The organism is Pseudomonas sp. C7.1 (assembly GCF_056312395.1).
In genome coordinates this window covers 226513-341855 of sequence record NZ_JBWDTL010000003.1, presented here as the reverse complement: position 1 = coordinate 341855, position 115343 = coordinate 226513, and the positions used below count along the sequence as shown (strand labels likewise).

The 115343-nt window shown below is 60.2% G+C and carries 88 protein-coding genes, 4 tRNA genes, 6 rRNA genes and 2 pseudogenes (1 of these 100 running past the window's edge); 46 read left to right on the top strand and 54 right to left on the bottom strand.

Going from position 1 to position 115343, the window contains the following annotated elements:
- The first annotated feature begins 169 nt into the window (after nt 1-169).
- Genes mksB through mksF form a run of 3 tightly spaced genes read left to right on the top strand, consistent with a single transcriptional unit; the run spans nt 170 to nt 4943 of the window.
- A complete protein-coding gene (gene mksB, locus AC0T4W_RS04880) occupies nt 170-1420 on the top strand; it encodes an Mks condensin complex protein MksB (RefSeq protein WP_476316861.1) in 1251 nt (416 codons plus the stop codon).
- Nucleotides 1417-2112 (top strand): Mks condensin complex protein MksE, encoded by a 696-nt coding sequence (mksE, locus tag AC0T4W_RS04875; protein WP_476316859.1) that lies wholly within the window; start codon nt 1417-1419, stop codon nt 2110-2112. Before mksB ends, mksE begins: the two co-directional genes overlap by 4 nt.
- Nucleotides 2109-4943 (top strand): Mks condensin complex protein MksF, encoded by a 2835-nt coding sequence (gene mksF / locus AC0T4W_RS04870; protein WP_476316856.1) that lies wholly within the window; start codon nt 2109-2111, stop codon nt 4941-4943. The genes mksE and mksF overlap by 4 nt, the downstream gene beginning before the upstream one ends.
- Before the next feature lie 249 nt (nt 4944-5192).
- Here the strand turns inward: mksF and AC0T4W_RS04865 are convergent.
- The 13 genes and pseudogenes from AC0T4W_RS04865 to ilvC all read right to left on the bottom strand — a co-directional run.
- Nucleotides 5193-5297: pseudogene (locus tag AC0T4W_RS04865) on the bottom strand (bifunctional biotin--[acetyl-CoA-carboxylase] ligase/biotin operon repressor BirA); the annotation flags it as partial.
- A gap of 144 nt (nt 5298-5441) precedes the next feature.
- Nucleotides 5442-5557 (bottom strand): 5S ribosomal RNA (rrf, locus tag AC0T4W_RS04860).
- A 134-nt stretch (nt 5558-5691) separates the two neighbouring features.
- Nucleotides 5692-8581: ribosomal RNA gene (locus tag AC0T4W_RS04855) — 23S ribosomal RNA — on the bottom strand.
- A gap of 244 nt (nt 8582-8825) precedes the next feature.
- A tRNA-Ala gene (locus tag AC0T4W_RS04850) sits at nt 8826-8901 on the bottom strand.
- A 31-nt stretch (nt 8902-8932) separates the two neighbouring features.
- Nucleotides 8933-9009 (bottom strand) — tRNA-Ile (locus AC0T4W_RS04845).
- A 65-nt stretch (nt 9010-9074) separates the two neighbouring features.
- A 16S ribosomal RNA gene (locus AC0T4W_RS04840) occupies nt 9075-10611 on the bottom strand.
- A gap of 379 nt (nt 10612-10990) precedes the next feature.
- Nucleotides 10991-11106, bottom strand: a 5S ribosomal RNA gene (gene rrf / locus AC0T4W_RS04835).
- Between the two features lie 133 nt (nt 11107-11239).
- Nucleotides 11240-14129: ribosomal RNA gene (locus tag AC0T4W_RS04830) — 23S ribosomal RNA — on the bottom strand.
- Nucleotides 14130-14373: 244 nt separating this feature from the next.
- Nucleotides 14374-14449 (bottom strand) — tRNA-Ala (locus AC0T4W_RS04825).
- Between the two features lie 31 nt (nt 14450-14480).
- Nucleotides 14481-14557: transfer RNA gene (locus AC0T4W_RS04820), tRNA-Ile, on the bottom strand.
- Between the two features lie 65 nt (nt 14558-14622).
- Nucleotides 14623-16158, bottom strand: a 16S ribosomal RNA gene (locus AC0T4W_RS04815).
- The 16S, 23S and 5S rRNA genes sit together here with 4 tRNA genes alongside, the layout of an rRNA operon.
- A 681-nt stretch (nt 16159-16839) precedes the next feature.
- Nucleotides 16840-17652, bottom strand: a complete 813-nt coding sequence (gene pssA, locus AC0T4W_RS04810; RefSeq protein ID WP_476316853.1) for a CDP-diacylglycerol--serine O-phosphatidyltransferase — start codon at nt 17650-17652, stop codon at nt 16840-16842.
- Nucleotides 17653-17808: 156 nt separating this feature from the next.
- Entirely contained in the window at nt 17809-18825 is a 1017-nt protein-coding gene (gene ilvC, locus AC0T4W_RS04805; RefSeq protein WP_275961622.1) for a ketol-acid reductoisomerase, read from the bottom strand.
- Nucleotides 18826-18949: 124 nt separating this feature from the next.
- Between ilvC and ilvY the strand changes: the two genes are divergently transcribed.
- Entirely contained in the window at nt 18950-19831 is an 882-nt protein-coding gene (ilvY, locus tag AC0T4W_RS04800) for an HTH-type transcriptional activator IlvY (RefSeq protein ID WP_476323464.1), read from the top strand.
- 88 nt (nt 19832-19919) lie between these two features.
- On the opposite strand, the gene ilvN is transcribed toward ilvY, so the two are convergent.
- Complete coding sequence (gene ilvN / locus AC0T4W_RS04795; RefSeq protein ID WP_476316849.1) at nt 19920-20411, bottom strand: acetolactate synthase small subunit; 492 nt, start codon at nt 20409-20411, stop codon at nt 19920-19922.
- Nucleotides 20412-20413: 2 nt separating this feature from the next.
- Nucleotides 20414-22138, bottom strand: a complete 1725-nt coding sequence (locus AC0T4W_RS04790) for an acetolactate synthase 3 large subunit (protein ID WP_476316846.1) — start codon at nt 22136-22138, stop codon at nt 20414-20416.
- A gap of 407 nt (nt 22139-22545) precedes the next feature.
- Here AC0T4W_RS04790 and AC0T4W_RS04785 point away from each other — a divergent pair, with 407 nt between their 5' ends.
- Nucleotides 22546-22989: a DUF4124 domain-containing protein gene (locus AC0T4W_RS04785; protein ID WP_476316843.1), complete on the top strand. Its 444-nt coding sequence runs from the start codon at nt 22546-22548 to the stop codon at nt 22987-22989.
- Nucleotides 22990-23004: 15 nt separating this feature from the next.
- On the opposite strand, the gene AC0T4W_RS04780 is transcribed toward AC0T4W_RS04785, so the two are convergent.
- The 3 genes from AC0T4W_RS04780 to mrcB are packed head-to-tail and all read right to left on the bottom strand — an operon-like array spanning nt 23005 to nt 26356.
- Nucleotides 23005-23334: a YqcC family protein gene (locus AC0T4W_RS04780; protein WP_476316840.1), complete on the bottom strand. Its 330-nt coding sequence runs from the start codon at nt 23332-23334 to the stop codon at nt 23005-23007.
- Nucleotides 23334-24020 carry a tetratricopeptide repeat protein gene (locus tag AC0T4W_RS04775; RefSeq protein ID WP_476316837.1) on the bottom strand — a complete coding sequence of 229 codons (687 nt, stop codon included), beginning with the start codon at nt 24018-24020 and terminating at the stop codon, nt 23334-23336. The genes AC0T4W_RS04780 and AC0T4W_RS04775 overlap by 1 nt, the downstream gene beginning before the upstream one ends.
- 17 nt (nt 24021-24037) lie before the next feature.
- Complete coding sequence (gene mrcB, locus AC0T4W_RS04770) at nt 24038-26356, bottom strand: penicillin-binding protein 1B (RefSeq protein WP_476316834.1); 2319 nt, start codon at nt 26354-26356, stop codon at nt 24038-24040.
- Between the two features lie 118 nt (nt 26357-26474).
- Between mrcB and AC0T4W_RS04765 the strand changes: the two genes are divergently transcribed.
- From AC0T4W_RS04765 to AC0T4W_RS04750, 4 genes are all read left to right on the top strand, one after another.
- Complete coding sequence (locus tag AC0T4W_RS04765; RefSeq protein WP_476316831.1) at nt 26475-28043, top strand: bifunctional aminoglycoside phosphotransferase/ATP-binding protein; 1569 nt, start codon at nt 26475-26477, stop codon at nt 28041-28043.
- A 78-nt stretch (nt 28044-28121) separates the two neighbouring features.
- Complete coding sequence (locus AC0T4W_RS04760) at nt 28122-28466, top strand: pentapeptide repeat-containing protein (RefSeq protein ID WP_476316828.1); 345 nt, start codon at nt 28122-28124, stop codon at nt 28464-28466.
- A gap of 188 nt (nt 28467-28654) precedes the next feature.
- Nucleotides 28655-28927, top strand: a complete 273-nt coding sequence (locus tag AC0T4W_RS04755) for a TfoX/Sxy family protein (RefSeq protein ID WP_476316825.1) — start codon at nt 28655-28657, stop codon at nt 28925-28927.
- 106 nt (nt 28928-29033) lie between these two features.
- Entirely contained in the window at nt 29034-29834 is an 801-nt protein-coding gene (locus AC0T4W_RS04750) for a Crp/Fnr family transcriptional regulator (protein WP_476316822.1), read from the top strand.
- Nucleotides 29835-30108: 274 nt separating this feature from the next.
- On the opposite strand, the gene AC0T4W_RS04745 is transcribed toward AC0T4W_RS04750, so the two are convergent.
- Genes AC0T4W_RS04745 through AC0T4W_RS04705 form a run of 9 tightly spaced genes read right to left on the bottom strand, consistent with a single transcriptional unit; the run spans nt 30109 to nt 37029 of the window.
- Nucleotides 30109-30516: a nuclear transport factor 2 family protein gene (locus AC0T4W_RS04745; protein ID WP_476316819.1), complete on the bottom strand. Its 408-nt coding sequence runs from the start codon at nt 30514-30516 to the stop codon at nt 30109-30111.
- Nucleotides 30517-30570: 54 nt separating this feature from the next.
- On the bottom strand, nt 30571-31452 hold the full coding sequence (locus tag AC0T4W_RS04740) for a ChaN family lipoprotein (protein WP_476316816.1): 882 nt from the start codon (nt 31450-31452) through the stop codon (nt 30571-30573).
- A gap of 10 nt (nt 31453-31462) precedes the next feature.
- Nucleotides 31463-32230 carry a heme ABC transporter ATP-binding protein gene (locus tag AC0T4W_RS04735; protein WP_476316813.1) on the bottom strand — a complete coding sequence of 256 codons (768 nt, stop codon included), beginning with the start codon at nt 32228-32230 and terminating at the stop codon, nt 31463-31465.
- Nucleotides 32230-33267 (bottom strand): FecCD family ABC transporter permease, encoded by a 1038-nt coding sequence (locus AC0T4W_RS04730; protein ID WP_476316810.1) that lies wholly within the window; start codon nt 33265-33267, stop codon nt 32230-32232. The genes AC0T4W_RS04735 and AC0T4W_RS04730 overlap by 1 nt, the downstream gene beginning before the upstream one ends.
- The gene (locus AC0T4W_RS04725; RefSeq protein WP_476323461.1) at nt 33264-34103 is read right to left on the bottom strand and encodes a heme/hemin ABC transporter substrate-binding protein; all 840 of its coding nucleotides are present in this window, start codon (nt 34101-34103) and stop codon (nt 33264-33266) included. The genes AC0T4W_RS04730 and AC0T4W_RS04725 overlap by 4 nt, the downstream gene beginning before the upstream one ends.
- Nucleotides 34104-34149: 46 nt before the next feature.
- On the bottom strand, nt 34150-34581 hold the full coding sequence (locus AC0T4W_RS04720) for an ExbD/TolR family protein (RefSeq protein ID WP_476316807.1): 432 nt from the start codon (nt 34579-34581) through the stop codon (nt 34150-34152).
- The gene (locus tag AC0T4W_RS04715; RefSeq protein ID WP_476316804.1) at nt 34578-35219 is read right to left on the bottom strand and encodes a MotA/TolQ/ExbB proton channel family protein; all 642 of its coding nucleotides are present in this window, start codon (nt 35217-35219) and stop codon (nt 34578-34580) included. The genes AC0T4W_RS04720 and AC0T4W_RS04715 overlap by 4 nt, the downstream gene beginning before the upstream one ends.
- Before the next feature lies 1 nt (nt 35220).
- On the bottom strand, nt 35221-36291 hold the full coding sequence (locus AC0T4W_RS04710) for a hemin-degrading factor (RefSeq protein WP_476316801.1): 1071 nt from the start codon (nt 36289-36291) through the stop codon (nt 35221-35223).
- A gap of 21 nt (nt 36292-36312) precedes the next feature.
- Nucleotides 36313-37029: an energy transducer TonB gene (locus AC0T4W_RS04705; protein WP_476316798.1), complete on the bottom strand. Its 717-nt coding sequence runs from the start codon at nt 37027-37029 to the stop codon at nt 36313-36315.
- Nucleotides 37030-37159: 130 nt separating this feature from the next.
- Here AC0T4W_RS04705 and AC0T4W_RS04700 point away from each other — a divergent pair, with 130 nt between their 5' ends.
- Both AC0T4W_RS04700 and AC0T4W_RS04695 read left to right on the top strand, forming a co-directional pair.
- Nucleotides 37160-39442, top strand: coding sequence for a TonB-dependent hemoglobin/transferrin/lactoferrin family receptor (locus AC0T4W_RS04700; protein ID WP_476316796.1), 2283 nt, complete (start codon nt 37160-37162; stop codon nt 39440-39442).
- 126 nt (nt 39443-39568) lie between these two features.
- Nucleotides 39569-39901, top strand: a complete 333-nt coding sequence (locus AC0T4W_RS04695) for a Rieske (2Fe-2S) protein (RefSeq protein WP_476316793.1) — start codon at nt 39569-39571, stop codon at nt 39899-39901.
- Between the two features lie 163 nt (nt 39902-40064).
- Here the strand turns inward: AC0T4W_RS04695 and AC0T4W_RS04690 are convergent, their stop codons facing one another.
- Complete coding sequence (locus AC0T4W_RS04690; protein ID WP_476316790.1) at nt 40065-40955, bottom strand: esterase/lipase family protein; 891 nt, start codon at nt 40953-40955, stop codon at nt 40065-40067.
- Nucleotides 40956-41077: 122 nt separating this feature from the next.
- Here AC0T4W_RS04690 and AC0T4W_RS04685 point away from each other — a divergent pair, with 122 nt between their 5' ends.
- Nucleotides 41078-41806 carry a class I SAM-dependent methyltransferase gene (locus AC0T4W_RS04685; protein ID WP_476316787.1) on the top strand — a complete coding sequence of 243 codons (729 nt, stop codon included), beginning with the start codon at nt 41078-41080 and terminating at the stop codon, nt 41804-41806.
- 82 nt (nt 41807-41888) lie between these two features.
- On the opposite strand, the gene AC0T4W_RS04680 is transcribed toward AC0T4W_RS04685, so the two are convergent.
- Both AC0T4W_RS04680 and AC0T4W_RS04675 read right to left on the bottom strand, forming a co-directional pair.
- On the bottom strand, nt 41889-42977 hold the full coding sequence (locus AC0T4W_RS04680) for a fatty acid desaturase family protein (protein ID WP_476316784.1): 1089 nt from the start codon (nt 42975-42977) through the stop codon (nt 41889-41891).
- A 17-nt stretch (nt 42978-42994) separates the two neighbouring features.
- Nucleotides 42995-44116, bottom strand: coding sequence for a ferredoxin reductase (locus AC0T4W_RS04675; protein WP_476316781.1), 1122 nt, complete (start codon nt 44114-44116; stop codon nt 42995-42997).
- A 213-nt stretch (nt 44117-44329) separates the two neighbouring features.
- Between AC0T4W_RS04675 and AC0T4W_RS04670 the strand changes: the two genes are divergently transcribed.
- The 7 genes from AC0T4W_RS04670 to AC0T4W_RS04640 all read left to right on the top strand — a co-directional run bounded on the left by AC0T4W_RS04670 (nt 44330) and on the right by AC0T4W_RS04640 (nt 50788).
- Nucleotides 44330-44920: a TetR family transcriptional regulator gene (locus AC0T4W_RS04670; RefSeq protein WP_476323459.1), complete on the top strand. Its 591-nt coding sequence runs from the start codon at nt 44330-44332 to the stop codon at nt 44918-44920.
- Nucleotides 44921-45083: 163 nt separating this feature from the next.
- Complete coding sequence (gene ureE / locus AC0T4W_RS04665; RefSeq protein WP_476316778.1) at nt 45084-45584, top strand: urease accessory protein UreE; 501 nt, start codon at nt 45084-45086, stop codon at nt 45582-45584.
- Nucleotides 45581-46255 (top strand): urease accessory protein UreF, encoded by a 675-nt coding sequence (locus tag AC0T4W_RS04660; protein ID WP_476316775.1) that lies wholly within the window; start codon nt 45581-45583, stop codon nt 46253-46255. Before ureE ends, AC0T4W_RS04660 begins: the two co-directional genes overlap by 4 nt.
- A gap of 144 nt (nt 46256-46399) precedes the next feature.
- Nucleotides 46400-47014 carry an urease accessory protein UreG gene (gene ureG / locus AC0T4W_RS04655; protein WP_476316772.1) on the top strand — a complete coding sequence of 205 codons (615 nt, stop codon included), beginning with the start codon at nt 46400-46402 and terminating at the stop codon, nt 47012-47014.
- Nucleotides 47015-47099: 85 nt separating this feature from the next.
- Complete coding sequence (locus AC0T4W_RS04650) at nt 47100-47672, top strand: HupE/UreJ family protein (RefSeq protein WP_476316769.1); 573 nt, start codon at nt 47100-47102, stop codon at nt 47670-47672.
- Nucleotides 47673-48072: 400 nt separating this feature from the next.
- A complete protein-coding gene (locus tag AC0T4W_RS04645) occupies nt 48073-48984 on the top strand; it encodes a glycerophosphodiester phosphodiesterase family protein (protein WP_476316767.1) in 912 nt (303 codons plus the stop codon).
- Nucleotides 48985-49846: 862 nt separating this feature from the next.
- A complete protein-coding gene (locus tag AC0T4W_RS04640) occupies nt 49847-50788 on the top strand; it encodes a DUF808 domain-containing protein (RefSeq protein ID WP_476316764.1) in 942 nt (313 codons plus the stop codon).
- Here AC0T4W_RS04640 and AC0T4W_RS04635 read toward each other — a convergent pair.
- The 3 genes from AC0T4W_RS04635 to AC0T4W_RS04625 form a co-directional block, all read right to left on the bottom strand.
- The gene (locus AC0T4W_RS04635) at nt 50785-51681 is read right to left on the bottom strand and encodes a transglutaminase family protein (protein ID WP_476316762.1); all 897 of its coding nucleotides are present in this window, start codon (nt 51679-51681) and stop codon (nt 50785-50787) included. The genes AC0T4W_RS04640 and AC0T4W_RS04635 overlap by 4 nt on opposite strands.
- A complete protein-coding gene (locus AC0T4W_RS04630; RefSeq protein ID WP_476316759.1) occupies nt 51678-54170 on the bottom strand; it encodes a circularly permuted type 2 ATP-grasp protein in 2493 nt (830 codons plus the stop codon). The genes AC0T4W_RS04635 and AC0T4W_RS04630 overlap by 4 nt, the downstream gene beginning before the upstream one ends.
- Nucleotides 54171-54363: 193 nt before the next feature.
- A complete protein-coding gene (locus AC0T4W_RS04625; protein WP_476316756.1) occupies nt 54364-57654 on the bottom strand; it encodes a transglutaminase family protein in 3291 nt (1096 codons plus the stop codon).
- 249 nt (nt 57655-57903) lie between these two features.
- Here AC0T4W_RS04625 and AC0T4W_RS04620 point away from each other — a divergent pair, with 249 nt between their 5' ends.
- From AC0T4W_RS04620 to AC0T4W_RS04570, 11 genes are all read left to right on the top strand, one after another.
- Entirely contained in the window at nt 57904-58080 is a 177-nt protein-coding gene (locus tag AC0T4W_RS04620) for a hypothetical protein (RefSeq protein WP_003244646.1), read from the top strand.
- Between the two features lie 60 nt (nt 58081-58140).
- Entirely contained in the window at nt 58141-61095 is a 2955-nt protein-coding gene (locus AC0T4W_RS04615) for a sensor histidine kinase (protein WP_476316747.1), read from the top strand.
- 76 nt (nt 61096-61171) lie between these two features.
- On the top strand, nt 61172-62599 hold the full coding sequence (locus tag AC0T4W_RS04610) for a sigma-54-dependent transcriptional regulator (RefSeq protein ID WP_476316744.1): 1428 nt from the start codon (nt 61172-61174) through the stop codon (nt 62597-62599).
- Nucleotides 62600-63317: 718 nt separating this feature from the next.
- A complete protein-coding gene (locus tag AC0T4W_RS04605) occupies nt 63318-64727 on the top strand; it encodes a polynucleotide adenylyltransferase PcnB (protein WP_476316741.1) in 1410 nt (469 codons plus the stop codon).
- Nucleotides 64724-65218, top strand: coding sequence for a 2-amino-4-hydroxy-6-hydroxymethyldihydropteridine diphosphokinase (gene folK / locus AC0T4W_RS04600; RefSeq protein WP_476316738.1), 495 nt, complete (start codon nt 64724-64726; stop codon nt 65216-65218). Before AC0T4W_RS04605 ends, folK begins: the two co-directional genes overlap by 4 nt.
- A gap of 372 nt (nt 65219-65590) precedes the next feature.
- Nucleotides 65591-66391 (top strand): 3-methyl-2-oxobutanoate hydroxymethyltransferase, encoded by an 801-nt coding sequence (gene panB / locus AC0T4W_RS04595; RefSeq protein ID WP_476316735.1) that lies wholly within the window; start codon nt 65591-65593, stop codon nt 66389-66391.
- Entirely contained in the window at nt 66388-67248 is an 861-nt protein-coding gene (gene panC / locus AC0T4W_RS04590) for a pantoate--beta-alanine ligase (protein ID WP_476316732.1), read from the top strand. The genes panB and panC overlap by 4 nt, the downstream gene beginning before the upstream one ends.
- Nucleotides 67249-67354: 106 nt before the next feature.
- The gene (gene pgi, locus AC0T4W_RS04585; RefSeq protein WP_476316729.1) at nt 67355-69019 is read left to right on the top strand and encodes a glucose-6-phosphate isomerase; all 1665 of its coding nucleotides are present in this window, start codon (nt 67355-67357) and stop codon (nt 69017-69019) included.
- Between the two features lie 94 nt (nt 69020-69113).
- Nucleotides 69114-71051: an acetate--CoA ligase gene (gene acs, locus AC0T4W_RS04580; RefSeq protein WP_476316726.1), complete on the top strand. Its 1938-nt coding sequence runs from the start codon at nt 69114-69116 to the stop codon at nt 71049-71051.
- A gap of 99 nt (nt 71052-71150) precedes the next feature.
- Nucleotides 71151-72029, top strand: a complete 879-nt coding sequence (locus AC0T4W_RS04575; protein ID WP_476316723.1) for an oxygenase MpaB family protein — start codon at nt 71151-71153, stop codon at nt 72027-72029.
- A gap of 95 nt (nt 72030-72124) precedes the next feature.
- The gene (locus AC0T4W_RS04570; RefSeq protein ID WP_476316720.1) at nt 72125-73306 is read left to right on the top strand and encodes an acetyl-CoA C-acetyltransferase; all 1182 of its coding nucleotides are present in this window, start codon (nt 72125-72127) and stop codon (nt 73304-73306) included.
- A 152-nt stretch (nt 73307-73458) separates the two neighbouring features.
- On the opposite strand, the gene AC0T4W_RS04565 is transcribed toward AC0T4W_RS04570, so the two are convergent.
- Entirely contained in the window at nt 73459-74826 is a 1368-nt protein-coding gene (locus AC0T4W_RS04565) for a choice-of-anchor I domain-containing protein (RefSeq protein WP_476316717.1), read from the bottom strand.
- Nucleotides 74827-74999: 173 nt separating this feature from the next.
- Between AC0T4W_RS04565 and AC0T4W_RS04560 the strand changes: the two genes are divergently transcribed.
- Entirely contained in the window at nt 75000-75794 is a 795-nt protein-coding gene (locus AC0T4W_RS04560) for a substrate-binding periplasmic protein (protein ID WP_476316714.1), read from the top strand.
- Nucleotides 75795-75923: 129 nt separating this feature from the next.
- Nucleotides 75924-77066 carry an ABC transporter substrate-binding protein gene (locus AC0T4W_RS04555; RefSeq protein ID WP_476316711.1) on the top strand — a complete coding sequence of 381 codons (1143 nt, stop codon included), beginning with the start codon at nt 75924-75926 and terminating at the stop codon, nt 77064-77066.
- Here the strand turns inward: AC0T4W_RS04555 and AC0T4W_RS04550 are convergent.
- From AC0T4W_RS04550 to AC0T4W_RS04515, 8 genes are all read right to left on the bottom strand, one after another.
- Complete coding sequence (locus AC0T4W_RS04550) at nt 77063-78349, bottom strand: ABC1 kinase family protein (RefSeq protein ID WP_476316708.1); 1287 nt, start codon at nt 78347-78349, stop codon at nt 77063-77065. The genes AC0T4W_RS04555 and AC0T4W_RS04550 overlap by 4 nt on opposite strands.
- A gap of 220 nt (nt 78350-78569) precedes the next feature.
- Entirely contained in the window at nt 78570-79325 is a 756-nt protein-coding gene (gene istB / locus AC0T4W_RS04545; RefSeq protein WP_476316371.1) for an IS21-like element helper ATPase IstB, read from the bottom strand.
- Between the two features lie 16 nt (nt 79326-79341).
- Complete coding sequence (gene istA, locus AC0T4W_RS04540) at nt 79342-80862, bottom strand: IS21 family transposase (RefSeq protein ID WP_476315505.1); 1521 nt, start codon at nt 80860-80862, stop codon at nt 79342-79344.
- Nucleotides 80863-81047: 185 nt separating this feature from the next.
- On the bottom strand, nt 81048-81821 hold the full coding sequence (locus AC0T4W_RS04535) for a substrate-binding periplasmic protein (RefSeq protein ID WP_476316705.1): 774 nt from the start codon (nt 81819-81821) through the stop codon (nt 81048-81050).
- Nucleotides 81822-82118: 297 nt separating this feature from the next.
- A complete protein-coding gene (locus AC0T4W_RS04530; protein WP_476316702.1) occupies nt 82119-83333 on the bottom strand; it encodes an IS110 family RNA-guided transposase in 1215 nt (404 codons plus the stop codon).
- A 364-nt stretch (nt 83334-83697) separates the two neighbouring features.
- Complete coding sequence (locus tag AC0T4W_RS04525; protein WP_476316699.1) at nt 83698-87132, bottom strand: AAA family ATPase; 3435 nt, start codon at nt 87130-87132, stop codon at nt 83698-83700.
- A complete protein-coding gene (gene sbcD, locus AC0T4W_RS04520) occupies nt 87129-88349 on the bottom strand; it encodes an exonuclease subunit SbcD (RefSeq protein WP_476323456.1) in 1221 nt (406 codons plus the stop codon). The genes AC0T4W_RS04525 and sbcD overlap by 4 nt, the downstream gene beginning before the upstream one ends.
- Nucleotides 88350-88351: 2 nt before the next feature.
- A complete protein-coding gene (locus tag AC0T4W_RS04515) occupies nt 88352-88771 on the bottom strand; it encodes an Lrp/AsnC family transcriptional regulator (protein ID WP_476316696.1) in 420 nt (139 codons plus the stop codon).
- Between the two features lie 128 nt (nt 88772-88899).
- On the opposite strand from AC0T4W_RS04515, the gene yjeH reads away from it, so the two are divergent.
- Nucleotides 88900-90168: an L-methionine/branched-chain amino acid transporter gene (yjeH, locus tag AC0T4W_RS04510; protein ID WP_476316693.1), complete on the top strand. Its 1269-nt coding sequence runs from the start codon at nt 88900-88902 to the stop codon at nt 90166-90168.
- Nucleotides 90169-90177: 9 nt separating this feature from the next.
- Here yjeH and AC0T4W_RS04505 read toward each other — a convergent pair whose 3' ends face one another.
- The gene (locus AC0T4W_RS04505; RefSeq protein ID WP_476316690.1) at nt 90178-91026 is read right to left on the bottom strand and encodes a lipopolysaccharide kinase InaA family protein; all 849 of its coding nucleotides are present in this window, start codon (nt 91024-91026) and stop codon (nt 90178-90180) included.
- Nucleotides 91027-91496: 470 nt separating this feature from the next.
- A complete protein-coding gene (locus AC0T4W_RS04500) occupies nt 91497-93107 on the bottom strand; it encodes a M28 family metallopeptidase (RefSeq protein ID WP_476316687.1) in 1611 nt (536 codons plus the stop codon).
- Nucleotides 93108-93487: 380 nt separating this feature from the next.
- Here AC0T4W_RS04500 and yejK point away from each other — a divergent pair, with 380 nt between their 5' ends.
- Genes yejK through AC0T4W_RS04480 form a run of 4 tightly spaced genes read left to right on the top strand, consistent with a single transcriptional unit; the run spans nt 93488 to nt 96509 of the window.
- Nucleotides 93488-94495 carry a nucleoid-associated protein YejK gene (gene yejK / locus AC0T4W_RS04495; RefSeq protein ID WP_476316684.1) on the top strand — a complete coding sequence of 336 codons (1008 nt, stop codon included), beginning with the start codon at nt 93488-93490 and terminating at the stop codon, nt 94493-94495.
- A gap of 2 nt (nt 94496-94497) precedes the next feature.
- Complete coding sequence (locus AC0T4W_RS04490) at nt 94498-95316, top strand: polyphosphate kinase 2 family protein (protein WP_476316681.1); 819 nt, start codon at nt 94498-94500, stop codon at nt 95314-95316.
- Nucleotides 95313-96155, top strand: coding sequence for a DUF4344 domain-containing metallopeptidase (locus tag AC0T4W_RS04485; RefSeq protein ID WP_476316679.1), 843 nt, complete (start codon nt 95313-95315; stop codon nt 96153-96155). Before AC0T4W_RS04490 ends, AC0T4W_RS04485 begins: the two co-directional genes overlap by 4 nt.
- A gap of 36 nt (nt 96156-96191) precedes the next feature.
- Nucleotides 96192-96509 carry a glutaredoxin family protein gene (locus AC0T4W_RS04480; RefSeq protein WP_476316676.1) on the top strand — a complete coding sequence of 106 codons (318 nt, stop codon included), beginning with the start codon at nt 96192-96194 and terminating at the stop codon, nt 96507-96509.
- A gap of 32 nt (nt 96510-96541) precedes the next feature.
- Here the strand turns inward: AC0T4W_RS04480 and AC0T4W_RS04475 are convergent, their stop codons facing one another.
- From AC0T4W_RS04475 to selD, 5 genes are all read right to left on the bottom strand, one after another.
- Nucleotides 96542-97477 (bottom strand): glutathione S-transferase family protein, encoded by a 936-nt coding sequence (locus AC0T4W_RS04475; protein WP_476316673.1) that lies wholly within the window; start codon nt 97475-97477, stop codon nt 96542-96544.
- 65 nt (nt 97478-97542) lie between these two features.
- The gene (locus AC0T4W_RS04470) at nt 97543-97863 is read right to left on the bottom strand and encodes a GIY-YIG nuclease family protein (protein ID WP_476316670.1); all 321 of its coding nucleotides are present in this window, start codon (nt 97861-97863) and stop codon (nt 97543-97545) included.
- 182 nt (nt 97864-98045) lie between these two features.
- Nucleotides 98046-98543 (bottom strand): hypothetical protein, encoded by a 498-nt coding sequence (locus AC0T4W_RS04465; protein WP_476316667.1) that lies wholly within the window; start codon nt 98541-98543, stop codon nt 98046-98048.
- A gap of 167 nt (nt 98544-98710) precedes the next feature.
- Complete coding sequence (mnmH, locus tag AC0T4W_RS04460) at nt 98711-99817, bottom strand: tRNA 2-selenouridine(34) synthase MnmH (protein ID WP_476316664.1); 1107 nt, start codon at nt 99815-99817, stop codon at nt 98711-98713.
- Complete coding sequence (gene selD, locus AC0T4W_RS04455) at nt 99817-100851, bottom strand: selenide, water dikinase SelD (protein WP_476316661.1); 1035 nt, start codon at nt 100849-100851, stop codon at nt 99817-99819. Before selD ends, mnmH begins: the two co-directional genes overlap by 1 nt.
- A gap of 169 nt (nt 100852-101020) precedes the next feature.
- Between selD and AC0T4W_RS04450 the strand changes: the two genes are divergently transcribed.
- Genes AC0T4W_RS04450 through phnE form a run of 4 tightly spaced genes read left to right on the top strand, consistent with a single transcriptional unit; the run spans nt 101021 to nt 104251 of the window.
- A complete protein-coding gene (locus tag AC0T4W_RS04450) occupies nt 101021-101872 on the top strand; it encodes a putative selenate ABC transporter substrate-binding protein (RefSeq protein ID WP_476316658.1) in 852 nt (283 codons plus the stop codon).
- Nucleotides 101869-102666: a phosphonate ABC transporter ATP-binding protein gene (locus tag AC0T4W_RS04445; RefSeq protein ID WP_476316655.1), complete on the top strand. Its 798-nt coding sequence runs from the start codon at nt 101869-101871 to the stop codon at nt 102664-102666. Before AC0T4W_RS04450 ends, AC0T4W_RS04445 begins: the two co-directional genes overlap by 4 nt.
- Complete coding sequence (locus tag AC0T4W_RS04440; protein WP_476316652.1) at nt 102660-103487, top strand: PhnE/PtxC family ABC transporter permease; 828 nt, start codon at nt 102660-102662, stop codon at nt 103485-103487. Before AC0T4W_RS04445 ends, AC0T4W_RS04440 begins: the two co-directional genes overlap by 7 nt.
- On the top strand, nt 103484-104251 hold the full coding sequence (gene phnE, locus AC0T4W_RS04435) for a phosphonate ABC transporter, permease protein PhnE (RefSeq protein WP_476316649.1): 768 nt from the start codon (nt 103484-103486) through the stop codon (nt 104249-104251). The genes AC0T4W_RS04440 and phnE overlap by 4 nt, the downstream gene beginning before the upstream one ends.
- Before the next feature lie 629 nt (nt 104252-104880).
- On the opposite strand, the gene putA is transcribed toward phnE, so the two are convergent.
- On the bottom strand, nt 104881-108822 hold the full coding sequence (gene putA, locus AC0T4W_RS04430) for a trifunctional transcriptional regulator/proline dehydrogenase/L-glutamate gamma-semialdehyde dehydrogenase (RefSeq protein WP_476316646.1): 3942 nt from the start codon (nt 108820-108822) through the stop codon (nt 104881-104883).
- A 554-nt stretch (nt 108823-109376) separates the two neighbouring features.
- Here putA and AC0T4W_RS04425 point away from each other — a divergent pair.
- The 5 genes and pseudogenes from AC0T4W_RS04425 (at nt 109377) to AC0T4W_RS04405 (ending at nt 112438) form a co-directional block, all read left to right on the top strand.
- Complete coding sequence (locus AC0T4W_RS04425) at nt 109377-109664, top strand: hypothetical protein (protein WP_476316643.1); 288 nt, start codon at nt 109377-109379, stop codon at nt 109662-109664.
- Nucleotides 109665-109753: 89 nt separating this feature from the next.
- Nucleotides 109754-109930: pseudogene (locus tag AC0T4W_RS04420) on the top strand (hypothetical protein); the annotation flags it as partial.
- A gap of 106 nt (nt 109931-110036) precedes the next feature.
- Nucleotides 110037-110531 carry an LEA/WHy family protein gene (locus AC0T4W_RS04415; protein WP_476316640.1) on the top strand — a complete coding sequence of 165 codons (495 nt, stop codon included), beginning with the start codon at nt 110037-110039 and terminating at the stop codon, nt 110529-110531.
- 64 nt (nt 110532-110595) lie between these two features.
- Nucleotides 110596-110937, top strand: a complete 342-nt coding sequence (locus AC0T4W_RS04410) for a zinc ribbon domain-containing protein YjdM (RefSeq protein WP_476316637.1) — start codon at nt 110596-110598, stop codon at nt 110935-110937.
- A 163-nt stretch (nt 110938-111100) separates the two neighbouring features.
- Entirely contained in the window at nt 111101-112438 is a 1338-nt protein-coding gene (locus AC0T4W_RS04405) for a transposase (RefSeq protein ID WP_476316635.1), read from the top strand.
- Nucleotides 112439-112706: 268 nt separating this feature from the next.
- On the opposite strand, the gene AC0T4W_RS04400 is transcribed toward AC0T4W_RS04405, so the two are convergent.
- The 4 genes from AC0T4W_RS04400 to AC0T4W_RS04385 form a co-directional block, all read right to left on the bottom strand.
- Nucleotides 112707-112958, bottom strand: a complete 252-nt coding sequence (locus AC0T4W_RS04400; RefSeq protein WP_476316632.1) for a hypothetical protein — start codon at nt 112956-112958, stop codon at nt 112707-112709.
- Nucleotides 112959-113267: 309 nt separating this feature from the next.
- Entirely contained in the window at nt 113268-114302 is a 1035-nt protein-coding gene (locus AC0T4W_RS04395; protein WP_476316629.1) for a helix-turn-helix transcriptional regulator, read from the bottom strand.
- A gap of 27 nt (nt 114303-114329) precedes the next feature.
- On the bottom strand, nt 114330-114701 hold the full coding sequence (locus AC0T4W_RS04390; protein WP_476316627.1) for a hypothetical protein: 372 nt from the start codon (nt 114699-114701) through the stop codon (nt 114330-114332).
- 71 nt (nt 114702-114772) lie between these two features.
- Nucleotides 114773-115343: the 3' end of an AAA family ATPase gene (locus tag AC0T4W_RS04385; protein ID WP_476316624.1), read on the bottom strand. 1520 nt of this gene lie beyond the right edge of the window; the window shows 571 of its 2091 coding nt (coding positions 1521-2091); the start codon falls outside the window, past its right edge; it ends in the stop codon at nt 114773-114775.

Below are 115343 nucleotides of genomic sequence, written 5' to 3'. Positions count from 1 at the left end.
AAAACCGCCTCGATCCCACAGTAGGCCGCCGCACGCTGTTACCCATCACCACAACCTGGGTTACACGCGCCGGCAACTCCAAACAGACGATGACTGACACTCAAGCCTTGGCCACGGCTTGCAGTACAATCGGCGTTTTTTGCGAAAAGCCCACGGAGCGGATGCCCCGATGATTGATCCCAAGCGCGTACTGCGCGCCCTTGCCGAACACTGGACGTTGCTGGAGCCGCTGTGCGAACGCTTCGATGCCGGCACCCTGAGCCTGGTAGAACTGCGCAATCAGTTGGCCGCACAACTGCCCGAAGGCACGCCCACCGATGTCACCGCCCTGCTCGATCAGTGGATTCGCCTGGATATCCTGGTGCCTGTGGCCAAGAGCCCCAATCGCTTCGAGCTGAACGCGCAGATTCACGACTTCCTCGCCTACCTGCGCCGCGAACATCGCCTAGGCCTGTGCCTGGAGATCGAAGCCTATCTGCGCCATCTGGAGCGCCTTGCCGGCTATATCAAGGACGCCTTCGAGGTGCGTGACGCCGCCGACCTGGCGCGCCAGCTGCGCTTGTTGGATATGCGTGTGCGCGATGTATTGAAGAAGCTGGCCAACGACGAACAGGCCCTGGTTGCCGTTGCCGAGCGGGCCAAGACCTCAGACAGGCAAATCCCCCTGCGTCAGCGCTACGCCGAAGTACTGGCCACCTGGGATGAATACGTCGAACCTATGATCCAGCTGGTGGCCGCCGACGGTGCCTTCGAGCAGGGCGTGTACCGGGTCGAGCATGTGCTGCTGCGCCTGCTCAGTGAACAACAACGCCTCGGCCAGCTGGTGGATGACGACCTGCTGCTACGCACCCATGCGCGCATTCTGGAAATGCAGACCACCGCCCAGCTGACCCTGCGCCGCGCCCGCGAGCTGCTGTTGCCGCTGCGTGAAGAAGCGCGCCGGCATAACGCCGTAACCCGTGGCGCAGCCCTGGCCCTGGCGGCGATCCGCAAAAAGGGCCTGGACGCGGTGCCGCAGGCCTCTCTCCCGCTGTTCAGCCGCCCACAAAGCACCTTTCTCGGTACTGCGTCGCAGGTCGAGGCCTATGTGTACGCCCTGGCACGCTTCGAACCCAAGCCGGCGCAGTTCCCCAAGGCGCATGCCAGCCGCAAAGGCGAAGCGCCACGAGCGCCACGCACCGCACGGGAAATGATCGAACGTTGCGAACAGGCCCTGCCGCTGCCGGACCTGATGGTCTGGCTGCTGGAACAGGAGCCCGAAGGCGCCACCGACGAATTGCTCTACTGGTTCTCGCGCCTGTCCCGCGATGGCCGCTTCCAGCGCGAGCGCCTTGAGCGCCGCGACTACCTCACCCGCGAGCATCAGGTCAGCCTGAGCTCCTTCGCCCTGATCAAGCCGGCCGGGACCACCGCCCTATGAATATCGACCTAAAAGAACTGACCCAACTGGCGCCGATCTTTCGCGAGCTGTTCAAGGGCTACCACATCAGCCGCAGCAACCCGGAACTTTACGCCCAGCTGGCTAACCAGCAGGACCAGTACCGCGCCCTGTTCAAGGCGCTGGGCTATGAGCTGACCTGCGACAGCCGTGGTTTTTACTATTTCGTGCCCGAGCAGATGGGCGCCCAGGTCAACAAGACCGCCCAGCGGCTGGCGCTGTTCACCTTTATCCTGGTCGAGCATTTGGCCGACCAGGGTCGCGACCCGCTGGCCGTGCTCGATGGCGGCAGCCTGGGCCGCGACGAGCTGCCGGCGCTGCTGGAGAAATACCGCGACCTGTTTCTACAGGCCGAAGTCACCACCGTTGAGGAGCTGGAAGAGAAAGTCATGCGCCGCCTGACTCAGCTCGGCTTTGCCAGTGAAGACAACGGCATCTACCGCTTTCTCGCACCGATGCACCGTTTCCTCGACGTGTGCCTCTCCGTGCAGCAGGACCGCGACCTGGCCGCCACCCTGCACAGCAGCCTGCCGCTGCCGACGCCGGTGCTGCTGGATGATGAGGCCGAAGACGAAATCATCAGCCTCGCAGAAACGGATACCGACGAATCCGAAGAAGACGCCCTGGCCCGCGCCATGGCTGAAGAACGCGACGCCCAGGAGACCCGCGCATGAGCCAGGAACGCTACGGCATCCGCCGCTTCGCCCTACTGAATACCGCCGGCTATAGCCTCGGCCTGTTCCCCCTGGAAAACCCGCTGTCGGTTTACGGGGCCAACAACCTGGGCAAGTCGGCCTCAATCAACGCCCTGCAGTTCCCGATTCTGGCACGCATGTCCGACATGAGCTTCGGCAAGTACAGCCTGGAGCAGTCGCGCAAGTTCTACTTCGCCAGCGACACCAGCTATATCCTCGTCGAAGTCGCCCTGCCCCACGGCCCCCATGTGATCGGTGTGGCCGGGCGCGGCCCAGGCGGCGGCTTCGGCCATCAGTTCTTCGCCTACCAGGGCACTCTGAACCTTGAGCACTACCAGAAGAACGGCACCTGCTTGCGTCAGCGCGAACTGTTCAACGCCCTGGAGCGCGACGGCATCAAGGCCTACGAGCTGAAACCCGAAGAACTGCGCCGCCTGCTGGTCGGCGGCCATACCTCGATTCCGCTGGACCTGACCCTGATCCCGCTGCGCTCGACCAGCGAGCAGAGCCTAAAAACCTTCCGCGCGCTGTTTATCAACCTGCTGCATATGCGCGAAATTACTGCGGCAAAACTCAAGCAGCTGTTCCTCGATGCCTTCGAGCACAGCCTGCGCTCGGGTAGCGTCGACTATATCGCCGCCACCGAAGAAGCCTTCCGCGATGTGCGCCGCATGGAGCAGGACTACCAGGCGCTCGTTACCGCCGGCCCCTTGATCGAAGCCCTATCTGCCGGTGTAGCCCAGCGCGAGCTGCTACGCGGCAAGCTGCATCGCCTTTCGCCGCTGCTCGACTCGCTGCTGGGCACCTGGCAGGACTACGCCGGCGCACGTCGCGAGGAACTGGTGATCCAGGCCGAACACTACCGTGGCGAGCAGGACGGCCTGCAGCACGAGCAACGCGGCGGCACCCAGGAGCTGATGCGCATGGAGCGCGAGATCAGCGAGATCCAGCGCTGGCTTGGCGAGCTGTCGGTGCTGAAGAATCGCTTTGCCCTGGTCACCGACGCCAAGGTGCTGGAAGAACAGCTGCTGGCCGCCAAGGATGCCCACGACGAACTGGCCGGCGCCCTGGCCCAATCCCGGCAGTTCTCCGCTGAGGATTTGGATGAGCGCCTGCGCGATCTGGAAAAACGCCTTAAATCGGTCAAGCAGCAACTCGAACACGCCGACAACAACAGTTACTCACGCCTGCGCGAAGAGTTCAGCCAGCAGGACGTCGACCGCTTGATGCGCCTGTTCAATGGCCAGCTGTTCAGCCTGCCGCTGGGTGAGAAAGGCATTCAGGTGGCCGAGGGTGATGCCTGGGTCAAATCACTGGAAGCTATTCTCGACGGTTTCAAAGGCGAGAACTTCGAAGTACCGGGCCTAACCATCGATCTCAGCCATATCGAGCCGCCGGCCCTGCAAGCGCTGGCCGACCGCGCCGCCCTGCGCGACCAGAAGGACCGCCTCGACCGCGAATACAAGCAGCTGAAAACCCAACAGGCCGTGGCCGCCGACCGTGCCGCGAGCAAGGCCCAGGCCGAGCAGTTCTACCAGGCCGTGCTGGACGCACAGAAAGCCCTGGAATACTTCCGCAAAAGCCAGACCCTGGCCGTGGAAGAGCCGCAGAAACTGGAGCATCTGGCGCAACTGGAGGCCGCCCAGGACGAACTCAAACGCGCCTCCGATGCCTTTACCGAACGCGTGCAGCAACTGTCCGCCAAGCTGCAATTGGTTGGCCGTCAGCTCGCCGATCTGGAAGCAAAGGAACGCACCCTGGAAGACGCCCTACGCCGCCGCCAACTGCTACCGGCCAACCTGCCGTTCGGCACGCCGTTTACCGATCCGGTGGACGACAGCCTGGACAACCTGCTGCCACTGCTCAACGACTATCAAGATGCCTGGCAAGGTTTGCAGCGTGTCGATGGGCAGATTGAGGCGCTTTACGCCCAGGTGCGCCTCAAGGGCGTGGCCAAGTTCGACAGTGAGGATGATGTAGAGCGCCGCTTGCACCTGCTGGTCAACGCCTACGCCCACCGTCAAGATGAAGCCATCACCCTGGCCAAGGCGCGCCGTGCCGCGGTCACCGATATCGCCCGTACCCTGCGCAATATCCGCAGCGACTACGACAACCTGGAACACCAGCTGGCGCTGTTCAACCGCGAGATCAACAAGCGTCAGGTGTCCAATTTGGAAAGCTTTCGCATCGTTTTGGCACCCAATAAAGACGCGCTTAAGCATATCGACCAGATCATCCACAGCGCCGGCCAATACGAGCAAGGCGAAACCCTCTCGGTATTCGACCTGCAGCAGAGCAGCGAGCAGGACAGCAAGAACGAAGAAGCCAAGGACTACCTGTCGCGACTGGTGGCGGCCAATGGCAACCAGCTGGGCTTGAAAGATTTGTTCGAACTGGCCTTCGAGATCACCAAGGTGCATGGCCAACCGGTGATCCACACCGATATCGACGGCGCGGCGTCGAACGGCACCACCATGACCATCAAGGCGCTGACCAACATGTACCTGTTACTGCACCTGATGGACCGCGACCAGGCCGGCAAGGTGCGCTTGCCTTACTACCTGGACGAAGCGGCGGATATCGACGAGAAAAACCAGCAGGCGCTGATCGAAACCAGCCTGCAACTGGGCTTTGTGCCGATCCTGGCCTCGGTGAAGCCGCAAGTCTCGGCTACCGTGGCCATCGACCTGGAAGGCGGCAGCGGGCCGAACGGCATCTACATCGACGAAGCAGATTGGAAATATATCCAGCGCCGTGACAACGCCAAGAGCAAGGCTGAAACCACAACCGCAGCAACCGAGCCTGCCTAACTCAGGCTCAACTGCATAAACCACAAGGGCCGCAATTGCGGCCCTTGTCGGTTATTTCTTTAGCGCTAACTTCGCGCCCAGCGCACAACCCAGTAACACACGGCGGCTGGATTAGTTTCGCCGGTAGATTATCGGTGCGTGGAGGCATGCTCTCAAACAACGAAGTCAGCGGCACTGTCTGAACTGGGAGCGTATGACTGCGCTGGTGAGGCTGTTTATCCCCTATCCGCGAGAGCTACCGTTGCATTACTGCAGCTGCTTCCACACTGCCGAGCAACTGACGTACAAGGCAGCGCCAAGCGCCTCCCCAGAGTGGAATCGCCCGTCTTGAAGAAGCTTTAACAATGCAAGCATGTGAGTCCCGCCAAGCAATAAGGCACGCATGATAACGATGCACTGTTTAGTTGCCTATCAAAGGCTCATCTCAGCTGAGTATGTTTTTCGCTGCAAAAAGTAAAACCCCCGACCAGTTTCCTGATCGGGGGTTTTGGTGTAGGTGCTTGACGATGACCTACTCTCACATGGGGAAACCCCACACTACCATCGGCGATGCATCGTTTCACTACTGAGTTCGGGATGGGATCAGGTGGTTCCAATGCTCTATGGTCGTCAAGCGATTCAGCTGGGATGTCGCGGTTAAGCGCTATCCCGAATTGGGTATGTGATAGATGGTTTTGCAGTGCTTACAAATTTTCGGCTGTTGCAGTCTTCATAGAGACACACAAACATCAAATTGTTTGGGTGTTATATGGTCAAGCCTCACGGGCAATTAGTATTGGTTAGCTCAACGCCTCACAGCGCTTACACACCCAACCTATCAACGTCGTAGTCTTCGACGGCCCTTTAGGGAACTCAAGGTTCCAGTGAGATCTCATCTCGAGGCAAGTTTCCCGCTTAGATGCTTTCAGCGGTTATCTTTTCCGAACATAGCTACCCGGCAATGCCACTGGCGTGACAACCGGAACACCAGAGGTTCGTCCACTCCGGTCCTCTCGTACTAGGAGCAGCCCCTCTCAAATCTCAAACGTCCACGGCAGATAGGGACCGAACTGTCTCACGACGTTCTAAACCCAGCTCGCGTACCACTTTAAATGGCGAACAGCCATACCCTTGGGACCGGCTTCAGCCCCAGGATGTGATGAGCCGACATCGAGGTGCCAAACACCGCCGTCGATATGAACTCTTGGGCGGTATCAGCCTGTTATCCCCGGAGTACCTTTTATCCGTTGAGCGATGGCCCTTCCATACAGAACCACCGGATCACTAAGACCTACTTTCGTACCTGCTCGACGTGTCTGTCTCGCAGTCAAGCGCGCTTTTGCCTTTATACTCTACGACCGATTTCCGACCGGTCTGAGCGCACCTTCGTACTCCTCCGTTACTCTTTAGGAGGAGACCGCCCCAGTCAAACTACCCACCATACACTGTCCTCGATCCGGATAACGGACCAGAGTTAGAACCTCAAGGTTGCCAGGGTGGTATTTCAAGGTTGGCTCCACGCGAACTGGCGTCCACGCTTCAAAGCCTCCCACCTATCCTACACAAGCAAACTCAAAGTCCAGTGCAAAGCTATAGTAAAGGTTCACGGGGTCTTTCCGTCTAGCCGCGGATACACTGCATCTTCACAGCGATTTCAATTTCACTGAGTCTCGGGTGGAGACAGCGCCGCCATCGTTACGCCATTCGTGCAGGTCGGAACTTACCCGACAAGGAATTTCGCTACCTTAGGACCGTTATAGTTACGGCCGCCGTTTACCGGGGCTTCGATCAAGAGCTTCGCGTTAGCTAACCCCATCAATTAACCTTCCGGCACCGGGCAGGCGTCACACCCTATACGTCCACTTTCGTGTTTGCAGAGTGCTGTGTTTTTAATAAACAGTCGCAGCGGCCTGGTATCTTCGACCGGCATGGGCTTACGCAGTAAATGCTTCACCCTCACCGGCGCACCTTCTCCCGAAGTTACGGTGCCATTTTGCCTAGTTCCTTCACCCGAGTTCTCTCAAGCGCCTTGGTATTCTCTACCTAACCACCTGTGTCGGTTTGGGGTACGGTTCCTAATTACCTGAAGCTTAGAAGCTTTTCCTGGAAGCATGGCATCAACCACTTCGTCATCTAAAAGATAACTCGTCATCAGTTCTCGGCCTTAAGATCCCGGATTTACCTAAGATCTCAGCCTACCACCTTAAACACGGACAACCAACGCCGTGCTGGCCTAGCCTTCTCCGTCCCTCCATCGCAGTAATTAGAAGTACGGGAATATTAACCCGTTTCCCATCGATTACGCATTTCTGCCTCACCTTAGGGGCCGACTCACCCTGCGTCGATTAACGTTGCGCAGGAAACCTTGGTCTTTCGGCGTGGGAGTTTTTCACTCCCATTGTCGTTACTCATGTCAGCATTCGCACTTCTGATACCTCCAGCAAGCTTCTCAACTCACCTTCACAGGCTTACAGAACGCTCCTCTACCGCTCATCCTAAGATGAACCCGTAGCTTCGGTGTATGGTTTGAGCCCCGTTACATCTTCCGCGCAGGCCGACTCGACTAGTGAGCTATTACGCTTTCTTTAAAGGGTGGCTGCTTCTAAGCCAACCTCCTAGCTGTCTAAGCCTTCCCACATCGTTTCCCACTTAACCATAACTTTGGGACCTTAGCTGACGGTCTGGGTTGTTTCCCTTTTCACGACGGACGTTAGCACCCGCCGTGTGTCTCCCGTGCTGACACTTGTTGGTATTCGGAGTTTGCATCGGTTTGGTAAGTCGGGATGACCCCCTAGCCGAAACAGTGCTCTACCCCCAACAGTGATACACGAGGCGCTACCTAAATAGCTTTCGAGGAGAACCAGCTATCTCCGAGCTTGATTAGCCTTTCACTCCGATCCACAGGTCATCCGCTAACTTTTCAACGGTAGTCGGTTCGGTCCTCCAGTTAGTGTTACCCAACCTTCAACCTGCCCATGGATAGATCGCCCGGTTTCGGGTCTATACCCAGCGACTGTCGCCCTATTAAGACTCGCTTTCGCTACGCCTCCCCTATTCGGTTAAGCTCGCCACTGAATATAAGTCGCTGACCCATTATACAAAAGGTACGCAGTCACCCAACAAAGTGGGCTCCCACTGCTTGTACGCATACGGTTTCAGGATCTATTTCACTCCCCTCTCCGGGGTTCTTTTCGCCTTTCCCTCACGGTACTAGTTCACTATCGGTCAGTCAGTAGTATTTAGCCTTGGAGGATGGTCCCCCCATATTCAGACAAAGTTTCTCGTGCTCCGTCCTACTCGATTTCATTGATAAGAGAATTTCGTGTACGGGGCTATCACCCACTACGGCGGCACTTTCCAGAGCCTTCCACTATTCTCAAATCAACTTAAGGGCTAGTCCCCGTTCGCTCGCCACTACTAAGGGAATCTCGGTTGATTTCTATTCCTCAGGGTACTTAGATGTTTCAGTTCCCCTGGTTCGCCTTACACACCTATGTATTCAGTGTGTAATAACCAGCTTATGCTGGCTGGGTTCCCCCATTCAGAGATCTCCGGATCAAAGTCTGTTTGCCGACTCCCCGGAGCTTATCGCAGGCTACAACGTCTTTCATCGCCTCTGACTGCCAAGGCATCCACCGTATGCGCTTCTTCACTTGACCATATAACCCCAAGCAATCTGGTTACTGTCTCTAACGTGAAGACGACATTCGCCGAAAATTTGCAATTGAGAACTACAAATTTTACCTTGACCAAATTAATTACCAGTGAAAGTAATTAATCAGTCACTTCTATCACATACCCAAATTTTTAAAGAACGATTTTCTTACTGGCCAAAGACCAGAAATCAACATTCATCTGCTTTAGCAGGAACGCTCATTTCTGAACTCTCAACGCGTCTGTATATGGTGGAGCCAAGCGGGATCGAACCGCTGACCTCCTGCGTGCAAGGCAGGCGCTCTCCCAGCTGAGCTATGGCCCCATATTCGTACAAGGCCAAACCCCACAACAATTGGTGGGTCTGGGCAGATTCGAACTGCCGACCTCACCCTTATCAGGGGTGCGCTCTAACCAACTGAGCTACAGACCCAATCGTCTTTCGCAATGAATCAAGCAATTCGTGTGGGAACTTATGAAGAAGCTGAAGTCTTCGATTAAGGAGGTGATCCAGCCGCAGGTTCCCCTACGGCTACCTTGTTACGACTTCACCCCAGTCATGAATCACACCGTGGTAACCGTCCCCCCGAAGGTTAGACTAGCTACTTCTGGTGCAACCCACTCCCATGGTGTGACGGGCGGTGTGTACAAGGCCCGGGAACGTATTCACCGTGACATTCTGATTCACGATTACTAGCGATTCCGACTTCACGCAGTCGAGTTGCAGACTGCGATCCGGACTACGATCGGTTTTATGGGATTAGCTCCACCTCGCGGCTTGGCAACCCTTTGTACCGACCATTGTAGCACGTGTGTAGCCCAGGCCGTAAGGGCCATGATGACTTGACGTCATCCCCACCTTCCTCCGGTTTGTCACCGGCAGTCTCCTTAGAGTTCCCACCATTACGTGCTGGTAACTAAGGACAAGGGTTGCGCTCGTTACGGGACTTAACCCAACATCTCACGACACGAGCTGACGACAGCCATGCAGCACCTGTGTCAGAGCTCCCGAAGGCACCAATCTATCTCTAGAAAGTTCTCTGCATGTCAAGGCCTGGTAAGGTTCTTCGCGTTGCTTCGAATTAAACCACATGCTCCACCGCTTGTGCGGGCCCCCGTCAATTCATTTGAGTTTTAACCTTGCGGCCGTACTCCCCAGGCGGTCAACTTAATGCGTTAGCTGCGCCACTAAGAGTTCAAGACTCCCAACGGCTAGTTGACATCGTTTACGGCGTGGACTACCAGGGTATCTAATCCTGTTTGCTCCCCACGCTTTCGCACCTCAGTGTCAGTATCAGTCCAGGTGGTCGCCTTCGCCACTGGTGTTCCTTCCTATATCTACGCATTTCACCGCTACACAGGAAATTCCACCACCCTCTACCGTACTCTAGCTTGCCAGTTTTGGATGCAGTTCCCAGGTTGAGCCCGGGGATTTCACATCCAACTTAACAAACCACCTACGCGCGCTTTACGCCCAGTAATTCCGATTAACGCTTGCACCCTTCGTATTACCGCGGCTGCTGGCACGAAGTTAGCCGGTGCTTATTCTGTCGGTAACGTCAAAGTAGCAACGTATTAAGTTACTATCCTTCCTCCCAACTTAAAGTGCTTTACAATCCGAAGACCTTCTTCACACACGCGGCATGGCTGGATCAGGCTTTCGCCCATTGTCCAATATTCCCCACTGCTGCCTCCCGTAGGAGTCTGGACCGTGTCTCAGTTCCAGTGTGACTGATCATCCTCTCAGACCAGTTACGGATCGTCGCCTTGGTGAGCCTTTACCTCACCAACTAGCTAATCCGACCTAGGCTCATCTAATGGCGCGAGGCCCGAAGGTCCCCCGCTTTCTCCCGTAGGACGTATGCGGTATTAGCGTCCGTTTCCGAACGTTATCCCCCACCACCAGGCAGATTCCTAGGCATTACTCACCCGTCCGCCGCTCTCAAGAGAAGCAAGCTTCTCTCTACCGCTCGACTTGCATGTGTTAGGCCTGCCGCCAGCGTTCAATCTGAGCCATGATCAAACTCTTCAGTTCAATACTGCTTGGGTTTTGAGAAAACCCTAAACTTAGCTCAGCAATCGTTGGTTACATCTTTGATTTCTCGCGGAGTAACTTGTGATGCTGATAATCTTGCGACTAGCAGTCTTACCTCACAAGCACCCACACGAATTGCTTGATTCAGTTGTTAAAGAGCGGGTGGTTAAGTCTTTCGTCTCAACCGAGGCGCGCATTCTACAGCAGCCTCATCTTACGTCAAGCTGTTTTTCGAAGTTCTTTCCGAAGAAGTTCTTTTTACTCAACTACTTGCATTACATAACTTGTCAGCAGTGATTTTTGATCGCTCAAAAACCTCATGCTTGTACTAATAGTAAAACCCCCGACCAGTTTCCTGATCGGGGGTTTTGGTGTAGGTGCTTGACGATGACCTACTCTCACATGGGGAAACCCCACACTACCATCGGCGATGCATCGTTTCACTACTGAGTTCGGGATGGGATCAGGTGGTTCCAATGCTCTATGGTCGTCAAGCGATTCAGCTGGGATGTCGCGTTAAGCGCTATCCCGAATTGGGTATGTGATAGATGGTTTTGCAGTGCTTACAAATTTTCGGCTGTTGCAGTCTTCATAGAGACACACAAACATCAAATTGTTTGGGTGTTATATGGTCAAGCCTCACGGGCAATTAGTATTGGTTAGCTCAACGCCTCACAGCGCTTACACACCCAACCTATCAACGTCGTAGTCTTCGACGGCCCTTTAGGGAACTCAAGGTTCCAGTGAGATCTCATCTCGAGGCAAGTTTCCCGCTTAGATGCTTTCAGCGGTTATCTTTTCCGAACATAGCTACCCGGCAATGCCACTGGCGTGACAACCGGAACACCAGAGGTTCGTCCACTCCGGTCCTCTCGTACTAGGAGCAGCCCCTCTCAAATCTCAAACGTCCACGGCAGATAGGGACCGAACTGTCTCACGACGTTCTAAACCCAGCTCGCGTACCACTTTAAATGGCGAACAGCCATACCCTTGGGACCGGCTTCAGCCCCAGGATGTGATGAGCCGACATCGAGGTGCCAAACACCGCCGTCGATATGAACTCTTGGGCGGTATCAGCCTGTTATCCCCGGAGTACCTTTTATCCGTTGAGCGATGGCCCTTCCATACAGAACCACCGGATCACTAAGACCTACTTTCGTACCTGCTCGACGTGTCTGTCTCGCAGTCAAGCGCGCTTTTGCCTTTATACTCTACGACCGATTTCCGACCGGTCTGAGCGCACCTTCGTACTCCTCCGTTACTCTTTAGGAGGAGACCGCCCCAGTCAAACTACCCACCATACACTGTCCTCGATCCGGATAACGGACCAGAGTTAGAACCTCAAGGTTGCCAGGGTGGTATTTCAAGGTTGGCTCCACGCGAACTGGCGTCCACGCTTCAAAGCCTCCCACCTATCCTACACAAGCAAACTCAAAGTCCAGTGCAAAGCTATAGTAAAGGTTCACGGGGTCTTTCCGTCTAGCCGCGGATACACTGCATCTTCACAGCGATTTCAATTTCACTGAGTCTCGGGTGGAGACAGCGCCGCCATCGTTACGCCATTCGTGCAGGTCGGAACTTACCCGACAAGGAATTTCGCTACCTTAGGACCGTTATAGTTACGGCCGCCGTTTACCGGGGCTTCGATCAAGAGCTTCGCGTTAGCTAACCCCATCAATTAACCTTCCGGCACCGGGCAGGCGTCACACCCTATACGTCCACTTTCGTGTTTGCAGAGTGCTGTGTTTTTAATAAACAGTCGCAGCGGCCTGGTATCTTCGACCGGCATGGGCTTACGCAGTAAATGCTTCACCCTCACCGGCGCACCTTCTCCCGAAGTTACGGTGCCATTTTGCCTAGTTCCTTCACCCGAGTTCTCTCAAGCGCCTTGGTATTCTCTACCTAACCACCTGTGTCGGTTTGGGGTACGGTTCCTAATTACCTGAAGCTTAGAAGCTTTTCCTGGAAGCATGGCATCAACCACTTCGTCATCTAAAAGATAACTCGTCATCAGTTCTCGGCCTTAAGATCCCGGATTTACCTAAGATCTCAGCCTACCACCTTAAACACGGACAACCAACGCCGTGCTGGCCTAGCCTTCTCCGTCCCTCCATCGCAGTAATTAGAAGTACGGGAATATTAACCCGTTTCCCATCGATTACGCATTTCTGCCTCACCTTAGGGGCCGACTCACCCTGCGTCGATTAACGTTGCGCAGGAAACCTTGGTCTTTCGGCGTGGGAGTTTTTCACTCCCATTGTCGTTACTCATGTCAGCATTCGCACTTCTGATACCTCCAGCAAGCTTCTCAACTCACCTTCACAGGCTTACAGAACGCTCCTCTACCGCTCATCCTAAGATGAACCCGTAGCTTCGGTGTATGGTTTGAGCCCCGTTACATCTTCCGCGCAGGCCGACTCGACTAGTGAGCTATTACGCTTTCTTTAAAGGGTGGCTGCTTCTAAGCCAACCTCCTAGCTGTCTAAGCCTTCCCACATCGTTTCCCACTTAACCATAACTTTGGGACCTTAGCTGACGGTCTGGGTTGTTTCCCTTTTCACGACGGACGTTAGCACCCGCCGTGTGTCTCCCGTGCTGACACTTGTTGGTATTCGGAGTTTGCATCGGTTTGGTAAGTCGGGATGACCCCCTAGCCGAAACAGTGCTCTACCCCCAACAGTGATACACGAGGCGCTACCTAAATAGCTTTCGAGGAGAACCAGCTATCTCCGAGCTTGATTAGCCTTTCACTCCGATCCACAGGTCATCCGCTAACTTTTCAACGGTAGTCGGTTCGGTCCTCCAGTTAGTGTTACCCAACCTTCAACCTGCCCATGGATAGATCGCCCGGTTTCGGGTCTATACCCAGCGACTGTCGCCCTATTAAGACTCGCTTTCGCTACGCCTCCCCTATTCGGTTAAGCTCGCCACTGAATATAAGTCGCTGACCCATTATACAAAAGGTACGCAGTCACCCAACAAAGTGGGCTCCCACTGCTTGTACGCATACGGTTTCAGGATCTATTTCACTCCCCTCTCCGGGGTTCTTTTCGCCTTTCCCTCACGGTACTAGTTCACTATCGGTCAGTCAGTAGTATTTAGCCTTGGAGGATGGTCCCCCCATATTCAGACAAAGTTTCTCGTGCTCCGTCCTACTCGATTTCATTGATAAGAGAATTTCGTGTACGGGGCTATCACCCACTACGGCGGCACTTTCCAGAGCCTTCCACTATTCTCAAATCAACTTAAGGGCTAGTCCCCGTTCGCTCGCCACTACTAAGGGAATCTCGGTTGATTTCTATTCCTCAGGGTACTTAGATGTTTCAGTTCCCCTGGTTCGCCTTACACACCTATGTATTCAGTGTGTAATAACCAGCTTATGCTGGCTGGGTTCCCCCATTCAGAGATCTCCGGATCAAAGTCTGTTTGCCGACTCCCCGGAGCTTATCGCAGGCTACAACGTCTTTCATCGCCTCTGACTGCCAAGGCATCCACCGTATGCGCTTCTTCACTTGACCATATAACCCCAAGCAATCTGGTTACTGTCTCTAACGTGAAGACGACATTCGCCGAAAATTTGCAATTGAGAACTACAAATTTTACCTTGACCAAATTAATTACCAGTGAAAGTAATTAATCAGTCACTTCTATCACATACCCAAATTTTTAAAGAACGATTTTCTTACTGGCCAAAGACCAGAAATCAACATTCATCTGCTTTAGCAGGAACGCTCATTTCTGAACTCTCAACGCGTCTGTATATGGTGGAGCCAAGCGGGATCGAACCGCTGACCTCCTGCGTGCAAGGCAGGCGCTCTCCCAGCTGAGCTATGGCCCCATATTCGTACAAGGCCAAACCCCACAACAATTGGTGGGTCTGGGCAGATTCGAACTGCCGACCTCACCCTTATCAGGGGTGCGCTCTAACCAACTGAGCTACAGACCCAATCGTCTTTCGCAATGAATCAAGCAATTCGTGTGGGAACTTATGAAGAAGCTGAAGTCTTCGATTAAGGAGGTGATCCAGCCGCAGGTTCCCCTACGGCTACCTTGTTACGACTTCACCCCAGTCATGAATCACACCGTGGTAACCGTCCCCCGAAGGTTAGACTAGCTACTTCTGGTGCAACCCACTCCCATGGTGTGACGGGCGGTGTGTACAAGGCCCGGGAACGTATTCACCGTGACATTCTGATTCACGATTACTAGCGATTCCGACTTCACGCAGTCGAGTTGCAGACTGCGATCCGGACTACGATCGGTTTTATGGGATTAGCTCCACCTCGCGGCTTGGCAACCCTTTGTACCGACCATTGTAGCACGTGTGTAGCCCAGGCCGTAAGGGCCATGATGACTTGACGTCATCCCCACCTTCCTCCGGTTTGTCACCGGCAGTCTCCTTAGAGTTCCCACCATTACGTGCTGGTAACTAAGGACAAGGGTTGCGCTCGTTACGGGACTTAACCCAACATCTCACGACACGAGCTGACGACAGCCATGCAGCACCTGTGTCAGAGCTCCCGAAGGCACCAATCTATCTCTAGAAAGTTCTCTGCATGTCAAGGCCTGGTAAGGTTCTTCGCGTTGCTTCGAATTAAACCACATGCTCCACCGCTTGTGCGGGCCCCCGTCAATTCATTTGAGTTTTAACCTTGCGGCCGTACTCCCCAGGCGGTCAACTTAATGCGTTAGCTGCGCCACTAAGAGTTCAAGACTCCCAACGGCTAGTTGACATCGTTTACGGCGTGGACTACCAGGGTATCTAATCCTGTTTGCTCCCCACGCTTTCGCACCTCAGTGTCAGTATCAGTCCAGGTGGTCGCCTTCGCCACTGGTGTTCCTTCCTATATCTACGCATTTCACCGCTACACAGGAAATTCCACCACCCTCTACCGTACTCTAGCTTGCCAGTTTTGGATGCAGTTCCCAGGTTGAGCCCGGGGATTTCACATCCAACTTAACAAACCACCTACGCGCGCTTTACGCCCAGTAATTCCGATTAACGCTTGCACCCTTCGTATTACCGCGGCTGCTGGCACGAAGTTAGCCGGTGCTTATTCTGTCGGTAACGTCAAAGTAGCAACGTATTAAGTTACTACCCTTCCTCCCAACTTAAAGTGCTTTACAATCCGAAGACCTTCTTCACACACGCGGCATGGCTGGATCAGGCTTTCGCCCATTGTCCAATATTCCCCACTGCTGCCTCCCGTAGGAGTCTGGACCGTGTCTCAGTTCCAGTGTGACTGATCATCCTCTCAGACCAGTTACGGATCGTCGCCTTGGTGAGCTTTTACCTCACCAACTAGCTAATCCGACCTAGGCTCATCTAATGGCGCGAGGTCCGAAGATCCCCCGCTTTCTCCCGTAGGACGTATGCGGTATTAGCGTCCGTTTCCGAACGTTATCCCCCACCACTAGGCAGATTCCTAGGCATTACTCACCCGTCCGCCGCTCTCAAGAGAAGCAAGCTTCTCTCTACCGCTCGACTTGCATGTGTTAGGCCTGCCGCCAGCGTTCAATCTGAGCCATGATCAAACTCTTCAGTTCAATACTGCTTGGGTTTTGAGAAAACCCTAAACCTAGCTCAGCAATCGTTGGTTACATCTTTGATTTCTCGCGGTGTAACTTGTGATGCTGATAATCTTGCGACTAGCAGTCTTACCTCACAAGCACCCACACGAATTGCTTGATTCAGTTGTTAAAGAGCGGGTGGTTAAGTCTTTCGTCTCAACCGAGGCGAGCATTCTACAGCAGCCTCGTCTTACGTCAAGCTGTTTTTCGAAGTTCTTTCCGAAGAAGTTCTTTCTACTCAACCACTTGCGCCTCCGTTCAGCCTTAAGCTTCTCGTTAGCGGGAGGCGAATTCTACAGCTTTTCAAACCGCTGTCAACCACCTCTTTTACTACCTCCGATCATCTCGATCGAACCCCTCCAGACTCAAACACCACCCCCTGAAGAGGAGGCGCATTCTACACAGCTTTCGCTGCTTTGCAACCCCCTTTTAAATCTAACTTCTTGTTTTGTAAGAAGTTTAAGGAGCCGCATACGCCTGAAGAGCTGCGCATTATAGGGACTGGCGAACGCAGGTCAATCGATTGTTGCGTTTTTGTTTCAACACCCCCCGCAATCAAGGCCTGCAGCCATACAGCCACCTACGCATCGCCTGCAGAAACGACAAAGCCGTTGAAGCTGACGCTTCAACGGCTTTGTCGAACCTGCTACGCAGTAACTAGGCGCTTTTACTACGACGCAGACGCAGTAGGTACTGAATCGGCCCCGAGGCCGCGTAAGCCAGGAAGATGATCAGCAGAATACGCGGCGGATCACTGAACACCACAGCGAACACCAGTACTACTGCCAGGATCGCTACAAAAGGCACGCGCCCTTTCAAGTCGAGATCCTTAAAGCTGTTGTACTTGATATTGCTGACCATCAGCATGCCGGCAGCGGCTACCAGGATGGCAACTACAAAAGCCATATTCGAGCCTTTAATACCGAAATCACTGAAGGCCCACACCGTGCCTGCTACCACACCCGCAGCAGCCGGACTGGCCAGGCCAATAAAGTAGCGCTTATCGACGCTGCCAATCTGCGTATTGAAGCGCGCCAGACGCAACGCAGCGCCAGCTACATAGATGAAGGCCACCATCCAGCCGACTTTGCCCATGCTGCCCAGCGCCCACTCAAACGCGAGCAAGGCAGGCGCTACACCAAAGGCGACCATGTCAGACAGCGAGTCATACTCAGCCCCAAAGGCGCTCTGGGTATTGGTCAAGCGCGCCACACGCCCATCGAGACCATCGAGCACCATGGCAACAAACACTGCAGCAGCAGCCACATAGAAGTTGCCGTTCATGGCATTGATGATGGCGTAGAAACCGGCAAACAGGTTGGCCGTGGTAAACAGGTTGGGCAGCAGGTAGATGCCGCGATGACGAACCTTGCGCCCTTCGGCGTCATGCCCCTCCTCTATATGCTCATCGATTGGCAACAAACTTTCAGCGTCGACGGGAGACTGCGGCTCATCTGGACGTTCATTCATGAACAATACCTTGCAACGGATGTGGAAAATTTCGACAGGCGCTCACGACAACGGTTCACGATAGCACCCATGCAACACCCAGGCTTTATACCAGAACCCTTGCTGCACAATGAAAAAACGCGGCCAAGGCCGCGCTTTTTCTTAGAGCAACAACGCTTAGTTCTTAGCTTTGTCGACAATTTTGTTGGCACCGATCCACGGCATCATGGAGCGCAGTTGCTCGCCGATGATCTCGATACCGTGAGCAGCGTTGTTACGACGCTTAGCGGTCATCGATGGGTAGCCGGTAGCACCTTCGCTGATAAACATCTTCGCGTACTCACCATCCTGGATGCGCTTCAGAGCATTGCGCATGGCCTGACGGGACTCGGCGTTGATGACTTCAGGACCAGTCACGTACTCGCCGTATTCGGCGTTGTTGGAGATCGAGTAGTTCATGTTGGCGATGCCGCCTTCGTACATGAGGTCAACGATCAGTTTCAGTTCGTGCAGGCACTCGAAGTAGGCCATTTCTGGCGCGTAGCCAGCTTCAACCAGGGTTTCGAAACCGGCTTTAACCAGCTCAACAGTGCCGCCGCACAGAACGGCTTGCTCGCCGAACAGGTCGGTTTCGGTTTCGTCCTTGAAGGTGGTTTCGATGATGCCGGTACGACCGCCACCCACACCAGCAGCGTAGGACAAGGCAACATTCTTGGCGTTGCCCGAAGCGTCCTGATAGATCGCGATCAGGTCAGGTATACCGCCGCCTTTGACGAACTCGGAACGCACGGTGTGGCCCGGAGCTTTCGGCGCGATCATGATCACGTCGAGATCGCTGCGCGGCACAACCTGGTTGTAGTGGATCGCGAAGCCGTGGGAGAAGGCCAGGGTGGCGCCTTTCTTGATGTTCGGCTCGATTTCGTTCTTGTACAGCGAAGACTGGAATTCGTCCGGGGTCAGGATCATGACCAAGTCAGCAGCAGCAACAGCGGAAGCAACGTCAGTCACTTTCAGGCCATGGGCTTCAGCTTTGGCAACGGTGGCCGAGCCCTTACGCAGGCCGACAGTGACGTCAACGCCGGAGTCTTTCAGGTTGCATGCTTGAGCGTGACCCTGGGAGCCGTAACCAATGATGGCAACTTTCTTGCCCTGGATGATCGAGAGGTCACAGTCTTTGTCGTAATAAACTTTCATGTTTTTGGCTCTTTTAATCGAAAAGGATGGGGTGCAAGCACCGCGACGGAGACACCTTAAGTGATCCGCACCATTGCGTAAAATGATATATTTGCAACACAACATGCCGATAACTGAAACAAATATGGATAGTCACGCACTCAGGCTCTTTCTCTCCCTGGCCGACAATCTGCATTTCGGTAAAACCAGCCGCGAGCAGCACGTCAGCCCTTCTGCGCTCAGCCGCAGCATCAAGCAGCTCGAGGACGAACTCGGCGCCACCCTGTTTCTGCGCGACAACCGCTCAGTACGCCTGACCCGTGAGGGGCAACAGTTCCGCGAGTATGCGAGTGAGGTCATGAACGGCTGGCACGCCATTCGCCAAACTTTCAAGCAAGATCAGCTAGTCCTGCACGGGGAACTCTCTCTGTACTGCTCAGTTACAGCCAGCTACAGCTTCCTTTACGACATCTTGAGCAGCTTTCGCCAGGACTATCCGCGCATCGAAATGAAGCTTCACACCGGCGATGCAGCCAAAGCCGTGGAGCGCGTACAAGAAGGACTGGAAGACCTTGCCATCGGCGCTCGACCCGACAACTTGCCGGCCGGCATCGAATTCCAACCGATAGCCCGCTCAGAGCTGTGCTTTATCGGCCCCCAGTCTCCTCAGCTATTGAGCGAAGAACAGCTGAAACATCCCGACGCTGCAAGCTGGCGGGACGTACCGATGATCCTCTCAGAAGAAGACCTCGCGCGAACCCGAACCGACCGCTGGCTGAAAAGCCACAACATCAAGCCGCTGATTTATGCACAAGTGAGTGGTAACGAAGCCATCGTGAGCATGGTGAGCCTGGGCTTTGGTATTGGCGTGGTGCCGCAAATCGTCCTCGACAACAGCCCGCTGGCCGCACGCATCCGTATTTACGATATTCAGCCGCCGTTAACCGGTTACGAGATCGGCCTGTTCGCGCTGGAGAGACGCCTTAAAGACCCACTGATCAATGCCTTCTGGAATCGCCAACGCTAGATGCTGGCAGCAAGGCATCTACTCCGAAAAGCAAAAAGCCCTCAGAGGTATTCCCCCGAGGGCTTTTGCTTTTATCAGTACAACGCAATCAGATGCTTAACACCTTGTCGCCACGAGCAATGCCCGTCACACCACTGCGCACGGTTTCCAGAATCGACGTGGTGCCGATGGCCTGGATAAAGCTGTCCAGCTTGTCAGTCGTACCGGCCAGTTGGATGGTGTAGACGCTACTGGTCACATCGACGATCTGCCCACGGAAGATATCCGTGGTGCGCTTGACCTCGGCGCGCTGAGCGCCGGTGGCCTTGACCTTGACCAGCATCAGCTCGCGCTCAACGTGAGCGCTTTCCGACAAGTCGACCAGCTTAACCACCTCGACCAGCTTGTTGAGGTTTTTGGTGATCTGCTCAATCACTTCATCATGACCCACCGTGGTCAACGTCAGGCGTGACAGGGTCGGGTCTTCGGTCGGCGCCACGGTCAGGCTTTCGATGTTGTAGTTGCGCTGCGAGAACAGACCCACCACGCGGGACAGTGCGCCGGGCTCGTTTTCCAGCAGCAGGGAGATAATGTGTCGCATGATTAGGTCCGCTCCGTCTTGCTCAGCCACATATCGCGCATTGCACCGTCTTTGATCTGCATCGGGTAGACGTGCTCACTGGTATCAACCTGGATATCGAGGAACACCAGGCGATCTTTCATCGCAAAGGCCTCTTCCATCTTCGGTTTGAGGTCCTTCAGATCAGTGATGCGCATGCCGACGTGACCATAGGCCTCGGCCAGCTTGACGAAGTCCGGCAACGACTCCATGTAGGAATGCGAGTGACGGCTGTTGTAGTTCATGTCCTGCCATTGGCGCACCATGCCCAGCGCGCCGTTGTTCAGGTTGACGATTTTCACCGGCAAACCGTACTGCAGGCAGGTCGACAGCTCCTGAATGTTCATCTGGATGCTGCCTTCGCCAGTCACACAAGCGACCTCCTCATCCGGGAAGCTCAGCTTGACGCCCATAGCCGCAGGGAAACCAAAACCCATGGTGCCCAGGCCGCCGGAGTTGATCCAACGGTTCGGCTTGTTGAAGCGGTAATACTGCGCTGCAAACATCTGGTGCTGGCCGACGTCAGAGGTCACGAAGGCATCGCCGCCGGTGACTTCGGAGAGGGTTTCGATCACGGTTTGCGGTTTGATGATGCTGCCGTCGCCCTTGTCGTAAGGGAACATGATGCGCCCACCGCGCCACTCTTCGATCTGCTTCCACCAGCTCGCCAGCGCTTCCTTGTTCAGCTGCTCGCCGATCTCTTTAAGGATCGCGACCATCTCGGTCATCACGCTATCAACCGGGCCGACGATTGGGATATCGGCCTTGATGGTTTTGGAGATGGACGCCGGGTCGATATCAATATGGATGATCTTGGCACTCGGGCAGAATTTGCTCGCACCGTTGATCACCCGGTCATCAAAGCGCGCACCAACAGCCAGGATCACATCGGCATGGTGCATTGTCAGGTTGGCGGTGTAGCTGCCGTGCATACCGAGCATGCCGAGAAACTGGCGATCGGTGCCTGGATAGCCGCCCAAACCCATCAGGGTGTTGGTGACGGGCAGGTTGAGCATCTGCGCCAGCTCAGTCAGCGGCGCTGCAGCACCGCCCATGATCACGCCACCACCGGAGTAGATGACTGGACGCTTAGCCGTCAGCAACAATTCAGCCGCTTTGCGGATCTGTCCGGAGTGACCACGCAGCGCTGGGCTGTAGGAGCGCAGCTTGACCTTCTTCGGATAGACGTACTCGAACTTCTCAGCCGGGTTGGTCATGTCCTTCGGGATATCCACAACCACCGGGCCTGGACGGCCGGATTGCGCCAGATAGAAGGCTTTCTTCAATACTTCCGGAATCTCCGAAGCGTGCTTGATCATAAAGCTGTGCTTCACGATCGGCCGGGAGATACCGATCATATCGGTTTCCTGGAAGGCATCGGTGCCAACCATGGTGCTGGGCACCTGGCCAGACAACACCACCATCGGAATGGAGTCCATGTAGGCGGTAGCAATACCGGTGATGGCATTGGTTGCGCCAGGGCCAGAGGTTACCAGCACCACACCGGCTTTACCGGTGGCGCGGGCATAGCCGTCAGCCATATGGGTTGCCGCTTGCTCGTGACGAACCAGGATGTGCTGAACTTCCGGCTCTTTGAACAAGGCATCGTAGATGTGTAGAAGAGCACCGCCCGGGTACCCATAGATGTTCTTAACGCCTTCGTCACGCAAAAAGCGGACGACCATTTCAGCGCCGGATAAAAGCTCCACGTTGTTCACCTCTAAAACGCCAGAAAACCGCCCAACAAGGAGGACGGCCTAAGATAGGTTTACTGCCAGCAGAGCATGAGCGACGGTGGTCGCCGACTACGTCAGCTACAACTGAGCAAGTATTGGGAATACCCCAAAGTGTTGCGGGGTTTTCCCACCCAGCGCGAGGTAACGCGTTGCGGGTGTAACAGGTCGGCGCGGGTATGCGCCTCATGTCTACTGAGCTAAAGCCTGCTTGCGGCGGACTCCACTACAGCGAGCGTGGAATTGTTCGGATTCGGCGCGACCAAGTCAAGTAATCCGTGATTGAATCTGCAATCTTCTGCTGTGACGCAGCGCAGGATGACGATTCGAACATTTTGGTTATAGTAGTCAACAGGCACCGCAGCTCAATATAAGGAAACCGCATGCGCCGCATGATGATCACCAGCAGCTTGCTGCTCGCCATGAGCGCCACCGCCATGGCCAGCCAGGTTTACAAGTGGGTCGACGCCCAGGGCGTAACGCACTTCAGCGCACAACCGCCGCAAGGCCAAGAAGCAACCAGCATCAACACCGCAACACCGCCGCCAAAGCCTGCGGTTGCAGAGGAGAAGAAAGCCACGCCAACCTTCGAAAGCATCGCCGACCCCGAGCAGGCGGCCATCAATGAAAAGGTCAAGCAGGAGGTTGCCGCCAAAGAAGTGGAGCGTAAGAAGTACTGCGAAGATGTGCGCACTAACCTTGCACAATTGCAGAACAACCCGCGCGTACGCATAGAAGTAGACGGCGAAGTACGTCGCCTAAGCGAAGAAGATCGCCAGAGCCGTATCAGCGAAGCGCAGAAGGCGATTGCCGAAAACTGCAAATAAGCGAGCTGGCGCGGCTCAGGCCGCGCCAACAATCAGCTGATCGAATTCACCCAACAGCCTGATCAGTTCTCTCGCCTTCTTGGCCTGGCCGCCATACATCTGCTCGGCCATCGGCTGAATCCCAGAAACACTGGGCAGCGCCGCCCCAGTTTCCAGCATCTGTTTCATCCTCGGTAGGAATATCCACTGCAGCCACTGCTCGAACGCCAGCGTATCGACACAGAACGGCTGCTGGCTGGATAGCGCCTGCGCACTGGGCGCCTGCACATCCCACCAGCCCAGCACACGCAATTCACGCTCGATCAGCAGTAACTGCTCTGCCACGGCAAGCACACGTGCATCCATCAGAGACTGACTCGCGCCTGCTCACGGGCCTGGGCAGCACCCGCAGCATCACCCTGACGCTCACGAGCCTGTGCAATCAGATTCCACAGACTGGCCTGCAAAGCCGGACGACCACTGGCATAGCTCAAACCACGACGGGCAAATTGTTCGGCCTGGGCCGCATCGCCCTGAGCCAAACGCACTTCGGCAAGCTTATAGAGCACCTGCGGTTCACGCGGTGCAATACGCTGAGCGCGCTCCAGACTGGAGGCAGCGCCATTTAGATCGCCACCGCCCTGCTGCTGCTGAGCCGTAGTCAACAAAGCCAGAACCGGACCATCCAGCTGCTCATCCATGGCCAAACCACCACTTGGAATGCCGCTGGGTGCTGGTGCGACATAGCCGCCTTGCGGCGTAGCACTCCATGGTGGGGTGGTGGTGCCAATATCCAGCGGCGCATTGCTTGCTGGGAACGACTGAATCGGCGCAGAACTACCGCCACCGCCCGGCACCATCACCACCACGCCAGAGTCTTCCGGCAGGGCCTGAGGCTGTGTGACTGGAGCACCATAACCGCCTGGCGTACCCGACTGTGCGCCGGCGACCGCGCTGCCGCCTTCAACGACCGGAATCGAACCGCGCGGCACACTGCTGCAACCAGCCAATATCAACGAAGCCGTTACAGCGGGAATTAACCATTTATTCACGTCACACCCTCATTTACTTAATCCAACCAGCCGCGTACCCAATCCATCACTTCGTTGACCGGAGCCTGAATACCACAGGCCGGCCCAGCCGCAGGTTGGCTGCCGCGAATATACGGCATCTGTACTGCATTCGGACAACTCGGGTCAGTGCCCTGACCGCTATTGGCATCGACCCAGGCCTGCACAATGTTATCCGGCACCGGCATATCCAGCGGCAGCGGATCGGCCTTGCGCATAAAGTCCGTCCATACCTGCAATGCGCCAGTCGCGCCCGTTAGCGGGGTTGGGCCGTTGTCATCACGGCCCAACCAGACCACCGCCAGGACATCCTGACCGAAACCGGCAAACCAACTGTCGCGCGAATCGTTACTGGTACCCGTCTTGCCGGCCAGAGCCAGGGAGCGTGGCAGCTGGCTGTAGACCGAGCGCCCTGTGCCTTCAGACATTGTGCGCTGCATGGCGTTCTGCAGCAGGTAGATAGCGCCGCTGTCGAAGCGTTGCTGAATCTGGTAGGGGTAGCGCTTGAGCGGCTCACCCTCAGCCGTCAGCACGTTGCGAATACCGCGCAAGGGCGTGTTGAAGCCGCCATTGGCCAGGGTCTGGTACATATTCGCCACGCTCATCGGGCTTAACCCACCCGCGCCCAAAAGCATCGACGGATACGCAGGCCAATCCTGCTCGACACCCAATCGTTTCAGGGTCTTGAGCACCTCAGGCACGCCGAGCTCCAGGCCGAGCTTGGCGCTAGACAGGTTGTAGGAGTTGACTAGGCCTTGATACAGATAAACCGTGCCATGGGCCTTGCGGTCGTAGTTCTGCGGGCTCCACACCTGACCGTCCTGACCCTTGAGAGAGAATGGCTGATCTTCGAGCAGGCTGGTCAGGGTGTACTGGCTTGGCCGCTCCAAGGCCGCCAGGTAGATCGCCGGCTTGATCAGTGAGCCAATCGGCCGCACCGCATCCAGCGCGCGATTGAAGCCGGCAAAACGCGGCTGGCGGCTACCAATCATGGCCTGTACCTCACCATTTTCCGGACTGGTCACCACCATCCCTGCCTCGACCTGATCAACCCCTTTGCGCCCGGACAGACGTTTCAGGGTGTCGGCCAAGGCACTTTCGGCTTTGAGCTGCATGATCGGATCGAAGCTGGTGAAGATACGCAAGCCTTCTTCGGTCAGGTCCTGCTCCTGGTAATCCTCCCGCAGCTGGCGCTTGACCAGATCAAGGAAGGCTGGGAACGAACTGTCCGCCAAGGTGCCGCGCTGGGTAATGCCCAAGGTTTTTTGCTTCGCTGCCTCCACTTCTTCGGCGCTGGCCACACCCTGAGCAGCCAACACATCAAGCACCAAATTGCGCCGCTCCAGCGCACGCTCAGGGTTACGCCGTGGGTTGTAGTAAGTCGGCCCCTTGACCATGCCCACCAACAGCGCCACCTGATCAAGCTTCAACTCGGACAGTGGCTGACTGAAAAAATACTGGCTGGCCAGACCAAAGCCGTGCACCGCACGCTGTCCGTCTTGCCCCAGGAACACTTCATTGAGGTAGGCCTCAAGAATGTCCTTCTTCTCGTAATGCAGCTCCAGCAACACCGCCATCATGGCCTCGGTTGCTTTGCGAACCAAGGTGCGCTCGTTGGTTAGGTAGAAGTTTTTCACCAACTGCTGAGTCAAGGTGCTGCCGCCCTGGCGCAACTGCCCTGCGGTAGCGTTGATCCACACCGCACGGGCAATGCCTTTGGGTGACACGCCGAAGTGGTTAAAGAACTCGCGATCCTCAATCGCCACCAGGGTTTCCACCAGATAAGGCGGCACCTGCTCCAGTTTGATCAGCAGGCGGTCTTCCTGATGCGCCGGGTACAAACCGCCAATCAGCAACGGTTCAAGCCGCGCCACTGCCAGATTGCTGCCACCGGCTTGAGTCAGCCCAGCCACGTAATCACCGGAGAAGCGCACACGCACGCGCTGCGATGGCTCAACACTTTCGTAGAACTGAAACCCGCGCGAATGCAGCTCGATGTTATTGCCCGCCACCGACACGCCGCCGGGGCCGGCCACTGCTTTCTCGCGGCGATAGCCCAGGGCATCCAGTTCCTTGAGGAAATCTTCCTTGGCCAGTTTCTGTCCAACGAACAGCTCCAGCGGCCTGGCATAGACCTTGGCCGGCACAGTCCAGCGCTTGCCAGAGAACTTCTCCTGCACCACAGCATCAAGGTAAACCGCAAACACGGCGAACACCACCAAACCAACCAGACCGAGCTTGATAGCCCAGCCCAACCAGGGGCGCATACCGCCGGAACGGCGTTTAGAACGGGGACGGGAAGATCGGGTACGAGTCATGGCGCGGCATTATACGCACTTTGCCCGCTTGCCAGCAGGCCAGCGCTACGGTTTGCAGACTGGCGCTGGGCGGCCATAATGGCCGCCTCTTAATTCAGCACAACGCCAAGGATCGCCCGTGAGCCAAGCTCTGATCGCCGCACTGCAGAACCCGGCCCTCTACCCCCACCCCGTGGAGCAGTTCCAGGTCATCGAAACCCATATTTCCTGGGTGGTACTCACTGGCCCCTTCGCCTACAAGCTGAAAAAACCAGTGAACTTCGGCTTTCTCGACTTCACCGAACTGAGCGCCCGCGAGCACTTCTGCAAGGAAGAACTGCGCCTCAACCAGCGCCTAACCCAGGGACTTTACCTGGAAGTGCTGCCGATCAGCGGCAGCATCGATGCCCCGCAGCTCGACGGCAGCGGTCCGGCCATCGAATACGCGCTGAAAATGCGCCAGTTCCCGCAAAGCCAGCTGCTCAGCGAAGTACAGGCGCGCGGCGAACTGAGCGAGGCGCATATCGATGCCCTGGCCAAACAGATTGCCGACTTCCACGCCGCGACCCCAGCGGTCGCGGCCAGCCATGCGCTGTGCACGCCTGAAGCGATCGTCGCGCCGATGCGGCAGAACTTCGAACAGATCCGTCCAATGCTCAATGACGCGGCCGACCTGCAGCAGCTGGAAGCCCTGCAAGCCTGGACCGAAGCCAACTGCGCGCGCCTTGAGCCGCTGCTGGCCACACGCGCGGCCAATGGCTCAATCCGCGAGTGCCACGGCGATATTCACTTGGGCAACGCCACCCTGCTGGACGACCAGGTGGTGCTGTTCGACTGCATCGAGTTCAACGAGCCGTTCCGTCTGATCGATATCGCCTCAGACGCCGCCTTCCTCGCCATGGACCTGGAAGACCGTGGCCTCAAGGCCCACGCCTGGCGCTTCGTCAATGCCTGGCTGGAGCACACCGGTGATTACGCAGCCCTGGAATTGCTGAACTTCTACAAAGCCTACCGCGCCCTGGTGCGCGCCAAGGTTGCGCTGTTCAGCCTGGCCCATCAGACCGATGCCGTGCAAAAAGCCGTGACCCTGCGCCAATACCGCAACTACGCCAACCTAGCGGAAAGCTACAGCGCCATCCCCTCCAACTTCCTGGCCATTACCCACGGCGTTTCAGCTGTAGGCAAAAGCCATGTGGCCATGCGTCTGGTCGAAGCACTGGGCGCTATTCGCCTGCGCTCGGATGTAGAGCGTAAGCGCCTGTTTGGCGAGCAAAAGGATACCGACCTCGGCAAACTTAGCGCAGGTATCTACACCCAGGACGCCAGCGCCGCCACTTACCAGCGCCTGCACCAGCTCGCCGAAGCGGCCCTGCATGCCGGCTTTCCGGTAGTCATAGACGCCACTTACCTCAAGCAGGCACAACGCGAAGCGGCCAGCCAGGTGGCCGAAGCCTGCGGTGCGCCCTTCCTGATTTTGGAATGCAGCGCCCCGGACGAAGTGATCGCCAGTTGGCTGGAACAGCGCCAGGCTGCTGGCAGCGACCCGTCCGACGCCACCATGGATGTCGTACACGCCCAGCAAGCCAGCCGCGAAGCGCTGAGTGACGATGAGTTGCTGCACAGCAAGCGTGTAGACACCCACGAAAGCGCCAGCCTCGACACCCTGATCGCACGCATTCGTCAGCGCCTACCTGGCCTGAACAAGTAACCGGGCAATAAGAGTTGCGGCGCGAGCAGAGCGCGCCGCGGCTTCTATACTGGCGGGGAGTTCATAAGGAGATGCCCCATGAGCCAGCCCCGACAACTGGATAGCCCGCTGTATATCCTGATTCGCAACGAACAAATCCCCGCTTTCAACGCACAAAAGCCCAAAGACACAGTCGTCGACCTGAGCGACGGTGATTTTCGCGGGATTGATCTGCGCGACCTGGATGCCCAAGGCATCAACTTCACCAACGCCTACTTTCGCGGTACCGACCTACGCGGCCTTGACCTGCGCAACGCCCAACTCGAAGGTGCCAGCCTGGCTCACGCGCAGATTTCCGGGGCCTACTTTCCGGTCGAGCTGACGGCTGACGAGATTCTTATGTCAGTGAATTTCGGCACCCGCCTGCGCTACAACACCCGTTGAGCCCCCTTGAATCACGCCGACGTCAGCACGCGATTATCAGGCGCCAGAGCCGACGCTGGCGGTGTGTTCTGCGCCAGACCCGAGGTGATGCCAAACAGCCACGTTTTGTCCGCTGGCCGCTACACTTTCTGGCAGGCACGCCAAACTGACTCCATCCGCACGACTGCCCAGCAGCGCAAGGAGGCTTGATGAACGATGAGTTGCAACACCTGAAGAACCTCGGCAAAACCTCGGCCCAGTGGTTACACGCAGTCGGCATTCACAGCGCCAATGACCTGCGCCGGCTGGGTGCGGTGGGCGCTTATCGAGCGGTACGCGCGCGCGGCTTCAGGGCATCCAAGGTGCTGCTGTATGCAATTGAAGGCGCGCTGTTGGACGTGCACTGGAACGAACTGCCACCCGGGCATAAAGCCGAATTGAATGGCCAGCTCGATGAAAGTTCACCCCACAACAAGAGCTAGCTCACAACCTATCAGGCTTTTGATTTACCTGAAGCGCGCTGGCAACTATTGTTTTAGGGACGTTCGTGCGGTTTAGTATGCCCAGCCAGTTCAAGGAAATTCGCTCATGTATTTACTCGGGGAGCAACCGGCTTACGCCGATCAGCTGATCAACCGACTACAAAGCATCCCCACTCAATTGCTCGATGGGCTTGCACCTGCTGGATCGCCACTACAGCTTGAACGTGCGGAAGACCTGGCCAAGATACTGCCGGGCAATCAGCTATTCATCATTGAAAATGGCCTGCTGCATGCCGTGGTCGACGAACGTCCGCTGTTCTATCTGCAGGAAGGCGACCTGGTTGGCCTGCGCCAGGGCCTGGACATGCCCAGTTGCCGCTACAGCAGCGAAGAGCAACTGAGCTTGATCCCCTACTCGCGCAGCGACGTGTTCAAGCACATCTATGCCAGCGAAGAGCGTCAGGAATTGTTTATCCAGTACCTGATCGGCCATACCGCCCTGCTGTCCGACGCCCTGGCGCGCCTGAAACAACCGGAAATTCGCCCCTCCACCGGCTTCCAGCATTTTGCCGCAGGTGAAGAGCTGATCCATCAAGGCGATGTGGCCGACAACGTCTTTATCATTATCGAAGGCCACGCTGAGGCCTACGTCGATGGGCATAAAGTCGGGGATGTACAAAAGGACGAAATTTTCGGCGCCATGGCCGTGTTCACCCGCGAGAAGCGTAGCGCCACCGTATTGGCCAGCGAGTCGTGTACGGTCATGGTGATACCCAAAGAGCAATTTCTCAGCCTGATGCAGAGCAACCCCCGGATTGCCCACAGCCTGATCGAGAATATGGCCAAACGCATCGATCTGCTAAACAAGGAAGTCACCCAGCTGCGCCTGCCGGGCGAAGTGCCCTGAACCCCGCTTGCGACTTCAGCAACCCGACCTCGCGTCGGGTTGCTTTTTTATAGCCGGACAGTTTTTGGCCGGCAGATAAAAAAGTTAGCTTGGGAGTGTTGACATAGAAATGAGAATTGTTATTATTATCACAACTGGTCGCGAGATCAGCCGATAAGCTTAAGAGACCTTCAGTCGGCCTCTTCAGATTATCTCCTCATCAGGCTAATCACGGTTATTGACCCGGCTCTTGCCGGGTCTTTTTTTGTCTGTCGAAAAGTACGTTTAGCAACCGTTAGAAATCAACCTGCGCCAGCCACTCCGGCAGATTGAAGTGCTGGCTTACCCGGCAGATCTTGCCGTCGCGAATCTCGAAGAAGCTTGCCGCAGTCAGTTGATAGCTCTGGCCACAGGCGTCTGGCAACCCGTCGTCGGTGCTCAGGTACTCGCCGTTCAGGGTGAATTCACAAGCGGCACGCTGCCCGCTCGGCTCCGTGAGTATATGCAGGTTATCAATGCTTTCGCGGTAGCAGCGCTGGGTGCGCTCCAGGTAGTCGGCAAAGGCCTGCAAGCCCTGCTCGCGCGGCCCCTGGTTGATGTCCAGCAGCACATCGACGCTGAGCAGGGCCAGGCAGGCGCGGCTGTCGCGTTCGTTGAGGGCATTGAAGTAGCGGGTAAGCAAGGCATGGGCAGCGGCTGGCATCGGCGGTCTCCGGTGAAAACCGCAGATTACCTGCTCAGCCGCAGGCAAATCGGGCTAGGGTCGCAGTTTTGCGCAGTGGTCCTGCTCAGGTTGCGCAGGGGTGTACCAGACGTAATCAGCCGACTCGGCGGCAATCTGGCTGCCAACCTCCGCCAGAATTAACACCTGCACACCTTTAGCTGCGCCTAAATCCTGCAGATGCAGCGGCACGCCCAGCTCGCGGCGCACATGGAACACACCGGCAAACAATAGGCTCGGTTCAGGCGCGGCCAGTAGGGCTTCGGCCATGCGCCGATCCCGCTGTTGCTGCACGGCAAGCATGGCGGGCAACTGACTTTCCGGCAGCAGGTTGCAGTGCGACTGACGAATCTGTTCAAACAACGCCTCACGCACTGATTGAGCCGTGGAAGCCTGCCCTTGCAACTGCGGCACCTGAGCATAGATTTGCATGATTTCACGGCGTTCGAGATTGGCGGCCAGCAGCGGATACGGCTGACGCAAAGCATGCTGCACCAGCGGTCCGTACAGCGACCAGGCCCAGCCCGGCTGCCAGGCCAGGGCACTCAGGATGTCCTGCGGCGCCTGCCCGGCCGCGATGGCCGCGCGCGCCTGATCGATCTTGATCTGCTGATCCGGTGTCAGCATTTCCAGCAGCAGGCTACCCTGCGGCCGCTGCGCTGCCAGCGCGCGCAACAGCCAGAGCTGCAGCGCGTGGTGATCGGGATTGTCATGCCGCTCGCCCACCAGCACTTTGGGCGCAGCGGCCAAGCGCTCAAGCAACTGCTCAGACGTCATCCGAGCACCAGTGCGCAACTCGACAATCTGCCCCAGCTCAGGATGCTGCAAACCTTCCGGGCTCTGCCAGGCGGGTAAAGCCGGTAACGAGGCCTGGCAAGCGCTCAACAGCGCAGAGACCAGCAGTAAGGCAATACGCATAAACATGACCCTAACGAGCGACAATTAAAGGATGACCCCGTTCCGGATGCTGTTGTATCAGCACCTCCAGCCCGAATACAGCCTGCAGCGGCTCGGCACGCAAGACTTCCTCTGGGCTACCGAGTGCATGGGGTCGACCGCCATTGAGCAGCAACAAGCGGTCGCAGTAACGCGCGGCCAGGTTAAGGTCGTGAAGAATCACCAGCACCGCTGCGCCCTGCTCGACAAAGGCGCGGGTGGCCTGCAATGTGGTGTGCTGATGCAGCGGATCAAGCATCGAAGTGGGTTCATCGAGCAGCAGCATCTGCCCTTCACCGCCCGGCCACAGCTGCGCCAGCACCCGCGCCAGGTGCACGCGCTGACGCTCGCCGCCAGATAACGCCAGGTAACTGCGCCCAGCTAGGTGCAAGGCATCGGCCGCCTCCAGCGCCTGCTTGATAATCTGCGCATCACGCACGCGGCCGCTGGCGTGAGGTAGACGACCCATGCCGACCACTTCTTCCACGCGAAAGGCAAAGTTCAGCGTCGAGGTCTGCGGCAATACCGCCAGGCGTTGCGCACGCTCGCTGCCGGGCCAGTCCTGCAACCGCCGCTGATCCAGCCAGACATCGCCGTGACTCGGTTGCAGTTCACCACACAAGGCGCCGAGCAAGGTGCTTTTGCCGGCGCCATTGGGCCCCAGCACGCCAAGCACTTCGCCGGGGCGCAACTCCAGGTTGATATCCGCCAACACCGTGCATGGGCCGCGCTGTACCGCCAGATTTTCCGCGCGCAACATCAGGTACGCCCCCGCAGCAACAGATAAAGGAAGAACGGCGCGCCAATCAGCGCCGTGACAATACCAATCGGCAATTCCGCCGGGGCCAGCACCAACCGCGCCGCCAGATCGGCCAGCAGCAACAGGCTGGCACCCGCCAGGGCCGAGGCCGGCAACAGCACGCGATGATCCGGCCCCACCAGCAGACGCACCAGATGCGGCACCACCAGGCCGATAAAGCCGATCATCCCCGCTGCCGCCACGGCTGCTCCCACACCAAGGGCGGTACAGAACACCAGCTCGGCCTTGACCCGCTCCACAGCAAAGCCCAGGTGACGCGCCTCGGATTCGCCGAGCAGCAAGGCATTCAACGCCTTGGCCCGCCGTGGCAACCACAGCGCCACCAGCGCGGTCACCAGCAGCAACGGCCATAGGCGTGCGTAACTGGCGCCGTTGAGGCTGCCCAGGTTCCAGAAGGTCAGGGTGCGCAAGGTGGCGTCATCGGCCAGATAGGTGAACAGACCGATGGCCGCGCCGGCCAGTGCGGTCAACGCAATACCGGCCAAGAGCATAGTCGCCACATTGGTTTCACCGTCTCGCCGGCCCAGGCGATAGACCAGCGCAGTCACCCCAAGGCCACCGATAAAGGCGAACAACGACAACAGATAAGGTGCGAAGGCCTCCGGCAGGCCGCCCAGCATAGCCCCGCCAACAATCGCAATCGACGCACCGAGGGCCGCGCCGCTGGATACGCCGATCAGGCCTGGGTCAGCCAGCGGGTTGCGAAACAGCCCCTGCATCGCCACCCCGCACAGCGCCAGCACCGCGCCGACCAGCAGGCCGAGCAAGGTGCGCGGCAGACGGATCTGCCCGAGTATCAGTTCGGCCTGGGCCAAATCATCACCCGGTTGCGCCAGGCCCAACAGGCGCAGCGCCGCTTTGAGGGTGTCCAGCAGCGGCAGGCTGACCGGCCCCAGCGCCAGGGATAACCAGAGCGCGAGCGCCAGCAACAGGCCCAGCGCGATAAACAGTGAGCGCGGTCGAATAACAGGATTCATGGCGTGGGCTTAGCTTCGGCGACCAGAGGTTGGCTGGCAGGATAAAAGGCTGCGGACAAGGCCGCCAGCCCATCCGGCAAACGCGGGCCGAGACCGCCGACCAGTAGCGTCGGGTCGAGCATCAACAAACGCTGGTTACGCGCCGCGCGGGTCGCTGCCAGCGCTGGGTTCTGCTGCAACAGCGCCTCACGCGCAGCAGCACCGGACAGGCTGCGATCTGCAATGATCACCACTTCTGGATCAAGCGCCAGCAAGGCCTCGGTGGACAGTGCCTTGAAACCACTATGGCTGGCCAGGTTGCGCCCACCGGCGCGCTCGATCAGCCAGTCGGCCGAGGTGTCCTTACCGCCCGCCATCGGGCTGCCGCCGGCATGCCCGAGCAACAGCAGCACACCCGGCGCCGCCTGCTGACGCTGTGCAGTCACCAGCCAGTCGGCCTGCTGCTGCAAGCGCTGCTGATAGGCCGCGAAGGCCTGATCAGCTCGTTGCGGCTCACCTAACAAAGTGCCGATGCGCTGCAAGCTGGCTTGCAGGCTGGTCAGATCCGCTTTGGACGAGAGCATTTCCACCCGCACACCGGCGCCACGCAACTGCGCCAGCACCGGCGGTGGCCCCATCTCTTCACTGCCGATCAGCATATCCGGGCGTAGGGTCAGCATGCCCTCGGCCGCCAACTGGCGCTGATAACCGATGCTCGGCAGCGCACGCAGCGATTCTGGATGCTGACTGGTGCTGTCCACGCCCACCAAGCGACTTTCGCCGCCCAGCGCCACCACCCACTCACTGAGCGAGCCGCCGGAACTGATCCAGCGTTGCGGCAACGGCTCGGCGGACATCGCCGAAGAACAAACCCAAAAGCCCGCACACAGGGCGAGCAGAGTGTTAAGGCGTTTCATGATTGGCCTCTAAAAGAATGCGACTGTCCTGAATGCCCTGCTGTTGCAGCAGCGCCATCAGGTCGAGAAATGCCGACAGCGGCGCCTGACGATCCAGCGCCAAATCCAGGCTCGCAGTGTTGTCGGCGGCAAAGGCTGCAGTCAGCTCAGTGCGCAGTGCGCTGAAATCCGCCTGCGGGGCGCCGTTAAAGTGCCAATCCCCTTCGGCAGACAGCTGTATTTGCATGCGCTCGCCACTGCCGGCACTCGCTGTGGGCAGCGCCTCACGGCTCTGCGGCAACTGCAAGGGCAGCTCCAGCAGCGGGGTTTGCGCGGTCAGCAGAAAGAACACCAGCACGATAAAGATCACATCAAGCAGCGGCGTCAGATCGGGCAGCAGGTTGCCCTGGGAGCTGCTGGCGGCAGGCAGACGAATCACGACAATACCCACTGCGCGGCCGGCTGATGACCCGGCAGTTCCAGCTCCAGGCCGTCCAATGCCAACTGACAACGATTGAGCAACGCCTGCACGCCTTCCAGGTAACGCTCGGCCCACAAGGCAAAGCCCTGCCCCGCCGCCAGTGCCGGAATGGCGATCAGCAAGCCCCACACCGTGGTGTACAGCGCTTGCCACAGGCCATCGGCGAGCAGCGCCGGGGTCACCGGGCTGTTCTGCCCGGCGATAGTGGCAAACATTTCCAGCATGCCCAGCACCGTGCCGAGCAAGCCGAGCATGGGCGCCAGCATGCCGATCAGCTGCAGCAGGCGCAGTTGACGATTGAGGCGCTGGCGCTCCTCCAGCAGCCAGCAACCGAGCAATTCCTCACGCTGCACGGCCGGTAAAGCGCTGTGCTTGAGCAACAACGCCAAGCCATAACGCCACCCGCGCGCGCGGCCTTTACAGTGCTCACGCTCACAGGTACGGCAAGCGCTGACGGCCGCCCGCCCGGCGGCAGTGCTCAGCGGCTGTAACCGCAGAAATACGCTAAGGCGCTCCAGGATCAGCGCCAGCGCCAGCAGCGAACACAATGCCAACGGCCAGCCCAGCGGCCCCATCGCACTCCACCACTGGCTCATCTCAGCACTCCAGCGCTGGCGCGCTTTCGGCCAGGGCACGCCAGTCTTCACGCTCGGGGATGCCCGGCTTGCGCGCACCGAACAGCTGCACCACCAGCTCGCCATTGGCATCGAAGGCTTCCCAACTGGTAATCACGCCATCAGTGCTGGGCTTGCGCACCCGCCACAGCTCGGTCACGCCAGTGGTCTGCAGATGCAGATTGAACTCGGGGTCGAGCACGTTGAACCAGCTATCCATCCAGCGCAGATTGCGTACCGGGCCGGAGTGAATCTGGATGCAGTGGCGGTTGCCGACAAACACCATGATCGGCACTTCACGCGCACCGGCCTGCTCCAGCAGTTTCGGCAGCTCGCGCACATCCACTGGTTCGGCCCATTCGCGGCCGGCCAGGCGCAGTGCCTGGGTGCGTGTAGTACCGTGCTTTTTCAGCAGGGCGAAGAAGTGGTGAGTGTCCTTGAGGGTCGACCAGCCCACGCGCAGGGCATTCACATCCACCTGGGCATCGGCTTGCGTCGGCTGCGCCTGGGGCAGCGGTAACAGCTCCAACTCAACGCTCTGCTCAACCATACGCAAACGCTCCAGCAGAGGTGCCCAGGCGCTTAGTTGGCTGTCTTCGGTAAGGAATACCTTGTGCACCGCAGTGCCCTGGCGGTCGAACACCTGAATGCTGCGCTGGGTGCCTTTGCCAGTCTGCTCTTCAATGGCAAACACACTGGCCCAGCCGCCGAGGAACAGGCGCAGGTCGATATCGGCAGACACCACCAGCCCCATCTGCCCATTGCCGGTCACCGTTACCTCGCGGTAATAGCCCTTGCGCTCGTGGACGCAATGCTCGTTGCGGGTCAGCGCCATGACATAACCCAGTTCGCCGAGTGCCGGCAGTAACTGCGCCCAATCTGGCTGCAGGCGCACAGCATCGACATCAAGACGACTGGCCACCAGTTCGGCCTCACTGACGGCCAGACGCTCGGCGGCATCGCGGGCGCGCAGGCGTGGCTGCTCGCTGCGTAGCACCTGCCAGGCCAGATACAGATCATTAGTGGTCGCGACAGGCTGGGCGTGTGTACTCATGGAAAACTCCTCACTGGTTAATCAACGGCTCGCCGTCAAAGCGAACTGAATAGGGATCTGTACACGGCTAGGCACGGCCTGGCCGCCTGTTCTTTCAGGGTTAAAACGCCACTTGGCAACAGCCTCCAGGGCAGCGCGATCAAGGCTGTCAACGCCCGAGGAGCGCAGCACATTCAGGCTGCGCTGCTGGCCGCGCGCATCCAGGCGCACCTCGACCAGCACCACACCCTGCTGATTACGCCGCCGCGCCTGAGACGGGTAATTAGGCTGGCGTGGCGGCTCACGAAAGCTCGGTTTCGTGCTGAGCACTTCAGCGGCCGGCTGCACGGCAACCGGTTTGGCGGGCGCGGTCGGGGCTGACGCAACCACCGCTGCAGGCGGGCTTATTGCATTGGCTGGCAGTGCTGGTGCGGGCTGGCTTTGAGTTGGCTGTGCAACCACCGCAGGCTTTGCCTTGGCCACTGGCGGCTGCGCGACAGGCTTAGGTGCTGGCGCCTTTCTAGGGGCTACCACCTGGCGTTGCGGTTGCGGTTGCGGTTGCGGTTGCGGTTGCGGTTGCTCAGGCAGTTTGACCGGCGCCGGCTCGGCCTGTTGCAGCACGGCAGCCAGGCGTAATACCTGGGGCGCTTCACGGGTTTGCGTCGCACTCAATGCAGGCAATTGCGCCCCGCCATGCAGCAGCCAACCGGCGGCATGCAGCCCCAGCGACAGCAGCAGAAACAGCGACAAACGCAACATGCAATTACCCAGTCAAATCGAATTAAATCTATTTGATAATTATTTGCATTAGCGTGTCAATGTCGTTTAGCTTTGCCGCCGATGCCAACCCGGTGGCCAGAGAAGCCACCTGAACGACCCTGGAGTCCCCATGCACAGAAGTCCTCCATTCGCCCGCCGCCCCTGGCTTGCCCTGCTGCTCCTGAGCCCATCGCTGGCCCTTGGCGCAGAGAAAGCGCCAAACCAGTTCGACACGGTGACCGTCACGGCTACCCGTACCGAGCAAACCCTTGATCAGGTGCCCAGCACCGTCTCGGTACACAGCGAGCGCGATATCGATCAAAAAGCCATGAAGAACATCAAGGACCTGGTGCGCCATGAACCTGGCGTTTCAGTTAGCGGCAGCGGTAGCCGTTTCGGCCTGTCCGGCTTCAGCATCCGTGGCATCGGGGGTAATCGGGTGCTCACCCAGGTGGACGGCGTTGGGGTATCCGACGCCTTCAGCTTCGGCCCATTTCAGAGTGCCCAGCGCAACTACGTCGACCTCGACACCATCAGGCAAGTGGAGATCATTCGCGGCCCGGCCAGCTCGCTGTACGGCAGCAACGCCATCGGCGGCGCGGTGAGTTTTCTGACCAAGGAGGCACGCGACTATCTCGATGAAGGCAACGACGCCTACGCGCGCCTCAAGACCGGCTACGACGGCAGTGATGACAGCTGGCAACGCAGCGCCACCTTTGCCGCCCGACTCGGCCAGGTGGATGGCCTACTTAACCTGGGTCGGCGTAGCGGCCAGGCAATAGACAGCTATGGCGGTCGCGGCGGCCAGGGCGCAGGGCGCGAGCAGAGCAACCCGCTGGACTTCCAGACCGACAATCTGCTGGCCAAGATCGGCTGGGACTATGCCGACGGCAGTCGCCTGCAACTAGCTTATGAGCGTTACAAGGACAATGCCGACGGCCGCCTGCGCAACGAGGAGAGCGTATTGAGCAGCACGGCCATCGGACCTGTGATGCGCAGCAACAGCCTAATTAGCGATTCCTGGGCCGACGACAGCACTGAGCGTGAGCGCTTTACTCTCAGCCATCAAGTGACCCTAGACAGCCTGATGGCTGACCGCCTGGACTGGCAGCTGAGCCAACAAAGCACCGAAACCCGCCAGCAGACCCTGCAGCAGCGCACAGTCTGGACCTCCATGGGTGCCCCAACTCTGCCGCCGCCACCCGCTGCCACTCTGCGCAAACGTGAGCGCGACTCACGCTACGAAGAAGACCTCTGGGCCTTCAATCTGGCTCTGGGCAAGGACCTGCAGTTTGGCGACTGGAACCATGAGCTGATCTACGGCCTCGACCTCAAGCGCAGCAAGAGCAGCAACCTGCGCCGGGGCAGCGAGGTCAACCGGGTAACCGGCACCGCCTTCGTCAACCCGGAGAACTTCCCCTTAAGTGATTTCCCCGACCCCACCAGTCAACACAGCGCGCTGTTCGTCCAGGACAGTATCGAGATCGGTCGCTGGAGCCTGCTACCGGGCCTGCGTTACGACCACTACAAGATCAAGCCCAAGGCCACCACTGAATATCTCAACGCCAACCGCACCGAGCCCAACCCTCCCAGCTTCAGCGATAGCGCCTGGTCACCGAAATTCGGCGTGACCTACCAGCTGGACTCCGCCCACAGCCTGTTCGGCCAATACGCAGCGGGTTTCCGCGCGCCCGAGGCAGTGGATATCTTCGGTGAGTTCAGCAACCCGGCCCATGGCTATCAGACCATCGCCAACACCAGCCTCAAGCCGGAAACCAGCCAGAGCCTGGAAGCAGGCCTGCGCGGGCAGTACGCCTTGGGCAGCTTTAGCGCCAGCCTGTTCTACAACCGGTATAAGGACTTTATCGAACAGACCACAGTGGCCAGCGACCCACTGCTGACCTTCCAGAGCGTCAACCTGGATCGGGTTGATATCCGCGGCGCCGAACTCAAAGGCGAGCTGTATCTGGATCAGTTGGGCCTACCCAGCGGTACCTACGCCCAGGCCAGCGCCGCCTACGCCCATGGCCAGGACAAAGGTAAGAAGCAGCCACTCAACAGTATCGACCCGCTCAAGGGCGTATTGGGCCTCGGCTATCGCGAACCCAGCGGCCGTTTTGGCGGCGAGCTGAACTGGACCCTAGTAGCCGCCAAAGAGCGCATCGACCGCAGCGAAGCAACCGCAACACGTATCAACGAGCAGTTCCGCAGCTCCGGCTACGGCATCCTCGACCTGAATGCCTGGTGGCAGCTCAATGAGCAGTTCTCAGTCAATGCCGGCCTATACAACCTCACCGACAAGCAGTACTGGCAATGGGGTGATGTACGCGGCCGCGCCAGCGATGATGCGGGCATCAGCCGTTATAGCCAGCCGGGCCGGCATGCGGCGGTCAATCTGGTCTGGGAAATCTGACCGATTAGTATTTTTAGCGCGCCCTTAACGAGCCGCGAAACCGAGTTCCACTTGGCGCAAGGATGCGCCCTCCTCTTTCACTTCCGCGCCAGGGCGGCATAATGCCGGCCTGTCGGGGAGGTTCCTATGTTGCGTTTATGTGCGCCGGATGAAGTGGCCGAAGGCCAGAGCCGGGGCTTTGAGATAGCGGGAGAGAAGCTGTTTGCCGTGCGCAAAGACGGCCAGCTGTATGCCTATCGCAACCGCTGCCCGCACCGTGGCATCCCGCTGGAATGGCTGCCCGACCAGTTTCTCGATGTCAGCGCCAGCCTGATCCAATGCGCCACCCATGGCGCGCTGTTTTTGATCGAGTCCGGCGAATGCGTCGCCGGTCCCTGCGCCGGGCAATCGCTGCAGATAATTGCCATTTGCGAAGATGATCAGAGCATCTGGGTCGATTTTGCCGAACTATTGGAATAAGCCTTTTTAAGATGGGTCGGGCCGCGTGGGTTGAGCACAGCGATACCCATCAATGAGCGTTATTTCAAGCGACAGCATGGGTATCGCAAGCTCAACCCATCCTACGAGCTGTCGCAAACCTGTAGGAGCACGCCATGCGTGCGAATCGCCGGCAACGCCGGCATTAGAGCCCTGCCGCCTGTAAGCGCTGCGCATGCTCAACAAACAGCTTTACCGGCTCGGCACCTTTGCCAACCAGGCCAAAGGTCTGATTGATGATATCGAAGTGGTCCAGCGGGTACTGATCACCGATCACCGTGCCCAGGTGCGAGCTATAGCGCCCGACCATGCCATCGCATTGCCCAGGCTCGCGCTGAAAGGTCTTGGCAAACATCCGGCAAGCGACATTCGGCCCATCGAAGCGGTTGCCACCTTTGTTAGTGATACCCGGCTGAAGGGTGCCGGACCAGGAGTAATAGCGCACGCCATTGACCTCGGCCGCCCCCTCACCACCCCAGACTTCGGGCAAGCCCTGTGGATATTGCAGATTGAAGGCCGCCACGCCGTCGCTGGTCAGTGATTGCTGCGCCGCAGCCACATCCATCGGTAGCGGCTCGCCTTTGTAACCGCGCTCCAGCCAGGCCATGCAGCGGGCCACACTACGTAACAAGGCACTCAAAATGCGCTCACGCAGGCTGCCGTGCGGGGCTTTGCGCTTGAGAAAATCTGCCAGCTCCGAACCATGGTTGGGCCCAGCCACCGAGGTAACCGAGGCCACCCACTCAGGTTTTAGCGCCGCCGCATAGCGCGCCGTCAGCGCGCCCTGGCTGTGGCCTATCAGGTGCACCTTTTCGGCACCGGTTTGCTGCAACACATCGGCGATGCGCAGCAGCAGTTGCTCGCCGCGCACCTCGGTGGAATGCACCGAAGACACCAGTACCGGGAAGACTTTTGCACCGATGCGGCGCAGCGCCGTGACGATGCCATACCAGTAGGGGTAACCGAGCAGGCTGATAAAGCCCAGTAAACCTGGCACCAGGACCAGGGGATAACGGGGTGCAGAAGATGTCGACATAGCAAACCATCCTTGTGTCATACCGCCGAGAAAGAAAGTGCAGAACCACAAAGCATGCCAAATACAGCTCGTGGGAAAAGTGGGCCGCCTGACATATAGTCCCGGCTTCTCTTTGCGCTGCCATGACCATGCATACCATCGAACGGATTTACCCGAAAGATCTCAACCCGCAAAACCTGGACGACCAGGCCAGCCTACAGATTCATATGCAGCGCTATGAATTTGCCGCCGAGCACTTAAGCGGCCAGCGCGTGCTGGATATGGCCTGCGGCTGCGGCTACGGCACGGCGCTACTGGCAGAACGCAACCCGCATATGCAGGTTACCGGGGTGGACATCGACCCGGCAGCCATCGCCTATGCCCGCGAGCATTACCAACTGGCCAACCTGCGTTATGAATGTGCCGATGCCGAACAATTCAGCGGCGACCAGGGTTTCGATTGCATCGTCAGCCTGGAAACCATCGAGCATCTGCCGCGCCCGCAACAACTGCTGGGCAACTATGCGCGTTTACTGGCTGAAGGCGGCAAAGTTATCGCCTCGGTGCCGATCACTCCGACCCTGGACGGCAACCCCCACCACCTGCATGACTTTAGTAAACGCAGCTTTTATGCACTGTTCCGCCAGCAGGGCCTATATGCGCGCCAGCACTTGGAGCAGATTCAGTGGTGGCAGTTCAAAGGTTTATTCTCGAAACAGGCCGATAAGCACAAACAGCACCGCAGCGAGGGGGTCGGCAATGCCGTGCTGCTGTACTACCGCAAACATCCTCTGTACCTGTTTAGCCGGCTGTACTCGATGCTGCGCTACGGCTTTAGCAACCGCTATCTGACGTGCGTGTTCACCCGCTGATCTTGTAGCCCGGATGCAATCCGGGGAGTGCTCGATGTCGCGCCGCAAATCCCCCGGATTGCATCCGGGCTACGGCGTGCTTTTATGCGCTGGCCGGCAGAGGGGCTGCGGGTGGCCGACGATAGATCCAGATTCGCTTAAGCACCGTGCTGAACTGCCGCCACAAACTGCCGTTGTTATAGACCTGGCCATAACGCTCGGCGATCTCGCGCACCTCCACGGCCAACGCCGCATAGCGCCGCGCCGGCAGATCGGGGAACAGGTGGTGCTCGATCTGGTGGCTAAGGTTGCCGGTGAGGATATGAAACAGCGGCCCACCGTTGAGGTTGCTGGAACCGCGCAGTTGACGCAGATACCAATGACCACGGCTCTCGCCGACTACCGACTCCTTGCTGAACACCGCCGCCTGCTCGGTAAAGTGACCGCAGAAGATCACCGTGAAGGTCCATAGATTGCGGATCAGGTTGGCCACGAGATTACCAGCCAGCACCGCTAGAGCATTGGCCCCGATCAACAGCGCCAGCAATGGGAAGAACAGGTAATCCTTAACCCATTGCCGCAGGATTTTGCCGTTGAACTGCTTGATCAGCGGGCGCACTTCGGCCTTGCTCAGCTTGCCCTTGTAGACCTTGTCCAGGCGCAGATGCTGGATGGCCACCGAGTACTGGAACAGCACCGCCTGAATCGTCACCCACAGCGGCTGCCAGCGGTAGAACGGCTTCCAGCGCTGCTCGGGAAACAGCCGCACCACGCCATAACCAATGTCATCGTCCATGCCCAGCACATTGGTCCAGGTGTGGTGCACATGGTTGTGGGTGTGCCGCCAGAAGTCACTGGGCCCGGCGATATCCCACTCATAGCTGCGCCCGGCAAATTCGGGGTCATTCATCCAGTCGTACTGGCCGTGCATCACGTTATGGCCCAGCTCCATATTCTCGAGAATCTTGCCCAGGCCCAACAGTAGCGTGCCAAGCAGCCAGGTCGGCGGAAACCAGCCGAGCATCAGCAGCCCACGTCCGCTCCAGCAACAAAAGCGCACCGCCGCGCGTATGCGGCGGATATAGCGTGCATCCACCTCACCCAGATCGGCCAGGGTGCGCTGGCGCAGGGCATCCAGCTCATTGCCGAAGGCGTTCATTTCATCTACGGACAGTTCGCGATCACCACGCATGGGGATTCCCTCGCACGTTAAAGGTCAATTTCTACGTCGCTATGGGGCGCGCTAACACACAAGCGGATCGGCTGCCCCGGCTCGCTGAAGAGCAGGCCGCTGCGCAGATCGCGCACCGTGCCGCTCAGCAAGGTGCAAGTGCAGCTGGCGCAGATGCCCTGGCGACAGCCGTGAGCCGGCTGCAGGCCCTGCGCCTCGGCCTGCTCCAACAAGCTGTGCTGGTTATTGGCAATGGCGTGTTGATGGCTGCGGGCAAACCCCAAACGTACCTGACGCAGGCTGACGTCGGCGCGCAGTACGGGCGCAGTAAAGGCCTCGACCTGTAGCGCACCCGGCAAGCTAGCGGCCTGCCACCACTGCTGTACCTGGGCGACAAACCCTGCCGGGCCGCAGGCCAGCACGCGGCGCTGGTCTAGCTGCGCAACTTCGGCCAGATGCTCATCAGTAAATCGTCCCGAAAAACCATCCGGCTCAGCATCGCCGGCGGTCAATGACCAGCGCACCTGCAGATTGTCGTGCTGCTCCTGCAGGGCCTGCAACTCGGCAGCAAAACCGCGCTGACCCTTTTCGCGCACATAATGCAGCAGCGTGATCGGCGCACTGAAGCCTTGACTCAGAGCAGCGCGCAGCATGCCCAACAACGGCGTGATGCCACTGCCCGCAGCCAGCAGCAGCACGCCCTGTGACGCCTCGGGCCAGCTCAGTTCGCCATATACCGGGCCCAGCTCCAGCACATCGCCCACCGCCAAATGCTCCAGCAGATAGGGCGATACGCGCCCACCCGCCTGATGCTTGATAGCGATCTGCAGGCGGCCATCCTTATGCACCGCCGTCAGGCTGTAACTGCGGCTCAGGCGCACGCCATCGCGTTCGAGATACAGCTGCAAATGCTGGCCCGGCTGCGCGCCGCGCCAGTTGCCGTTGCCGTTGGCGCGCAGAGTCAGTTCAAGCATGTCATCGGCCACCCACTGGCGTTGGGTCACCCGGGCAAATACCCGATTCAGCCGCAGCGCCGGGTGCAGCAGCGCCAGCCCGGCATCGACATCGCTTTCCCGCAACCAACCATGGACGACCAGCACGCGCAGCGGATAAAGCAGGCGTGCAAGCCCACGCACCCAGGCAAAAGGAAGAAGGACCATGACAAGACTCCAGTGTACGATTGTGCACTAGACTGGCAGAGCATGTTTATCCAGTCAACACTCGTGCACTCAAGTAACGCAGCGCAAGCGCGGTTCGACGTAAACAACGGCCATTTGTTAAAGTGCGGCGCTGATTACGCAATGCAGGGCCATGCACGCTTGAAACCACTACAACCGCGCGCCGAACAAAAACTGCAGACCCGCCACGCCCTGATGGACGCCGCGCGCAGCCTGATGGACAGCGGCCGTGGCTTTGGCAGCTTGAGCCTGCGCGAGGTGGCGCGCTGCGCCGGCATTGTGCCGACCGGCTTCTATCGGCACTTCGACGATATGGACGCCCTCGGCCTGGCTCTGATTGCCGAAGTCGGCGAGACATTCCGCGAAACCATTCGCCAGGTCCGCCATCACGAATTTGAAGTCGGCGGCGTGATCGACGCCTCGGTGCGCATCTTCCTCGACGCCGTGGCGGCCAACCGTTCGCAGTTTCTGTTTCTCGCCCGCGAGCAGTACGGCGGCTCGTTACTGGTGCGCCAAGCTGTCGGCGCATTGCGCGAACGCATTACCGCCGACCTGGTGGCGGATCTGGCGACCATGCCGAAACTGCAGCACTTCGATGCCCCGGCGCAGAACGTGATTGCAGACCTGGTGGTAAAAACCGTATTCGCCACCCTGCCCGAACTGATCGACCCACCTGCCCCGACCCTGCCGATGCACGCTTCCCCCGAGGTGAAGATGATCGAGCAACTGCGCTTTATCTTTATTGGTGCCAAACACTGGCAGGGTCTCGGCCAAACTCGCGACTAGCCGCACCAAAAGTGCGCATAAACCCAGCGCACGCACCAAAGCAAACCTCTTCACGCTTCAACTTCAGCCACACCACACCCACGCAGCCCGCTCTGCGTGGCACAACGGCAGTTTGGCAAGGCACTTGCTCTGTAACCGGCATTGCCCTGCCGGAAACTGCCCCATGTTGGTGATCCACCGCCGTATTGCCGCCCAGCCGCACTGGGACGCCGAACTTGAACTGAGCTTCGAGGCCCGCAGCAAAAGCCGCCTGCGCTGCTTCAGCCGTACGGGTGAGGATGTCGGCCTGTTTCTCGAACGCGGCCAACCGGCCCTGCACGACGGTGAGTGCCTGCACGCCGAAGACGGCCGTATCGTGCGCGTCGTCGCCCGCCCCGAGCCGCTGCTGCACGTCACCTGCGCCAATCCTTTCGAACTGATGCGCGCCGCCTATCACCTGGGTAACCGTCATGTAGCCCTGCAGCTCGGCGATGGCTGGCTGCGCCTGCCGGACGACTATGTGCTCAAGGCCATGCTCGAACAGCTTGGCGCGACGGTGCAGCTGATCCAAGCGCCCTACCAACCCGAGCAGGGCGCTTACGGCGGTGGCCATCACCACTCCCATGCCGGCGATGCCGAATTCAGTTACGCACCGCGTTTGCATCAATTCGGTGCGCGCAAGTGAATAAAGCTTGGCAGCTACTCCGGCTCGCTAGCCCGCAGCTGCCGATTGGCGGCTATAGCTACTCCCAAGGCCTGGAAATGGCCGTGGAACAGGGTCTTGTCGATAACGCAGAAAGCGCCGAACGCTGGATTGCCGATCAACTGCTGCTCAACTTGGCGCGCTTCGAGGCACCGCTACTGCTCGCCCATTGCCAGGCCGCCGCGAGCGAGGACTGGGCGCAGTTGCGCAGCCTGGCCGAGCAGCAACGCGCCAGCCGCGAAACCCGCGAGCTGCGCCTGGAAAGCCGGCAGATGGGTTACTCCCTGCAGCAACTGCTGAGCGGCTTGCCGGAGCTGGATCAGCCGGCGCAGCAGCTGTTTAGCGCACTGGACGAACCCGGCCTGGCCGTTGGCTGGGCTTTGGCAGCCCGCGCCTGGCTGATCGAGCCAGAGGATGCCCTGGCCGCCTGGCTCTGGGGCTGGCTGGAAAACCAGCTGGCGGTGCTGATGAAAACCCTGCCGCTGGGCCAGCAAGCCGCCCAACGTCTGACCTCGCAACTGCTGCCACTGCTCGATCAGGCGCAGCGTCAGGCCAGTGAACTGCAACCGCAACACTGGGGCAGCGCCGCCTTCGGTCTGGCCCTGGCGAGCATGGCGCACGAGCGCCAATACAGCCGTTTATTCAGGTCATAGAAAACCTGTAGGAGCGGGGCGACACCTAGTTCCATGCCCGCGATCAGCTTTCGCGGGCATGGCCCGCTCCTACATAAATCGATTCAGTCGCCCGCAGCAATGCCTCGGTCGACACTCAAGTGAAGATGGGAGTGAGATAACGCTATGAAAAGCCAACCCCTGCGTATCGGCATCGGTGGCCCGGTCGGCTCCGGCAAGACCGCCCTGACCCTGGCCCTGTGCCTGGCCCTGCGCGAGCGCTACAACCTGGCAGTGGTGACCAACGATATCTACACCCAGGAAGACGCGCAGTTTCTGGTGCGCAACGAGGCCCTGGCGCCGGAGCGGATTATCGGCGTGGAAACCGGCGGCTGCCCACACACGGCCATCCGCGAGGACGCTTCGATCAATCTGGAAGCAGTCGATCAGCTCAATCGGCGCTTTCCGGGCCTGGACCTGATCATCGTCGAGTCCGGCGGTGACAACCTCTCGGCCACCTTCAGCCCAGAGCTGTCAGACCTGACCATCTATGTGATCGACGTGTCAGCAGGCGACAAGCTGCCGCGCAAGGGCGGGCCGGGCATCTGCAAGTCCGACCTACTGGTGATCAACAAAATCGACCTAGCCCCCCTGGTCGGCGCGTCTCTGGAAGTGATGGAGCGCGACACCCTGAAGATGCGCGGCGACAAGCCCTTCGTGTTCAGCAACCAGAAGATCGGTCAGGGCCTGGATCAGATCATCGCCTTTATCGAACGACACGGCATGCTCACCGCGGCCTGAACCAACTCCTCCCCTCTCCCTCCGGGAGAGGGGCCGGGGGTGAGGGACGATCCATCCCCACCATTTATCAAAGGAGCATCACCCCATGAACCTGCGCAAATCCCTATTCGCCATCGCCCTATTCCTCAGCCCGGCCGTGGCCTTCGCCCACGCTGGCCACGACCACTCAGGCCTGCTGGCCGGCCTGGCGCACCCGGTGTTCGGCCTCGATCACCTCTTGGCCATGCTCGCCGTTGGCCTGTGGGCCGCGCAGCAATCCGGCGCGGCTCGCTGGGCGCTGCCGCTGACCTTTGTTGGCACCATGCTGATTGGCGGCGTGCTCGGCTTTAACGGCCTGCAGATTCCGCTGATGGAAACTGGCATCGCCGCCTCGGTATTGGCCTTCGGCCTGCTGGTCGCCGTGGCCATTCGCTTGCCGATGGTTATCTCCATCGCCCTAACCGCGTTGTTCGCCCTGACCCACGGCGTTGCCCACGGCCTGGAACTGCCGGCGCTGGCCAGCCCATGGGGCTATGCCGCAGGTTTCGTAGTTGCTACCGCCGCCCTGCACGCCAGCGGCTATGCCCTGGTACGCCTGTTGCCGCAGGCTGCGGCACCGCTAGTACGCGTACTCGGCGCTGCCTCGGCAGTAACCGGTGCCTGGTTGCTGGCAGGCTAAGTCGCTGACTCGGGTGGATGGCAAGCGTCCACCTCTGAGCGCAACACCCTGTAGATCCGGATGCAATCCTGGGCTGGTTTACCGAAGCCAGCTCTGCTCCCGGATTTCATCCGGGCTACGGGGTGTTCGTTGGTAGGGAGGACATGGCGCAGCCTTGTCCGCCACTGCTATCCGGAAGGTGGACAAGCCTTCGGCATGTCCACCCTACGAGGCTGTAGACCTTGCACATGCACATGCACATGCACATGCACATGCAAATAGGATCTACTAAAAAGTGCTTTTCACCTGGCGTAGATGGCCTCAGGACTGGCGCATTTTGCCTCTCGCTCAGTGACAGCGCCTTTGTCATAGTCGAGGCGTATCAACACCTCCCACCACTTGCCTGCCCCGGACTCTGACCATGCTGCGCGTTGCCCGCTTTCTCTCTGTTCCACTGTTGCTGCTGGCCATCGCTCTCGGCGTCCTGGCCCTGACCAGCAAGCCGGCCCAACCGTCGGCGGTGCTCAGCAGCTTTGCCGAGCAACCGCTGGTGATTGCCCACCGTGGAGGCAAGGGCCTGTGGCCGGAGAACAGCCTGTTTGCCTTCGAGCGCGCCAGCACCCTGGGCGTGGACATGCTGGAGATGGACCTGCAGCTGTCCAGTGATGGCGAGCTGGTGGTCATCCACGACCGCACCCTGGAACGCACCACCGATGGCGAAGGCCCGGTTTCCGCGCTTAGCCTTGCGCAGCTGCAAGCACTGGACGCCGGCTACCGCTGGAGCGCCGATGGCGACCAAAGCTACCCCTACCGTGGCCAGGGCGTGCGCATCCCGAACTTTGCCGAGGTGCTCGAACGATTCCCCAGTATCCCCAAAGTGATTGAGATCAAGGTACCGGATGTCGGCATGGAAGCCCTGCTGTGTGATGCCCTTGAGGCGCACCAGCAACGCGACCGGGTGATAGTCGGCAGCTTCTATGACCGCAGCCTGCAATTGTTCCGCGAACAATGCCCGGGCGTAGCCACATCCGCCGGCCCTGGCTCGGTACGCCTGCTGGTGGCGCTCAACTGGGTCGGCCTGGGCAGCCTGCTGTCGCCGTCCTACCAGGCGCTGCAAATTCCCGAAGCCCACGGTGACCTGCGCGTTGCCAGCCCAAGCCTGCTCAAAACCGCCACGCAACGCGGGCTGAGCGTGCAGCTATGGACCATCAACGAACAGCCGGACATGCGTCGCCTGCTCGACCAGGGCGCCCATGCGCTGATCACCGACTACCCGGACCGCGCCCTGCAGGTGTTAGGGCGCTCGACGCAAATTAGCGCCTTAGCAGACTGAACATCCCGCTTTGTATAAAAAACAACCTAAGGCGTTGAGACCACGCCCCCCGTGGCCTCAACGCAAGCGTGCGCAGCTTATCCACAGATCACTCCACAGCAATCTGGGATAAGTTATCCACCGCGCGCCGTGGCATTGCAGTAAACCCTTGAAATGACGTGATTATTGCTTGACTCGGAGCGCTGCAAATGACGTATTTCAAGGCAGCGGCACACTGTTCAAAAATCGATCAAATCGCGCAGAGCCACGCTTTACAAGCCTCCCAGCCAGGCATACCAGAGTTATCAACAGCTCTACCCACAGTAGCCGTGGACAACTTCAGCGCTACCCTATAACCCCCTGAATAACCAGGCTAAGCTGTTGTTTATACGATATATAACCGACTGATCAAAAAGCGCACAACGACCGTAAAGAGCCGTACGACTAAGCCTACAAGCGCCTACGCCCACCTTATCCACAGCTCGCTCCACAGTCTTTGTGCACAACTAATCGTGCAGCGTCGCAAGGGCTGTGCATAACCCCAGCACAGCGGCAGGCTATAAGCCCTATCGAAATAATCAACAGCCCAGTCGCCAGGCACTGGGGTAACGTCACTGTACTTACTCAGGAGATACGCCCATGCCTTGCAATGACCTGTTACGCAGCCTGCTTGCCGCTTATGCCAGTGGCGCCAGTGGGTCTTGCGGCAATAGCAGCGACTGAGCTGCCGAGCCGATTTTTAGTGGAATGCGACAAATCTAGGTTTGCCGCCTATGGCTGATGCGTGCTGACTCACGTATAAATCCGCGCACTATCGCTTACAGGCCTGTCTACAGCTCTGCAGGGCGATTCGTCCCACGAACCCTAGAAAGGAATCACCCGCATGGCCGGCGCTAGCCTGTTAACCCTGCTTGATGATATTGCCGCCGTCCTCGACGACGTGGCGTTAATGACCAAGGTCGCCGCCAAGAAAACCGCCGGCGTGCTCGGCGACGACCTGGCGCTGAATGCCCAGCAGGTCAGCGGCGTACGCGCCGAGCGGGAGCTGCCGGTGGTATGGGCGGTGGCCAAGGGCTCATTCAAGAACAAGCTGATTCTGGTGCCGGCCGCCCTGCTGATCAGCGCCTTCGCGCCCTGGGCGGTCACGCCGCTGCTGATGTTTGGCGGCGCCTTTCTCTGCTACGAGGGCTTCGAGAAGCTGGCGCACAAGTTCCTCCACAGCAAGCCCGAGGAGCAGGCGCAGCATAAAGAACTGCTGAACGCCGTGGCCGACCCTGAAGTGGACATGCTGGCGTTCGAGAAGGACAAGATCAAAGGCGCGATCCGCACCGACTTTATCCTCTCGGCGGAAATCATCGCCATCACCCTCGGCACCGTGGCCCTGGCCAGCTTCGGCAAGCAAGTCGCGGTACTTTCGGGTATTGCCATCATTATGACGGTAGGGGTTTATGGCCTAGTGGCGGGTATCGTCAAGCTGGACGATGCCGGCCTGTACCTTAACCAGCGCAGCGGCGAAGGCTTGGGCAGCCGCCTGCAACGCAGCATCGGTCGCGGCATCCTGTTCACCGCACCGTACATGATGAAAACCCTGTCGATTCTCGGCACCGCCGCCATGTTTATGGTCGGCGGCGGCATCCTCACCCACGGCGTACATGCCGCGCAGGTGTGGATCGATCAGTTAGCGCAGAGCGTGGCGGCCAGCAGCGGCCTGCTCGCGGCCTTGCTGCCAACCCTGCTAAATGCCATCGCCGGGATCATCGCCGGGGCCGTGGCTTTGCTGCTGGTTAGCCTGGCCACCCGCGCTTGGAAGGCTCTAAAAAACTAACCCGCCAGCGGCAGCACCGTCACCTGCACCTCGGGGTCGTGGCTGCCGCCGCCGAGAATCACTCCGCGCAGCGGTGAGACATCGGCAAAATCGCGGCCCCAGGCCAGGGTGATATGTTCCAGGGCCGGGCGGATATTGTTGGTTGGGTCAAAATCCACCCAGCCCTGCTGCGGGCAGAACACCGAGATCCAGGCGTGCGAGGCATCCGCACCGATCAACCGGGGCTGTCCGGGCGGTGGCTGGGTCAGCAGGTAGCCACTGATATAGCGCGCCGAAAGCCCCATGGAGCGCAGGCAGGCAAGCATCAGGTGGGCGAAGTCCTGACACACGCCGCGACGTTCCTCCAGCACCTGCAACAACGGTGTCGCCACCTGGGTGGCGGCGGCATCGAAGCTGAACTCCTGATAAATTTTCTGCATCAAGCCATCCACCGCTGCCAGTAACGGCCGGCCGGGGCTGAAGCAATCCGCCGCGTAGGCCGCGAACCTCTGCTTGAGGTGCACATAGGGCGATTCGAAGCGAAAGCGCGTGGCCTCCAGCACCCCGGGCAGCAGCGCCTGACCGCTGTAGCGCAGTGCCGTGCAGGCCTGCTCCCAGGGCGGCGAGGCGTGCAGATCCAGCTCTGGGCGCACCAGCACCTCGACCTGCAGACGGGCGCTGACCTTGAGTTCGTCATGTGGGCGCTCGAATACCAGACGGGTCAGCGGGTTGCCGAACACATCCAAGGCATCCTGGCGCCTGCAGGGCTGCGGACTGACCAGCAACTGCTGCTGGTGTTTGCGCTGCCAGGAACACGCGCGCGGCCACAGATGGGCCAGCTGCTGGGCCAGGGACACCGGGCTGGCGTAGCGGTAATGGGTGTCGTGGAGAATCTGGTAGCAGGCGCTACTCATGAGGATTGCGTCCGCTGGCTGGCATCGACATGCACAAAGAAGCGCAAGCCTAAGCGATCAGAAATTTCCGCACTGGCCTGGCTGATTTTTTCCAGCAAGCCTGCCAGGCCGCCCAGCACCTCTTGCACACTGGTCGAGCCGAACAAGGGGTTCTCCAGGCTGCCGAGGCCAAAGCGCGCCAGTCGCCCTTCCAGGTGTTTCAGCCGACGCTCACTGGGCAATTCGAAGTGCTCGCCCAGACGTGACAACGAGCGCAGCAGGGTGCGCACCTGAAACAGCACGGCGTGCGGGTTCTGCTCGTCCAGCAGCAGCAAGTCGAGCACCGGAATCAGCTGCGCCGAGGCCAGGTAACGGGTGCGGTAGGTGATGCTGCTGTTGCCCAGCTCCAGCAGCCACTCCAGCGCCGACTGATCATTTGTGGCGTCGCTACGCAGGAAGTTCGCCAGGCTGTCGCAGAGGAACTGTAGGCGCTCGATGCAGCGGCCGATCATCAGAAAACGCCAACCATCATCACGGGTCATATCATCCAGGGCAAAGCCCGACAGCGCCGCCAGCGACAGCAGCAGACGGTCGAGAAAATCCAGCAATTCGCCGAAATCGGCCTGCTCGGCATCCAGGCCTTGAGCCTCGCGTTGCAGCTCCAGCAGGGCCTGCCAGTTGGCTTGGGACAGCTTGCCGCGCACGCTGCCCGCCACCCACTGCAAGCGCTGCAGGTTGCCGCGCAGGCTGTCCGGCCAATCCTCGCCAAGCAGCGCTTCGAGCAGGCGTGCGTGCAGCTCGCCACTCTCCGCATCAGCCAACAGGCCCAGGCTTTCGGCCAGGCCCAGGGCCGTTTGCAGGGCCTGGGGGTCATCATCGTCATCCACGTAGCGCGCCAGCATGATGCGTAGCAACCGCGCATGGTCTTCGCAGCGTTCGCTGTAGCGGCCAAACCAGTAGAGGTTTTCCACCACCCGCGAAGGCAGATAGGGGTCACTGCGCACCAGATCGGCCACACCCAGCGGACGCAACCATTGCCAGGGCTCACCACCGACATGCCGCTCACCAAGTACCCAGGTGTCCTTGCTGGCGCCACCACGCTGCATCGACACCACTTCGGCATCGGCTTCGGCAGCTACCCGGGTCAGGCCGCCGGGCATAACCCGATAGCCCTCGGCGCTGGCCACGGCAAACACCCGCATGCCGATGGCGCGTGGTGCCAGTTGGCCTTCCTCGGGCTGCCAGACCGGCGCCTGCGACAGCTTGGCCCGTGCCTGAGCCACATAGGCGTAAGGCCGCGCCTTGAGGCGTTCGGCCAGCTCTGCGCGCTGCGCCTCGTCCAGATCACGGCCAAACACCGGGGCAAAACTCTGCGAGGGGAAGCTAGCGCGCACCAGCAGCTCATCCAGCTGCTCCAGGGCTTTGTCCAGCACCGGCGGCTCGCCGCACCACCAACTGGCGATGCTTGGCAGCAGCAATTCTTCGCCCAACAGTTTTTCCGCAATAGCTGGGAGAAAGCCCGGCAGGCCTGGGGATTCCAGCACGCCACTGCCCAAGGCATTGGCCACCAGCACATTGCCCTGGCGCACCGCTTCGAGCAGGCCAGGCACGCCAAGGGCCGAGTCGGTGCGCAGCTCCAGCGGGTCGCAGAAATCATCATCCAGACGGCGCAACACCGCATGCACACGGCGCAGGCCGGCGAGGGTCTTGAGGTAGACCTTGGCATCGCGCACGGTCAGGTCGCTGCCTTCCACCAGCGGGTAGCCGAGCTGACGCGCCAGATAAAGGTGCTCGAAATAGCTCTCGTTAAAGCGACCAGGCGTCAGCAGCACCACCAGCGGCGTTTCCCCGTCAGCCGGGGCCTGACGCGCCAAAGTGTCCTGCAGCGTACGGAAGAAGCCGGTCAGGTATCGCACACGCAGATCGCGGTACAGCTCGGGAAATGCGCGGGAGACAATCTGCCGGTTTTCCAGGGCATAACCGGCGCCAGACGGGGCCTGGGTGCGGTCGGCGGTGACCCACCATCGGCCATCCGGGGCGCGGGCCAGGTCCACCGCATACAGATGCAGGTAGGTGCCGCCGGGCGGTTGCACGCCCTGGCAGGGCCATAAGTAGTTGGTGTGGCCAAACACCAGCTCGGCCGGCAACAGCCCGTCGGCCAACAGTTGTTGCGGGCCATACAGGTCGGCCAGCACGGCATTGAGCAGACCTGCGCGCTGGGCCACACCAGCAGCGATCTGCTGCCACTCTTCGGCCGGAATCAGGTTGGGCAGCAGGTCCAGTTCCCATGGCCGGTCGGCGCCATCGGGGTCGGCGTAAACGTTGTAAGTCACGCCGTTTTCCTGAATTTGCCGCGCCAGCAGCGCCTGGCGCTGGGCCAGTTGCGCCGGACTGCTGCGTTGCAAACGCTCGAGCAACAGACGCCAGTGCGGACGCACCTGTCCCTCGGCGTCGAGCAGTTCGTGGTAAGCCCCGCAGGTCAGGGGATAGTCGGCAAGCAGGTCGGGCATGGCAGGCTCGGCAGTGGCAAGGCAAGGCAAGGCAATACGGCTTTACGCTCCCCTCTCCCATTTATGGGAGAGGGGCCGGGGGAGAGGGCTGAAAATACCGCGAAGCTACAAGTTTTCCCCTCTCCCTAACCCTCTCCCCAAAGGGGCGAGGGGACTGGTCGCGGCAGCCTTCATTTAAGTGCGCAACATTACGTCAAACGCGGCGCAGGTCCAGAGTCATGGGCAGTTCATTATTATTGATGGGGGCTAGTACCGGGCGTTTGCCTGGGCTGTGGCCCAAGCGGAAGAAGCGCGCCAGGCGCCGGCTTTCGGCTTCAAAGGCGTTTACCGGCAGGCTGTCGTAATTGCGTCCGCCCGGATGGGCTACATGATACTGACAACCGCCAAGGGAGCGCTGCATCCAACTGTCCACCAGGTCAAATACCAGCGGCGCGTGTACTTCGATGGTCGGGTGCAGGCAGTTAGCCGGCTGCCAGGCGCGGAAACGCACACCGCCAACAAATTCGCCGACCTTGCCGGTAGGCCGCAACGGCACCGGCACGCCGTTACAGGTCAGCACATAGCGGTCGCTCGGCAACCCGCTGAGCTTGACTTGCATGCGCTCCAGCGAGGAATCCACATAACGCACCGTGCCGCCACCACCGCCCTCCTCGCCCAGCACATGCCAGGGTTCCAGGGCCTGACGCAGTTCCAGCTCGATGCCCTTGACGTTGAAATCGCCAGACTTGGGAAAGCGGAACTCGAAGTGCGGGGCAAACCACTCGTTGCGTAAACGATAGCCGCAGCCGTCCAGCTCCTGCAGCACATCGGCGAAATCCTGCTCGATAAAGTGCGGCAGCAGGTAGCGGTCATGCAGCTCGGTGCCCCAGCGCACCAGCCGCGCCGGTTTGTAGGGCTCGCGCCAGAAGCGTGCAATTAATGCGCGAATCAGCAACTGCTGAGCCAGGCTCATCTGCGCATGGGGCGGCATCTCGAAGGCGCGCAGCTCCAGCAGACCAAGACGCCCGGAGGCGGAATCCGGCGAGTACAGCTTGTCGATACAGAACTCTGAGCGATGGGTGTTACCCGTCACGTCCACCAGCAAATTACGCAGCAGGCGGTCGACCAGCCAGGGCTGACAGTTGCGGCCCACTTCGGGCATCTGCGCAAAGGCGATTTCCAGTTCGTACAGTGCGTCGTTACGCGCCTCGTCGATACGCGGCGCCTGGGACGTCGGGCCGATAAAGAGGCCGCTGAACAGGTAGGACAGCGACGGGTGGTTGTGCCAGTAGCTGATCAGGCTGCGCAACAGATCTGGACGACGCAGAAACGGCGAATCCGCCGGCGTCACGCCACCGAGGACAAAATGGTTGCCGCCGCCGGTGCCGGTGTGGCGGCCGTCGATCATAAATTTCTCGCTACTCAGGCGGCACTCGCGAGCCTGCTGGTAGAGAAACTCGGTGCGTTCGACCAGTTCATCCCAACTGGCGGCCGGGTGGATATTCACCTCGATCACGCCAGGGTCCGGGGTCACGCGGAAGAACTGCAGACGTGGGTCCAGCGGCGGCTCGTAACCTTCCAGCAACACCGGGCATTTCAACTCAGCGGCGGTGGCTTCGATGGCGGCCACCAGCTCCAGGTAATCCTCCAGGCGCACCAGCGGCGGCATAAACAGGTACAGCTTGCCGTCGCGCGGTTCGGCGCACAGGGCGGTACGCACCACGCCAGCCGCTGATTGGCCAAGCAGCGGACGCTTGTTCGCGCCGTTCTGGCTGCCCGACCAGACGCCGCGCGACTGTGGCTTGATCTGCGGCGCAACCGGCAGCGGCGCAAATATCTGGCTGGGGTCTTCCGGGTTTACGTAGGGGTAATCGGCGTCGCTGACCCAGGGTTGGGAATCCAGCGGCAGGCGATAACCCATCGCCGAATCACCCGGTATCAGCCGGCAATGCTCATCGCGCAGGAACCAGCTACCACTCTGCCAGCCCAGCTGCTTGGCATGCCGGGCCAGCGGCAGGATATGCCCCACCACTTTGTCCAGGCCCTGCTCGAACACCTTGCGCAGCCGTTCGCGCTCCAGCGCATCGGCCAGTCGCGGGTCTTCGGCGGTGACGTTGCTCGGCAGCTTGCGTTCACGCCACAGGTAATAGAAACGGTCCTCATAGGCCGGCACGCAGTACTTGCCGTCCACACCCAGGCGCTCGGCAAGCAGGGTGAGAAAGTCGGCGGCCTTGGTCGCATCGACGCCGTAGTCTTGCTGCTCGTCGGCATACAGCGCAGGGTTCTGCCAGATCGGCTCGCCGTCACGGCGCCAGTAGGCATTCAGCGACCAGCGCGGCAGCTGTTCGCCGGGGTACCACTTGCCCTGACCGAAATGTACCAACGCCTTGGCCGCGTAGTGCTCGCGCAGTCGGTGGAACAGATCGGTGGCCAGGCGGCGCTTGTTCGGCCCCAGAGCGGCGGTGTTCCATTCCGGGTCATCGGGGTAGTCGAGGGCGACAAAAGTCGGCTCACCGCCCATGGTCAGGCGCACGTCCTGGGCCTGCAGGTCTTCGTCGATTTTCTCCCCGAGGCCGACAATCGCCTGCCACTGCGCCTCGCTGTAGGGTTTGCTCACCCGTGGCGCTTCCCAGATGCGCTCGACCCACATTTCGTGGCTGAACTCGCACTCGCTCTCATCCACGCCGCCGCTGATCGGCGCCGCCGAGGATGGCTCGGGGCTGCAGGCCAGCGGAATATGGCCTTCGCCGGCGAACAGGCCGCTGGTGGGATCAAGGCCGATCCAGCCGGCGCCGGGCAGATAGACTTCGCACCAGGCATGCAGGTCAGTGAAATCCACTTCGGTGCCGGAGGGGCCGTCGAGGGATTTCACATCGGCTTTCAGCTGAATCAGGTAACCAGAAACAAAGCGCGCTGCCAGGCCCAAATGGCGGAACAACTGCACCAGCAGCCAGGCCGAATCGCGGCAGGAACCAGAACCCTTCTCCAGGCTTTCCTCCGGGGTTTGCACGCCCGGCTCCAGGCGAATCAGGTAGCTGATATCGATGGACAGGCGCTGATTCAGCGCCACCAGAAAGTCCGCACTCGGCAGCGGCGTGCGCTCGATGCTGGCCAGGTACTGGGCGAACAACCTGCCAGCCGGCAGTTTCACCAGATAAGGCGCCAGCTCCAGTTGCTCGCCCTCGGTGTAGGTGAAGGGGATTTTCTCGGCGTAGGGTTCGAGGAAGAAATCGAAGGGGTTGAACACCGCCATTTCGGCGACCAGATCGACCTCGATTTTCAGCTCGCGGGTCTTCTCCGGGAACACCAGACGCGCCAGGTAGTTGCCCTGGGGGTCTTGCTGCCAGTTGATAAAGTGCTCGCCCGGTTCGACCTTCAGGGCGTAGGACAGCACCCGGGTACGGCTGTGCGGCGCAGGGCGCAGGCGCACGACCTGCGGGCCAAGGTTAACGGCGCGGTCGTAGCGGTAGTGGCTAACATGGTGCAAGGCGATATGAATCGACACAGCGGGCCTCCTGCGAGCCTGGGCGATAAGCCTTTCAGCGCAAGACTTATGCCAGTGGCCCAAGCCGTATGCTGCGGGGTTTGCCGTGCGCCCGAGCAGCGCAAGCGCACCATAAAAGAGCCAGCCATGCCCCATACCTGCCGAGACGCACGAAAATAGGTCGCAGCTCTCAGCTGTCGCCACCCGAGCAATAGCCCAGAGCGTTATGCATCCGTTACCATCGCCGGCAATTAAGCGAAGAGATGCGTCATGTATATCTATCGATTGGTGCTGATCCTGGTGGTGGGGATCTACCTGTTCTCCCCGGCCATCATGGACTGGTGGATCGACCCCAATGGGGCCTGGTACCGCCCCTACCTGCTGTGGCTGATCCTGATAGTCGTGACCTTTATTCTGCAGAGTCAGCGTGATGCCGATGAGCTTTGATCTACTGCGGCGCGATGTGCGTGACAGTTCCTTACCCTTCTTCGCTGCAGAGCCACTGTAATGCTGACGAGCTTTAGCCTGAGCCAGCTGATTCTGATCAGCGCTGCCTATCTTCTTATTCTGTTCGGCGTGGCCTGGATCAGTGAACACGGCTTGATTCCCCGCTGGATAATCCGCCACCCGCTGACCTACACCCTGTCGCTCGGCGTCTATGCCAGCGCCTGGGCCTTCTACGGCACGGTGGGTTTGGCCTATCAGTATGGCTATGGCTTTCTCGCCAGTTACCTGGGGGTATCTGGCGCATTTTTGCTGGCGCCGGTGCTGCTCTACCCGATTCTGCGCATCACCCGCACCTACCAGTTGTCATCGCTGGCCGATCTGTTTGCCTTCCGTTTTCGCAGCACCTGGGCCGGAGCCCTGACCACGGTATTTATGCTGATTGGTGTGCTGCCGTTGCTGGCCCTGCAGATTCAGGCGGTGGCCGACTCCATCGGCATCCTCACCCGTGAGCCGGTGCAGGAACGCGTGGCGCTGGCCTATTGCGGACTGATCATTCTGTTCACCATTCTGTTCGGCGCCCGGCATATCGCCACCCGCGAGAAGCACGAAGGGCTGGTGTTCGCCATCGCCTTCGAGTCGGTGGTTAAGCTGGTGGCGATCAGCGTGATTGGCCTGTATGCCCTGTACGGCGTATTCGATGGCCCGCAGGACCTGCAATCCTGGCTGGTACAGAACCAGTCTTCGCTGACCAGCCTGCACACACCGCTGCAGGAAGGCCCCTGGCGCACCCTGCTGCTGGTGTTCTTCGCCTCGGCCATCGTCATGCCGCACATGTACCACATGACCTTTACCGAAAACCTCAACCCGCGCGCTATGGTCAGCGCCAGCTGGGGTCTGCCGCTGTTTCTGTTGCTGATGAGCCTGGCAGTGCCGCTGATTCTCTGGGCGGGGCTCAAGCTGGGCGCCACCACCAACCCGGAATACTTCACCCTCGGCGTCGGGATTGCGGTCAACAGCCAGACCCTGGCGCTGATCGCCTATGTCGGCGGGCTTTCAGCCTCCAGCGGGTTGATCATCGTCACCACCCTGGCGCTGTCCGGCATGGTGCTCAACCATGTGGTGCTGCCGCTGTATCAGCCTCCGTCGGAAGGCAACATCTACCGCTGGTTGAAGTGGACCCGCCGCGCGCTGATCCTGCTGGTGATCATGGCCGGTTACGGCTTCTATTTATTACTTGGCGCCGAACAAGACCTGGCCAACCTCGGCATCGTCGCCTTCGTCGCCACGCTGCAGTTCCTCCCTGGCGTGCTCTCGGTGCTGTACTGGCCGACCGCCAATCGCAAAGGCTTTATCGCCGGGCTATTGGCAGGTATCGGCGTATGGGTGGTGAGCATGCTGTTGCCGATGCTCGGCAACCTGCAGGGCCTGTACCTGCCCTGGTTCAACGTCATCTATGTATTGGATGACAGCAGTTGGCACTTCGCGGCCATCGGCTCGCTGGCCGCCAACGTGCTGGTGTTCACCCTGGTGTCGCTGTTTACCGAAGCCAGCCCAGAAGAAAAAAGCGCCGCCGAAGCCTGCGCCGTGGATAACGTGCGTCGCCCGCAACGCCGCGAGCTGCTGGCCGTCTCGCCCCAGGAGTTTGCCGCGCAACTGGCCAAGCCCCTGGGTGCCAAAACCGCCCAGCATGAAGTCGAGCAAGCCCTGCGCGATTTGCATCTGCCCTTCGATGAAGGCCGTCCCTATGCCCTGCGCCGCCTGCGTGACCGCATTGAAGCCAACCTCTCCGGGTTAATGGGCCCCAGCGTGGCCCAGGACATCGTCGAAACCTTCCTGCCTTATAAAGCCGGCAGCGAAAGCTATGTCACCGAGGACATCCACTTTATCGAGAACCGCCTGGAGGACTATCACTCGCGCCTCACCGGCCTTGCCGCCGAACTCGACACCCTGCGCCGCTACCATCGCCAGACGCTGCAGGAGCTGCCCATGGGCGTTTGCTCGCTGGCCAAGGATCAGGAGATCCTGATGTGGAACAAGGCCATGGAAGAGCTCACCGAAATCCCCGCCCAGCGCGTGGTCGGCTCGCGCCTGAATACCCTGGGCGAGCCCTGGCGCGGCCTGCTGCAGAGCTTTATCGAGCTGCCCGACGAGCACTTGCACAAACAGCGCCTGGCCCTCGATGGCCAGACCCGCTGGCTCAACCTGCACAAGGCGGCTATCGACGAGCCCCTGGCGCCGGGTAACAGCGGCCTGGTGTTGTTGGTTGAAGACCTTACCGAAACCCAACTGCTCGAAGACAAGCTGGTGCACTCCGAGCGCCTGGCCTCCATCGGCCGCCTGGCCGCCGGGGTGGCGCATGAGATAGGCAACCCGATCACCGGCATCGCCTGCCTGGCGCAGAACCTGCGCGAAGAGCGCGAAGGTGACAGCGAGCTGACCGAGATCAGCGAGCAGATCATCGAACAGACCAAGCGTGTGTCGCGCATCGTCCAGTCGCTGATGAGCTTTGCCCACTCCGGCAGCCACCAGAACAGTGAAGAGCCGGTGTGCCTGGCCCAGGTCGCGCAGGACGCCATCGCCTTGCTGGCCCTTAACCGGCGCAGTGTCGAAGTGGAATTTTTCAACCTGTGCGATTCCGACCACTGGGTGGTAGGTGACCCGCAACGCCTGGCCCAAGTGCTGATCAACCTGCTGTCCAACGCCCGCGATGCCTCACCGCCGGGCAGCGCGATCCGGGTCAAGAGCGAACGTTTCGAGCACACCGTCGACCTGATCGTCGAGGACGAAGGCAGCGGCATTCCCAAGGCGATCATCGACCGTTTGTTCGAACCATTCTTCACCACCAAGGACCCAGGCAAAGGCACGGGACTGGGCCTTGCACTGGTCTATTCGATCGTGGAAGAGCATTATGGACAGATAACAATCGACAGCCCGGCCGACCCCGAGCTTCAACGCGGCACCCGCATTAGGGTCAGCCTGCCGAGGCATGTCGAGGCGACGTCAATAGCGACTTAAACCAGCTACCAGCGAGCATGCCTGCCAGGCCCCTTAGCCCAGCGGCCTGCCCCGAGACCGTCGAGAGACCGAATTGATGCCTCATATTTTGATCGTCGAAGACGAAACCATTATCCGCTCTGCCTTGCGCCGCCTGCTGGAACGTAACCAATACGAAGTGAGCGAAGCGGGCTCGGTGCAGGAAGCGCAAGAGCGCTTCAGCATCCCCAGCTTCGACCTGATCGTCAGCGACCTGCGCCTACCGGGCGCGCCCGGCACCGAGATGATCAAGCTCGGTCAAGGCACGCCGGTGCTGATCATGACCAGCTACGCCAGCCTGCGCTCGGCGGTTGACTCGATGAAGATGGGCGCGGTCGATTACATCGCCAAACCCTTCGATCACGACGAAATGCTCCAGGCCGTGGCACGTATCCTGCGCGATCACCAGCAGGCCAAGAGCACACCAGCCCCCGTAACCGGCACGGCGAAAGCCAGCGCCGACAAGGTGGTGGACAACAGCAACGGCGAAATCGGCATCATCGGCTCCTGCCCGGCCATGCAGGAGATGTACAGCAAGATCCGCAAGGTAGCGCCCACCGACTCCAACGTGCTTATTCAAGGCGAGTCCGGCACTGGTAAAGAACTGGTTGCCCGCGCCCTGCACAACCTCTCGCGCCGCGCCAAGGCGCCGTTGATTTCGGTGAACTGCGCCGCCATCCCGGAATCGCTGATCGAATCCGAGTTGTTCGGCCATGAAAAAGGCGCCTTTACCGGTGCCAGCGCTGGCCGCGCCGGCCTGGTGGAAGCCGCTGACGGCGGCACCTTGTTCCTCGACGAGATCGGCGAACTGCCCCTAGAAGCTCAGGCCCGCCTACTGCGCGTATTGCAGGAAGGCGAGATTCGTCGGGTCGGCTCGGTGCAGTCGCAGAAGGTCGATGTGCGCCTGATCGCCGCGACCCACCGTGACCTGAAAACTCTGTCCAAGATCGGCCAATTCCGTGAAGACCTGTATTACCGTCTGCACGTAATCGCCCTAAAACTGCCGCCGCTGCGTGAACGCGGGGCCGACGTAATCGATATCGCCCGCGCCTTCCTGATTCGTCAGAGCACTCGCCAGGGCCGTCTTGACCTGAGCTTTGCCAGCGACGCCGAACAGGCCATCCGCCATTACCCCTGGCCAGGTAACGTACGTGAGCTGGAAAACGCCATCGAGCGCTCAGTGATTCTCTGCGAAGGCAGTAGCATTTGCGCCGAACTGCTGGGCATTGATATCGAACTGGATGACCTGGAAGACGACTTCACCGGCCTGCCCGCGCAAAACGGCGGCCTGGGCCACGAGCCAAGCGAACCGACCGAAGACCTGTCACTGGAAGATTACTTCCAACACTTCGTTCTCGAGCATCAGGACCACATGACCGAGACCGAACTGGCACGCAAACTCGGCATCAGCCGCAAATGTTTGTGGGAACGCCGCCAGCGCCTGGGCATTCCACGGCGTAAATCCTCGGGCGCAACCGCAGGCTAGAGCGGCGCGCCAGGGTGACAGATGTGTGCGCCAGAGGTTCCACAGTCTGTTACCCATTCAACACTTAGTAACAAAAGCCGGGTCTTATGGTAACGAGAGCCCGGCTTTTTTATGCCAGCCCATCACCCCCACCACAGCTCAAACCCTTGTTTTTAAAGGAATTGCAAAAACTGGCACGGGTTCTGCTTTATCACTGGCACAACAACAATAACAAGCACGCTCCAAACCTAATAAAAATAAGACGTATCGACTCCAGCACAATAAAAACAACAACGCGGAGGCGCAGCTAACTGATTCTTTTGGAAAGGAATTGCCTTTGGGGTTCGCCCCAAAACCAGGCCGAGAACAACAAAACTGCCCCAAGGCAGCGCCAGAACTGGTTGGGTCACTGTGTGATCATGGCAGCATCAGCATCCAAAGCAATCCGTTTGCTCTTGATTCCCAGCTTGGGAAGCTTTCCAAAAGTCCTTGACTGGATGGAACGGGTAAATCAACAAAAACAACAAGCCCGCCATAATAATAAAAAAAGAGCACGCACCAATTTGGGGGGGGGCTTCGGCTCCCCCAGTAGCTTCAAACTCCCCGCTTGCAGCAGTCTCCCGCCGTTTCCTGTATCAAACCCCCACTCAATGCTAGAATCTGCGCCATTCCTGCGGCCGGCTTATACTCTGGCCACTCATTTCGTCAAGCTCGCCATTTCGCCAAAGCAGTGCCTCCCATGCTGAAAAAGCTGTTCAAGTCCTTTCGTACCCCCATCCGCCGTGGCAACCACTCGCACAGTACGCCCGAAGTGCTGAGCAGCAGCCAGCACCCAATCGAGCGCGGTGAAATCAGCCGCTACGCCATCAGCGTGGTCGAGCGCCTGCAACAGGCCGGCTACCAGGCGTATCTGGTTGGCGGCTGCGTACGCGACTTGTTGCTGGACATCGAACCCAAAGATTTCGACGTGGCCACCAGCGCCACGCCGGAGCAGGTGCGTGCCGAGTTCCGCAACGCCCGAGTGATCGGCCGCCGCTTCAAGCTGGTTCACGTGCATTTCGGCCGTGAAATCATCGAAACGGCAACCTTCCGCGCCAACCACCCCGAAGGCGATGAGGAAGAGAACAGCAACCTGTCCTCACGTAACGAGAGCGGGCGCATCCTGCGCGACAACGTGTATGGCAGCCTGGAAGACGATGCCCAGCGCCGCGATTTCACCATCAATGCGCTGTACTACGACCCCGTCACCGAACGCATTCTCGATTACGCCAATGGCGTGCACGACATTCGTAATCACCTGATCCGCCTGATCGGCGACCCGACCCAGCGCTACCAGGAAGACCCGGTGCGCATGCTGCGTGCGGTGCGTTTTGCCGCCAAGCTGGATTTCGACATCGAGAAACACAGCGCCGCGCCGATCTACAAACTGGCGCCGCTGCTTGGCGGAATTCCCGCCGCACGTCTGTTTGATGAAGTGCTCAAGCTGTTCCTCGCCGGTTACGCGGTGTACACCTACGAGCTGCTGGTGGATTACGGCCTGTTCGGCCAGCTGTTCCCGGCCAGCGCCGAGGCGCTGAAACTCAATCCGGACTACACCGACCAGTTGATCCGTAATGCGCTGGACAGCACTGACCTGCGCATTCAACAGGGCAAAACAGTCACCCCGGCATTCCTCCTTGCTGCACTGCTCTGGCCCGCCCTGCCAGCGCGCGTGATCAAGCTGCAGGATCGCGGCATGCCGCCGATCCCGGCCATGCAGGAAGCCGCCCACGAATTGATCAGCGAGCAATGCCAACGCATCGCCGTACCGAAACGCTTCACCATGCCGATCCGCGAAATATGGGATATGCAGGAACGCCTGCCACGCCGCAGCGGCAAACGCGCCGACACGCTGCTAGAAAATCCGCGCTTCCGCGCCGGTTACGACTTCCTTCTGCTGCGTGAAAGCGCAGGCGAGGAGACCGGTGGCCTGGGCGAGTGGTGGACCCGCTACCAGGACGTCAGCGACAGCGAACGGCGCAATATGATCCGCGACCTCAGCAGCAAGGACGATGGTCCAGGCGCGCCGCGCAAACGCAAACGCAGCAACAGCAAGCGCAAACGCGGCCCGGCCAGTGACAGCCCGGGCAGCACAGCCGCGAGTGAATGATGGAGCGCGTGTATATCGGCCTGGGCAGCAACCTGGCCACACCGCTCGAACAACTGCGCAGCGCCTTGGCCGCCCTGGCCGTGCTGCCGCACACCCGCCTGATCGCTCAGTCGTCCTTCTATGTCAGTGACCCGCTGGGGCCGGCGGACCAGCCGCGCTACGTCAATACCGTGGCCGCGCTGGATACCGAACTCAGCCCACTGGATCTGCTTGATGCGTTGCAAAGCATCGAGCTGGAGCAGGGCCGCACGCGCAAGGCCGAACGCTGGGGCCCGCGCACCCTCGATCTGGATATCTTGCTGTTCGGCCAACGCCAGCTCGACGAACCGCGCTTGACCGTGCCGCACTACCATATGCACGCCCGCGCTTTTGTCCTCTACCCGCTCGCCGAAATCGCCCCGCAGCTGCGCCTGCCGGACGGTCGCGCCCTAAGCGAGCTGCTCGCTGCCTGCCCCTTCGAAGGCATTGAGCGGCTGGACGAAACGCCATAGTCAAAGCCCATATTTGATCGGCTCGTAGCCCAGATAAGCGCCAGCGCAATCCGGGACCGGCGTCGCGTCCATCCCGGATTGCGCCGAGGCTTATCAGGGCTACGAAGTGCGCGTGTGTAGGGTGGACATGGCGCAGCCTTGTCCACCGCTGGCACCCAAGCAACACCGCCCGCGACAAGCCGTCGCAAGGCGCCGGCTTGAGTTCTTGGCAGTAACGCCAGCAACAGGCCGGTAACACCTGCAATTGACTTCGAGCCCCCCCATCAGGACTATAGGCGTCCCGTTGCCCCGCACCGGTGCAATTTGCGGCCAATGCAGGCCAACTTGAAGCAGCACAACTGCTGACTGAACGCCTGAGTGAGGACAGTTTTCATGCCTGATGTAACCCTGACCACCCTGCAAAGCCTCAAGCAGAGCGGCGAGAAAATCGCCATGCTGACCTGCTATGACGCCACGTTCGCCCAGACGGCCTGCCAAGCCGGTGTCGATGTGCTGCTGGTGGGCGACTCCCTCGGCATGGTCTTGCAAGGCCATGACAGCACGCTGCCCGTCACGGTCGCGGAGATGGCGTACCACACCGCCAGCGTTAAACGTGGCAACCAGGGCGCGCTGATTCTCGCCGACCTGCCGTTTATGGCTTACGCCACTATTGAGCAAACGCTCAATAACAGCGCTGCGTTGATGCAGGCCGGCGCGCATATGGTCAAGCTCGAAGGCGCGGCCTGGTTGGCCGAGCCGATTCGCCAACTGGCCGAGCGCGGCGTGCCGGTGTGCGCGCACCTGGGTTTGACTCCGCAGGCGGTGAACATCCTCGGTGGTTATAAGGTGCAGGGCCGTCAGGAATCCCAGGCGCGGCAGATGCGTGCCGATGCGATGGCCCTGGAGCAAGCCGGTGCAGCCATGCTGCTACTCGAATGCGTGCCCAGTGAACTGGCCGCAGAAATCAGCCAGGCGGTGAAGATCCCGGTGATCGGTATCGGCGCAGGCGGCGCAACCGACGGCCAGGTACTGGTGTTGCACGACATGCTCGGCCTGTCCCTCAGCGGGCGCATGCCAAAGTTCGTGAAGAATTTTATGGCAGGCCAAAGCAGCATCCAGCACGCCATCAGCGCCTACGTCAAAGCGGTCAAAGACCAGAGCTTCCCAGCAGCCGAACACGGATTTTCTGCATGAACACAGTTAAAAGCGTGCGCGAGTTGCGCGCCGCTATCGCCCAGGCGCGTGCCGAAGGCAAACAAATCGCCTTCGTGCCGACCATGGGCAACCTCCACGCCGGCCACGCCGCGCTAGTGGAAAAAGCCGCACAACGCGCCGATTTTGTGGTGGCCAGCATCTTCGTCAACCCACTGCAGTTCGGCCCCAGCGAAGACCTCGACAAATACCCACGCACCCTGCTCGCTGACCAGGAAAAACTGGTCGAGGCCGGCTGTCATCTGCTGTTCACCCCGGATGTCGAAGAAATGTATCCGCACGGCATGCACGGTCAGACCCGCGTCAGCGTGCCGGGCGTTTCCGAAGGCCTGTGCGGCGCCAGTCGCCCTGGGCACTTTGAAGGCGTGGCGACCGTAGTGAGCAAGCTGTTCAATATGGTGCAGCCGGATCTGGCGATTTTCGGTCAGAAGGATTTCCAGCAACTGGCGGTGATTCGCACCCTGGTGCGCGACCTGAATATGCCGATCCAGATTATCGGCGAGCCCACCGTGCGCGCCGAAGACGGTTTGGCACTGTCTTCACGCAACGGTTACCTGAACGCAGAACAGCGTGAAGCGGCGCCCGTGCTGTACCGCTCGCTGCAGGAGATGGCCACGGCGATTCGCGCTGGCGAACGCGACTACGCCACGCTGATTGCGGCCGCACAGCAGCAGCACAGCGCCGCCGGTTTCCGCCCTGATTACCTGGAAGTGCGCGAATCGAACGGCCTGCGCCCGGCCACCGCCGATGATCGTCAGTTGGTCATTCTGGTGGCCGCCTTTATTGGCAGCACCCGACTGATCGACAACCTGGCCTTCGACCTCGATACTCCAGCCTGATCCACCGCGTAGATGCTGGCTCCGCACCTGCCAGTACACTCAAGGCCCGGATCATTCCGGGCTTTTTTGTATGATTCGTTGCACCCAGGACAAGGAACACCTACCAATGGCCTATTACCAACAGCCGCATGACGTCACCCGCCTGCCTGCCTGGCAGGCACTGCGCGAGCAGCGCGAGCAGATGCACGACTTCAGCATGCGCGAGGCCTTTGCCAGCGATCCACAACGCTTTAACCGCTTCTCCCTGAGCAGCTGCGGCCTGCTGCTGGATTACTCGAAGAACCTGATAGACGAAAAGACCCTGGCACTGCTGGTGCAGCTGGCCGAACAGAGCCAGCTGCAGGAATCCATTCAGTCTCTGTTCAGCGGCGATCAGGTCAACGCTTCAGAGGGTCGCGCGGCATTGCACACGGCCCTGCGCAGCCCGATTGGCCGCAGCCTGAAACTCGACGGCGTCGACCTGATCCCGCAAGTACACCGCGTGCTGCATCAGATGACCGAATTGGTCAGCCGCGTACACAGCGGCCTGTGGCGCGGTTACAGCGACAAGCCGATCACCGAAGTGGTGAATATCGGCATCGGCGGCTCGTTTCTCGGCCCGCAACTGGTTTCCGAAGCGCTAAGGCCCTTCACCCAGCGTGGCGTGCGCTGCCATTACCTGGCCAATATCGATGGCAGCGAATTCCGCGAGCTGACAACACGACTAGACCCCGAAACCACCCTGTTTATTGTTTCCTCGAAGTCATTCGGCACCCTGGAAACCCTGAAAAACGCCTTGGCCGCACGCGACTGGTACCTGGCCCTGGGCGGCCCGGAAGCCGAGCTGCACAAACACTTTATTGCGGTGACCAGCAACCAGAAGGCCGCCGTCGAGTTCGGCATCAAGGCAGAAAACATCTTCCCCATGTGGGACTGGGTCGGCGGGCGTTACTCGCTGTGGTCGGCCATCGGTCTGCCGATTGCGCTGGCCATCGGCGTCTCCAACTTCAAAGAGCTGCTGGCCGGCGCCTACGCCATGGACCAGCACTTCACCCAGGCGCCACTGGCCGAGAACATGCCGGTGCTGATGGCCCTGCTGGGCATCTGGTATGGCAATTTCTGGGGCGCGAAAAGCCAGGCGATCCTGCCTTATGACCATTACCTGCGTAACTTCACCAAGCATTTGCAGCAACTGGATATGGAGTCCAACGGCAAGAGCGTGCGCCAGGATGGCAGCCCCGTAAGCTTCAGCACCGGACCGGTGATCTGGGGCGGCGTCGGCTGCAACGGCCAGCACGCTTATCACCAGTTGTTGCACCAGGGCACCGAACTGATCCCGGCGGACTTTATCGTGCCGGTCAACAGCTTCAGCCCGCTGGCCGACCATCACCAGTGGCTGTTCGCCAACTGCCTGTCGCAGAGCCAGGCGCTGATGCACGGCAAAACCCGCGCTGAAGCCGAGGCGGAACTGCGCGCGAAAGGTCTGGATGAAGCCGAAGTGCAGCGCCTGGCGCCGCACAAGATGATTCCCGGCAACCGCCCGAGCAATATCCTTGCGCTCAACCGCGTCGACCCGTTCGGCCTCGGCGCGCTGGTCGCGCTGTATGAGCATAAGGTGTTTGTGCAGAGCGCCATCTGGGGCATCAATGCCTTCGATCAGTGGGGCGTTGAGCTGGGCAAGGAGCTCGGTCAGGGCGTCTACCAGCGCCTCACCGGCCAGCTCGACACGCCTGCCAGCGACGCCTCGACCCAAGGGCTGATCCAGCACTTCCGCGAGCGGCATCGCGGCTGATCCGCTGCGACTGAGCACAAAGCCAACACTTGAACCAAGCACCCGCTTGGTTCACCCTTACCGGCATCGCGGAACACAACAACAAGGACCCGCCATGTTCGAGATCACCCGCCATCCCGTGCCCGATGCCGTGCGCCAACGCGCCCATCTGAACAACGACGACTACCTGCGCCTTTACCAGCAGTCGATTGAGCAGCCGGAAATCTTCTGGGCCGAGCAGGCCAAGACCTTCCTCGACTGGAGCAAACCCTGGACCAGCGTACAGCAGGGTGACCTGCTCAGCGGCCTGGGCAGCTGGTTTAAGGGCGGGCAACTGAATGTCAGCTACAACTGCATCGACCGCCACCTGGCATGGCGCGGCGAGCAGATCGCCCTGATTTGGGAGGGCGACAACCCCAGCGAATCGGCCAATATCACCTACAACAAGCTGCACAGCCATGTCTGCCGCCTGGCCAACGTGCTGAAAAGCCGTGGGGTGAAAAAAGGCGACCGGGTGTGCATCTACATGCCGATGATCCCCGAGGCCACCTACGCCATGCTCGCCTGCACCCGTATCGGCGCGGTGCATTCGGTGGTGTTCGGCGGCTTCTCCCCGGACGCCCTGCGCGACCGCATTCTGGACTCCGACTGCCACACGGTGATTACCGCCGATGAGGGCGTGCGCGGCGGCAAGTACGTGGCGCTCAAGGCCAATGTCGACAAGGCCCTGCAGAGCTGTCCGGCAGTGTCCACGGTGGTGGTGGTCGAGCGCACCCAGGGTGAGATCGACTGGGTCGAAGGCCGCGACATCTGGTATCACGAAGCCCTGCGCGAAGCCGACGGCGATTGCCCGCCGGAGCCGATGGACGCCGAAGACCCGCTGTTTATCCTCTATACCTCGGGATCGACGGGCAAGCCGAAAGGCGTACTGCATAGCACCGGCGGCTACCTGCTGATGGCGGCCATGACCCACAAGTATGTGTTCGACTACCACGAGGGCGATATCTACTGGTGCACCGCCGACGTTGGCTGGGTCACCGGGCACAGCTATATCGTCTACGGCCCGCTGGCCAATGGTGCCACCAGCCTGGTGTTCGAGGGCGTGCCGAACTACCCGGACGCTTCGCGCTTCTGGCAGGTGATCGACAAGCATCAGGTGAATATCTTCTACACCGCGCCCACCGCGCTGCGTGCGCTGATGCGTGAAGGCACCGGCCCGGTCGAATGCACCGAGCGCACCAGCCTGCGCCTGCTCGGCAGCGTCGGCGAACCGATCAACCCGGAAGCCTGGGAATGGTATTTCAATGTGGTCGGCGACCGCCGCTGCCCAATCGTCGACACCTGGTGGCAGACCGAAACCGGGGCGATCCTGATCACCCCGCTGCCCGGCGCCACCGACCTCAAACCTGGCTCGGCGACCCGGCCGTTCTTCGGCGTGCAGCCAGTGCTGCTGGATGAACAGGGCAAGGAAATCGACGGCCCAGGCTCAGGCGTACTGGCGATCAAGGACAGCTGGCCAAGCCAGATTCGCAGCGTCTACGGCGACCATCAGCGGATGATCGACACCTACCTCAAACCCTACCCTGGCTACTACTTCAGCGGTGATGGCGCACGCCGCGACGAGGATGGTTACTACTGGATCACCGGACGCGTGGACGATGTGATCAACGTCTCCGGCCACCGTATCGGCACCGCCGAGGTGGAAAGCGCCTTGGTTCTGCACGATGCCGTCGCCGAAGCCGCCGTGGTCGGCTACCCCCATGACCTCAAGGGCCAGGGCATCTACGCCTTCGTCACGCCGATGAACGGTGTAGAGCTCAACGACGCACTGAAGAAAGAACTGCTGACCCTGGTCGGCAAGGAGATCGGCGGTTTCGCCAAGCCCGAGCTGATCCAGTGGGCGCCCGGCCTGCCGAAAACCCGCTCGGGCAAGATCATGCGGCGCATCCTGCGCAAGATCGCCTGCAACGAGCTGGACAACATGGGCGACACCTCGACTCTGGCCGACCCCGGCGTGGTGGATGGGCTGATCGAGCAGCGCCTGAATCGCTGACGCAACGCCCATGTAGGAGCCAGCTTGCTGGCGATCCGCCGCTGATCGCCAGCAAGCTGGCTCCTACAAACTCTCCCTTCACCCGAGCCGTAGTCCCCTATGGAATTTCTTCGCCGCCGTATCGAAAGCCAAGTCCTTAGCCTAAGCGGTGTCGCCCTCGGCCAGATCGACTTTGAAAAGCCCCAGGGCGACCCCGGCCTGTTCGGTCCGGATTCGGTGAGCTGGCAGGTGCATGGCGATTTCACCAGCATGCTGATCGGCGGCATCAGCGCCCTACTGCTGCAAGCCTTGCATCCACTGGCATTGGCCGGGGTATGGGACCACTCTAACTTTCGTGATGACCTGCTCGGCCGCCTGCGCCGCACCGGGCAATTTATCTCCGGCACCACCTACGGTTCGCGCGCCGATGCCGACTGGCTGATCGACAAGGTCAAGACTATCCACCTCAAGGTCACCGGTATCGCCCCGGATGGCCGCGCTTATGCCGCCAGCGACCCGGCGCTGCTGACCTGGGTGCATGTGGCCGAGGTGCACAGCTTTCTCCAGGCCCACCTGCGTTACCGCAACCCACAGCTGAGCGAGGCCGATCAGGACCGCTACTACGCGGAAATTGCGCTGATCGCCGAACGCCTGGGCGCCAACCAAGTGCCGCGCTCACGGGCCGAAGTGGCCGCTTACCTGGCAGCAATACGCCCTGAACTGCTCTGCGATAAGCGCTCCCTGGAAATCCTCCGGATTCTCCTCAACGCCCCGGCACCCAGCGCCCTCGCCGCCCCGGCGGCCAAGCTGTTGATGCAGGCCGGTATCGACCTGCTGCCGGACTGGGCTCAGCTGATGCTCGGCCAGCAGATCAGCCCGGCGCGCAGCCGGGTGATCCATAGCGGCGTAAACAGCCTGGCACCCGTGCTGCGTTGGGCGGTACGTGGCGGCGCCATCCACCGCGCACGCAAACGTTTGCAGTTGCCACCGCACGGCTGACCAACCGGTTCGCGTGCTGGCCGTAAACAAAGCCGCTGTGCCACCATAGCGACCTTTCGCGGCCTGCCGCGCCTGTCACTTGTGAGGATCGCGTTATGCAAGACGTCGTCATCGTTGCCGCCACCCGCACCGCCATCGGCAGCTTCCAGGGCTCACTGGCGAATATCCCGGCACCGGAACTGGGCGCTGCGGTAATCCGCCAGTTGCTTGCACAAACCGGCCTGGACGGCGCGCAGGTCGACGAAGTGATCCTCGGCCAGGTACTCACCGCAGGCAGCGGGCAGAACCCGGCGCGTCAGGCGGTGATCCTCGCCGGCCTGCCCCACGCCGTGCCCGCGCTGACCTTGAACAAGGTCTGCGGCTCGGGCCTTAAGGCCCTGCACCTGGGCGCCCAGGCAATCCGCTGCGGCGACGCAGAGGTGATCATCGCCGGCGGTATGGAAAACATGAGCCTGGCCCCTTACGTGATGCCCGGCGCGCGCACCGGCCTGCGCATGGGCCACGCCAAGCTGGTCGACACCATGATCACCGATGGCCTGTGGGACGCCTTCAACGACTACCACATGGGCATCACCGCCGAGAACCTGGTCGATAAATACAACATCTCTCGTGAAGAACAGGACGCCTTCGCCGCCGCCTCGCAGCAGAAAGCCGTGGCGGCCATCGAAGCCGGGCGCTTCGTTGATGAAATCACCCCGATAATGATTCCCCAGCGCAAGGGCGAGCCGGTGGCCTTCGCCACTGACGAGCAGCCACGCGCCGGCACTACAGCCGAATCGTTAGGCAAACTTAAGCCAGCGTTCAAAAAGGACGGCAGTGTCACCGCAGGCAACGCCTCCAGCCTTAACGACGGCGCTTCTGCCGTGCTGCTGATGAGCGCCGCCAAAGCCCAAGCCCTCGGCCTGCCGGTACTGGCGAAGATCGCCAGCTACGCCAACGCTGGCGTCGACCCGGCGATCATGGGCATAGGCCCGGTCAGCGCCACCCAGCGTTGCCTGGCCAAAGCAGACTGGAGCATCGCTGACCTGGATCTGATCGAAGCCAACGAAGCCTTCGCTGCGCAAGCCTTGGCGGTCGGCAAGGAACTGGGATGGGATGCCAGCAAGGTCAATGTCAACGGCGGCGCCATCGCCCTGGGCCATCCGATTGGCGGCTCCGGCAGCCGCGTGTTGGTGACGCTGCTGCACGAGATGATCAAGCGCGACGCCAAGAAAGGTCTGGCCACGCTGTGCATCGGCGGCGGCCAGGGTGTGGCTTTGGCGCTTGAGCGCGGCTGATAAGGCAGACCGTAAGTATCCATGACGAAGCCTTGTCCCTACGAGGCTGTGGCTAATCCGGGCTAGCCGCGTTGGGCGGGACAAGCATGCATTTAGTGCATGTCGGTGAACGTCAACGCTTGGCGCGCTTGAGCGCGCCAAGCTCCGAGGACTTAATCGACCAGCTCGAACAGCGCGACGTTACCGCTCTTCTCCAGGCCGGTGACCAGGAAATGCCGACCGTTGTGCTCTACATATGCCAAGCCTTCCGGCGCCAGCTTGCCGGAACCTGCACCTTCGCCAGCGCCGACGACCTGAAGCACCTTGGGTTGCTCCGGCTGATCTAGATCAATCAGCGCCAGCGAATCCGCACGCTCCAGGGTGGCCACCGCCAGACGTTTGCCGAAGGCATCGAAACTCACCACGCCTTCCGGCTCGCTGCCCTTGTTGGGGCTGCGCGCATCCGGGTAAACGCCGGCCTTTGCCGCCATGTCATCGAGCTGGCTGGCGGTGTCGCCGAGCAGCTTGCCACTTATGGCGTCAAACACACTGACCGTGCGCCCGCCACCGCTGGGCAGGCCAGCCTTGGTCTTGGCGATTTTCGGGTCGGTATCGCCCTCATCGGCGCTGATCAGATAACGGCCATCGGCGCTCACGGCCAGGCCATCGGGCTCGCGCAGGGCGAACAGCTCGGCGGTTGGCTCATACTTGCCGTCATCAACGATATCCGCCGCATGGCGCACGGTGCCCACACCAAATACCTTGTCCAGCTTTCCCTGCAGCACATCGATCACGGCAATGGCGTTGTTCTCCTGCAGGCTGACGTAGGCACGCGCGCCGTCCGGGCTGAAGATCACGTATTCCGGCTCGATATGCTCGGGGCTGGTGCCGAACGGCACTTTCAGCTCTTCGCCGTCGATCACCCGCTCCAGCAGGCGCTTGTGCTCAGCCTGGGTAGCGCCCTCAACACCGGCCAGGTCCGGCAGTGTGATCAAACTGTGCTTGGCCGCTGCTACACCGCCGCGCAGGTCGATCAGGCTGATCGAGCCTTCACCGCTACGAAAACCCTCGCCGTCGCGCACATAGCCTTCGCCTTCGTTGGCCACCACGATGAAATCACCTTTGGGCGAAAACGCCAGGCTGTCCGGCCAAATGCCAATTTCCACGGTGTTAAGTAGCTTGCCATCGGCCGCCGAACGCAACTCGACCCGACCGTTTTTCAGGCCATCGTTGTTGCGGATGCACACAGCAAACAGGTCTGCGCTGGGGTGGAAAATCGCCGAGGTGATTTCCCCCGCGCCTTCGCCCACCAGCTTATGCCGGACAATGCGGTTAAGGCCCTTGGCCGGGTCCAGTTGCAGCACATCCACCAAGCCTTCGGCGCTGTTGGAAACAATCACGCGCATGCTTGAGGCCTGCGCGCTGACAATTTCAGTGCCGGCGGCAAAGCCGCTCTCATACAGCGCCAAGGGTTTAAGCTCAAGGGCCGAGGCCAATGGAGCCAGAGCAAAGAGCGCACAAAGTGTAGGGATTCGCAGCACAGCAACTATCCTTATGCAAATACACGGGGATGGGACAAATCCGCAGCAGTCTTCATGTGCGCGATGACGTTTTAATGAAGTATTAATGGCGTTTCATCTGCGCCTACCCAGTGGTATTACTGAGCCATGACCAAACGCACAGCGAGTTTCCAGACTGCAACTGAGGGGCATCAATGAAGTGGAAAAACCTGTTCGTCGCGTTCTGCCTGTTGCTGGGCCTGTCCGCGCAAGCCAACGAACAGCCGGAACTGAAGATCAGCGTCGGTGACTGGCCGCCTTATCTCTCGACTGAGTTGAAACATAACGGGGTAATTGCCCACCTGATCAGCGACCTGCTGGCCGATGAGGGTTATCGCGTCACGTTCCAGTTTCTGCCCTGGCCACGGGCCTATGCCGCCGCTGCCGCCGGCCGCTTTGATGGCACTGCGGTATGGATGCACAAGGCCGAGCGCGAGGCAGACTTTCTGTTCAGTGCGCCACTGCTCGATGAAAAGTTCGTGTTTTTTCACCTGAAAAGCCTGCCCTTCGACTGGCAGACCTTTGACGACCTCACCGGCATGACCCTCGGCGGCGGCCTGGAATACAGCTATGGCCCGCAGTTCGACGCCTTTCTCGCCGAGAACAAGGTGAAGATCGAACGCGTTTCCAACGACAAGCAAAACCTAGAGAAGCTGCTCAGAGAGCGTGTGGTGCTCTACCCGCAGGAGATGAACGTGGGCTACGCCGCACTGCGCAGCCACTTCAGCGCGCAAGACCAAGCCAAGATCACCCATCACCCCAAACCGTTGCTGGTCAACCTCAGTTATCTGATGCTGCCGAAAAGTCTGCAAGGCAGCCCAGCGCTGCTCGAACGCTTTAATAAACGCCTGCAGCTCTATCGCGACAGTGGCCGTTATCAGCGTTATTTCGATGATCTACAGCAAGGCAAGTACCAGCCCGAGCCATCGGCATCACCGGCAGGCGAGTAAAAAACCGTCTTTTATGCACAGCTTGCTGCCGTGCTTTGAGGATCTCATGCAACGCATACATACCCAAAATAAGAGAAAACGGACGACTTTGACCTGCAACGGCCTGCGGTCATGACGAGGAGCGTATCGATGGCCTCTCGACAGCTGCTGCGCGGCCTGGTTATCAGCAGCCTGCTGATAACCCGCTTAACCAGCGCAGCGGAGCCAGGGCTGAGCGCAGACGAAGTGCGTATCGGCATGGTCAACGCCCAGAGCGGCCCAGCTGCAGCTCTGGGTTTGGGCATACTCAATGGCGCCCAGGCCTACTTCAAGCGCGTCAATGCCGAAGGCGGAGTGCATGGCCGGCGTATCAATCTGCTCAGCAGGGACGATGGCTACGAGCCCAGCCAGACCGCGGAGCACACACGCAGCCTGCTGAAAACCCAACAGGTGTTCGCCCTGCTCGGTTATGTCGGCACGCCGACTTCACGCGCAGCCGTGCCATTAGCCTTGCGGGCGCAGGTGCCTTACCTGTTCCCCTTTACCGGCGCCGAGTTTCTGCGCACACCGGCAAGACCTGGGGTGTTCACTATTCGCGCCTCCTATATCGAGGAAACCGAGCATCTGGTCGAGCGCGTAACCCAGGACCTCAAGCTGAGCAAGATCGCCATCCTGATGCAGGACGACTCGTTTGGTGAGTCGGTCAAGGGCGGCCTCAACGGCGCCCTGCTCAAACGCGACCTGACGATTTATGCGCAGGCGCGCATCCAGCGCAACTCGCTGGACGTGACGGCAGCCATCAATGCGCTGCAGCGCACCCAGCCGGAAGCGGTGTTCTTTGTCGGCACTTACCGGCAACTGGCCGCCGCAATCAAGCAGGCGCAAGCCCAGGGCTTTAACACGCGTTTTATGACGGTCTCTTTTATCGGTACAGAAGGTTTTATCCGCGAGGTCGGCCGCGACGGCGATGGGGTCTATATCACTCAGGTAGTGCCCTCTCCCCACGACAGCTCGCTCGCGTTGGTGCGCGCCTATCAGGCCGATATGCAACCCGGCGACTTTGACCATGCTTCGCTGGAGAGTTATATCGGCGCGGCGGTGTTTACGCAGGCGCTGCGCAAGGCCGGCGCGCAGCCCACTCGGGAGGCATTTCTTGATGCGCTGGAGCACCTCGACACAGACCTTGGCGGCTTTAAGGTGGCGTTCTCACGTAGCCAGCATCAGGGCTCCAGCGCGGTATTCCTGACCCGTATCGAAAATGGCCAAGCCGTACCCGTCAGCACCATGCGCTAGCGCCCGGCCAGCTGCCCTTGCAACAGGTCAGCCACCGGTAGCGCCACACCAAGACGACTGAGGTTCCAGTAATGCCCTTCCAACGTTCGATTGACCAGCAAGGTGGCCGGTGCCGGTTGCAAGCTACCCAACGCGCCCATCACATCGGGCAATAGCCGCTGTACCTGCTCATGCAACGGCGTGGCGGCAAAGTCCCAGTGCACGCCGGGTTGCAGCAGCGGCCCGAGCAAACCATGTAATTGACGATACAAGCCGTAGGGCGTGGTGGATTGCGGCTGGCGCGTGCCGAGCGCCTGGAAGGCCTTTTCCAGCTGCTCGCCGTCGCGGGCCTGCAACGCCTTGTAGGTTTGCACATAGGCCGCCAGCAACGGCGCGGACAGCGCCTGTACGCAGCCGAAGTCATACACCACCAGCTCACCGGCTGCGGTGTAGGCGAAATTGCCCGGATGCGGATCGGCATGCAGCAGGCCCAATTCAAAAGCCTGGGCACTCAGCCAGCGCACTAGGGTCAGGGCCAGGCGCTCACGTACCTCGGCACTGGCCTGACTGACCTCGGCAAACGGCAAACCGGCTTCCTCGCTAAGCGCAAGTACGCCGGGGCGGCATAAGTCTTCCTGCGGCTGCGGCAGACGCAAGCCCGGCCAATCGGCAAAATGCGCGCGAAAGTCCTGCAAACGGCGCATCTCCGCCGGGTAATCCAGCTCGGCCTCAATCACCGCTGCCAGCTCCTGATACAGGCCTTCCAGCTGCGCGGCCGGCGCACGGAACAATCGCCCCAAAGGCAGCAAGCGGCGCAGCTGACGCAGATCCGCCTGGCAGATCTCGGCAATGCCCGGGTATTGCACCTTGAGCACAAGCGCCCGGCCATCCGACGCGATAGCGCGATGCACCTGGCCAAGTGACGCAGCAGCAAAGGGGTGTTCGTCGATGTGCTGAAAGAACTGCCCGAGGTCCGCGCCATACACCTGCTGCAGATGCCCACGTAGGGCGCTGAAGGGCAAAGCCGGAACGCGATTCTGCAGCGAGGCCAGCGCCAAGGCCACCGGTTCAGGCAGCACACCCTGCCACTGCGAGGCCATTTGTCCCAGTTTGAGCACCGGGCCTTTCATCTCGCCCAGCACAGCCGTGAGCAGATCGCCCACCGGCTGCCAGTCAATCCCGCTGTGCCCTGGTCGCAGTTTCTGTCCCAACACGCTACCGCCAATGCGCGTAGCAGTACCGGCCAAGGTAAGAAAACGTCTCAGAGCGGAGGCAGACGGTGGAGCGGCAGGAGGCTTGGCCATGCGGCAATACTCATTAAGGCGAAGCACGATCATGCACCTGCAGCTTGCAGGCACCAAGTACTAACAGGCTTAGGGCCGAGAACGTGCCAGAAACTCCCACACCAGTTGCTGATAGTGCGGATTCCACGCCATTCGGACACTCAGCCCACGCTGATCCGGACACCTGTTCCACGGTCATCCGGACAGGCAGTCGGAGCGCAGCGACGCAGGATATGCATTGTTAGTCTGAGGTGCCCGGCGTCGTCAATTTCTTCGCCCGCCTGCGCATCGACTCTCCCTTCAGGTTGATCCGGTAGGCGTTGTGCACCAGGCGGTCGAGGATGGCGTCGGCCAGGGTCGGATCGCCGATCAGTTCGTGCCAGTTGTCCACCGGCATCTGACTGGTCACGATGGTTGAGCGTTGGCCGTAGCGGTCGTCCAGCAGCTCCAGCATGTCGCGGCGCTGTTCGTTGGTGAACGGTGCCAGGCCCCAGTCATCGAGGATCAGCAGGTCGGTCTTGGCGTAGCTGCTCATCAGCTTGACGAAGCGGCCGTCGCCATGTGCCAGGCCCAGTTCTTCCAGCAGCCGTGGCAGGCGCAGATAGCGCACGCTGCAGCCGTCCCGGCAGGCCTGGTGGGCCAGGGCGCAGGCCAGCCAGGTTTTGCCGACGCCGGTGGGGCCGCCGATGATCAGGTTGAGGCCGTCGCGCAGCCACTGGCCGCTGCGCAGTTGCAGGATCAGCGCCTTGTCCAGCCCGCGCGGGGCGCGGTAGTCGATGTCTTCGAGGCAGGCGTTGTGCTTGAGCCGGGCCTGGCGTAGGCGGTTGCTCAGGCGCTTGTCGTCGCGCTCGGTCAGCTCGCGATCGACCAACAGGCCGAGGCGTTCTTCGAAGCTCAGGCTGTCGATGTCGGGTGTTTTCAGTTGCTCGGCGAGGGCTTTGAGCATGCCGTGCAGGCGCAGGGTTTGCAGCTTGTCCAGGGTCGGGTGAGGCAGCATGGTGGGATTCCTTTGTTCAGTGGTAGTAGCCGGGGCCGCGCAGGTTGGCGTGGTCGTCCGGTAGTAGGGGTAGGTTCTGTTGAGCCAGCGGCAGGTTTTCCAGGCCTTGGCGCAGAATCGATTCGAGGCTTTTGTAGCTACAGGCACCGAGGCTTAGGGCGCGCTGGCAGGCGGCTTCCAGCCGTTCTTCGCCGTGGTGCTTGCCCAGGCGCAGGATGCCCAGGCAAGCGCGGTAGCCATGCTGCGGATGCACGCGCCGTTCGAGGATGTGGCTGATTACGCCGGCGGTGTTCGGGCCGGTCTGCTCGGCCCAGCGGATCAGCCGTTGAGGCGTCCACTCGGCATGCTCGCGATGGCTCTTGGGCATGTGCTCGGTCTGCGTGCTGTGCCGGCCTTTGTGCAGGGAGCGTACGTGGCTGGCCACCCGCTGGTTGGCGTGGAAGCACTCCACGGTGCGGGCCGTCAGACGCACCTCCAGCTGCTTCTTCACCAACTGGTAGGGCACCGAGTAGTAATGCCCATCGACCTCGACGTGGTAGTCGATATGCACCCGCGCCTTCTTCCACTCGGCATAGACGTAGGGCTGCTCCGGCAACGGGCGCAGAGCCGGGCGATCCAGGCTGGCGAAGGCCGACTGCCGGGAGCCCGGCAGCTTCTTGAACGGCCGTTGGTTGAGCCGCTCCAGCAGCACGGCGATGGCCGTGTTGAGCTCGTCCAGGGAGAAGAACTGGCGATGGCGCAAGGCGGCGAGGATCCAGCGCTCGACCACCTGCACGCCGACCTCGGCCTTGGCCTTGTCGCGGGGCTTACGCGCCCGCGCCGGCACCACCGCCACGCCATAGTGCTCGGCCAAGTCGCGGTAGCTGGGGTTGATGTCCGGTTCGTAGCGATGGGCCTTGCTCACCGCACTGCGCAGGTTGTCCGGCACCACGATCTCCGGCACCCCGCCGAGGAAGGCGAAGCAACGGGCATGGGAGCCCAGCCAGTCCGGCAACTGCTGCGACCAGGTGGCCTCGGCGAAGGTGTAGCTGGAGGCACCGAGTACCGCGACGAATACCTGCGCCTGGCGGATCTCGCCGCTGTGACGGTCGATCACCGGCATCGTCTGACCTGCGTAGTCGACGAACAGCTTTTCGCCGACGCGGTGCTCCTGGCGCATCACCACATCGACCTTGCCGGCCCAGGCCCGGTAGTGCTCGCAGAACCAGCTGTACTGGAAGCCCTGTGGCTGGCCCAGCCGATACTCCTGCCAGAGCAGCGCCAGGGTCACGCCTGGTCGGCGCAGCTCGGCATGCACCCAGGCCCAGTCGGGAGTTGGTCGTTGCTCAGAGGGGATCTCCGGCGGTGGCGGGAACAGGCGCCGCTCCAGCTCGGCGTCGGACAACTCAGTAGGGAGCGGCCAGGAGAGGCCGCAGGCCGTGAATCGGCAAAGGTAATCACCGGCACTGCTGTGACCTATGCCCAGACTGCGGGAGATCTTACGGACAGACAGCCCGCAATCGAACTTGAGGCGCAACACCTCACGGATTTTACGCATGGATAAACGCTCCACGACGACCTCTCTGCTTCGAAAAAGAGGCCAATGGTAGTGAATAAATCCTGCGTAGCTGCCTGCCAGAAAGTGTCCGGATGGCTGTGGAATCAGTGTCCGGATGCTCGTGGAATGGGTGTCCGGATCAGCGTGGAATCACTGTCCGGATGTGCGTGGAATGGGTGTCCGAGTCAGCGCGGAATCCGCAGCTGATAGGCCATCGACTCACGCTGACGCTCGACTTCATCCCAGATACGCACCGCCAGTTCTGGGTCAGCTGCCACATAAGCGTTGGACAACATCAGGTAGTAAGCCTTCTCTTCCAGCGGCAGATTGACCTTTTCCACCCGCGCCGCCAGTTCAGGATTAGTCTGCAGCACGAAATCACCGCGCAGGCTCTGCAGCGCCACAGCTTCGATGCGTTTATGGCTAAGCATCCGCAACAGCAACAGAGGGTCGCGGCTGCTTTCATCCACCTCGGCACCATGGGCGCGAATAAAATCGACAATCGAGAAACCGCTCAAAGACCCTACCCGCCCATGTAACTGGCGAAACGCCTCGCCGTTCCAACTCACCGAACTGCCCTTACGCCGGTACAGGGCATAGGTCGAGGTGTGCAGGCGCTTGCGTTCATCCAGCCGGCCATCGGCATCTTGTGGGTAACGGCCAAGCACCAAACGCTCTTCCTTAAAACTAGAGGCAAAGGCACCGTCATACGTGCCCTGAGCAAGCCCGGACAGGCAGCGTTTCCAGGGCACGGCAACAAAGCTGAACTGCACTGGCAGCGCCTCGGCGACCAGGCGCAGCAGCTGCAGATTGAGCCCGCTGCCGTCGGTCATCACCCAGGGGTAGGAATCCTGATCTTCATAACACAGGATCAGCGCCTGGCCTTCACGCGGCGCAGCGTACACATCAGCAGCCAGGCAACAGCAGCAGCAGAGCAGGCGGATCAGCATCTTGACCAAGTGAAATGCTCCGAAACAATGATAACCGCCGCTCCTGGCGGGTTTAGCAGGCCGTTGAAAAAACGTAGGCGAGGCAGGCAAGGCGCTACGTTAGTAACAGCCTCCGGCTGGTCAAGCAGGCGAGGAAGCGGAGTGTACTGGTGTAAATAAGCATTACTCGTTTCACTCGCCCTTCGGGCCGCGCTAAAGCGCGTTAGCCACAAGTGGCTTTCCGAGCCTGTTTTTAGCGTGAAAGAATCCATCTGACAGACGAGCGCGAACCTGCCGGACACCAGCAAAAAAACACTCGGGGGTGGTTTAGCTCGGCAGGTAGCCGAACTTCTCCAGTGCCCTGAGCCAGCGAGCTGAATTGCGTTTGACCGACAAGGCTTCATAGTCCAGGGCGCTGTCCCGGTAGTGTTCGCGCCGCTTGAGCATGTAGTAGACGGTACGTAGCAGTTTGTGAGCCAAGGCGATGATCGCGCGCTTGTAGCCACGTCGAATCACCAGTGCCTGGAACTTGGTTTTGAATACCGATGCAGTGCGGCTGGCCGAGTGCGAGAATTCGCATAACAACCGCCGCACATGAGCATTGCCCTTACGTATCTTTCCAGGTTTGTGTTTACCTGCAGACTCGTTGTTGCCTGGACAGATGCCCACCCAGGAGGCTAATCGATCAGCGCTACCAAAGGCGTCCATGTCACTGCCGATCTCAACGATGAGTAGCGCCGCGCCGATCAAGTCAACGCCGGGCAGGGTCTGCAAAAGAGACAGGGCATTGCGCTCGCTATCGAGTTCGCTGAGCAGGCGGGCTTCGAAACGGGAAATCCGCGCTTCAAGCTCTTCAATGTGCTGCATCAACTCGTCGAGCACAAAACAGTGGCTGGCCGTCGGTTCTCCTTGCAGCGCCTCGAACAGCTCTTCACGGCTGGCCTTCAGGCGGCGCGTGGCGAACTTGAGCACTTCGTGTACGGGCTGACCCGCAATGATCGCCTTGACCATGGCCCGCGCAGAACGCCCATGCAGGTCGCTCACCACGACGCCGAGACGCACCCCGCTGTCGCTCAACACCTTGTGCAAGCGGTTCTTCTCCGAGGCCAACTGGCTGACCAGCTTCTGCCGCTGCCTGGCAATCAGGCGCAACTCGCGCAGCTTGGCCGGCGGCACAAACGAGCCACGCAAGAGCCCAGCGCGCGCCAGGATCGCCAGCCAGTGAGCATCGGCTATGTCCGTTTTGCGCCCAGGTACATTTTTGACATGCCGAGCATTGACCACCTTGGCCCTGATACCCACCGCTTCCAGGGCCGCATAGGGGCTCTTCCAGTAAACGCCGGTGCTCTCCATCACCACATCGTCCGGCTGCAGAGCCGCTACCCACTCGGCCAGCGCCCGACGATCACGCTTGAACGCGCCAAACTGACGGTGCTCGACTGTGATGCGACCATCCGTCTCTTCAATCACCGCGCAGGCAGTGATCTGGGCCTGATGCACATCCAGTCCAACCACACGTTTATAAAGGGCAATCAATTCCATACCCCACCCCTCTGCTGTCTACACTCAAGATCGGGAAGGTGGCGGTGATCGAACTGAATGAGCCTGAAGGGAACAAGTCCCCAACGGCCTATTTAGCGTTCGCTCTCGAAAGAGGCAATCCGGGGTACGAGTCAGTTCGCTGGATCATGTTAACGACGGGGTGTCTCCGCCAAAAAAACTAGCGACCTCTCACCGCCACCTTCCCTATCTATAGCTCTCTTTCATCATCAGGGGTGGCGGGGCTGCCATGACTGTTAACGCAGTATTGCCAACGCAGGTAGTTTTTCAACGGCCTGTTAGAGGGCGCTTCCTGCACGCTAAGCCTCAGTATAGATAGGCATGACCAAAGCAACGCAGGCGCAGATCAATTACCCCGTACGGTGATCGCATAACGCTTATCCAGACCGCTATAACCCATGCCGACACCCTTGTGCACTTTCAGCTGCACCGGGATGCGCTCCTTGAGCGCCTCGACGTGGCTGATCACGCCAATCATCTTGCCGCTGGCGTTGAGGTTATCCAGGGCATCCAGAGCCACTTCCAGGGTTTCGCCATCCAATGTGCCGAAGCCTTCATCGAGAAACAGCGAGTCGATGCTGGTCTTGTGGCTGACCAGATCAGACAGCGCCAGGGCCAACGCCAGGCTGACCAGAAAGCTCTCGCCGCCGGACAGGGTCTTGGTATCGCGCGCCGCATCGGCCTGCCAGGTGTCGATCACCTCCAGCTCCAGCTCACCACTGCTGCGCCGCGCCAACTGGTAGCGACCGTGCAGGCGTTCGAGCTGCTGGTTGGCCAGATACACCAGATGATCCAGGGTCAGGCCCTGGGCGAACTTGCGGTACTTGGCCCCATCGGCCGAGCCGATCAGGCTGTTAAGTTGCTGCCATAGATCGTATTCACCCTGCTGGGTGCTGATCGCGGCAAACAGGCTTTGTTGACCCTGCCTGCGCGCGTCGTCCCCCTGCAGCTGGGCGCGGATTTCGCCCTGGCGTTCGCTCAGGGCTTTTAGCTGGGTGTTAAGGGTGAGCAGTTGTTCATCCAGCTGCGCCAGGCTAAGTGCGGTTGCCGGGCTGGCCTGCAACGCGCTCAGTTGCTGCGCAGCGGCGCTGGCCAGGGCCTGGGCATCGCTCAGGGCTTTATCCAGGCGCTGACGCAATTGCTGCAACTCGGCGCGCTGCGCCTCATCCAGCAAGGCGGCCAGATAAGCGGATTCGTCGTTAAAAGGGCTGGCGCTGAGCGCGGCCGACCACTGCTGTTCGGTCTGTTGCAGCCGCGCCTGCTCATCCTGCAAACGGCTGAGCAAAGCCTGACGGCTACCGGCCAGCTGCTGTTGACGGCGCTGCGCCTCTTCCAGCTGAGCCTGCGCCTGTTGCAAGGCTGCCTGGGCATCATCGGGTTTAGCCAAAGCCGGTTGATCGGCCAGCTCCAGCGCAGCCCAGCGTTGCTGCCAGAGTTGAGCCTGCTGCGCAGCAGCCTGCAGGCCGTGGTCCAGCTCGCTTAGCTGGCGCTGCAAATCCAGGCTTTGCTGCTGATTGTGCTGCCAGCGCTGCCACTCTGTTTGGCGCTCGGCCAGCCAGGTGCTGGCATCGTTCGGCAGCTTATAGCCGAAGCAGGCCAGGGCTTGACTCAGGCTTTCACTGCGTTGGTGGGCAAGGTCCTGCAACTGCTGCAGACGTAACTGGCCCTGCTCGCGCTGCTCCTGGCGTTGCTGCAATTGCAGATGATTAAGCGCCTGCTGCTGTTCCAGCTCGCTGCAGCGCTGCTGCAGATTTAGCCGCGCCTGCTGGCGCTGTTCAAGGCTGACGTTGAGCTGTTGCAGCTGCTCAAGTTGCTGTTGCAGTTGCTGCAGCTCGGCGCCCTGTAGCGCCTGCTGTTTTGTCAGGGCTGCGGCATCGACCAGCGGGTTTTCCAGCTGCGCGCTAAGCGCCTGCCAGCGCTCGCCCTGCTCGGCCTGGGCCTGCTGGCCGCGCTCAAACTGCTGCTGTTGTTGCTCCAGGCGCGCGGCGAGTTTTTCCAGTTCGCCGGCCAGTTGCCGGCCTTGTTCGGTCAGGGCCTCCAGCTCGGCACGTTTGCTGGTGAGCAGCGCCTTGGTCGCCGAGACATCCAGGGCCTGGTAGGCGCTGATCGCCGGGTGCGATTCGGAGCCGCACAGCGGGCAGGCCTCACCGGGTTGCAGCTGGGCGCGATGGGTTTCCAGGGCCTGGATGCGCTGCTCCTGCTCCAGCAGCTTTTCCTGAGCCTGCACCTGTTGCTGCAGGTCCTTGTAGCTCAGGCGCAATTGCGCCACTTCGGCGCCCTTGGCTTGATGCTGCTCGCGTAACAGCGTCAGGGTATTGGCCAGCTGGGTTTGCTCGGTCGTTAGGCGCTGTTGGGCTGTTGCCAATTCGCCCAACTGAGTCAGCAGACCGCCCTGGATATGCAGCTGCTGCCAACGCTCACGCAAAGCCGCCTCACCGCGCCCGGCTAGCAATGCCGCATGTTGCTTTTGTGCGGCGCCTTCCTGCTCGTGGGCCTGCTGCAGAAGGTTCTGTTCAGTGCAGATTTGTTCAGCTTGCTGGCTAAGTTGCGTCTGCAGGGACTCGATAGTTTCTTGCAGCTGCCGCTGACTGAGTTGCAGCTGAGCGATTTCCCCGGTCAGTTGTTGGCGTGCCTTTAGCTGCTCGCCCCAGCTACCGAGCTGCTCGCCCAGGTGCCCATGTTGCGGCTGCGCGGCCAGTTGCTGCTGCACTTGTTGCAGACGCTCGGCCAGCTGCTGGCGCTGTGCCTGGCAATCAGCAAGCAGCGCGGCGCTAAGCTCGCGGGCCTGCCAACTGTGTTCGGCAATACTCTGCTCAGCCTGGCGCTGTTCGACGGCATTAAGCTGCAAGCCCTGTTCGGTCTGCGCCAGATTCTGCCGGGCCTGCTGCCAGTCGTGGTGCAGCGGCTGCAAACGCAGGGCCGGCTCGCTGGCGGCCAGTTGCGCCAGCTGCGGCTGGGCCAGTTGCAACTCATGCTGCGCGGCCTGCTCAGCCTGCTGGCTGGCATGCAATTGCGCCTGGGTCTTGCTCAGCTCCTCACACCAGCGGCGCTGGCGCTGCAACTCGGCCTGTTGTGCGCCGAGCGCGGTTTCATCAACAGCAAGCTGCTCGGCCTGCACCTGCAGCTCGGTGCGTTGTTCTTCGCTAAGCAGTTCGACGCCGGAGGCCTTGGCGCGTAGCTGATCAAGGGCAGCCTTGACCTCACGGGTCTGCTCGAACACCCGCTGGGAAATTTGCCCGTAGATATCGGTGCCGGTCAGCTCTTCCAACAGCTCGGCGCGCTGGTTGGCATTGGCTTCAAGAAAGGCAGCAAAACCGCCCTGGGCCAGCAGCATGGATTTGGTAAAGCGCTCGAAATCCAGCCCCGTGAGGCGCTCGGTTTCACGGAGCTTCTCGTTGATCTTGTCGGTGATGATCTGGCCATCGGCAGCGGCCAGTTCCACCTTGGGTGCCTGCAACGCACCATCGGCTTTATCGCGGGCACGGCGCTGGCTCCAGAAGGCGCGGTAAGCGACACCCTTGACCTCAAACTCGACCTCGGCCAGGCAATCGGCGGTATGCCGGCTCATCAGCTCATTGGCGCTGGCCGATACCGTGTTCATACGCGGCGTGCGGTGGTAAAGCGCCAGGCAGATAGCGTCCAACAGCGTGGTCTTGCCCGCCCCCGTGGGCCCGGTGATGGCGAACAGGCCGTTGTCTTTGAACGGCTCTGCGGTGAAGTCGATCTTCCACTCGCCTTTAAGCGAATTAAGGTTCTTCAGACGCAGGCTAAGGATCTTCATACCTCGCCCTCGCGCAGCTCGCTTACCACTTGCTGATACAGCCCCAGCAGGCGCTGCTGCTCGGTTTCGTCCAGGCTTTCGCTGCTTAGGCGTTGGGCGAAAACATCTTCCACGCTTAGCTCATCCAGGGTTTCCCTGGCCTGGCCCTGCAGGCTGGCTGCCGCATTGCCACGCTCGCGGCGAATCCGCAGCACCTCCACCGGCAAGCCCTCGCACAGCGCAGCAATCCGCAGTTGCAGGTCGCTCAAGTAATCGTCGGTGCCGACCAGCACTTCCAGCCACACTGGCTGCTCGGCACAGCCCTGTTTAGCCGCCTCCTGAATGGCGCTTTCCAGCTCCTTTAGCGAACCGCGTAGCGAGAGCAGTGGCTGAAAGCGCGGCACCGGCAAGGCGGTGATCTGGCACAAGCCACTGCTGTCCAGGTCCACCAGCAGCACTTCCTTCTGCTGCTTGGCTTCATCAAAACTCAGCGGGATCGGCGAGCCGCAGTAGCGGATATGTTCCAGGCCACCGACCTTCTGCGGGCGGTGAATATGCCCGAGGGCGATATAGGCCGCCGGTGGAAAGGCGCTGGTGGGGAAGGCCTCCAGGCTGCCGACATAGATCTCGCGCACCGAGTCGCTGGCACTGGCACCGACCGTGGTCAGATGGCCGGTGGCGATAATCGGCAGCTCGCCGCCCAATGCATCGCGTTTGGCGACCGCCAGGGCGTAGAGGTCCTGATAGTGCTGCTGGATCGCCTGTTGCAGCGACTGTTGTTTGTCCTGGGCGCTTTGCCCGGCCTGGCTAAGCAATACATCGCGCGGGCGAATAAAGGGGATGCCGCAAAGAATCGCTCCGGGCGAGCCGTCACGCCGATGCAGCACCAGCAGTTGCTCATCCAACTGTTCGCAGACGCCGGGAATCACCCGAGTACCGAGCTGCGCCAGCAGAGTCTTGCTCTCGCCAAGCATGGCCACCGAATCATGGTTGCCGCCGAGCACCACCAGCTCGCAGCCGGTCGCACGCAGCTCGACGATAAAGCGGTTGTACTGCTCACGGGCATAGCTGGGCGGCGCGCCGGTGTCGAAGATATCGCCGGCGATCAGCACGGCATCCACCTGATGCGCGCTCACCTGCTCGATCAGCCAGGCGCAAAAGGCCTGGTGCTCGGCCTGGCGAGTCTTGCCCATAAAGTGCTGGCCGAGGTGCCAGTCGGAGGTGTGCAGAATGCGCATGCTCAAAACACCCAATCCTTGACCACCATATGGGTCTTCACTTTCTGCATACCGGGGAAGTTCTCGATCTCGCCGCGAATCTCGCTCAGGCGCTGCATGGAGGCGGCCTCGATGGACACCAGCATATCGGTCTCGCCGCTGATGCCGCTGCAGCGGCGCACTTCCGGGAACACGCGCATCAGCTCGACATAGTGCTCGCAGCGCCCACCCTGATAGAACAACTCCAGATAGGCCTTGATCGCCCCAGCGCCTGGCACCACCACTTGCGCGTGGTAGCCGCTGATCACACCGCTGTGCTCCAGTTGACGAACCCGCTCGCTGACCGCCGAGCGCGACAGGTTGACCTCGCGGGCGATCTGACTGACAGGCATACGCGCATCGGCGCGCAACAGGGTGAGTATCTGCTGATCGAACTTGTCCACGCGGGGTTCTCGAAAAAGGCAATTTGACGGTCAATTGCGCCAACTCGTCGGTCAAAGCCGACGTTTCGCCAGCAGCCTTCAACAGGCGGGCGATTTAACATGGCGAACGAAACCGCAGAGCATACAACATGAGTCGTCTGAACCAGGAATTAGGCCTGCTGCAAGGGATTGGCCTGCTGAGTACCTCGCTGCTGGGCACCGGGATTTTTGTGATCCCGGCGCTAGCAGCCACCGCTGCCGGCGAGGCGTCGCTATGGGCCTGGATGCTGCTGATCGGCCTGGTGCTGCCGGTGGCCTTTACCTTTGCCCAGCTGGGCCGCCACTTCCCCCATGCCGGCGGCGCGCCGCATCTGATTGGCCGCGCCTTTGGTGCGCGAATGGAGCGTCTGAGTGCATGGCTGTTTCTCGCTGTACTACCGGTGGGTTTGCCGGCGGCGCTGAATATCGCCAGTGGCTTCTGGCAGGTGCTGTTTGATCTCAGTCGCAGCCAGGCCCTGGTCATCCAATTAGCCACGCTCGCTGCCATGCTGCTGCTCGGTCAGCGGCCGGCCAAGGCCAGCGGGATGATTCAGGGCGCGATTGCCGTGGCGATTATCGCCACCATCGCACTGATCTGGTGGGTCGGTGATCTACCCATCAACAACCAGCCGCTGCTGCCGCCGATCAGCGGCTCCTGGCATCTACTACCGGCTGCATTAGGCGTGATGTTCTGGTGCTTTGTCGGCATTGAGGCTTTTACCCATATGGGCGAGGAGTTCAAGAACCCCGAGCGTGACTTCCCCCTGGCCCTGCTGCTGGGCGTGCTGCTGGCTGGCCTGGTGTACTGGGCCTGCTCGGTGGCGGTGCTCAGCCTGCATACCTACGGCGATGTGACCACGGACGCCGCCTCCATGCCGCGCATGCTCAACCTGCTGCTGGGCGAGAAGGCGCGCTGGATCGCCGCCACCGTGGGTTACCTGGCCTGCTTCGCTTCGATGAACGTCTATATGCAGGGCTTCGCCCGGCTGATCTGGAGCCTGGCTGATGAAGGCAAGTTGCCGACCAGCCTGGCGCAGCGCAACAAACATGGCGTACCCGCTCGCGCCCTACTGTGGGTGATCCTTAGCTGCGCCCTGTGCGCAAGCCTGGCACAGTGGCTCGACCTGACGGTGGATGACCTGATCCGCTACGCCAACGGCAACTTCGTAGTCATCTACTTGCTGAGCATGGCTGCCGGCTGGGTGCTGCTGCGCGGCATATGGCGCTGGCTGGCCGCATTCAGCTGCCTGCTGTGCGCCCTAGTGCTGCTGATACTGGGAGTGGATGCCGGGTATGCACTGGGTTTGCTGCTGGTGCTCGGGTTGCTGGATCGCTGGCGCGAGCAGCGCAGCATGCTTCTGGTTACTGAGCAGAGCTGAAATGGCAGATTAACCGCGCAGCTGCAAATTACCCGTCAACAGCAGGTCACGGCGCTTTTTGCGGCTGATCTGCTGATGCTTGCACAGCGAATAGACTCGCTCAAAACCAACACGGTCAACCCCCGGATACTCATCCAGAGCCGCATACACCAACTGGTCATAACGCGCCTCATCGATATGCTCCTGAACCAGGCGCAAGTATAGGAAGGCAAACTGGAAGCCCAGAGCCTCCGACCAGTAAGGCGGATGGCCTATATAACAATTCTCCAGATCAACCACCTTCATCTCATCCTGACACTGCGGATCAAGCATGATGTTGCCCACCCATAGATCGAGGTGGCACACCTGCTTGTTATGCAACTCAGCAATCAGAGCAAAAGCCCCCTGCAGAAAGGCCTCAATCTGCATGTGCGGTTGAGTCAGCCAGAACCGGCCATCGACATGCCCATCAAGCATGTCACTGATCAGAAACAACTCGCGCACAGGAAATAGCCCCTGGCGGCGATAACCGAAACCACGCAGGCGTGGCACAGGGGCGCCTTGGCGCAAGGCATCGACACTGTTAATCAGCTCGGCTATCGGCCAGTCATAGCCACCGAGACGGCGCTGCCGGCCCAGGGTCACGCGTAACCGCGAAGGCAGGCTTTCCAGCTCGACAGTTTTAACAAACAGCCGCGAGCGCACACCGCTCATGCAACCGGAAATGCCACGGCGCAATGTGCCGTTGTCGCGCTGAGCCAGCAACGCCGAAATAGGTTCAAGGATATCCGCAATACCCTCTTCATCGAGGTGCAACGTCAGGTCGCCGCTGATTACGATGTGAGGGAAGTCTTGTTGATAGGGTTTGAGGTAGCGCATCCCTGCATCCGGTTTATTTTTTAAGGCCGGCGAAACTATCGATTTAACCGAAGTGTCTCAACCTGTTTTTCATATTCCCTTCATATTTCAGATAAACGCCACAGGCTCAAATCACGCGCAGCAAGCCAAGAGCTGCGGCATTGAGGCTATCCTCAGCCCAGCTACGACAAGTACTGACCATGCGCCGCATTTTTCATGACCTGAAAATCCTCATCCTCACCAACCTGTGAATCGTGCCGGTAATCGCGGGGTTGGTTGGTGCATTGTTCTATTTCGCCGCCCCGCCGTGCCACTGTCCTAATCTAGCGAGGTGTACCCGCTGCATATGCACCTGCGCTATATGATCGTGCGGCTGAATGCGCTGAAGCAGCGCCAGTTGACGGCCAGCTAAATCCGCAAAACAACCCTCCTTGCAGACAAAGAAAACCCCGCCAGAGCTAAGCCCTGGCGGGGTTTTGCAGTTCAAGCGGTCACTTGATCCAGTGTTTGCCCCAGTGCGTGATGTCATAGCTCTGTGAGCTAAGCGCCACACTCTTCTCGGCCTTGGCGGCCTCGATCTGGTCATCAACCACCTTGGTGGAGTACGACAACCAGCTGGTCACAAAGGCCATGGCGTCGCCGTTGATCTCCAGGGCACGCTGCGCGATGTTGTTCAAATCATCGCAACTGGCGTGGTAGCACGGGTCAAGCGCGATCCCCGCGGTGCCGCCATAACGGGTTGCCTGCTCTGGCGTCTTCAGCACCTCTGCACCGGTAAACAACCCGCCAAAGGCGATGCCGTCGAGGAAGAACTGCGCGTAATCCGAGCGGAAGGTGATCTGATCACCTTCCGAAGGCAGGCCACGCAGCTTGTAATACTCCTCGAACAGCTTCTCGATGGCTCCAGAACCGGGCGGGCCTTGCAGGCCGAACGCCGAGCCGTCGCCGTCATAGATGAAGTAAGCGAAGTTTGGCGAAGCGATCATGTCGAAATTCAAGTACGACTTGATCTTGCTCTTCTGCTCTGGCGGGAGTTGGTTGACATAGTAAGTCGAACCGACCAACCCTGACTCCTCAGCCCCCCACCAGGCGAAGCGCAGCTTGTTCTTCGGCCGCACTTTTTGCAGCTGCAACGCCAGCTCCAGCAACGCGGCACTGCCCGAGGCGTTGTCGTTGATACCAGCGCCTTCATATACCGAGTCGAGGTGAGCCCCGGCCATCACCACATTGTTGGCATTGCCGTGGCGGCTCTCGGCGATCAGGTTGAAGGTTTGCGTACGCTCGCGCACCACATCAGCCAGCATGCGCACCTGAGTCTCTGCACTCTGCGCCAGGCCCACACCAACATCGTAGGTGGCGAAGAACACCGGCACACCGCCGGCATAACTGTCACCCAGGGTGGCGTTGAGCAGGCCCTTACGGTCCTCGGTGTCGCCCTGGTTGAAGATAATCACCCCTGAAGCACCGGCCGCAGCGGCGTTCTCCGCTTTAATCTGGAAGTTACAGGTGCCGCGCTGCAGCAAGGCGATGGAGCCGGAGGGGAAGTCGACAAAGTCTTGCGCCTCACAGCCGCTGCTCGACAGGTTGCCTGCGCCAAGTGCGATATCCACAGCCGCCACTCGCGCACTGACGTCACCGTCTTCGGTTTGCGACAGGTAGGTGAAGTCCACATCCCACTCATACACCGCCGGCGTCGGCGCCAGGGCCTGCAGCTCGCCGGGCCCTTGTGGGTTATAGGCGGTGAAGGGGAACGGCTGAACCTCTACGCGGTAACCGGCACTTTCCAGGGTGGATTTCACGTAATCGATTGAGCGCTGATAACCGGGCAAGCCCGCTGCGCGATTGCCGCCATTGGCCTGGGCAATGTCCTTGAACATCTGCAGGTGAATGGCGGTGTTGCTCGCCTGCATACAGCGCGGCAACCCCAATGTAGTGCTGTTGAGCAGACCAAAACGACATTCCAGAGGCCCCAAACGGGCCGGGCTCCAAAACGCATTGAACAGTTGGCTGCTACTTTTATTCGCCTCTGCGAGCACCTCGCCCGAGATCGCCGCCAGTAGGCTTCCAACAAGCAAACCGCTTTTCACAATTTTGTTATGCATGCTGCCTCCAATCCTATATGGAGCTTTTAGGTGCGGCAGCGCTTGTGACACCGCCGCGATACGTCCCTTTACTGCGTCGTGTGGACGCTACATAACCTAGACGGGGATATTCATCTTCGCGAACTTATGTCTACAATTTTCTTGAAAATAAGAACTTATCGACGAACTTGAGAGCGATTGGCCAGCACTGAAACCCATAGCTATTGAGCCCCAAAGGCCGGCTCAGGCGCCTTAAGTGCCCGGCGTGGCGCGCTGACAGATGGAGCGCGCCCTGTACTCAGGTAAACTCTGCGCATATTTTGTAGATCGGTTCCGTGTTGGCGCTGCCAACAGCCCAGGGGCCGTCACACACCTTGCGACTGACTTGAAGACTTAGCCCCATGCCGATCCGCCACTGCATCGTCCACCTGATCGACAAAAAGCCCGATGGCACCCCTGCCGTGCTGCATGCCCGGGATACCGAACTGGGCGCGTCCCAGGCCATCGAAAATATGCTCGCCGACCTCAACGAGAGCTACAACGCCAAGCAGGGCAAGGCCTGGGGCTTTTTCCATGAGGAGTCCGGGGCTTATCCGTTTAGCGGCTGGTTGAAGCATTACCTCGATGGCGGCCAGGACTTCGCTGCATTCAGCCGCCAAGCGGTGGAGCAGCTGCAGAAGCTGATGGAAGAATCCAACTTGTCCACCGGCGGCCATGTGCTGTTTGCCCACTACCAGCAAGGCATGACCGACTACCTGGCCATCGCCCTGCTGCATCACAGCGAAGGCGTAGCGGTCACCGAGGCGCTGGACGTGACCCCGGCCAAGCACCTGGATCTGGCCCAGCTGCACCTGGCCGCGCGGATCAATATCTCCGAGTGGCAGAACAACAAGCAGTCCAAGCAGTACATCTCCTTTATCAAGGGCAAGAACGGCAAAAAAGTCTCGGAGTACTTCCGCGACTTTATCGGCTGCCAGGAAGGCGTCGACGGGCCGGGCGAGACCCGCACCCTGCTGAAAGCCTTCAGCGACTTCGTCGAAAGCGAAGACCTGCCGGAAGAACAGGCCCGCGAGAAAACCAAGACCCTGGTCGGCTACGCCAGCAGCCAGGCCAAGCTGGGCGAGCCGATGACCCTGACCGAACTGTCCGGACTGATCGACGAAGAGCGCCCGCAAGCCTTCTACAACCATATCCGCAACAAGGACTACGGCTTGTCGCCGGAAATCCCGGCAGATAAGCGCACCCTCAACCAGTTCCAGCGCTTCACCGGGCGCGCCGAAGGCCTGTCGATCAGCTTCGAAGCGCATCTGCTGGGTTCGAAAATCGAGTACGACGAAAGCACCGATACCCTGGTGATCCGCAATCTGCCGACACAGCTGACTGATCAGCTCAAGCGCCGCAAAGGCTAAACGTGTCCCGCCTGCCGGATAGCCTACTGGATGCCTGCCGTTGTAATCCGGCAGCGCCCTTTGCCCAGGACCCGGCGTGCGATTTCGGCTTGGATAAGCAGACGGCGCAGCAGGCCCTTGCCGAACTGCGGCCCTGGCTCAACCAGCAGCAGCGCATGCTCTGGGCCAATAGGCGCAACGCCCTGCTGCTGATCCTGCAAGGCACCGATTGCTCCGGTAAGGATGGCGTTATCCGCCGGGTGATCAGCAGCCTCGACCCCCAAGGCCTGCGTATTCACAGCTTTCAGAAACCCGCTGCCTGCGAACAGCGCCACGACTTTCTCTGGCGCTACCAGCAGTGTTTGCCGGGGCCGGGTCTGCTCGGGGTATTCAACCGTAGCTACTACGAAGGGCTGATCAGCGATCCGCTGGATGGCCTGTGCAGCGTCGCAGAGCTGCCCGCGCGCCAGCAGGCGATTCAAGCCTTCGAGGCACAGCTGCTTAGCCAGTCGATTCAGCCACTGAAATGCTTTTTACACCTGAGCAAGGCTGAGCAAAAACGTCGCCTGCACGAGCGCCTGAAGCAACCGCGCAAACGCTGGAAGCTGCATGCCAGCGACTTGCAGGCCCACCGCGAATTCGATATGCGCGAGCAGCTCTGGGCCGAACAACTGGCACAAACCGACCACGCAGCGGCGCCCTGGTACATCATCCCGGCGGATCATCGCTGGTTGCGTGACTGGCTGGTAGCCAGCCTACTGGCCCGCAAAATGGAGCGCTTGCAACTGGACTGGCCAAATACCCCCGCCCCCTTCAGCGCAGACGATCTGGAGCAAGCATGAAGCATCTTTTGCTGCTGTTGCTGGGCCTTAGCAGCTTCGCCCAAGCAGTGCCGGAACAGGCGCTGTACCCGGATGAAGTGCGCTTTGTCACCGCCAACGCAGAGTTCACCCTGCTGCATGAGATGGGCCACCTGCTGATCAGCGAGCTGCAATTGCCGGTGCTGGGGCGTGAAGAAGATGCCGCCGACCAACTCGGCTTTATGGGCCTGTTTCTGCTGCACGAGCGGCAACGCGACGCCGACTTCTACGCCAAGTTGCTCGATGTGGCCGACTACTGGCGCCTGGAGTGGCAGCGGCAAAGCCCTGACGCCCCAGAGGTGCGTGAATGGGATAGCCATGCTCTGGATGCCCAGCGTTTCTACAATCTGGCCTGCCTGGCCTATGGCAGTGATCCCAGACAGCTGGAATGGATCATCCAGATGACCGGGCTACCGGACGAGCGCGCCTTTTACTGCCAGGACGAATACCTGCAGGTCGAACATGCGGTGAACTGGATTCGCCAACACTTCGCGCGCAAAGATCAGCAACCCACCGGCCACCATCTGCGCGTGGAGTACCAAACCCCGCCTGCGTATTTATCGGGCGCAGACGAATTGCTTGTAAAAGTCCGCGCCTCCGGCGAACTGGAAGCCATCGCTGCGCGCACCAGCAGTACCTTCGCTCTGCCCCGCGACTTGAAACTGATCGTTGCCGCGTGCGGTGAAGCCAACGCCTGGTACAACCGCATCAGCGGCGAACTGACACTGTGCTACGAGCGCATCCTGTATTTTCGCGAGCTGGCGCGAGAGCTGCCCAGGCTGCGGCAGAAAGCATTGCAGGAAAACCGACCCAATCTGTAAATTGCCCCCAGCTTTAGCGAGGCAAAGGAACGCCCTATGAAAAAAGTCATCCTGCTGCTGTGCGCCCTGGCACTCTTCCAACACTGGGACAGGGTGCAGCGTTGGTTTCAACCGCCGCTGGCTGATCGGCCAGGCGAGGTGGTGCTGTACGCCACGCAGTGGTGCGGCTACTGCGCGAAAACTCGCGAGCAACTGGCGCAGGACCAGATTGCCTATCGGGAAATCGATATAGAGAAAGACCCGGCCGGCCAGGCGACCTTCAAGGCGCTGGGTGGGCGCGGCGTGCCCCTGCTGGATATCAAGGGCACCCTGATCCACGGTTACGATCCACAGGCAATGCGCGCCGCATACTAAAACCTGGCGCGCAACAGATCGTAAACCGGCTCTTACAACGCTTTGATGGCAAAGCCTATACGCGGGAAATGCACATGTACGCTGCCGGCGCGCGGGTCTTCACGGCGCAGGATCAGCTCTTCGCTGCTGCTGAAGACCAGCTCACCCTCCACCGCATCCACGCCGTAATCAATGGCGGAAATCGCCACCTGCTGGCCAACGACAAAGCCATTTGGGTCGGCCAACGCAACATCCGGCAAAGCCGCCGGGGTAGCGTCACGGGCGATGGCGACGGCGTCCTCACCACTCATTTCGCTGAATGAGCCGTGGCCAAAATCCAACACGCGCGCAAGCCAAGTGGCCACCGCCGGGTACTCATCGACCAGCGGTGCCGTGACCGGCGTGCCACGCAGGAACCATAATGGGTGGGCCATGGCGATATCCGCCAGCGATGGCTCGCCGAACAAGAAGTCGCTCTGCTCACGCTCAAGCTGTTGTTGCAGACGCGCCATCAGCGTGGGCCACTGGTGCTTGGCTACGTCCAGCGGAATGCGCGTCGCCAGACCGCCGTTAAACAGGGTCGAACGGTCGGCGATAAAGGTTTTAAGAACTTCCGGCGGCAACTTGCCGAAACGCGCCGCGATGGATTCTGGCTGGAAAACCAGGCTCACCGCATGCAGGAACACCTGGGAATCGGCCCACTGGGCGAAGCAAGCGACATTGAACTCCTGGCCCTCGGGGAACAGCGCCGGAGTGCTCTTTTCCGCTTCCAGGCGGCGGGCAATCAACGCGGTGTCGCAGTAAATATCTGCGCCAATTTGCAGCACCGGGGTCTTGCGGTAGCCACCAGTCAGCGCTGTAAGGTCGGGCTTGGGCATAATTGGCGGGATCAGCACCGAGCGCCAGGACAGCTGCTTGAAACCGAGCATCAATCGCGCCTTTTCGGCAAAGGGCGAGGTTGGGTAATGGTGCAGGATCAACTCGTGCATGGCGGGCTCCGCAAGGGTTCAATAAGCCTGCAGCTTAACCGCGCAGCAGTTGCCGGCCTACCCGCTTAGCCTGATGGCGCGTTATCAGCCACAGCGATAACAGGCGCTGCGGCGACCAGGGCTTCCTTGGCAGCCTTGGTTAGGATCTTGACTGCCCGTTCGCGACGCAGCGCATCGCCTTTACCGGTACAACTTTCGATATACACCAGGGCCTGCGCCGGGCTGGAATGGAAAAAGCGCGCGCCCTTGCCACTCTGATGCTTGGCAAAGCGCTTGTGCGGATCGTCGCTGATGCCGCAGTACAACGCCCCGTTGGCCGCCCGCACCAGGTAGACAAACCAGGGTTTGGCGGCAGCGAGACTTTCGACAGAGATCACTTCAGGCATCACGAAAATCGGCAGATCTGACAAAGAAGGTCGTTGAGCTTAACGGCTCTGTTGAAAGGCCGCCAAACCTTTACCGACCGGCTTGCAATCGGCCTGCTACCCAGCCTGCTGCTGTGGTGGTTTATTTATGTACTTACAATGGCAACGCCTGACACAGGCCTGAGCACGTCACACATCGGCGACTATGCGCGGGCACCTGGAGTGCCGCGCGCGTTTTTCTTCTGCAAGATCATCGACGCCTCGTTGTAGGCATGCTGGAAGGCGTCGCTGCCAATCCACTCCACTGCCGTGTCTTCGTCTTCATCGTGGAAGATCCCGCGATAGACGATCAGCAGGCCCATCATAAAGTCCGTGGCCGCCTCTTCCGCTTCCTCCGCGACCACCAGCTCTAACACCGGGTATTGCAGAAACACCAGGCACATCGCCAACAGGCTGATGCCTTCACCGACTTTCATTGCTTGGAACAGATCATCGAAGTGCGCCGGGTCGAAACCGTGCTCTTCGATATCGTTGAAGTCGAAGGTGCTCAGGTCGATTTCAACATCATCAAACGGCTCATTGATCAGCGCATTGGCCAACAACGGATGCACGACATGGGCTTTGGCCTTGCCCGAACGGTTCTGCTTGGCCTTGGCTTTGGCCCGCTGGGCGCGCTTTTGCTGTTTATCTGGGGAAGCCATAGAGGCGAGATCCTTGTTCGATGCAGCCATATTTATGGCTCGGGATAGTCTGGCGCAGATTGTATTCAGTTTTGGCTGGGATGGCAGGGTACAGCTGGCCATACGGTACCTCGGCATGCGTCCCGATACAGCCGCCTGTCATTGAATCGAACGCACCGTAGGTTGGCTCAACCTGCCTGGCGGTTCGCCTTGCGCTGCATCAGGTAGGCGATTACCGCCGCCTGGTCGCCGGCAAATTCGATACGCGCCGCTTTGCTCTCGCGTTGGTAGGCGTACATCGGGTCGTAGTACTCGCGCAGCAGCCCGGCGATCCAGTCGCGGTGCAGCGCAACCGCGCCACTTTGCTGCTCGTCCAACGCCGTTTGCATGGTGGCCAGCAAGCGCTGGTAACGCTCACCACCCAGGCGCTTCTGGATGTTGCTCAGGCTTTGCAGCAGGCGTTCGGCGTAGAGCCGAAAGCCTTCTTCCTCACCGTGCAGGGCGATAAATTCGGCGCACAGGTTGACCACATAATCACGCAGGATGCGCTCGACGCGGTCCTCGAAGGCATCCTCCAACCACACCAGCGGGTATTGCTGCATGCCCTGGTACAGCGCCAGCGGCACGGTGCAGCTGCCGACCATGCGGCCTTCGTCTTCCAACACAAACTGCTCGATGCCACGGGCGCGCTGTTTGAGCAGGTCGATGGCCAGGTGGTTTTCGAAGTCGATCTGCGCCGGCTGGCCGCTGGCGCGTTTGCCGAAGCTGGAGCCCCGGTGATTCGCGTGGCCTTCCAGGTCCAGGCTGTTATTCAGCTGCACCAGCACGTCGGTTTTACCGGTGCCGGTGAGGCCGCCGAGGATGACGAAATCGCACTCGTTAATCGCCTGCTCGGTGGTTTCCAGCAGGAAGGTGCGCATCGCTTTGTAGCCGCCGATCACCCGTGGGTAGTCGATGCCTGCTTCGGCCAGCCACTGCTGGGTGATCTGCGAGCGCAGGCCACCGCGAAAGCAGTACAGATAGCCGTGCGGATTGGCCCTGGCGAACGCCGCCCAGGCCGCAACCCGCTCGGCCTTGACCTGGCCGCTGACCAGTTGGTGGCCAAGCGCGATGGCGGCATCCTGGCCATGCTGCTTGTAGCAGGTGCCGACCCGCTGGCGTTCGCTGTCATCCATCAGCGGCAGGTTGAGCACGCCGGGGAAGGCGCCCTTGCTGAACTCGACCGGGGCGCGGGCGTCCATCATCGGCACATCATTGAGGAAGATCTCGCGGTAGTCGGCGGTGTTGTCGCGCATCACAGCACCTCTACCGCGTAGCTCTGTCGCTCAACCAGACGGCCAATGGGCGCGAGGTTCAGGCCCAGCTCGGCGGCCACCGCGAGGAACTCCGCTTCGCCATCAGGGGTGACGGCAATCAGCAGGCCGCCGCTGGTTTGCGGATCGCACAGCAGGTCGCGCTGCTCATCGCTGATGGGCGCGATCTTCTCGCCATAGCTGTCAAAGTTGCGCAGGGTGCCGCCCGGCACGCAGCCCTCGGCTAGGTAGTAGTCGACCCCCGGCAAACGCGGCACGGCGGCGTAATCGAGCTGCGCAGTCAGACCTGCGCCATCGGCCATTTCCAACAGATGGCCGAGCAGGCCGAAGCCGGTGACGTCGGTCATCGCAGTAACCCCGGCCAATTTACCGAAGCGCGAACCGGGCTTGTTCAGGGTGCACATCCAGTCGCGGGCCAGGCCAACGTCTTCGGGGCGCAGCTTGGCCTTTTTCTCAGCAGTGGTGAGGATGCCGATGCCCAGCGGCTTGGAGAGGTACAGCTGGCAGCCGGCCGTGGCGGTGTCGTTGCGTTTCATATGGCGCTTGAGCACCACGCCGGTGACGGCCAGGCCGAAGATCGGCTCCGGGGCGTCGATAGAATGCCCGCCGGCCAGGGGAATGCCCGCCTCATCACATACGGCGCGGCCGCCGCGAATCACTTCACGGGCCACATCCGGCGGCAGCAGGTTGACCGGCCAGCCGAGAATGGCGATGGCCATCAGCGGGTCGCCGCCCATAGCGTAGATGTCGCTGATGGCATTGGTGGCGGCGATGCGGCCGAAGTCGTACGGGTCATCGACAATGGGCATAAAGAAGTCGGTGGTCGACACCACCCCGCGCTCGTCGTCCAGGGCATACACCGCCGCATCGTCACGCGAGGCATTGCCGACCCACAGCTTGGGGTCGAGGTTCTGCGCGCCGCTGCCAGCGAGGATCACCTCCAGCACCTTGGGCGAAATCTTGCAGCCGCAACCGGCACCGTGGCTGTACTGGGTCAAACGAATCGGCTCGCTCATCGGTCAGGCTCTCGGCAAATCGGAAAACAGGCGCGGATTCTAGCAAAGCTGGCCTTTAGCGCGGCGCTCCATATAATCGCGCCACGTCAACCACACTGACTACGCGCAGTCCGCCTGTTCGCTGGCCTGCCATTTAGAACCTTTTCCGCTATTGACCCGGAGAATCTTCATGCTCAAACGTACCCTGGCGCTCGCCGCCGGCTTTGCCCTGTGCCTGTCTACCAGCCTGACCCAAGCCGCCGAAGTGCTACGTGTCAGTGCCATCCCGGATGAAGCGCCGACCGAACTGCTGCGCAAATTCAAACCGCTGGGTGCCTACCTAGAGCAGCAACTGGGCATGAAGGTCGAGTTCACCCCGGTCGCCGACTACCCAGCCGTGGTCGAGGCCCTGGCCACCGACCGCCTGGACCTGGCCTGGCTCGGCGGCTTCACCTTCGTGCAGGTGCGTCTGAAAACCGGCAACGCCATTCCGTTGGTACAACGCGAGCAGGATGCGCAGTTCACCAGCAAGTTCATCACCGCCAACCCGGACGTGACCTCCCTGGCCGACCTCAAGGGCAAGACCTTTGCCTTCGGCTCGGTCTCGTCCACCTCCGGCAGCCTGATGCCGCGCTATTTCATGCTGCAGGACGGCATCAAGCCGGAAAGCCACTTCAGCCGCGTCGGCTACTCTGGCGCGCACGATGCGACTGCTGCCTGGGTGCAGGCCGGCAAGGTGGATGGCGGCGTGCTCAACGCCAGCGTGTGGGACAAGCTGGTTGCCAGCGGTAAGGTCGATAGCAACAAGGTCAAAGTGTTCGCCACCACCCCGACGTACTTCGACTACAACTGGACCGTGCGTGGCACCCTCGACCAGGCCTTGGCTGAGAAGATCAAAGCCGCCTTCCTCGCCCTCGACCCAGCCAACCCGGAACACAAGGCGATCCTCGATCTGCAGGCCGCCAGCCGCTTTATCGAAACCTCGCCTGAAAACTACAAGGGCATCGAGGACGCTGCGCGCGCCGCTGACCTGCTGAAATGACCCTGCGCCTGTCCGGCGCCAGCCTCAGCCACGGCAACGGAGTCCACGCCCTACGCGGCGTGGACTTGCATATTGCCGCTGGTGAGCGCGTCGCCATCATCGGCCCGTCCGGGGCTGGCAAGTCGAGCCTGCTCAACCTGCTGGCCACTGCCCTGCAACCCAGTTGCGGCGAGATTCAGGTGCTCGGTGAGCAGCCCTGGCAACTGTCCGGCCGCCAGCGTCAACGCCTGCGTGCACGCATCGGTCTGGTGCATCAAGCGCCGCCACTGCCGGCACGCCAGCGCGTCGTCACGGCGGTACTGGCCGGCAAACTTGGCCAGTGGGGGTTGGGCAAGAGCCTGCTGAATCTGTTGCACCCGCTGGACATCCCTGGCGCTCGCCGTGAGTTGGCCAAGCTGGACCTGGCCGACAAGCTGTTCGCCCAGTGTCAGCAGCTTTCCGGTGGCCAGTTGCAGCGCGTCGGCATCGCCCGCGTGCTGTACCAGGCGCCGGAACTACTACTAGCCGATGAGCCGGTATCGGCCATGGACCCGGTGCTGGCCGAGCACACCCTGAATGTGTTGTGCAGGTATGCCGAAACCCATGGCGTCACCCTGGTCGCCAGCCTGCATGCGGTAGAACTGGCCCTGGCGCACTTCCCGCGCATCATCGGCCTGCGTGACGGGCAGATTCTCTTCGACCGTCCTGCTGGCGAAGTCGATCAGGCGCAGCTCGACGCGCTGTATGCCAACGAGCAACTGCTTTCGCCGCCCGCGCCCAGCGTAACCCTGAGCCTGCAGATCCCACGATGCTAAGCCGCGACACCCGCGATCCCGCCGCTCTGCCTCGCCTGCTACTGACCCTGCTGGCGCTGGCCCTGCTGTGGCCGGGCATTCAGCTCAGCGAGCTGGACCTGGGCGTGCTGCTGCAAGCCGACAGCCAGAGCGAAATGGGCCGCTTTGTCGCCGCCTTCTGGCCGCCGACCCATGACGCGGACTTTTTGCAGTTACTGCTCGACGCCACCCTGCAAACCCTGGCCATCGCCACCGCCGGCATGGCCCTGGCGCTGCTGTTGGCGATTCCGGCCAGCCTGCTGGCCAGCCGCGCGCTGTCGCTGTCCGCCGCGTCCCGTGGTGGTCGACCGAAGCCGCTGGCGCAGTTGCTGCGCTGGCCGGTGCGCGGGCTGCTGATATTCCTGCGCAGCGTGCCGGAAATCGTCTGGGCGCTACTGTTCGTCCGCGCCGTTGGCCTCGGCCCTACCGCAGGGGTGCTGGCCATCGCCATCACCTACAGCGGCATGCTCGGCAAGGTCTATGCGGAAATCTTCGAGTCGGTCGACCAGCGCCCGGCCCACGCCCTGCTGCAATCCGGCAGCGGTCGGCTAGCAGCGTTCGTCTACGGCATCCTGCCGAATGCGGCTGCGGAGCTGACCTCCTACACGGTGTACCGCTGGGAATGCGCGATCCGCGCCTCGGTGGTGATGGGCTTCGTCGGCGCCGGCGGCCTGGGCCAGCAGATCGACCTGTCGATGCGCATGTTCGCCGGTGGTGAAGTGGCCAGCATGCTGCTGACCTTTCTGCTGCTGGTGTTGCTGGCCGACCAGCTAAGCCGCGTGCTGCGCGGGAGGCTGGCATGAATCGGCTGATCAACTTGGTGTTGCTGCTCGGCATCGGCGCGGCGGTAATCGCCTCGTTTATTTACCTGGGCATCGACCTCGGCGCGCTAATCGGCGGCGACAGCCTGGGGCAGATGGCCGGCTACGTGCAGCGTTTTCTCAGCCCTGACCTGAGCGCCGAGCACCTGACGGCCATCAGCCGTGGCGCAATGGAAACCCTGGCCATGTCAGCCCTCGGCACCTTGCTCGCGGCGGTGTTCGGCCTGTTGCTGGCCTTGCCAGCTGCCGGGCGCTTTGGCTGGCCGCTGCAGAGCGCCGCACGTTTGCTGCTGAATGCCCTGCGCGCGATCCCAGAATTGGTGTGGGCCGCGCTGATGGTGCTGGCCGCCGGTCTTGGCCCGAATGCCGGCACCCTGGCCCTGGCCCTGCACACTGCCGGCGTACTCGGCCGGCTGTTTGCCGAGGCGCTGGAAAATACCCCCACCGCACCGGCCGAGGCGATTCGCCTGCAGGGCGGCAGCCAGGTCGCGGCGTTCTGTTATGGCACCCTGCCCAACCTGTGGCCACAGCTATTGGCCTACTGCCTGTACCGCTGGGAAAACAATATCCGCATGGCCAGCGTGCTTGGCTTTGTCGGCGCTGGCGGCCTGGGGCAGATGCTCTACGTCAGCCTCAGCCTGTTTCAGGAGCCTCAGGCAAGCACGGTGATCATCGCCATGTTGCTGCTGGTATTTGGCGTCGATGCGCTGAGCAGCTGGAGCCGGCAGCGCTGGATTCGCGCCTGAATTCTGGCCACGCCTGAGCTGACTGCGGCAGACCGTAGGATGGGTTAGGCACAAACAGATTGACCTGCCGTTAACCGAACAAACGTGCCGTAACCCATCAGCGATATTCGCCCCAGCAACGGGTACAGACATAAGTCGCGCGATGGGTATCGCTGCGCTCAACGCCATCCTACGATTAGACCGTAGGATGGGTTAGGCACAAACAGATTGACCTGCCGTTAACCGAACCAGCGTGCCGTAACCCATCAGCGATATTCGCCCCAGCAACAGGTACAGGCATAAGCCACCGATGGGTATCGCTGCGCTCAACGCCATCCTACGATTAGTGGCTCTTGCAGGATTTCGCAGGGTTGAACATCTAGAGCAGAGGGAAGTAACGCGGGCGGCCGATGTGGAACGGAGCGGGTAGCTCCGTTCCTGCGCCGCCGGGTAGGCGAGCGCAGCGCATCGAAATGCCAGAGGGGAAGAAACCCATCGTACCGGGCGGGTAGCCCTCCGTTGCCGGATGTACGACGGGCGCTGCAGTGCAGCATCAGACACCTGGACAAGGTGCCAGGAGGTGGCGGTAAGCCGGTGTTGCCAACTGCCCCAGCTGGCGAACCAGCGGGGCAGGATGCTCGTTAAATCTGTCAGCCGATGGTCATCAGGCTGGCGTTACCACCAGCCGCTGCGGTGTTGATGCTCAGGGCGTGCTCAATCAGCAGGCGCTCCAGCGGAATGTCCGTCTCGCCTTTGTGCAAGCCATGCACGCCGATGATCGCGCCAGGGCGCTGAGCGGCCAGTTGGCAGACTTCGCGCAGCTGATCGGAGTCACCGTGGTGCAGGATGGCGTCAAACGTAGTGTCACTTTCGCTCCACTGGCTCAGCACTGTGATGCGCTGCTGCACGGCCTTGGGCAGTGCGGCAAACAACTCGCGGGTCAGCTCGCCTTCCTGCCACAGCACCTGGCAACCCACGGCCAGGGCCGCTGCCAGCTGCACCAGCAGGTCACTGCGCTCATCGGCCAGACACAGCACATGCTCACGCGGCAGCAGGCTGTAACTGTTGCGCTCGCCGGTTGGGCCGTTGAGCATCTGCACGGTGCCACTCTGTGCCAGCTCGACGTACTGCGCGCTCAGGGCAGTCAGGCTAGGCTCATGCTTGGTCGCCCACTCCTGCAGCGCCTCAAGCACTTTGGCTTGCGCCGCAGGACGCTGGATTTCGCCATTTTCCTGCTGTAGCTGTTTGGCCACGGCGTCCTGCGGACGGGTTGCCAGCAGGCGGTACATATACAGCGGGCCGCCAGCTTTCGGTCCGGTGCCGGACAGGCCTTCGCCGCCGAACGGCTGCACGCCGACCACCGCGCCAACCATATTGCGGTTCACATACAGGTTGCCGACCTTGGCGGTGTTGACCACCTGGGCGATGGTTTCATCGATGCGCGTGTGCACGCCGAGGGTCAGGCCGTAGCCGCTGTCGTTGATCTGCTGCAGCAACTTGCCGAGGTCCGCACGCTGGTAGCGCACCACGTGCAATACCGGGCCAAAGATCTCGCGCTGCATCTCGTCGAAGCTGTCCAGCTCGATCAGCGTTGGCAGCACAAAGGTGCCGCGCTTGATGTCGTCACCCACCGCGCGGGCGGTCTGGAATACCTTGCGGCCCTTCTCGCGCATTTTCTCGATGTGCTGGTCGATATTGCCCTTGGCCTCAGCGTCGATCACCGGGCCGATATCGGTGCTCAGGCGCTCCGGGTTGCCCAGGCTGTATTCGGCCATGGCGCCCTTGAGCATGTTGATCACCCGGTCCGCCACGTCTTCCTGCACACACAATACGCGCAGGGCCGAGCAGCGTTGGCCAGCGCTGTCGAAGGCCGAGGCCACGACATCAACCACCACCTGCTCGGTGAGCGCCGAGGAGTCGACGATCATGCTGTTGAGGCCGCCGGTTTCGGCGATCAGCACAATGGTGCGGCCCTGGGCATCCAGGCGACCGGCGAGGTTGCGCTGGATAATCCCGGCCACTTCGGTAGAGCCGGTAAACATCACGCCACGTACCCGCTCGTTACCGATCAGGCCGGCACCGACGGTTTCGCCACGGCCCGGCAGCAGCTGCACAGCGCCGCTCGGCACACCGGCATCAAGCAAAATACGCACGGCCTGCGCGGCGATCAGCGGAGTTTGTTCGGCCGGTTTGGCCAGCACGGTGTTACCGGCCGCCAGGGCTGCAGCGACCTGACCACTGAAGATCGCCAGCGGGAAGTTCCACGGACTGATGCACACCACCGGGCCCAGCGGGCGGTGGCTGTCGTTGCTGAAGTGATTGCGCGCCTGCGCCGCGTAGTAGCGCAGGAAGTCCACCGCCTCGCGCACTTCGGCGATGGCGTTGGCGAAGGTCTTGCCAGATTCACGTACCAGCAGCCCCATCAGTTGCTGCATTTCCGCTTCCATCTGGTCGGCGGCGCGGTCGAGCACGGCGGCACGCTCAGCCGGCAGGGTCGACTGCCAGATCTGCCCGCTGGATACGGCGCAGAGCACGGCGTTGCGCACATCCTGCTCGCTGGCTTCATGCACATGGCCGACGATGTCGCGGTGGTCCGCCGGGTTGCGTACCGGCTGCGCTTCGCTCAGCTCAGGGGTGTCGCAGCCGAGAAGCGGCATGGCCTTGTAGGCGGTATTGGTGCTGCTCAGCAGCGCCGAGGACAGCGAACCCAGGCGGTGTTCGTTGGCCAGATCGATGCCTTCGGAGTTCAAGCGGGCGTCGCCATACAGCGCACGCGGCAGGGCAATGCGCGGGTGCGGCAGGCCGAGGCCGCCTTCTTGCGTAGCCATCTGCTCGATCTGCTGCACGGGGTCGAGCACCAGTTCCTTGATCGAGATACTGGTGTCGGCAATGCGGTTGACAAACGAGGTGTTCGCGCCGTTTTCCAGCAGGCGACGCACCAGGTAAGCCAGCAGGGTTTCATGGCTGCCGACCGGGGCGTAGATGCGGCACGGACGGTTCAGCTTGCCATCAGCAACCTTGCCCACCACCTGCTCGTACAGCGGCTCGCCCATGCCGTGCAGGCACTGGAACTCGTACTGACCGGGGTAATAGTTCTGCCCGGCCAGCTGATAGATGGCCGACAGAGAATGGGCGTTGTGGGTGGCGAACTGCGGGTAAATGGCTTCCGGCACGGCCAGCAGCTTGCGCGCGCAGGCGATGTAGGAAATGTCGGTGTAGGGCTTGCGGGTGTAAACCGGGTAGCCTTCCAGGCCTTCGACCTGGGCGCGCTTGATCTCGCTGTCCCAGTACGCGCCTTTTACCAGGCGAATCATCAGGCGATGACGGCTGCGCTTGGCGAGGTCGATGACGTAGTCGATCACATACGGGCAGCGCTTCTGGTAGGCCTGAATGACAAAACCGATACCGTTCCAGCCGGTCAGCGCCGGATCGAAGCACAGACGCTCAAGCAGATCGAGGGAGATTTCCAGGCGGTCGGCTTCTTCGGCGTCGATGTTCAGGCCAATGTCGTACTGCTTGGCCAGTTTGGTCAGGCCCAGCAGGATCGGGTACAGCTCGTCCATCACGCGCTCGTACTGGGCGCGGCTGTAACGTGGGTGCAGGGCCGAAAGCTTGATCGAGATGCCCGGACCTTCATAAATGCCACGACCATGGGACGCCTTGCCGATGGCATGGATGGCCTGCTCGTAGGACGCCAGGTAGCGCTTGGCGTCTTCGTCAGTCAGCGCGGCTTCACCGAGCATGTCGTAGGAATAACGGAAGCCTTTGCTTTCCATGCTGGTAGCATTGGCCAGGGCTTCGGCGATGGTTTCACCGGTCACAAACTGCTCGCCCATCAGACGCATGGACATGTCCACGCCCTTGCGGATCAGTGGCTCGCCGCCTTTGCCGATAATGCGGTTGAGCGAAGTCACCAGGCCGGCTTCGTTGTGCGTGGCCACCAGTTTGCCGGTGATCAGCAGGCCCCAGGAGGCAGCGTTGACGAACATCGACGGGCTGTTGCCCAGGTGCTGGCTCCAGTTGCCGTTGCTGATCTTGTCGCGGATCAGCGCGTCACGGGTGGCCTTGTCAGGAATACGCAGCAGCGCTTCGGCCAGGCACATCAGCGCCACACCTTCCTGCGACGACAGCGAGAACTCCTGCAGCAAACCCTGCACCAGGCCCTGACGGCCGCCGGCGTTCTTCTGGTTGCGCAGCTTCTCGGCAATGCCCATGGCCATCTTGTTGCTCGCCTCGGCCATGTCCTTGGGCAGACGCGCTTGCTCCAACAGCATCGGCACCGCTTCGGTTTCCGGACGGCGATAAGCCCCGGTAATCGCGGCACGCAGTACCGATTGCGGCAGGATGCTTTCGGCAAAATCAAGGAACACCTGCAGGCCCTGTTCGGTAAGCGAATCAACCGACTCTTCTCCGGCAACTGCCGCCAGGCCCGAATGCTCGGCCGGGGTCAGACCACCCTCGATCTGCTCAAGATAATTGAAGATCGCCTGCTTGATCAGCCAATGGGGCGTGCGGTCAATTGACTGCGCGGCCTGCTTGAGGCGATCACGGGTTGCATCATCGAGCTTTACGCCAAGGGTGGTGGTGGCCATTGGTTTGTCCTGTATGGGCTGGTGCACGGCAAAAAAGCGCCGGGAGCAATTTTTAACGTCGCCCCGCGACGGCCCCGGAGGGGTGGCCACCATGGGTGGCGGGTCACAAAAAATCTGGCGAGAGATTAAACCTCAGACGGCGCAAGGTGCAACTAGGTGCAACCAAACAAAATCGAGATTATCTACAGCACTCAGCAACACGAAACCCCGCCGTTATAGGACGCAAGCCCAGTACTGACAAGGCTCTGGCGAAAACTGCCGGGCACTCAAAGAAAACGCTCGTTTTAAAAAACATGCAGCTTCCGACGACAGGTAAAACCAAAACGCCGATTAGGTTGCGCTGCAGCTTTTATACACGCCTCAACTGAGCAAAGCACAGCAGGCAAACATGCGTGCAGTGGCCGACGGAGTGCACACTCGATCAGCGCAACCGGCCACCGGACAATAAACAGAGAGCATGCAAAAGCCCGGCGGTACTTCCCAGGCGATGGAGCGGATAGCCGGCCGCCACAATGTCGCGCTAAGCTCAGAGCAGGATTTACAAGGAGATCAACATGACTGCCAAGGAAGCACAACTGACTGAGTTGCTCAGCCTGTCCACGCGCACCCTCACTCATCTGACTGCCGCCATCACCGCGATGTCGTTTGAACTGCTCAATACCCAGGACAGCGCCGTGAACGCCACCGCACACAAGATGATCGAGCGCATGCTGGCGATCAACAGCGAGCTGGATCAACAGTGGCAGCTGCTCAGCCAACTGGCGGGCACGCAACCAGAGGCCAGCAATACGCTGGAGCAGGTGGTGCTGCAAAGCCTGGAAGCTGCAGGCAACGAGGATTAACGCAGCCCCACCACAGGGCTAACCAGCCCGCTGGGCAGTCGAAGTAAGCACTCAACAACCCAGGTCACTTTCCGCTAGAAAGCGACCTGGTGCTGGCGCTGATCGAAGGCCTGGTCGCCGGCGTGATGGCGCGCAACAAGGAAGCCGTGCAACTGGCCGCCGAGCTGACCGAAAGCGTGATGTCCTACCTGCATGTAGCGGGCAGCGACAAGCCGGTGCGCAAGCCGATCAAACGCCGAGCCGGCAACACGCCAAGACAGAGCTAGCGGGCACCCGCCAGCACCTTCGCCAGGCTTATTTGCCCAGCTGCGGCGTAATCGCCCCGCTCTCGGGGTCTTCTACTTTGTAATTATTCAGCAGTGGAAACCCAGCATGCCCAACGCCCTTCATCGTACATTCACCCGCGCCCTGCTCGTCAGCCTGCTGCTGACCCTGGCCGCCTGCAGCTCCTTCGCCCCGCGCGACCCATTGCGCATCGAGTTGGTGGGTATCGAACCACTCCCCGGCGAAGGCCTGGAGGCGCGCTTTGCGATCAAACTGCGGGTACAGAACCCCAATGATCAGGTCATCGATTTCGACGGCGTAGACCTGGAGTTGCAGGTCAACCAGCAACCGCTGCTCAGCGGTGTCAGTAACCAGCGTGGGCAAGTGCCACGTTATGGCGAAAGTATCCTGCGGATACCCGTCAGTCTTTCCGCCTACGCCGCACTGCGGCAGGCCTGGGGCATGTCCGGCTATCAGGATGGCAAAGGCCTGCCCTATGAGTTGCGCGGCAAACTGGCCAACGGCCTGTTCGGCACCTGGCGCTTCAATGACCGCGGCACGCTGAACTGGCCACAACTGCCAGCGCCCGGCGCAGCTCGGTAAACCAACGCCGACAAAACCCTATACAATATGCGGCCTTTATTTATTGCCCCATCAAGGACCCGCCGTGAGCACGCTGCCGCCCTGCCCCAAATGCAACTCCGAATACACCTACGAAGACGGCGCGATGCTGGTCTGCCCGGAATGCGCCCACGAATGGTCGGCCACTGACGCGAGCGACGCGGCAGATGACGCCAAGGTGATCAAGGATTCGGTGGGTAACGTGCTGCAAGACGGCGACACCGTCACCGTGATCAAAGACCTTAAAGTCAAAGGCTCATCCCTGGTGGTCAAGGCCGGCACCAAGGTCAAGGGTATCCGTCTGTGCGAAGGCGACCATGACATCGACTGCAAAATCGACGGCATCGGCGCGATGAAGCTGAAATCCGAGTTTGTGCGCAAAGTCTGAACGTGCCATTCGCCAGAAAAAGAGCCCCGGCCACAAGCTGGGGCTCTTTTATGCGCCGCGTGCGCACCAGTAAAACTACCTAGGAGCCTGTCGGACTTTCTGACTCTTCCTTGCGCTGAAAGTATTCGCGACAATCAGGGCTCTGCAATCGAGAGCCCCGCTGATGAGCCGTTTTGTCCTTGCTGACCGAGACACTGCGTATTTACTGCCGCCTTCGGTGAACGAGTGGTTGCCGGCGGATCACTTGGCTCGGTTCGTGGTCGAGGTCATCGAGCAACTCGATTTGAGCGAGCTGACTGGGCAGTATGCGGGGCGGGGTTCAGCCGCCCACCATCCGGCCGTGCTCTTGGGGCTGCTGATTTACGGTTACGCCAACGGCGTGCACTCCAGCCGCAAGATCGAACGCGCGACCTATGACTCGGTAGCGTTCCGTTATGTGGCGGCCAACACCCACCCCGATCACGACACCCTGGCCACGCTCCGTCGACGTTTCCGGCAGCAGGTTGAATCGCTGTTCGTCCAGGTGCTGATGCTGGCGCGCGAGATGAAGCTGCTCAAGCTGGGTCATATCGCCCTCGACGGCACCAAGATCGAGGCCAACGCCAGTAAGCACAAGGCCTTGTCCTGGGCGCACGCCAACAAGATCGAGGCGCAGTTACGCCAGGAGGTCCAGCAGTTGCTGGCGCTGGCCGAAAACAGCGACTGCGCCGCAGTACCCGATGGCATGGATGTGCCGGCGGAGATTGCCCGACGCGAAGATCGGCTCAGCGCGATAGCCCAGGCCAAAGCGAAGATCGAGCAACGTGCAGCTGAGCGGCACGCCATTGAGCAACAGCAATTCGAGGCCAAGACGGCCAAGCGTGAGGCCCAGCGCAAGGCCGGCAAGAAGCCGCGTGGCAAGGATCCAGAGCCGCCCGCAGCGGGCCCCAAAGACAGCGATCAAGTCAATCTGACCGATGAAGAATCGCGCATCATGCCCGTCTCAGGCGGTGGCTACGAACAGAACTACAACGCTCAAGCCGGGGTGGACGTCAAGACGATGCTGGTGATCACGCAGCATGTCACGCAGGCCGTGGTTCCTACGCTGCAGTGCATAGCTAACTTGCCCACCGAATTAGGCAAGCTGAAAAACCTGATTGCGGACAACGGCTTCTTCAGCCAGGCCAACGTAAGCGCCTGCCACGAAGCTAAGGTCGAGCCGCTGCTGGCGCTCAAACGCGAGTCTCATCACACGCCCGTGCTAGAGCGCTTTGCTACCGACTCGCCGCCACCGCAGACGAACAGTCTGGTCGAGCAGATGGCCCACCGCTTGAGCACGCAAGAAGGTCGAGCGCTGTACAAGCTACGCAAACAGACGGTCGAACCGGTGTTTGGCATCATCAAGCGAGTGATGGGCTGGCGGCAGATGAGCATGCGCGGCCTGGCCAACGCCCAGAGCGAATGGAGCCTGGTGACCATGGCCTGGAACATCAAGCGTTTGCATGTGCTAGGCGCGATGTAACGCGGCCGAAAAGTACGCCCACCCGCGTCCAGGCAGCTGCTCAGGTGCACGAACGGACCGCCTGGGTTCGCGATAGTCAACTCGGATGCTTAGAAAGAACGACCCCGAGCAATCAAAGACCTAAACCCGCGCTGTCATTCCTTTTCGGGTTAAGTCCGACAGGCTCCTAGGGGGCAGGGATCATTTTTCAGGCTGCGCGGAGGGCTCGGGTCCGCACTCAGTGACATACCGATTAACCTAGGGCGGTTAATCGGTATGGCGAAATTGATCACAAAGCCCAAATTCGAATCAAAGCAAAACCCATATCCAGATCGATGGATTTACGCCCCTCCACCCACTCATCATTGCGAAGACGTTTACCTGTATTGGTTTCCTTCTCACCTTTGGCAATCACTAGTACGAATAGGCGAGTCGGGGACTCGAAAGAGCGCAGCCTTTCGATATCCGCACGAACTGACCAATCACCTTCAAGGCACTTGGCTTGTGATGCGTCTCCCAAGCATTTGATTTCAGCCACCATGGTCGTAGCGCCGTTGTTATCCTGCGCGAACAGATCTGCTTTACGCCCTTCGCCTATTGGCAGATCTGTCCAAATATCGATTTCATTTTCGAACCAAGCGTGCAGGCTGACTTCTGCCTGTATCTAATGCTCGCGGCAGCTATTCAGTTGCAGTACTTGCTCAAGTTTCTTGTCCATTGAGCGAAAGGCCCACCCCCGAATAGGGAAATCCATTGTGCTGTGTCCATTGCTGCTCCTTGCGTGTTTGGGGATAGATATGATTGCTTCATGACCTGGATTTTATTTTGCTGCGGTATGTCAGCCAAAAGACTAGCACTCATGTAGCTCCAGAGCCGCCCGCGACCGCTGAGTTATCTCATCTCGCAGTCCCTGTGGCTTATGAACCTGAATGGCCCCTGCGTGAGATAGCACCCACCATTTCAGCTCCCAGCTGTCATTCACCGTAGCGGTCAGTTTTGAGCCGTCATCCTCTGAAACCAGCAACATGTCATGTGAAATTGGGGCTTCTTGCAGAAGGCGGGCAAGGCCTTCGCTCACCCAGGCTTCAAGCTGAATCTTTTCGTGTGTACCAAACTGCATGGCGCCGCTATCGACATAGTTCTGCAAATTAAATCCGTCGGGTTTGTAGCTGGCACTTGCGAGCAGGCGCGCTTCTTCGAAACGATGAACAACGAACTGGCGAATGTCGTCGAAGGGTTCGGCGGTGGCGATGAGATAGGTGGTGTGTGCTCGCTGTACAAGACCCAAGGGGTTAAGTGTGAAGTTGTGGAACTGATTCTTGTGGGCTGAGTAGTAGCGGCAGCTGAGCTGGGTGTCGTTCATCAATGCTTGCTGAATAATTTCCAAGAGATCGGCTTTGATTTCGGGAGGAGTCTGGGAGAGTTCTGGCTGTACGCTTGCCACCTTGTCCAGCCAACGAGCTGAAGGATTTTCTTCGCTCATGGCTTCCAGCTTTTGCCGGGCCAGGTTGAAGCGCGGCTCTAGTGTTTTAAGCATAAAGGCCGGAATCAATGGCCTGATGCTGCCTTCCACCAGTCGCAAGGTAAGAGCTTCGCTAAGTGAGATGCCAGGAAGCTCGGCACTTTTGCCAGGCATCCAGTGCCAGCCGTAGGGCATGCCTTTGCTGTTGCATTGCAGTGGGAAAAGCCTGGAAAGCTCGACGAGGTCACGTTCGATGGTGCGCTTGGTGGTCGGGTGCCCTGCGTCACTGAGTCGGCTTTGCAACTCAAGGGTTGTGATCCCCGGACCCTTAGGTGGCAGCAGCTTGAGCAGTTCCCATTGGCGGGTCAGTGTGCTGCGACTGGTGGCTGATGGCACGGCGTTCATCCCTAAAATCGGCTGCATGCCAGCATCATGATGTGCCCAATCGCTTCAATCAACGTTGGGGCGGCTGTGCCACACAAAAACATCGCGATCTGGAGGGGTGTCACTGCGCAGCAAATCAGCCAACTCCAATTTAGGTTGCGACATTTTCTGCGGCTGTGAATCCGAGAGGAGCTGCTGGCCGGACCCTAGGAAAAATTCGGTTGAGGCCGTCAGCATCAAGCTGATGTCGTTTTGGTTCTCGGCGTTCTCGCTCAGCTTCCCGCTAAAAAACGCTTCACTAAATGCGCTGCAGATTTGCGCAGGTGTCGCCTCCAGCTCTTTTAAAATTTGAGATCTCTTCCCCAGCAACCGCTCTGCAGCGCCTTCGAAATCATCGGCGCTATAGGCTTGGGATGTTCCCGCCGCTGCATCAACCATTTCGCACTCCTGCCTTGCCGCTTAACCGATCTTTTTTGTTGGGTTTTTGAATATGACCTTGGGGCAACGTTCTACCACTCAGCAAAACCAATCGCTCTCATGGTCCTGGCGGTTTTTAAACTGCTTTCGGCCAGTAACGCATCAACCACCTGATCGGCATTGGTGAATGGTTGGAAGCGTGCACGTCGTGAGACCAGTGCAAAATCACCTGGCGTTAGACAGCTTTGCCGAAGCAGTCGGGCGAGCTTGAGGCTGTCTGGCTTTTTAAGGCCCATTTGCCGCAGGTACTGCCGAAGCAGGTTGGTGATCTGTTCAGCGCCGAGGTAGTCGAAGTTGATTTTCAAGTCGAAGCGTCGCAATGAGGCTTCGTCGAGGTTATCCATCAGGTTAGTGGAGGCTATGAACAGTCCGCGATAACTTTCCATTTGCATCAGCATTTCGTTTACGGCGCTTACTTCCCAGCTGTGGCGGGCCTTTCGACGATCCTGCAGAAAGCTATCAACCTCATCAAGAAGCAAGACGGCATCATCATCGGCAGCCTGCTCAAATGCTCGCGCAAAGTTCTGCTCGGTCATGCCAACGTAAGGTGAGATGAGGTCAGATGCTCGGCGAGTTAGAATCGGCTTGCCGAGTTGCTTCGCT

Excerpts from the sequence above, each read along its gene's own strand:
- AC0T4W_RS04650 (WP_476316769.1), top strand. The coding sequence starts at position 47,100 with ATGAACCTGCGCAAATCCCTATTCGCCATCGCCCTATTCCTCAGCCCG.
- ilvY (WP_476323464.1), top strand. The coding sequence starts at position 18,950 with ATGGATAGTCACGCACTCAGGCTCTTTCTCTCCCTGGCCGACAATCTG.
- folK (WP_476316738.1), top strand. The coding sequence starts at position 64,724 with ATGATGGAGCGCGTGTATATCGGCCTGGGCAGCAACCTGGCCACACCG.
- mrcB (WP_476316834.1), bottom strand. The coding sequence starts at position 26,356 with ATGACTCGTACCCGATCTTCCCGTCCCCGTTCTAAACGCCGTTCCGGC.
- AC0T4W_RS04555 (WP_476316711.1), top strand. The coding sequence starts at position 75,924 with ATGGCCTCTCGACAGCTGCTGCGCGGCCTGGTTATCAGCAGCCTGCTG.
- AC0T4W_RS04575 (WP_476316723.1), top strand. The coding sequence starts at position 71,151 with ATGGAATTTCTTCGCCGCCGTATCGAAAGCCAAGTCCTTAGCCTAAGC.
- AC0T4W_RS04605 (WP_476316741.1), top strand. The coding sequence starts at position 63,318 with ATGCTGAAAAAGCTGTTCAAGTCCTTTCGTACCCCCATCCGCCGTGGC.
- AC0T4W_RS04735 (WP_476316813.1), bottom strand. The coding sequence starts at position 32,230 with ATGTTGCGCGCGGAAAATCTGGCGGTACAGCGCGGCCCATGCACGGTG.
- pgi (WP_476316729.1), top strand. The coding sequence starts at position 67,355 with ATGGCCTATTACCAACAGCCGCATGACGTCACCCGCCTGCCTGCCTGG.
- putA (WP_476316646.1), bottom strand. The coding sequence starts at position 108,822 with ATGGCCACCACCACCCTTGGCGTAAAGCTCGATGATGCAACCCGTGAT.
- AC0T4W_RS04560 (WP_476316714.1), top strand. The coding sequence starts at position 75,000 with ATGAAGTGGAAAAACCTGTTCGTCGCGTTCTGCCTGTTGCTGGGCCTG.
- AC0T4W_RS04390 (WP_476316627.1), bottom strand. The coding sequence starts at position 114,701 with ATGGTTGATGCAGCGGCGGGAACATCCCAAGCCTATAGCGCCGATGAT.
- AC0T4W_RS04750 (WP_476316822.1), top strand. The coding sequence starts at position 29,034 with ATGTATTTACTCGGGGAGCAACCGGCTTACGCCGATCAGCTGATCAAC.
- AC0T4W_RS04690 (WP_476316790.1), bottom strand. The coding sequence starts at position 40,955 with ATGTCGACATCTTCTGCACCCCGTTATCCCCTGGTCCTGGTGCCAGGT.
- AC0T4W_RS04395 (WP_476316629.1), bottom strand. The coding sequence starts at position 114,302 with ATGCAGCCGATTTTAGGGATGAACGCCGTGCCATCAGCCACCAGTCGC.
- AC0T4W_RS04755 (WP_476316825.1), top strand. The coding sequence starts at position 28,655 with ATGAACGATGAGTTGCAACACCTGAAGAACCTCGGCAAAACCTCGGCC.
- AC0T4W_RS04530 (WP_476316702.1), bottom strand. The coding sequence starts at position 83,333 with ATGGAATTGATTGCCCTTTATAAACGTGTGGTTGGACTGGATGTGCAT.
- AC0T4W_RS04645 (WP_476316767.1), top strand. The coding sequence starts at position 48,073 with ATGCTGCGCGTTGCCCGCTTTCTCTCTGTTCCACTGTTGCTGCTGGCC.
- mksE (WP_476316859.1), top strand. The coding sequence starts at position 1,417 with ATGAATATCGACCTAAAAGAACTGACCCAACTGGCGCCGATCTTTCGC.
- AC0T4W_RS04400 (WP_476316632.1), bottom strand. The coding sequence starts at position 112,958 with ATGGTGGCTGAAATCAAATGCTTGGGAGACGCATCACAAGCCAAGTGC.
- yjeH (WP_476316693.1), top strand. The coding sequence starts at position 88,900 with ATGAGTCGTCTGAACCAGGAATTAGGCCTGCTGCAAGGGATTGGCCTG.
- AC0T4W_RS04610 (WP_476316744.1), top strand. The coding sequence starts at position 61,172 with ATGCCTCATATTTTGATCGTCGAAGACGAAACCATTATCCGCTCTGCC.
- AC0T4W_RS04730 (WP_476316810.1), bottom strand. The coding sequence starts at position 33,267 with ATGAATCCTGTTATTCGACCGCGCTCACTGTTTATCGCGCTGGGCCTG.
- AC0T4W_RS04710 (WP_476316801.1), bottom strand. The coding sequence starts at position 36,291 with ATGAGTACACACGCCCAGCCTGTCGCGACCACTAATGATCTGTATCTG.
- AC0T4W_RS04700 (WP_476316796.1), top strand. The coding sequence starts at position 37,160 with ATGCACAGAAGTCCTCCATTCGCCCGCCGCCCCTGGCTTGCCCTGCTG.
- panB (WP_476316735.1), top strand. The coding sequence starts at position 65,591 with ATGCCTGATGTAACCCTGACCACCCTGCAAAGCCTCAAGCAGAGCGGC.
- AC0T4W_RS04615 (WP_476316747.1), top strand. The coding sequence starts at position 58,141 with ATGCTGACGAGCTTTAGCCTGAGCCAGCTGATTCTGATCAGCGCTGCC.
- AC0T4W_RS04450 (WP_476316658.1), top strand. The coding sequence starts at position 101,021 with ATGCTCAAACGTACCCTGGCGCTCGCCGCCGGCTTTGCCCTGTGCCTG.
- phnE (WP_476316649.1), top strand. The coding sequence starts at position 103,484 with ATGAATCGGCTGATCAACTTGGTGTTGCTGCTCGGCATCGGCGCGGCG.
- AC0T4W_RS04715 (WP_476316804.1), bottom strand. The coding sequence starts at position 35,219 with ATGAGCCAGTGGTGGAGTGCGATGGGGCCGCTGGGCTGGCCGTTGGCA.
- AC0T4W_RS04760 (WP_476316828.1), top strand. The coding sequence starts at position 28,122 with ATGAGCCAGCCCCGACAACTGGATAGCCCGCTGTATATCCTGATTCGC.
- yejK (WP_476316684.1), top strand. The coding sequence starts at position 93,488 with ATGCCGATCCGCCACTGCATCGTCCACCTGATCGACAAAAAGCCCGAT.
- ureG (WP_476316772.1), top strand. The coding sequence starts at position 46,400 with ATGAAAAGCCAACCCCTGCGTATCGGCATCGGTGGCCCGGTCGGCTCC.
- panC (WP_476316732.1), top strand. The coding sequence starts at position 66,388 with ATGAACACAGTTAAAAGCGTGCGCGAGTTGCGCGCCGCTATCGCCCAG.
- ureE (WP_476316778.1), top strand. The coding sequence starts at position 45,084 with ATGTTGGTGATCCACCGCCGTATTGCCGCCCAGCCGCACTGGGACGCC.
- mnmH (WP_476316664.1), bottom strand. The coding sequence starts at position 99,817 with ATGCGCGACAACACCGCCGACTACCGCGAGATCTTCCTCAATGATGTG.
- mksF (WP_476316856.1), top strand. The coding sequence starts at position 2,109 with ATGAGCCAGGAACGCTACGGCATCCGCCGCTTCGCCCTACTGAATACC.
- AC0T4W_RS04485 (WP_476316679.1), top strand. The coding sequence starts at position 95,313 with ATGAAGCATCTTTTGCTGCTGTTGCTGGGCCTTAGCAGCTTCGCCCAA.
- AC0T4W_RS04695 (WP_476316793.1), top strand. The coding sequence starts at position 39,569 with ATGTTGCGTTTATGTGCGCCGGATGAAGTGGCCGAAGGCCAGAGCCGG.
- AC0T4W_RS04470 (WP_476316670.1), bottom strand. The coding sequence starts at position 97,863 with ATGCCTGAAGTGATCTCTGTCGAAAGTCTCGCTGCCGCCAAACCCTGG.
- AC0T4W_RS04475 (WP_476316673.1), bottom strand. The coding sequence starts at position 97,477 with ATGCACGAGTTGATCCTGCACCATTACCCAACCTCGCCCTTTGCCGAA.
- AC0T4W_RS04705 (WP_476316798.1), bottom strand. The coding sequence starts at position 37,029 with ATGTTGCGTTTGTCGCTGTTTCTGCTGCTGTCGCTGGGGCTGCATGCC.
- AC0T4W_RS04500 (WP_476316687.1), bottom strand. The coding sequence starts at position 93,107 with ATGCATAACAAAATTGTGAAAAGCGGTTTGCTTGTTGGAAGCCTACTG.
- pssA (WP_476316853.1), bottom strand. The coding sequence starts at position 17,652 with ATGAATGAACGTCCAGATGAGCCGCAGTCTCCCGTCGACGCTGAAAGT.
- AC0T4W_RS04640 (WP_476316764.1), top strand. The coding sequence starts at position 49,847 with ATGGCCGGCGCTAGCCTGTTAACCCTGCTTGATGATATTGCCGCCGTC.
- AC0T4W_RS04405 (WP_476316635.1), top strand. The coding sequence starts at position 111,101 with ATGAGCCGTTTTGTCCTTGCTGACCGAGACACTGCGTATTTACTGCCG.
- AC0T4W_RS04505 (WP_476316690.1), bottom strand. The coding sequence starts at position 91,026 with ATGCGCTACCTCAAACCCTATCAACAAGACTTCCCTCACATCGTAATC.
- mksB (WP_476316861.1), top strand. The coding sequence starts at position 170 with ATGATTGATCCCAAGCGCGTACTGCGCGCCCTTGCCGAACACTGGACG.
- sbcD (WP_476323456.1), bottom strand. The coding sequence starts at position 88,349 with ATGCGCATTCTGCACACCTCCGACTGGCACCTCGGCCAGCACTTTATG.
- AC0T4W_RS04740 (WP_476316816.1), bottom strand. The coding sequence starts at position 31,452 with ATGCGTATTGCCTTACTGCTGGTCTCTGCGCTGTTGAGCGCTTGCCAG.
- istB (WP_476316371.1), bottom strand. The coding sequence starts at position 79,325 with ATGCTGCCTCACCCGACCCTGGACAAGCTGCAAACCCTGCGCCTGCAC.
- AC0T4W_RS04550 (WP_476316708.1), bottom strand. The coding sequence starts at position 78,349 with ATGGCCAAGCCTCCTGCCGCTCCACCGTCTGCCTCCGCTCTGAGACGT.
- AC0T4W_RS04670 (WP_476323459.1), top strand. The coding sequence starts at position 44,330 with ATGGACGCCGCGCGCAGCCTGATGGACAGCGGCCGTGGCTTTGGCAGC.
- AC0T4W_RS04785 (WP_476316843.1), top strand. The coding sequence starts at position 22,546 with ATGCGCCGCATGATGATCACCAGCAGCTTGCTGCTCGCCATGAGCGCC.
- acs (WP_476316726.1), top strand. The coding sequence starts at position 69,114 with ATGTTCGAGATCACCCGCCATCCCGTGCCCGATGCCGTGCGCCAACGC.
- AC0T4W_RS04675 (WP_476316781.1), bottom strand. The coding sequence starts at position 44,116 with ATGGTCCTTCTTCCTTTTGCCTGGGTGCGTGGGCTTGCACGCCTGCTT.
- AC0T4W_RS04635 (WP_476316762.1), bottom strand. The coding sequence starts at position 51,681 with ATGAGTAGCGCCTGCTACCAGATTCTCCACGACACCCATTACCGCTAC.
- AC0T4W_RS04725 (WP_476323461.1), bottom strand. The coding sequence starts at position 34,103 with ATGTCCGCCGAGCCGTTGCCGCAACGCTGGATCAGTTCCGGCGGCTCG.
- AC0T4W_RS04570 (WP_476316720.1), top strand. The coding sequence starts at position 72,125 with ATGCAAGACGTCGTCATCGTTGCCGCCACCCGCACCGCCATCGGCAGC.
- AC0T4W_RS04465 (WP_476316667.1), bottom strand. The coding sequence starts at position 98,543 with ATGGCTTCCCCAGATAAACAGCAAAAGCGCGCCCAGCGGGCCAAAGCC.
- AC0T4W_RS04745 (WP_476316819.1), bottom strand. The coding sequence starts at position 30,516 with ATGCCAGCCGCTGCCCATGCCTTGCTTACCCGCTACTTCAATGCCCTC.
- AC0T4W_RS04440 (WP_476316652.1), top strand. The coding sequence starts at position 102,660 with ATGCTAAGCCGCGACACCCGCGATCCCGCCGCTCTGCCTCGCCTGCTA.
- AC0T4W_RS04685 (WP_476316787.1), top strand. The coding sequence starts at position 41,078 with ATGACCATGCATACCATCGAACGGATTTACCCGAAAGATCTCAACCCG.
- AC0T4W_RS04780 (WP_476316840.1), bottom strand. The coding sequence starts at position 23,334 with ATGGATGCACGTGTGCTTGCCGTGGCAGAGCAGTTACTGCTGATCGAG.
- AC0T4W_RS04445 (WP_476316655.1), top strand. The coding sequence starts at position 101,869 with ATGACCCTGCGCCTGTCCGGCGCCAGCCTCAGCCACGGCAACGGAGTC.
- ilvN (WP_476316849.1), bottom strand. The coding sequence starts at position 20,411 with ATGCGACACATTATCTCCCTGCTGCTGGAAAACGAGCCCGGCGCACTG.
- ilvC (WP_275961622.1), bottom strand. The coding sequence starts at position 18,825 with ATGAAAGTTTATTACGACAAAGACTGTGACCTCTCGATCATCCAGGGC.
- selD (WP_476316661.1), bottom strand. The coding sequence starts at position 100,851 with ATGAGCGAGCCGATTCGTTTGACCCAGTACAGCCACGGTGCCGGTTGC.
- AC0T4W_RS04620 (WP_003244646.1), top strand. The coding sequence starts at position 57,904 with ATGTATATCTATCGATTGGTGCTGATCCTGGTGGTGGGGATCTACCTG.
- istA (WP_476315505.1), bottom strand. The coding sequence starts at position 80,862 with ATGCGTAAAATCCGTGAGGTGTTGCGCCTCAAGTTCGATTGCGGGCTG.
- AC0T4W_RS04680 (WP_476316784.1), bottom strand. The coding sequence starts at position 42,977 with ATGCGTGGTGATCGCGAACTGTCCGTAGATGAAATGAACGCCTTCGGC.
- AC0T4W_RS04630 (WP_476316759.1), bottom strand. The coding sequence starts at position 54,170 with ATGCCCGACCTGCTTGCCGACTATCCCCTGACCTGCGGGGCTTACCAC.
- AC0T4W_RS04415 (WP_476316640.1), top strand. The coding sequence starts at position 110,037 with ATGCCCAACGCCCTTCATCGTACATTCACCCGCGCCCTGCTCGTCAGC.
- AC0T4W_RS04425 (WP_476316643.1), top strand. The coding sequence starts at position 109,377 with ATGACTGCCAAGGAAGCACAACTGACTGAGTTGCTCAGCCTGTCCACG.
- AC0T4W_RS04480 (WP_476316676.1), top strand. The coding sequence starts at position 96,192 with ATGAAAAAAGTCATCCTGCTGCTGTGCGCCCTGGCACTCTTCCAACAC.
- AC0T4W_RS04525 (WP_476316699.1), bottom strand. The coding sequence starts at position 87,132 with ATGAAGATCCTTAGCCTGCGTCTGAAGAACCTTAATTCGCTTAAAGGC.